This is a genomic window from Enterobacter sp. WCHEn090032, from assembly GCF_003986875.1.
Lineage (GTDB): Bacteria > Pseudomonadota > Gammaproteobacteria > Enterobacterales > Enterobacteriaceae > Enterobacter > Enterobacter sichuanensis.
Map to the genome: position 1 here is coordinate 1 of NZ_RXRN01000015.1, position 115,343 is coordinate 115,343.

A 115,343-nucleotide genomic window follows, 5' to 3' on the forward strand; every position below is an offset into this window, starting at 1 on the left:
CGTGGCCTGCAGGGATGCAGGCTCATGCCCGACCCGATAGCCTGAAGGAATAAGCTGAGGGCACCGCGAAGCGGCGATTTACCGCCGGGAGCCCGGGTCGCCAGGGTGGTGGCGATTGAGCCACCCTGGCACGTTCACAGGTCATGCAGTTACAGAGTAGCAAGAAATATAAAGTGAACGGAATGACCACTACAGCCGTATGTTCCCCCTCACCCCAGCCCTCTCCCTCAAGGGAGAGGGGGTTGCCTGTGCTGACATCATTTGTGGGGAGAGGAAATGGTCCGGCATGTGATGTATCCCCGCTCTTTTTTTAACCTGGCAAAGCTGACAAATAATCTGGCAGATGCAGGCAAACGCTTTTCTCATGGGCCTGTCAGGATAAGGCTGTCACAACACAATAAACCCTAAAAACACAACAAGATGAGGTCTACGATGGGAAGCAATTCTTCTTTTTCTGCCCGTAGAACGGCACTGGCCATGGCCGTTGCGCTGTGTTGCGCCTGGCAATCCCCTGTTTTCGCCCACGGCAGTGAGGCGCATATGGTCCCGATGGACAAAACGCTACAGGACTTCGGCGCGGACGTTCAGTGGGATGATTACGCACAGATGTTTACCATTGCGAAAGACGGTGCCTTTGTGAAGGTCAAACCGGGTGCCAAAACCGCCATCGTCAACGGCAAAACCCTCAAGCTTGAGGTGCCGGTGGTGATGAAAGGCAAGAAAGCCTTTATTTCAGACAGCTTCATCAACGATGTTTTCCAGTCCGGTCTTGACCAGACCTTCCAGGTTGAAAAAAGCCCTCACCCGCTAAACGCGCTAACGGCGGACGAAATTAAGCAGGCCGTCGAGATTGTGAAAACCTCAGCGGATTTTAAACCCAATACCCGCTTTACCCAGATTGCCCTCGCTGAGCCAGAGAAAGCCAAAGTGTGGGACTTTGTGCTTAACGGCACGCCAGTGGATGCCCCCCGCCAGGCGAAGATCGTGATGCTGGATGGAAAGCACGTTATCGAAAGCGTGGTGGATCTGAAGGATAAAAAAATCCTGCGCTGGGAACCGGTGAAAGACGCGCACGGTATGGTGCTGCTGGATGATTTCACCGCGGTGCAGCAGATCATCAACGAGAGCACCGAGTTTGCTGAGGTGCTGAAAAAACACGGCATTACCGACACCAAAAAAGTGATCACCACGCCGCTTACCGTGGGCTATTTCGACGGTAAAGATGGCCTGAAGCAGGAAGATCGCCTGCTGAAAGTGGTGAGCTATCTCGATGTCGGCGACGGCAACTACTGGGCGCACCCGATTGAGAACCTGGTGGCCGTGGTGGATCTTGAGCAGAAAAAAATCCAGAAAATTGAAGAAGGCGCCGTGATCCCGGTGCCCATGACCCCGCGCCCCTATGATGGCCGCGACCGGGTAGAGACGCCGAAAAAGCCGCTCAACATTACTGAACCGGAAGGCAAAAACTACACCATTACCGGCGACAGGGTTCACTGGCAGAACTGGGATTTCCACCTGAGCCTCGACTCCCGCGTCGGCCCGATGATTTCGACCGTGACCTATAACGACAACGGCAAAAAACGCCAGATTATGTATCAGGGCTCCTTAGGCGGGATGATCGTCCCGTATGGCGACCCGGACGTGGGCTGGTACTTTAAAGCCTATCTCGACTCCGGCGACTACGGTATGGGCACCCTGACCTCCCCGCTGGTGCGCGGGAAAGACGTCCCATCCAACGCTGTGATGCTCAATGAAACCATCCCGGATTACACCGGCGCGCCGATGGAGATCCCACGCGCGATCGCCATTTTCGAACGCTACGCCGGGCCGGAATACAAGCATCAGGAGATGGGCCAGCCTAACGTCAGCACCGAGCGCCGCGAGCTGGTGGTGCGCTGGGTGAGCACCGTTGGCAACTACGATTACATTTTCGACTGGGTGTTCCATGAAAATGGCACCATCGGCATTGACGCTGGCGCGACAGGAATCGAAGCAGTGAAAGGCGTGCAGGCGAAAACCATGCACGATGCCACCGCCAAAGACGACACCCGTTACGGCACGCTGATCGATCACAACATCGTGGGCACCACGCACCAGCACATCTATAACTTCCGCCTGGATATGGATGTGGATGGCATCAACAACAAGCTGGTGGCCATGGTTCCGGAAGTGAAACCGAATACCGCCGGCGGCCCGCGCACCAGCACCATGCAGATCAATCAGTATGATATTGATACCGAGCAGCAGGCGGCGCAGAAATTCGATCCAGGCACTATTCGCCTGCTGAGCAACACCCGCAAAGAGAACCGCATGGGCAACCCGGTCTCGTATCAGGTAATCCCTTACGCGGGCGGTACGCACCCGGTGGCGACCGGCGCGAAGTTTGCCCCGGACGAGTGGATTTACCATCGCCTGAGCTTTATGGATAAACAGCTGTGGGTGACCCGCTACCACCCGGATGAGCTCTACCCGGAAGGAAAATTCCCTAACCGCTCGATCCACGACACGGGCCTGGGACAGTACAGCAAAGATAACGAGTCGCTCAACGACCAGGATGACGTGGTCTGGATGACCACCGGCACCACCCACGTGGCGCGCGCAGAGGAGTGGCCGATCATGCCGACGGAATGGGTTCATACCCTGCTTAAACCGTGGAACTTCTTCGACGAGACGCCAACGCTCGGCAAGAAAAAAGACAATAAATAACTCCCCCGCCGGGCAATTGCCCGGCTTTTTTTTGCCGCAACATTTGAGGATCGTCCAGGCTTGCTTATAGTTACTGATATCTCAGCCGCATGATTTATCCCCCGGACGGGAAAGGATTTTATGGAAAAAAGAAAAAAACCGCCCCTCGAACGGGCGACCTGGCCGACACGCCATGCCATGGTCATGCATGGCCTGGCGAAAAACCTGCCGTGGCTGGCCTTCGTCAACGTCAGTTTCGCGGTAATGATCCTGCTGCGACACGTCCTGCTTAAGCCCGGCGATCCCCTTTATCCGACCTCTCCGCATCTGACAAAAATGGTCGATGCCTCAATGCTCGGCATTATTATCCTCTCTGCGGCACTGGTCCTGATGGCATGGCGACGTATCGCCGGTATCAGCGTGGTGCTGTTTTTCTGTAGCGCCATCTGGTCAGTCGCCTGTTTCTGGTTTGTGACCCAGCTGCTGCTGCCCCATGTCTGGCCGCTGTGCGTCATTCTGTTACTCGCCGGTTTGACGGCGCTCTACTTTTACCCCGAGGGGTTGCTCGCCTTTGAACTTCCGCTCTGGATCACCCTGCTGATTGCTAGCTGGAGGCTCAATGACGGTCTCAACCTTCACTTCGTCATCATCTGGAGCGTGTTTACGCTGATCCTGATCTGCGGGCGTTTCATCCTGTTGAGCTGGTTTGACGAAGCCTGGCGACGCAACCAGCAAAATCAGCTGCTGATTTCCCGGCTGGACGCACTGGCGCATCAGGATCCGTTAACCAAAACCGCCAACCGCCGGAAAATGGAAGTGGTGCTGGAAAACGCCGTTGAGCAGAAAAAAACCTTCTCGGTGATCATGCTGGATATCGACTATTTCAAGCGCTACAACGATACCTACGGGCACCAGGCGGGTGACGAATGTCTGACGCGCGTAGCGCGGGTGCTGAAGCAGTCGGTGCGCACACCTGAGGATGTGGTCTCTCGCTACGGCGGCGAAGAGTTTCTGGTGATTCTGTTTAATTGCCCTGAAGCCATCGCGGAAAAGGTTGCCCTGCGTATTCAGGACGGCCTGCGCGCAGAGGCCATCCCGCACGGTGCCTCAGCGGTCAGCGACCATGTCACGGTGAGCATGGGGATTACGAGTATGGCGGAGGGGCTAGCCGGCACCGAAATCATCGCCCGCGCCGACGCGGCGCTGTACCGGGCGAAAGAGGCCGGGCGGGATCGGTGGTCACGGTGATAAAGCCCGGTGCGGCCTGATGCCCTCACCCTGACCCTCTCCCACGGGAGAGGGAACAAACACTAAAAAGGCAACCTCCCGGTTGCCTTTTGCTTTTACTAGTAGCGCACGCACACCGATTTGGTTTCGCACCAACCGTCCAGCCAGTCCGGGCCAAAGTCGCGTCCAGTGCCGGACTGCTTCATCCCGCCGAACGGCAGGTTGGCGTCAATCAGCGTGTGGCTGTTTACCCAAACAGTGCCCGCCTGCAGTCTGTCGGTATACTCCAGCGCCTTGCTGATATTCTGCGTCCAGACGCTGGCCGTCAGGCCATATTCGGTGTCGTTTGCCAGCTGGAGCGCCTCTTCCCCGTCGGAGACGCGCACCAGGTTGACCACCGGGCCGAACACCTCTTCGCGGGTCAAGCGCAGCCCGGCGTCCGGGTTTACCACCAGCGTAGGCGAAACGTAATAGCCTTTGCCTTCCGGGCCTCGGTTGCCGACGATCAGCTCCGCCTGGCGAGTTTTCGCTTCATCAAGGAAGGTTTGCACCTTGTCGCAATGCGCGCGCGACACCAGCGGGTTGATAAACGCCTCCGGCGACATGCCCGGCCCAACGCTCAGGGATTTCACCGCCTGCTCAAAACCGCTGACCAGCGTGTCGAAGAGCGGCGCCTCAATGTAGATACGGGAACTTGCCGCGCAGACCTGCCCCTGGTTCAGGAAGCTGCCGGTCATCAGGCCTTCGATCACCCAGGCCGGGTCGGCATCCTTCAGCACAATGGCCGGGTTTTTGCCCCCCAGTTCCAGCGTCACCCCGGTTAGCGTGTCCGCCGCCGTGCGGGCAATCTGCTTGCCGGTCGCCGTTGAGCCAGTGAAACTGACCTTGGCAATATGCGGATGCGCGGTCAGCGCTGCGCCACACACCGCGCCGCTGCCGGTTACCACATTGAATACCCCGTCCGGGATCCCCGCTTCGCTGGCCAGTTCCGCCACGCGCAGCATGGTCAGCGGCGTGGTTTCCGACGGTTTAATGACGATAGAACACCCCGCCGCCAGGGCAGGCATCACTTTCCACATCCCGATCATCAGCGGGAAGTTCCACGGGACAATCCCGGCTACCACGCCAACCGGCTCTTTGCGCGTCCACGCCTGGTAGCGTGCGCCCTGCGGCAGCGGAATGGAGAGGTCGAGGGTTTTCCCCGCAATTTTAGTGGTCAGCCCGGCGGTATAGCGCATCCAGTTGAGGGTACAGCCGACTTCAAAGGCGCGGGAAATGTTGATGGACTTGCCCTGCTCCAGCGTTTCAAGCTGGGCCAGCTCCTCGCTGTGCTGTTCCACCAGATCGGCGAAATGGAGCAGGATCCGCTCGCGCTCCGCCGGTAATTTTCCGGCCCAGCTGCGGGCGACAAAAGCGCGCCAGCCGGACATCACGGCGCGGTCAACGTCATCGACGCTGGCATCGGCAGTCGAGGCTATCACCTCGCCCGTGGCCGGGTTATAGACATTGAGCCGTTTTTCACTGTCCGACGCGGCCTGACGCCCTTCAATCCACAGGCCATGATGTCGGTCTAAAAATTGCTGCACGGCAGGCTGAATAGCCACCTGTGATTCAGACATAGGATACTCCTTCGTTATTATTCGCAGGGTGTTTATCCAGTCTAAGAGGGGTTTCGCATTCCCGCTTTTGTCTCTGTGACATTCGCTTTGCCACCTGTGACAGGCTCCGCAAATCGTGATAATTCCGTCTTATAGCGCTGTCCCCGGTGAGTGTTCTTTCCTATAGTCAGCCTCAGAGCTCTGACAAAATGCAACACAAATGCAACAATGCGTAAACGTTGACAGTGCAGTGAGAAAAACGATGGCGTGTGCAAGCGAGCAGGAACAGTATCAGCAGTGGCTGGCGCAAATTAACCAGGTTTGCGGGCGTTTCAACGCGCGTCCTCTGGAGGGAAAATTCTTCGGTGAACTGGAGACCAGCTATGCGCGCAGCCTGAAGCTCAGTACCGTGACCGCTGGCGGCGTTACCCTGTTCCGCTCCCGCCAGGAGATTAAAGACAGTAACGATGCCTGGTTCTATACCGTGTTTCAGCTTGAAGGCAGCGCGCAAATCGAGCAGGACGATCGCCGCTCTGTGCTGAGAACCGGGGATATTACGCTGATTGACGCATCGCGCCCGTGCTCAATTCACTGGCAGGAAAAATCCCGCCAGATTTCGCTGCTGGTGCCCCGTCAGATCATTGAGCAGCAGTGCCGGTTTCAGGAGATCAGCTGCGCGCTGACGCTCTCCCGTTCGTTGCCGACGGTACAGTTAAGCCATCGTCTGTTGATGGAGAGTATGTGTAATGCCGACCTGAGCGACCGGGAAAGTGAAGCGGCGCTTGAAGCGATGGTCTGCCTGCTGCGCCCCGCATTCCAGCAGCGCGAGTTGATTCAGCCGCGTAAGGAACGTCAGTTCCGGCAGGTGGTGGCGCTGATCGACGACAACATTCAGTCTGACTCTCTGCGTCCGGAATGGATTGCCGCCGAAAGCGGAATGTCCGTGCGCAGCCTCTACCGCATGTTTGCCGAGAAAGGGCTGGTGGTGGCGCAGTACATTAAAAACCGTCGTCTGGATCTCTGCGCGCAGGTGCTACGCTCCGCCGGAGATGATGAAAAGCTGGCGGGAATTGGCTACAGCTGGGGGTTCACCGACCATAGCCATTTTTCAACGGCCTTTAAGCAGCGTTTTGGCGTCTCACCGGGTGAATACCGCAGGCGCTACCGTTAGTTACTTTCTGAGCCACTTTCCGTTAATGCCCTTCACGTACTCGCCCGGCTGCGCGCGGGCAACCAGCTTTTGACCTGCCATTTTCGCCACTTCATCCACCGGCAGATTGTTGCTGTCCGCCAGTTTCTGGTAGTTTTCCGTGCGGGCCGCGTTGATGCGGCTGACCAGTGCCAAAGTTTCCGCGTCCTGTTGAATCGGGGCCAGATAGCCGCTGAGGGTTTCCCCCACCCGGCCCTGCGCCCGGGCGTCGTTTAAGGTCAGCGCAGCCGCCTGCACGTTCATCCCTAATGCCAGTAAAATCAGAGCTAATCGTTTCATAGCATCCTCAGAACAGATCGCTGCGCGATTTCAGCAGATTTTCAACGTCTTTATCGACTTTTATATGGATCTCATGTTCGATTTTGACGTTCATATTGATGGTAATCGGCTCTTTTGGCGCGGCGACTTCAATACGCGGCGTACAGCCAGTCAGTAGTGCGGCAGCGGCAACGGTGAGCACACCAGCCCTTGTTTTCATTGTTGTTCCTCACTTTCCTTGCCAGTCGAACTGCGGGGCGCAGGTATCGCCGTATGTTGCTCAAACCAGGTTTGCAGGTTGTCGCCAAAACGCAGGCTGCGCCAGAGGGTAAAGACATTCTCGTCATGGGTATAGTTCAGATTGACGGAGCTGCTTTTGCCCTCCACGCGGCTGGTCCCCTTGATGGTCGCCTGCATGGTTAATTCACCCAGGTTATCTAAATTGATTCTCGTCCACGAACGTGAAATTTCCATATAGCGGAGCCAGTTAATCGCAGCACCCGCCACCATATTATCTTTAACGATGGCGTCTGCCGTATCTTTGTCGATGCGCAGCGTCATGGGGCCAGGGTTGGTCAGCCAGCCATCTTTAATGATCCACTTTTCATTGTCCAGCCAGAACGGCAGCGCTCCGCTGACCGGGCCAGACATGGCAAACTGTTTCGGATTGACGGCACTAATCAGCTCGCTGGAGGAGATATTGTCCACACGCAGCAGGGCCGGATCGTGCTGCGGCATCCGCAACTGCTGCATGGTGATCTTCCCACCGAGGGTTTCCACCTTTACGTTGGTGAGCAGCAGCGGATTGTCCTCGGTCCAGGGATAGTCCCCCTGCAAATCCGCGGTAATGTTGCGCGCGGTTACCAGGTTTTCCACTTCGGCAATGCGCAACGTCACCGGTCCGCGGGTTCCCAACGACCAGGTCCCTTCGCTGAAGCGGAACGGCAGCACAAAATCGACGCCGTTAATCTGGTTATCCGGCATCCAGGCGCTGCCGGACTTCAGCACGCCGTGCCCGCCGGCCTCAAAACCCTGATCGGCCGCCGCCGAGAAGGCAACCTGGGCATAGAGCTCCCCGTCGCGCAGGGTCATTTTCCAGTCTGGCGGGATCAGCGGCTGGAAAACGGTGAGCGACTGTTTTGGCCACCAGGCCTGCCCGCGAAGACGCTCCCCGTCCCAGCGGCCGTTGACCTGTACCGGACCGATGTTGTCCGCACGAAGATCGCCTTTGAACTGGAAAATCGTCGGATCGGTACCGTCGACGCTGAAGGTCAGAACCGACGGCGGCAACACGCTGCCGCCGGAGAAACGGGTCTGCCCGGCATTGAGCGACAGCGCGCCGCTGAAGGTCGGTTTTTCGGGGTCACGGAACCAGCGCACCGGTTGGTCCAGCACCATGCGTGGCTTGCTGACCTCCATCGTGCCGTACTGAAGCTTGTCAAAACCGGTGGAGAGCGCCGTCAGTTCGATAAGGTTGTCGCGCCACTCGCCTTTCCCGGCGACATCCCAGCGGGCATGCATCGGCGTAAAGCCGCCTTTCCCCCAGTAGCGCCACTGCCACAGGCCATTGTCAGGTAAAAAGTCGTTTGCCTGACCGTCGAGGTGGAGCTCAAAATCCCCCATTTCGTTTTCATGGGCGCGCAGAATAGCCTGTAAACGGCCGTCCACGCCCTTTTGCGTGAGCTTCACGCCCGCCAGCGGCCAGCGGATTTCATCGATATCGAGCGAGTCAATGATGCGCCCGCGCGAGCGGAGCAGCGCGCCAGGCTCAAAGGCGAGCTGCGGTTCATACAGGCTGCCGGTCAGTTTTGCCGGCAGCCGGGCGTAAAGAATAAGATCGTTCTGTTTCGCCTCACCGCTCAGGTGCAGCGGCATGTCGCTGTTTTCCATGCTGAGCCTGCCGGGCCCAATATTCAGTACCGCGTTGCCTTTCCCGGCGTCGCCGTGGGTCAGCACATTCAGTCGACCGGTCAGGGTGGCCTTCTCCAGCCCCTGCTGCCAGTTGTCGGCACGAAGCGAAACGCGTCCGCTCAGCGGCATGCCGGAGAGCGCCCAGTTCCAGCGTCCGTCGCTGATGTTCAGCTGCTCCGCGGTGATCTGCCACGGCAGGTCAAGGAGCGGTTCGGGGTTATCCCGCGCCATCACCACCAGTTGCCCCTGATTGTCTTTCCAGTCCAGATCGGCATCGACCAGGGACGTTAGCTGTGGAACGTTAAAGGTCGCCACCGCGTGGCCCTTCACCGGCACGCCATCCGGCACCAGCGGCAGCGTGAACTCGCCCACCAGCTTAACGGGCTGCGGCTGGTCAGGAAGCTGCACATCGAACTGGGTAACAGAGAGCGTCTGCCCGCGAAGTGTCCCCTTAATGCTGACCTGCTCGCCTTTATAGGCGATCTCCTGCCTTGCCGGGGTCAGCGATGCGTTAAGTTCCCCCTGCCACTGCTGCCAGGGTGAAAGCGTCAGACGGTGAACGGTAAGCCAGGTATTCGGTAATACCGCCTGCCACTGGGCCAGCGTTTTCGGGGCAACCGTTGACGGTGCGGACTGGGGAATCTTGCTCAGACAGACGGCGTTGAGATCGAGCGTGCCGATATCCAGCTTCCAGCGGCTGGGATGTGACAGCGTCACGTTATCGATGCGGGCTATCTCGCAATCTTCCACCAGATAGCGGAGGTCGGGGATCACCAACGCGTGACGAGTGAGCTTCGGGCTCTCTTCGAACGCGATGCGCGTCCCGACGGGTAGCCAGATCCCGGCGAGCGTCGGTACCCACTGGGCGAGCGTCATCAGCAGCGTCAGCGGCAACAATATGAACAGCAGTAAAAGCGCAAGTGCGGCTTTGTATTTACCCTTCATGGGCAGTTAATATCCTGATTTAGCGAAAAAATTAAGCCGGCAGTGCCGATCATTGTCGCATGTTTGGCCAGTCAGTTGAAGGAAATGCCATTTTTAAGGATAGATGCTCTAGAATAATTAACAGAACTTATTGAATTCAATAATATTTTATAAATTGTAAGATAATTTTAATCATGCTAACGTGAATGCAAAATCACTGGAGAAAGTCTTATGAAACTCGCGGTATATAGCACAAAGCAGTACGACAAAAAGTATCTGCAACATGTTAACGAGGCTTACGGGTTTGAGCTTGAATTTTTCGACTTTCTGCTGTCCGAAAAAACCGCCAAAACGGCGCACGGGTGTGAAGGTGTCTGCATTTTTGTCAACGATGACGGCAGTCGTCCGGTGCTGGAGGAGTTGAAAAAACAGGGGGTGAAATACATCGCCCTGCGCTGTGCGGGCTTTAATAATGTGGATCTCGATGCCGCCAAAGAGCTGGGTCTGAAGGTGGTTCGCGTGCCGGCGTACTCCCCGGAAGCGGTGGCGGAACATGCGATTGGCATGATGATGTCCCTCAACCGTCGTATTCACCGCGCTTATCAGCGTACCCGTGACGCCAACTTCTCGCTGGAAGGCCTGACCGGCTTTACTATGTACGGCAAAACCGCTGGCGTGATCGGGACCGGTAAAATTGGCGTCGCCGCCCTGCGCATTCTGAAAGGCTTTGGCATGCGTCTGCTGGCGTTTGATCCGTACCCAAGCGCGGCTGCGCTGGATCTGGGCGTGGAGTACGTTGACCTGCCAACCCTGTTCTCGCAGTCTGACGTCATCTCCCTGCACTGCCCGCTGACGCCGGAAAACTACCACCTGCTTAACCAGGCGGCATTCGACCAGATGAAAGACGGCGTAATGATCATCAACACCAGCCGCGGCGGGCTGATTGACTCTCAGGCCGCTATCGAAGCGCTGAAAACCCAGAAAATTGGCGCACTGGGGATGGACGTTTATGAGAACGAACGCGATCTGTTCTTTGAAGACAAGTCGAATGACGTGATCCAGGACGACGTCTTCCGTCGCCTCTCCGCCTGCCATAACGTGCTGTTTACCGGACACCAGGCGTTTCTGACCGCCGAAGCGCTGATCAGCATCTCGGAAACGACGCTCGGGAATTTGCAGCAGCTGGAAAAAGGTGAAACCTGCCCTAACGAACTGGCTTAAATCCCACGCCGGGTGGCGTCTACACTTCACCCGGCACGTTCGTTTCCCAGCTTCGGTGGGCAAAACGCCACCACAGCAGTACGCCCACCAGCGCAATCGCGCTTAATACACTGAATGCCGTCGCAAACGAGTAATGCCCGGCGATCGTACCGGTTAGCGCCGGACTCATGGATGCCCCCACACCCTGCATCAACATCACGACACTCTGCCCGGCATTGACGTGCCCGCTTCCGCGCAGCAGCACCACGATAAACGACGGTACCACGACCCCCAAAATGCCGGCGGCCAGACCGTCGAGAATTTGTACCGGGATCATCATGAACGGTGCGTCCGTACTTGCCGCCAGCGCCGCGCGTACCGGCATCACCAACAGCGCCAGCATAATTAACCGCCAGTAGCCGTAGTGTTCTATCCGGCGTGCGACCCAGATGGCGACGGGGATCATCACGGCCTGTGAGATGATGACGGTACCCGCCGCATACAAACCGGGGTTGATCGAGGCGGGTGCCGCTGCAACCCGCATGCTCAGCATCGGCAGCAGCGCGGCATTCGCCAGGTGGAACAGCAGAAGCGTCAGTCCGGTCACAAACAGCGCCCGGTTTTTCATCAGCACCGCAAAGCCGGGAACCGGCACGCTCGCTGAAGATGCCAGCCCCCGCGCGGCATTGTTGTCGATATCGCCGTTGCGAATGGCCAGCAGCGCACAGAGCGTAAGCAGCGTTGTACAGGTCATCAGCAGGAAAATCCCGCCGACGCCCCAGTACCAGGCAATGCCGCCTGCCATCAGTGCGGTGACAAAGTTGCCGCCGTGATTGAACGCTTCATTTCTGCCCATCTGAGCGCTGAAGCCGTTCTGGCCGGTCAGCCCCAGCGTAATGCCGGTGATCAACGGCCCGACAAATGCCGCACAAATACCGGTGATAATTTGCGAAACGGCGACCACGCTGCTCTGTTGGCTAAACCAGAGCAGAAGCGTGCTCAGGGTGATCAACAGGCAGAGCAGCGCCAGCACGGCACGTTTGTTCCTGGAAGTGTCAGTAATAAATCCTGCCGGTAGCGTGGCCAGTAATCCTGCCAGCCCACCGGCCGTCATCAGTATGCCGATATTGTCCGGGGACCAGTGACGCTCGGTCAGAAAAATACCGAGAAATGGCCCGAGGCCATCGCGAACATCCGCAATAAAAAAACTGGTCAGGCATAATGCCCGCAGCGAACGAAGAGACATACTTCCTGCCTTTGTCTGTTATCGCCTGAAAAAATGAAAATGTAGTATAGCGGGTATTTTTGACAATCAGCGTCACGCGGGTTGTTCAATACTATCAATTCATTGTATGGCCCAGGCTATATGCACTTAATACCGCTGCGTTTAAATTTAAGTCCGCAATGGCAGACGGTTTCCCGAGTAAGTACCCCTGCACTTCATCGCACTTATTTTTCATGAGGAAAGTGAGCTGTTCGAGGGTTTCCACCCCTTCTGCGGTGATGTCCATCGAATAGGCCTTGCCCAGATCGATAATTTTCTCAACGACAGCCTGGTTCTGCGGTGAATCGCCTAACGTAAAAATAAAGCTTTTGTCGAGCTTGAGCCCATCAAACTGAAACTTCCGCAGATAGCTCAGCGAGGCGTAGCCAGTACCGAAATCATCAATCAGAATGCGAACGCCCATTTTTTTGAGGGCCTTCATGGTCTGCAGAGTTTTTTCTGGATCGGAAAGCGTGACATTCTCCGTCACTTCAATTTCCAGCCGCTGGGCTTCGAGCCCGGTGTCATGAAGAATATCTTTAATCCTTTCGGCGAGATCGCTTGCCTGGAATTCAATCGCAGAAATATTGACCGATACCGATAATCCTGGCAAGAACGCTTGCGCATCCAGACACGCTTTGCGAATAACCCAGTTGCTGAGACTAATAATAAGCCCGGTTTCTTCAGCCTGCGGGATAAACTGATCGGGCATCATGTTTCCGCGTTCCGGGTGCTGCCAACGAACCAGGGCTTCCACGGCCTCGATTTTAGAATATCGGAGGTTATAACGCGGCTGATATACCAGAGAGAGCTGGTCCTCGCGAATCGCAGTTCTGAGCTCTAATTCCAGTTTTCTGCGTTCAGTCAGCTTTTCCGACATATCCGGGCGATAATAAACCCATCGGTTTCTACCCGATTGTTTCGCCTGATAAAGGGCAATATCCGCAAAGCGTAAAAGATCGTTTGCGCTGCTGCTGTCCAGTGGCGCCATTGCAATCCCCATGCTGACGCCTATTGCCACATCGTTGCCATCAATGGTGAAAGGACGGTTGAGTTCTTCCACGATACGTTGACACACCTCTTCGATCTGCTCTTTTTGACTGATGTTGCCGAGGAGCAGCATAAATTCATCGCCCCCCTGTCGGGCGACAAAATCCCCGCCACGAACACAATGTTTAAGACGCGAGGCGACCTCGCCAAGCAGTGCATCCCCCGTGGAATGGCCAAAAATATCATTGACGGGTTTAAACTTGTCTAAATCCAGGCAAATCATGGCGAAGGGGTAATTATTAACGCCTTCTTTCGCTAACTGGCCCGCCAGAAACTCCTTAATATGGTACCGGTTCGGGAGGCCTGTTAATTCGTCATGCCGTGACAGGAACTCCACGCGTTTTGTGGCCTCCACTTCCAGAGAAACGTCGGTTGCCGCGCCGCGCAATACAACAGTGCCATCCGGCTGAGTCGAAAATTTAGCCAGCAGCGTGCAATACGCGGTGGCATGTTGATAGTTCGTATAAGGGCAGTTCTTAAATTCGAAGCGCCCTGTTAACGCAGGGCCCGTTACAGGCTTATTAAAACTGCCTCTGGTCGAAGGAAAGAGTTCATCCAACCGGCGACCGATCCATTGACTCTGATCGTATCCTGTGACGGTGGAAAAACGGCCGGACAGCCATGTTATTTTTAACGATAAATCGGTTTCCCAGAACCAGTCGCTGGTGGTTTCACTGACGTCCCGGAAGCGTTTTTCGCTCGTGATAAGATTCAATCTTGCCTGTTCAAGCAGAAACGTATTTTCGTCATGCATTCTCGCCTTGTGCATAATATGGCGCATGAGGATGACCATCATCGAAATTGTCAAAAGTACTGACAGGATCATTAACGGCAGAAAATAGATGATCAACGCCTGACCGGGGTTTTCACTGTCCCAGATAATGTCCACATCACCATTTTGGGTGCGCAGAGTAAATGCCGTCTGGTTATTTGCCTGAGCATTCTCTTTATTAATGGAAGCGCGTACATTATTTATTCCGGCATCCTGCCCAATCGTCAGCAGTTTTTTAGCCGTTAATTTATCAATAAAGACCATGACTGACGGCTTACCCGGTGAGGGTTGTACACTCGGATCATCGCCCGTTGTTATCCATTCGGCTGAAACAATGGCGGGGACGGAATGGATAAGCGTGAGCATGGAGATCGGCAATCCATTTTTCAGGCCAAGCTCATGGAGTAAACGCGCTTTCGTGGGTTTATCTAACCAACTTTCCAGTTCTTCACGTTTCAGTTTCCCGTCAAGCACGCTGTAACACGTGGTCCCTTCCGCTGAGATAACAAACACCCCTTCATAACCAAAATTGTCGTACAGGGACTTACCCAGATTCTGCTTATCCCATGCCCAGTGAAGGTCAATTTTCTGATGAAGATGTTTATAAACATCGCCCCACTCGGCATTGTCTTTAAGATGACTTCGCATGCTTTCCTGGCGAGTCTCTAACGCTTTTTTTAATAAAAACTCATCGTGTTGGTCGCTGATTTGGTTAACATTGTTTTTTATTATTAGCAAGGAAACGATTGCCGCAATGAAAATACTTATCAATAACGTGAAGACATAGGTAAAGGTTTTATTTATCAGCCTTTTAGAATGTTCGGTATCCGTAAAGCCAGGAGTGTTCAGAGGTAGGGTCATCATTCGCCTTCTTAACTGCTCTTACGTCATTTTTTATGCCATCTTCGGTTATCGGCATAAAACAAGAAAATTTTAGCGTTAAAACATGACATTAAAGAATATTTGTTTTCCCTAATCCAGATCAAATGATTAATCATTAACTATTTTGAAAACTCTACACTATTTATAAAACATGCCGTGCAGAATAACTTTATCTCGCATAAATTTAATTTAAATAAAACGTTTGTAGGCGGGAAAGAGGATATTACTTTGTTGGTGCCATTCCAGACTTCAGACCCGGTATAAAAAAACCGGGCGTAAAGCCCGGCTCTGTTTTCAGGCAACCCGGGTTCTATGCACTCAACCCGCGATTTTCCAGCATCGGTTCGATCTGCGGATCGTGTCCGCGCCAGTTACGATACAGTTCCGCTAAATCCGTGCTGTTTCCGCGAGACAAAATCGCCTCGCGGAATTTTTGCCCGTTCTCACGCGTTAAGCCGCCCTGTTCGACAAACCACTGGTAGCCATCATCCGCGAGCATTTGCGTCCACAGGTAGGCGTAATATCCCGCCGCGTAGCCGCCGCCGAAAATATGGGCAAAATAGCTGCTGCGATAGCGCGGCGGTACAGCGGGCAGATCCAGCCCCTCTTTTTGCAACGCCGCCGATTCAAATGCTTCCACGTCCGAAACGGCCTCACTGATGCCGTGCCAGTTCATGTCCAGCAGCGCGGCGCTCAGCAGTTCCGTCATATCATAGCCCTTGTTGAAATGCGTCGCGTTGAGCATGCTTTCCCGCAGCGCGTCCGGCATTGGTTCGCCGGTTTCGTAGTGGCGTGCATAGTGCGTAAAGACCTGCGGATGGCTGGCCCAGTGCTCATTGATTTGCGACGGGAATTCAACAAAATCACGCGGAGTATTGGTGCCAGAGAGCGTGGCGAAACGCTGGCTGGCAAACAGGCCGTGCAGCGTATGACCAAACTCGTGGAAGAGCGTTACCACATCATCCCAGGAGAGGAGCGCGACACCGCCGTTCGCCGGTTTTTGGTAATTACAGACATTATAGATAACCGGACGGGCCGCAAACTCGAAGGATTGTTCGACGAAATTGCCCATCCAGGCGCCGCCCTGCTTGGAATCGCGCGCGAAGAAGTCGCCGTAAAACAGCGCCATGCCCTCACCGGTGTGGTCGAAAATTTCCCATACGCGAACGTCCGGGTGATAAACCGGGATATCGAAGCGCTCGACGAAGCGGATGCCAAACAGCTGGCTGGCCGCCCAGAACACGCCATCCTGCAGCACGGTATTGAGCGCAAAATAAGGCCTGATTTGCGACTCATCGAGGGCATATTTTGCCTGGCGCACGCGCTCCGCATAAAAGGCCCAGTCCCACGCCTGCACCGTAAAACCAGCCTGCTCGTCATCAATCACTTTCTGAATATCGGCCTGCTCGCGCTCCGCACGGGCGCGGGCGGCAGGCACAATACCGCGCATAAAGGCCAGCGCGGCGTCAGGGGTTTTCGCCATCTGATCCGCGGTACTCCAGCTGGCGTAATTCTCAAAGCCCAGCAGGCGAGCCTGACGGGCACGCAGCGCCGTGAGACGAAGGATCAGCTCGCGGGTGTCGTTTTCATCCCCTTTCTGGGTACGTGTCCAGCCAGCCCTGAAGAGATTTTCACGCGTCTGACGATTGCGCAGCGCTGCCAGCGCGGGCTGCTGGGTAGTGTTCAGAAGCGGGATCAGCCAGCGATCGTTAAGCCCTCTCTCTGCTCCTGCCTGTGCCGCGTCCGCGATCTCCGTTGCGCTGAGCCCGTCAAGCTGGTGCACATAATCCACCACCAGCCCACCGGTCTTATCGGCAGCCAGCAGACGTTGATTAAACTGGCTGGTCAGAGAGGCTGCCTCGGTATTCAGCGCCTTCAGCTCAGCTTTTTCTGTCTCATTCAGACGCGCCCCGGCCAGTATAAACCGCTGATACGTCTCCTCGACCAGCCGCCGGGATTCGGCGTCCAGCGCGGCACGGTCCTGCCAGACGCTCTCGACGCGGGCGAAGAGCGTATCATTCAGCCAGATATCGTTCGCCAGCACGGCAAGTTCGGTGGAGAACTGTTCTTCCAGTTCCTGCAGATACGCGTTGGTGTGCGCGGAGGTCATGGCGAAGAAAACGCTGCTGACGCGCGTGAGCATCACGCCACTTTTTTCCAGCGCCAGCACGGTGTTATTGAAATCTGGCGCAGCGCGCTCAGCGACAATAGCCTCAATGTCCGCCCGCTTCTGGCGAAGCGCTTCATCGAAAGCCGGGCGATAGTGGCTGTCGTTGATTTCATCAAAACGGGGCGCCTGGTAAGGCAACAGACTGATGTCAAAAAAAGGATTCGTGGCCGCCATCTTTCACTCCTGAGTACGGGTTTCTTCCCAGAGTAGTCCCTGCAACGCTGTCATACAAATGTTGCCTTAACGCTCCCTCTGCGACCATGCTATGTTAGTACAACACAAAAAGCGTTGAGGAACAGTGAGATGATTATTTTAGTTACCGGGGCAACGGCAGGTTTTGGTGAAAGCATCACGCGTCGCTTCGTCGCCAACGGGCACAAGGTTATTGCGACCGGGCGCCGCCAGGAACGTTTGCAGGAGCTGAAAGACGAATTAGGCGACAGCATCCTGACCGCGCAGCTCGATGTGCGTAACCGCGCTGCCATTGAAGAGATGATTGCCAACCTGCCCGCTGAATGGCGCGCCATCGACGTGCTGGTCAACAATGCTGGTCTGGCGCTGGGCATGGAGCCCGCCCACAAAGCCAGCGTAGAAGACTGGGAAAACATGATCGACACCAACAACAAAGGGCTGGTCTACATGACCCGCGCGGTGTTACCGGGGATGGTTGAGCGTAACCGCGGTCACATTATCAATATCGGCTCAACGGCCGGGAGCTGGCCTTACGCGGGCGGCAACGTTTATGGCGCGACGAAAGCGTTTGTACGCCAGTTCAGCCTTAACCTGCGCACCGATCTGCACGGCACCGCCATTCGTGTGACCGATATCGAGCCGGGTCTGGTGGGCGGCACCGAATTTTCCAATGTCCGTTTCAAAGGCGATGACGCGAAAGCGGATAAGACCTACGAAAATGCTAACGCGCTGACGCCGGAAGATGTCACCGAAACGGTCTGGTGGGTGGCGACACTGCCGAAACACGTCAATATCAATACCGTCGAAATGATGCCCGTCAGCCAGAGCTTTGCCGGACTTAACGTCCATCGCGGCTAACCGTGCCCTTCCCGGCCTGCGGGCCGGGTCTGTTTCGGGTTATAAAAGAATGGTAGTATGTTCGGGCTAACTCTCTGAGAAATGACAACTCATGGCCGCTGAATCGCAACTTAATCCCACCCAGCCCGTCAACCAGCAAATCTATCGCATTTTGCGACGCGATATTGTTCATTGTCTGATCCCGCCGGGAACACCGCTTTCTGAAAAAGAGGTCTCCGTGCGGTTTGACGTCTCCCGGCAGCCGGTGCGTGAAGCGTTTATTAAGCTTGCGGAAAACGGTCTGATTCAGATCCGTCCCCAGCGCGGCAGTTACGTGAATAAGATTTCACTTTCTCAGGTTCGCAACGGATGTTTCGTTCGTCAGGCCATTGAATGCGCGGTGGCGCGTCGTGCTGCAACGCTTATCAACGACAACCAGTGTTACCTGCTGGAGCAGAATCTGCATCAGCAGCGTATTGCGATTGACCGTAAACAGCTGAATGACTTCTTCCAGCTCGATGATGAATTCCACCAGAAACTGGCGCAGATTGCGGATTGCCAGCTCGCCTGGGACACTATCGAAAACATCAAAGCCACCATCGATCGCGTGCGGTATATGAGTCTCGATCACGTCTCGCCACCGGAAATGTTGCTCCGACAGCATCACGATATTTTCAGCGCGCTCGAAAAACGTGACCCGGACGCTGTGGAAAAAGCGATGACGCTGCATCTGCAGGAAATTAGCGAATCGGTGCAGCTTATTCGTCAGGAAAATAGCGAGTGGTTTAGCGAAGAGTAACATTCGCCGCCCCTTACGGGTGCGGCGAGTCATGCGTTCTCCTGCCCGGTTTTATTCCATCCAATGACGTTCGCGCTATATTCCCCTCTCTGCGATCGTTGCTCCTGCGAAATAAAGAAAAAAGTGTGAGTTTGATCAAAAACAAAAAACTGACCTGCGGACAGGCGTATTTATATGCCCCGTGAACGGCGTACCAGAAATAACGCCGTAACGACCAGGTTAGAGAGGAGAAAATACCATGATGACATACGACCGTAACCGCAATGCAATCACTACTGGCAGCCGCGTCATGATTAGTGGCACAAACCAGTTCGGCGTGATTAAAGCGATCCACAGTGACGGCCTCAATGCCGAGCAGGTGCGTCGTAGCAAAACCGTGGAAGTGGAAAGATGCGAAGGTAAGTTCGAACCGATTGAGCTGATTCGTCTGGGGATGCACTAACCTGTGTCCCTGCATGCCGCCGCGAGCGGCGGCATGTGCTGAACTACCGTTGCGACACGTACTGCGCCACGGTCGCTTTGGCGCCCTTCTGCAGTAACGTCTGATATGCCTTCATCACCGCTTCCACAAAGTCAGCATCCTGCGGTAACGCTTTACCGAAGATAGCCTCAATGCCGAGCAGCGCATGCACCCGGCTTTCCCCTTCTGCACTGCCCTTCACCGCCGCCTGAATGACCGCCAGCTGCGGATCGCTCACCTCAATGGCCTTGCCCTGCTCATCCACGCCGCCGACATAGCGCATCCAGCCTGCGACACCCAGCGCCAGCAGCGGGAAAGGCTTCCGGTGCGCCAGATGCCAGCGAACGGAATCAAGCATCCGCTGCGGGAGCTTCTGGCTACCGTCCATCGCGATTTGCCACGTGCGGTGACGCAGGGCAGGGTTGCTGTAGCGTGCGATCAGCAGATCGGCATAGCGACCTAAATCGACGCCTTTCACTTTCAGGGTTGGTGCCTGTTCGCCGATCATCAGCGCGTGCGCGGCAATGCGGTAGTTCTCGTCTTCCATACACTCGTTGATATGTTGATACCCGGCCAGATACCCCAGATACGCCAGGAACGAGTGGCTGCCGTTGAGCATGCGCAGCTTCATCTCTTCAAACGGAATGACGTCAGCAACCAGCTCGGCACCGGCTTTTTCCCACTCAGGACGTCCGGCGACAAAGTTATCTTCTATTACCCACTGGCGGAACGGTTCACAGGCCACCGCTGCAGGATCGCGAACGCCGGTCAGCTGCTCGATTTTATCCAGCGTATCGGGCGTGACCGCGGGCACGATGCGATCCACCATCGTTGACGGGAAGGTGACGTGGGTTTCGATCCAGTCCGCCAGTTCAGCGTCAACCGCCCGGGCGTAAGCGCAGGTGACGCTGCGCATCACATGGCCGTTCTCCGGCATGTTGTCGCACGACATCACGCTAAATGCCGGCAGACCCGCCGCTTTGCGGCGCGCCAGCGCTTCCACCACCACACCCGGCGCGGATTTTGGCTGGTGCGGGTTTTGCAGGTCGGCGACGATAAACGGGTGATCGAGCATCAGTTGTCCGGTCGCCGGGGAATGGCAGTACCCTTTCTCGGTGATGGTCAGTGAGACAATCGCCACCTGCGGTTCGCACATTGCTGCCAGCACGCTCTCCAGCCCGTCAACCTGCGCATGCAGCGCCTTTTTGACTACGCCAACCACGCGGGAGGTCCATGCATCAGCGGACATTTCCGCCACCGTATAGAGGTTATCCTGCGCGTTCAGATCGGCGATCTGCTGCTCGCCTCCAATCAGGTTAACCTCGCAGTAGCCCCAGTCGCTGCCCTGTTCTGCCGCGAGTATGTCGGCATACACCGCCTGATGCGCCCGGTGAAAGGCGCCAAACCCTAAATGAACGATGCGTGCTTTGAGGCTGTCGCGATCGTACTGGGGCAGCGTCGCGTGGGCCTGCAATAACTTGTTTTCCATGATTAAGACTCGTTAATTAGAACGCTGTGGAGCGCTGCCGCATGTTGTTAAACGGCAGCGCCTGCTGACTACACCAACTAGAATGGCAGTTGGGGTAAACCATAACTGCCACCAACCATACTGATACTGCCGTTCGAGGTTTTGATTTATATTAACTTTTGCGCACGTGGTGTGACATAAAGAGAAAGTTGTGTGATATCTCACGAAAGATATAAACCACTAACGGCGCGAGGAGAGCGCTCCGTAACCCACTGTCTCTTCTGGCACCGTCTCCGCCGCGTCTTGCGCCGCGCTCAAATCACGGTCGCGCACTTCTGGCATCAGGATTGCCGAGACCAGCCCGATCGCGGAATAGGCCACCAGCATGGCAACAATCGGCCACCAGGAGCCGGTCATATTACAGAAGATCCCCGCCAGTACCGGACCAAAACCTACTGCCACCAGACCACCCGCCTCTTTTGAGATAGCCATGCGGGTAAAGCGATTTCGCGAGCCAAACATCTCCGCCATGGTGATATTTTCCAGCGCAAACAGCCCCAGTACGGCGAAATTGTGGATAACGATGATCGAGAGCATGATCGTCCCCGGCGCGTAGCTTTTGTCGACGATGATCGACAGCATCGGATACGCGAGAAGAATGGCGGAGATATTGAGGATTATGTACGGCAGCCGACGGCCCACTTTATCGGAAAGCCAGCCCAGCAGCGGAATGGAGATAAACCCAAGAATGGAGCTGATCATCAGCGCATCGGTCGGGATGGCTTTATCGAACAGCAGCGTCTGAACCAGATAACCCGCCAGGAACGTCTGAATCAGGCCTGAATTCCCCGCCTGTCCAAAGCGCAGGCCGGTCGCCAGCCAGAAGGATTTGCTTTTCACCATCGAGCCCAGCGAGGTGTCCGGCATCGCGGTTTCGTCGTCGTTAACTTTCTCAAACACCGGGCTCTCTTTCAGGTTCATACGGAGCCAGATGGCAAAGATCATCACCACAACGCTTGCAAGGAACGGCACGCGCCAGCCCCAGGCGAGCAGCTGTTCACGGTCAAGGGCGAAGAACATAATGGCCCAGATAGCCGTTGCGCTCAACGTCCCGCAGTTGGTGCCCATCGCCACCAGCGAGGAGATAATGCCGCGTTTACCTTTCGGCGCGTACTCCGCAAGCATCGTCCCCGCTCCGGAGATCTCCGCCCCGGCACCCAGTCCCTGAATAATGCGCAGCGTCACCAGCAGAACGGGGGCGAAAATCCCTATCTGGGCATAGGTCGGCAGGACGCCAATCAGCGTGGTGCAGATCCCCATCATGGTAATGGTGATAAACAGCACCTTTTTACGGCCAATGCTGTCGCCCATTCGTCCGAAGATAAAGGCCCCGACGATGCGCGCAATATAGCCTGCGCCGTAGGTGCCCATCGCCAGGATCAGCGCCATCGCGGCGGATTGTTCCGGGAAGAAGATTTCATGGAAAACCAGGGCGGCTCCCAGCGAGTAAAGCTGGAAGTCCATAAATTCGAGCGCGGTGCCCAGCCAGCCGGAAACGGCGGCTTTCACCAGATCGGAGGTGGTTCTTTGAGGTTGTACTTGCGTCATAATGGCTATCTCTGAAAGGTAAGATGCGTACCACTTAGCGCCTGTCTGCGCAGGCGCTTAACCGCGTAAATGATTATTGCCCGAACGTGAGCAAGACTTTGCAACACTGCCGCTGGTCTTTTTCAAACAGTTCAATGGCGTCTGTAACGTGGTGATAGTCAAAGGTATGGGTGATCAGTTTTTCCGGGTCGATCAGCCCTTTTTCCAGCCAGTCGATGACGACCGGGAATTTGTTGGCATTCAGGCGCGAGGAGAAGATCGCCAGCTCTTTGCCGGTAATGCCCTGCTGCACTATCTGGCTCGGCTCGCTGGAGAAGCCCATCAGCACAATGCGCGCCGCCGGAGAGGCCAGGGTTATCGCTTCCTGCAGAATCAACGGATGACAGGCAGCATCAATGATTAACGTCGGCCTGATGCCTTTTTCGTCCAGCGCGACCTGCAACGACTGCTCGCCGTTATTGAAGACCCAGTCCGCGCCACTGCGCTGCGCCATTGCAAGGCGTTCATCTATACGGTCAACCACGATAACCTGCTTCACCTTATAAACGCCCTTCAGCGCCTGTACGGTGACCAGCCCCATCGGGCCTGCGCCATAGATCAGCGCAACGTCCTGTTCAGTGGGGCTGGCCTGCCCCGTCACGTTGGCGGCAATGGTGAAGGGCTCAACCATGACGGCATGGTTATCCGGGATTGCATCCGGAATTGGCCAGGCATTTTTAGCGGGCACGGTCGCATATTCACTAAAACCGCCGTCACGGTGTACCCCCAGTACCACCAGCGAGGTGCAGACGTTCGGTTTCCCGACGGAGCACGGATAGCAGTGCCCGCAGCTGATCACCGGGTCGACGGAGACGCGCTGGCCCAGGCGGGCGCTGTCGACACCCTCGCCTACGGCGTCAATCACGCCAAAAAATTCATGGCCAATCACGCGCGGATATTTTGCAAACGGGTTGTGCCCGCGGTAGATGTGGCTGTCTGAACCGCAGATGCCGGCCAGCCGGATGTTAACGCGGACCTCACCTGCGCCCGGCTCCGGGAGAGGACGCTCTTCAAGCACCAGTTCGTTCGGCTGTTGAATCACTACGCTTTTCATCGTTAGCTCCTCCATTACCAGTTCCACAGCGTCCCGTCTTCGAGACGGGCCACCGGCAGATAGGCGGGATCGTAGGGGTATTTCGCGGCCAGTTTTTCATCAAATTCGATGCCCAGCCCCGGCTTGTCGCCCGGATGCATATAGCCGTTATCGAAACGCCAGCTGTGCGGGAAGACTTCCAGCATCTGTTCGGAGTAGCCCATATACTCCTGTACGCCAAAGTTCGGCACCCACAGGTCGAAATGCAGCGCGGCGGCATGACACACAGGCGACAGATCCGATGGGCCATGTGAACCGGTACGGACCTGGTAGAGTGAGGCGAAGTCCGCGATGCGACGCATCCCGGTGATCCCGCCCGCATGGGTAAGGGTGGTACGGATATAGTCGATAAGCTGCTCTTCAATAAGCTGCTTGCAGTCCCAGATGCTGTTAAACACCTCGCCCACCGCAATCGGCGTGACGGTGTGCTGGCGGATAAGGCGGAAGCAGGCCTGGTTTTCCGCAGGCGTAGGGTCTTCCATCCAGAACATGCGGAATTCTTCAATGCTCTTACCAAAACGGGCCGCTTCAATCGGCGTCAGGCGGTGGTGCATATCGTGCAGAAGATGTTCATTAAAGCCGAACTGGCTGCGCACCGCATCGAACAACTTCGGCGTGAAATCGAGGTATTTCTCGGTGGACCAGAGCTGCTCTTCTGGCCAGTCGCCTTTGGTCGCAGGCTCATAGGCCAGCCCTTTCCCTTTGGCCATGCCGTAGGTGGTTTTCATGCCCGGCACGCCACACTGCACGCGGATCGCCCTGAAGCCCATCTCTTTATGCCGGGCGTAATCTTCCAGCACGTCATCAATGGTGTGCCCGGTGGTGTGGCAGTAGACCATGACCCCTTCCCGGGACGCGCCGCCCAGCAGCTGGTACAGGGGCATGTTGGCGGCTTTGGCTTTGATGTCCCACAGCGCCATATCCACCGCGGAGATAGCCGACATGGTGACCGGGCCGCGACGCCAGTAGGCGCCTTTATAGAAAAACTGCCAGATATCTTCAATGCGGTGTGCATCGCGGCCAATCAGCTGAGGGCACAGGTGATCTTTCAGATAAGAGGCCACGGAGAGCTCGCGTCCGTTCAGCGTGGCATCGCCCAGACCGACGATCCCCTCATCAGTGGTGATTTTAAGGGTGACAAAGTTACGTCCCGGACAGGTCACAAATACTTCAGCCCCGACAATCTTCATAATACCTTTCCTTACATCGCATGTTGTGATGTGGGAAATTTACGCAACTGAGCTACTACCATACAAGTATAATGATCAAAATATCCGCGTAGGATCACAAAACTGGGGCGCTCAGGCGCGCCCCCATCCTGCGACAATAATCAGCATGCCGCAGAGGGCTACCAGCGCCCCGGTCCAGTCGTATGCGCTGAGTTTGACGCCATCTACCACCCGTAACCACAGCAGCGCGGTGCAGACATAAACACCGCCGTAAGCCGCATAGACGCGACCGCTGGCCGCCGGATGCAACGTTAATAACCAGACAAACAGCGCCAGCGCGACCCCGGCCGGGATCAGCAACAGTGCGCTTCCCCCCTTCTTCAGCCAGAGCCAGGGCAGGAAGCAGCCGATGATTTCGCACAGCGCGGTGGCAAAAAAAAGCAGCGTTGTTTTGAGCATGTTTCACTTCAGGTGAGGATCCATTTAGACATGATACCTGATGATGCCCTTTACTTTTCCATACTTGCCCCGCGGGTATGCCGTCATTTCGCTTTAGTGTAGAATCTGTACGGGGTAACTTGATTATCTGCACCCATTTAAAAGGAAACGCTATGACCACATTAAGCAAACGCCTTTGTCTGACAGCCCTGCTGGCGCTGTCATCGTTCGCCTTTGCCGCCTCTGCGACAGCGGAAACCAGCAAACTCATCATTGAGTCTGGTGACAGCGCGCAAAGCCGCCAGAACGCCGCCATGGACAAAGAACAATGGAATGACACCCGCAGCCTTCGCCAGAAGGTCAACAAACGTGCCGAAAAAGAGTGGGACAAGGAAGATGTCGCCTTTGACGCGCGCGATAAGTGTCAGCAAAGCGCAAACGTCAACGCCTACTGGGAGCCTAACACCCTGCGCTGCCTGGATCGCCGCACTGGCCGTACGGTAGCCCCATAATGTCGGCGCCCTGTGACATAAAACTTCGTCCGCTGGAGCGTGAAGATCTGCGCTTTGTCCACCAGCTCGACAACAATGCCAGCGTGATGCGCTACTGGTTTGAAGAGCCCTACGAGGCGTTTGTCGAGCTGTCCGATCTTTACGACAAGCACATTCACGATCAGAGTGAGCGTCGTTTTGTGGTGGAGTGCGAAGGCGAAAAAGCCGGTCTTGTTGAGCTGGTTGAGATCAACCACGTTCACCGCCGGGCGGAGTTCCAGATCATTATTTCCCCTGAGCATCAGGGTAAAGGCCTTGCCTCACGGGCGGCGAAGCTGGCAATGGATTACGGATTCAACGTTCTGAATCTCTATAAGCTTTACCTGATTGTGGATAAAGAGAACGAGAAAGCGATCCATATCTACCGCAAGCTGGGCTTTATGGTGGAAGGCGAGCTGATTCACGAGTTCTTTATCAACGGTGAATACCGTAACACCATCCGCATGTGCATTTTCCAGCATCAGCACCTGGCCGGGCACAAACCGTCAGGCGCCAGCCTGCTGAAACCGACCGCGCAGTAACCTGCGCGGTTTTATTCTCAGTAGTATTCAATCGTATTTTTGATGGTGTATTTGCGCTCAACGGCGGGCTTGACGCTATCGTCCGTGATGATCAGGTCGCAGCTTACCGGGTTGTTGTGTCGGTCGTAGTCGCAGCTCTGCTTCACATTACCCAGCGGTTTGTCGTTCAACATGCTGACTGCCGAGTAGTCCATTCTTTTGCGCAGATCCTTAGACGGTGTCGACTGGACGGACAGATGCTGATCCCCGGAAATGGTGGTTTTGCCCAGCGGGTAGCCATCGGCATCGTAGCGATACTTCACTTCCATCTCTTTACCGTGGGCCGCCACCACAAACCCGTTGTCGTCGGTATCCCACGTCACCCCGGCTGACGGCAGTTCGGCCAGCTGGCATTTCCCCTGCAGCTTCACTTTTCGCTGCTGGGTTTCCGCATCAAGGTAGTAATTGGCATCCAGTACCAGCGCCACGCCGGTATTGGCCTCCAGGTCGTGCAGCTCCAGCGTATCAAAACACCCTTCTGCCGATACGGTGCCGGTGACCCGTTTGGACACTTCGCCCTTTTCGTTGAACAGAGTCTGGGTAAAGTCTTTAACCGGGCCGCGCAGGGGATCGAAATCAAACTCGTTGGAAAAACTCGCCATCTCCGGCGTAAACGACAGCGGCGCGGAGTTGTTATCGCATCCCACCAGTGCTGCTGCCAGTAGCGTTATCGCTGCGTATTTCTTCACATTCATTTCCGTACAGGGAGATTATTCCCAATCATATTAGCAAATACAGTTGTTTACACGAAGCCTGCTAAAATTAATCTCTACACAGAGAAAAGGAGCTACAGATGAAACGGTTACCCTGGATTACCGCCCTGCTGTTAATGAGTGCCTCAACGGCCGCACTGGCGGCACCGGATTCCTGCGAGCGTGTGAAAAGCGACATTCAGCAAAAAATCATCAACAACGGCGTGCCGGAGTCCGGTTTTACGCTGAACATTGTACCGAACGATCAGGCCGACCAGCCGGATGCACAGGTGGTGGGTCATTGCGCTAACGATACCTTTAAAATCCTTTATACCCGCACAGGTAGCGGATCGGCGGCAGGCAGTCAGGACTCCACGCCGACTGAACCGCAGTAATTTGCCTGCAATTCCCGTTGATTTGATGAGGATTAAGATCTAATCCCCCCAAATCAGTAACACTCACCCCATCATTAGCCCGGTTGTAATAACGGGAAAAATAATACGCAATTATAATGATGGGGTGAGCCATGTCCGATAGTGAACATCACGGCGGAATTAGCCGTCGAACACTCGTAAAATCTACCGCCATTGGTTCTCTGGCGCTTGCCGCCGGCGGTTTGTCGTTGCCCTTTGGCGTGAAACGTGCCGCCGCGGCCGTGCAAAACGCCATGAATGCTGCCGAAGATAAAGTGGTCTGGGGCGCCTGCTCGGTTAACTGCGGCAGCCGCTGTGCATTGCGTCTGCACGTCCGTGACGACGAAGTGTACTGGGTTGAAACGGATAATACCGGTGACGATATTTACGGTAACCATCAGGTGCGCGCCTGCCTGCGCGGACGTTCTATTCGCCGCCGCATTAATCATCCTGACCGTCTGAACTACCCGATGAAACGGGTGGGTAAGCGCGGTGAAGGCAAATTCGAGCGCATCACCTGGGACGAAGCCCTCAATACCCTCACTGCCAGCCTGAAAGACGTCGTGGCCAAATACGGCAACGAAGCGGTTTACATCAACTACTCTTCCGGCATTGTCGGCGGCAATATTACCCGTTCCTCCCCTTATGCTTCACTGGTGGCGCGCCTGATGAACTGCTACGGCGGTTTCCTGAGTCACTACGGCACCTACAGCACGGCACAAATCGCCTGTGCGATGCCCTACACCTACGGCAGCAACGACGGCAACAGCACGTCTGACATCGAAAACACCAAACTGGTGGTAATGTTTGGCAATAACCCGGCGGAAACGCGCATGAGCGGTGGCGGGATTACGTACTATCTGGAGCAGGCTCGCGAGCGATCCAGTGCGCGCATGATCGTCATCGACCCGCGCTACACCGACACCGCCGCTGGCCGCGAAGATGAATGGATCCCCATCCGTCCGGGTACCGATGCCGCGCTGGTAGCCGGTATTGCGTGGGTATTGATCGCCGAAAACCTGGTCGACCAGCCGTTCCTGGATAAATACTGCGTGGGCTATGATGAGAAAACGCTGCCGGAAGGCGCACCCGCTAACGGCCACTACAAAGCGTATATTCTCGGTCAGGGTGATGACAAGACCGCGAAAACCCCTGAGTGGGCTTCCCGCATTACGGGCATACCCGCCGATCGCATTGTTAAGCTTGCCCGTGAAATCGGCTCCGCCAAACCGGCTTACATCTGCCAGGGTTGGGGACCCCAGCGCCAGGCAAACGGTGAACTGACCGCCCGCGCGATCGCGATGCTGCCTATCCTCACCGGAAACGTGGGGATCAACGGCGGTAACAGCGGCGCGCGTGAGTCGACATACACCATCACTATCGAACGTATGCCGCTGCCGGACAACCCGGTCAAAACGCAAATTTCCTGCTTCAGCTGGACGGATGCCATCGCTCGTGGACCGGAAATGACCGCCCTGCGCGACGGCGTGCGCGGGAAAGATAAGCTGGACGTGCCGATTAAGTTCATCTGGAACTACGCGGGCAATACCCTCATCAACCAGCACTCCGATATCAATAAAACCCACGATATCCTGCAGGATGAAAGCAAGTGCGAAATGATTGTCGTCATCGACAACTTTATGACCTCATCAGCGAAATATGCCGATATCCTGCTGCCGGATCTCATGACCGTTGAGCAGGAAGACATCATTCCGAACGATTACGCCGGGAACATGGGCTATCTGATTTTCCTCCAGCCCGTGACCGCGCCGAAGTTTGAGCGCAAGCCCATCTACTGGATCATGAGTGAAGTGGCGAAACGCCTTGGACCGGATATTCATCAGAAATTCACCGAAGGACGGACGCAGGCGCAGTGGCTGCAGTATCTGTATGCCAAAATGCTCGAAAAAGATCCCACACTGCCCTCCTATAACGAGCTGAAAAAAATGGGCATTTATAAGCGCAAAGATCCGAACGGGCACTTTGTGGCCTATAAAAAATTCCGCGAGAACCCGGAGGCCAATCCGCTGAAAACGCCGTCGGGCAAGATTGAAATTTATTCCAGCAAACTCGCGGAGATTGCCGCCACCTGGGAGCTGGAAAAAGATGAAACCATCAGCCCGCTGCCCGTCTACGCCTCGACCTTTGACGGCTGGGACGCGCCCGAACGCGAGCAGTTCCCGCTGCAGCTGTTTGGCTTCCACTTCAAAGCCCGTACCCACTCAAGCTATGGCAACGTCGACGTGCTGAAAGCGGCCTGTCGGCAGGAGGTATGGCTTAACCCGGTCGATGCCGAAAAACGCGGCATTAAGAACGGCGATATGGTGCGCGTCTTTAACGAACGCGGTGAAGTGCGAATTGAAGCGAAAGTCACACCGCGCATCATGCCCGGCGTGAGCGCCATGGGCCAGGGCGCCTGGCACGACGCCAGGATGAATGGCGATCGTATTGACCACGGATCATGCATCAATACCCTGACCACGCATCGCCCGTCGCCGCTGGCAAAAGGCAACCCGCAGCACACCAATCTGGTGCAGATCGAAAAGGTTTAGCACGATCGTGGTTTATTATACGGTCAGTATTCTTGGTTAACGCAGCCGCGCGGGCGCAATCCGCGCGAGCAAGGAAGGTTTTATGAAAGACGTCTCACCGCGTGAATCGTTCGCGTTCAGCGCCCGCGTACTGGGCGCGCTGTTTTATTTTTCACCCGACAGCGAGCAGGCCGCGCCGCTGGTGCAGGCCCTTACCGCGGGTGAATGGGTTCAGGACTGGCCGCTGCCACCGGAAACGCTGCAGCCCCTTGCCGAAACCTTTGCCGCCCCTGCCGATGAGCCGCTGACGGACGCCTGGCAACGGCTGTTTATTGGCCCTTATGCCCTGCCCGCACCGCCGTGGGGCTCCGTCTGGCTGGACCGCGAATCGGTGCTGTTTGGCGACTCGACCCTCGCGCTTCGCCAGTGGATGCGAGAAAACGGCATTGCTTTTGAGATGCAGCAAAATGAACCGGAAGATCATTTCGGTACCCTGCTGCTGCTGGCGGCGTGGCTGGTCGAGAATGGCCGCGAAGCGGAGTGCGATCGGCTTCTGGCGTGGCATCTTCTGCCGTGGAGTACCCGTTTCCTCTCGGTGTTTGTCGACAACGCCGGGCATCCGTTTTATACCGCGCTGGGCAAGCTCGCACAGCTGACGCTGGCGGACTGGCGTTCCGCATTGCTTGTTCCGGTTGCGGAAAAGACGCTGTATCGCTAAGGGTACGGCTTGCTCGCGGCTGGCGGGCAAGCCTGGGTTTGGTTTATACCTCTCCACCCGATTCACTCGCACTCTCTTTGCTTTGAATGAACCGAAGTGCCAGATAGAGGTCTGGTGCCAGAATCATGTCATCATCATTCATTGTTGGCCGGCTGTCTTTAAACCAGCGCGTTAATTCCGTTTTCCTGCCCGCAAGGATTAACGTAACCTGCCGAGCTTTCAGGTCGCGCTTTAACTCATTTATGGTTGCCAGAACACTGATGTCTGAATAGGTGAAGCAAGCCACGGCATCAATAATCACCCATTTAGGCTGTAATGCTGCACCATCAACTAAGTTCAATACCCGACGTTTAAAATAAGCCACATTAAAATAGGTCAACGGTGAGTTAAACCGATACATCAGCACGCCCGGGACCATTTTAATATCGGTGGTATTGCCTAATGAGTGAATCATGCCATCTTCGTCAGTGCCCAGTAAGTGCTCGGAGGGACGAAAGACGGTACGCAGGAACTGTAACAGGCCAAGCAACACCGCGAGGCCGATCCCCTGGATAACACCGATAATTAACACACAGCCAAACGTGAAGAAGGCCAGGCGAAAGGCCTGTTTATTTCGCCGTCTCAGGTTCCAAAGCCCACGTAAATCAATCAATGACCACGATGCGTACATTAGAACAATCCCTAACGCCGAAACCGGAATAAACTGCAGTGGTTGAGTGAAAAATAACACGACGATACCGATGATTAAGGCGGCGACCACGGAAACCAGCTGGCTTTTCCCTCCAACTGAATCATTCACCGCGGTCCGGGAATCGGCGCCACTGATAGCAAACCCCTGAGATAATCCCGCCATCAGGTTCGCAATACCCAGCGCCCGGAACTCGGCATCCGCATTAATTTCATAGCCATTTTTCGCGGCGAAACTGCGCGCGGTCAGCATCAGGCTGACAAAACTGACCAACGCCAGGTTCAGCGCCGGGATCACCAAATCACGCATCGGACCAGGCTGGAACGTCTCCCAGTGAACCACGGGTAAACCAGGCTGGAAACCGTCTCCCCCAATGGTGGCAATACCGTACTGTTGTGCAGATGTCCCCCAGACCAGTAACGTTGTCAGAACAATGGCAATCAAAGGTGCGGGCCAGTGGCTGCGGTACGTTTTGATAGCCATTAAAATAGCGAGCGTTAAAAGTGATATTCCTGCGGTTAAAAAATGGCTGTCTGAAATGCGGCCTGGCAAGGCGATGATTTTCTCGATCACCTGCGCTTCATCAAGCTTGATCCCTAAAACCTTGCCGATTTGCCCGACAATAATCGTCACGGCTACGCCATTCAGCAATCCGGTAAGAATGGGATGAGAAAGCAGATCGGCAAGCGCGCCGAGGCGAAATTTACTGGCAAGCAGGCACCATCCGCCCATCATCAACGTCATGACGATCGTCAGTTGCCAGTGCAGTTCAGGATTTCCCGCCGAAAGAGGAAACACCACGGCCGCAATCACCGCACAGGTTGTGGCATCAGGGCCGACAATAAGCTGACGTGAAGAGCCAAACAGTGCATACGCTATCATCGGTAAAACGCAGGAGTACAGCCCGACTATGGCCCCAACACCCGCCAGCTCCGCATAAGCAATCGCAACCGGTAGCGCGACAGCCGCAACGGATAATCCGGCTTTAACATCATGTTTTAGCCAGCTTTTATCGTAGGCTAACAAATTTTGCAGGCCCGGCATGTAGCTTAAAAAATACTTTCCGAACACATTATTCTCCGGAGATTAATATTACCCGCGAAATGTTGGCACACTTTTAAGTGAGGTTCTGGCTTTCAAATGCTCCGGACGGAGGCCCCGCCGCTCGGGCCATATAAACACTTAACTATTTTGATATTCTGACTGGTGTTAAACATAGTTCAAAAACTACTGCTTAGCCGGGGTGGTCCCTGCCGGATGCTGCCGTGCTGCACGCGGACGACGGATGGGTGGAATCGACAGCCCGGGAACCGATGATCTAACAGGTTTGTGGTTCGGTATGAGGAGTCTTGAGAAAAAGTTAAGCCCAGAAGATTGTCTGCTTAGTGCCAGGAGTGGACGGTGAGCAGATTAACTTCCGCCCCGTATAGATATTTCTTATCAGCCATGCATCTCATATCTTCAGTTCAGATTAAACTGGACAATTAAACGCATAGTCTGAGATGCCTGAAAGAAATATAATCAATCATCTGGTCGCACACTTCTGTCAGAAGGTATGTCATGAACTCAGTAAACCTGCAAAAAATGTATCTTGCTGCAAATGAGAACACCCTCGCAATGTGGCTGAAAAATGCAGGTATTGGGAAGGCCAGAGAAGAAAACTACTACGATCCGCTTAAACTTGCTCTTGCAGCAGGCATTAAGCCTCCTGTGTCCGGTTCTGTCTCACATCTTATTGAGGAAATGAAAAGGCTCACAAAGGATGATCCGCTTGCCGATACGCTGCCAACACAGGGTTTCCATTTCACTTTCTTACCCCTGACACTACCACTGTATAACGTAAACGAACAATTGCCAGAGAAAATGGAGCAATTGACAAATATCTGGACAGAATTTCATGCGAAAAAAATTGTTATCAAAGATCTCCGGTTAGTTGCGTTGCCCAGCCAGTTGTTGCTTGCTGGGATCCCTGAACGTGCTGCGATAGATCTGCGCCAGTCGTTTTGCGAAAAGGTTCTGGATTCACACTGGAAAAAAGAGTTGCTAATGCGACATACCGGCAGCCCTTTACCAGCACCATTCTGGCACAGCACACTTCTGCGCTACAGCGCTGCTTTTTTACCCGTAACCCTACGTCAATTTTTTATTGAACGTCAGGCTCTTAATTTCGGCAATGTTTCGGGAGAATTGATATTAGTGAAGGTCAATTACAACTGGACAAAATGTTATCCATTAAAGAGTTAACTGAGACGTTGTAGTCGTATGCCAAAAAGTCTTCCGCCACATATGCTAGCGTAATAGCCGGAAGCCGAATGAGTTTAAGTCCGCTTCTCGCTCACACCAGACCTACACCCCTCGCAACTTCCCTCTTCTCTCGTCCCTCTTCTTTCCGCCAAACCTTTGATAAAATAATGTCCATCCAACACACAGACTTGCTACAAAACATCGACGATGATCAGTGATGTGCTGCAACTGAGGATAACGCGCTAGCCAACGTCGCCTAAAGGCATCATACTTTTCCCGATCAAATACGGGCGTCGGTCTTAAACGCAGCTCAAACCGGTCATTAAGACCATAGGGAGCAATGACCTCGATGAGATCGTTATCGCCCAGTCTTACGGCCACGGCCGTCGCAGTTTCAGGCCAGTACAATAGCGCATTTTCTGTTGAGTGATAGGCCGCCCCGCCATCTAAACCGGAGCGGCTTAAATTACCGTAATTACCCCCTCAAAACCGCAAGCCGCCGCAACCCACACTCAAAAACTGTACGTCACCTTCAGACTCCCCGTAGGCGATGTCTTACGATGCACAATCGGGCTATCGGCAGCATCTCCCGTCAGTTGCATCACGCCCGCGGCGGCAAGCACGCTCCAGCGCGAGGTGAGCCTGTGGGTCCAGTCAAGATTCAGCGAGTACGCATAAATCCCAGCGCCAGCGTCATGGCGGGCAAACCCGGATGCCGCCGACTGGGCGGCACTGACGCCGTAGTAGGTCTGCATATATTTGTCAGATCCCCAGCTGCCGGTCAGCGCCAGCGTGACCGCATTATTTGGTGAAGTATAGAGCGGACTGGAAATGCCGAAGTGTACCGCCTCACCGTTGTCTCTCTCAGAAACCGGGATCTCACCCTGCACCTGCAGATTAAGCCAGTCGGTTATCTTGTAACCCAGACCGGGCACGACGATAGCCGAGCCTTTTATCTCGCCCATGCCACGCAGCTCGTCGCTGCCGGAGCTGATCGAATCGCTGCTCACGTCTTTATCTTTACGGCCTGTGCGGTAGCTCAGCGCTGCGCTGTAATCCAGGTTGCCAAGGTTATTGCCGTAACCGATACCCCGCGTAGTGCCGATAAAAAAGCCGTTGGCCATGGAATAATTCACCACCTGAGCCGCGCTGACGCGGGTTTTATCCGAACCCGAGTAGCGTGGCGCGACGTCCACCCCGCCCCCCAGAGTTAAGACGTTACCCTGGCTCTGCTCTGCCGCCAGTAGCGGTGTGGCCAGTAACGCCAGCACGACGCCCGGCACGATGTTTTTCAGGCTGCGGCCCGGGAATAAATGGGGGAACGGATGACTCAGTTCGATGTTTCTCATTAAGGACGTCCTTATGGATGCAAATGATGACGATGAAGCGGTTAAACGCCAGAACGCCCATTTTGAAGCGTGACCCTAAGGTTCTTATGAGCCGAAAATGAAGAAACGCTGAAGCGCGCGGGTGCTATAAACCGGACAAATTTACTGATACCGTTTTTTTCTTAAGATGTTCTTCATTCACTGCCGATACAGTTACCACTGTGAAAATTCTACTTATTGAAGACGACCTGGATCTCGGCAATGGCGTACGTATCGCCCTCTCCGATCAAGGCTTTGACGTTATATGGGTTCGCCGGAAAGAGGATGCGCTGCATCAGCTTGACGTCTGCGTGCCTGAGCTTGTTTTACTCGACTTAGGGCTGCCCGATGGCGATGGCATGAGCCTGATGACGCGTTTGCGCCAGCAGCTTAAGGGCATCCCCGTTATCATCCTGACGGCACGAGGAACGCTGCAGGATCGCCTGTACGGGCTGGATGCGGGTGCAGACGACTATCTCGTCAAGCCCTTTGTTCTCGCCGAGCTGCTGGCAAGAGTGAGAGCCCTTGCGCGACGCAGTTACGGTTTTGAAAATGAGGCAATAGAAATTCGCGGGCTGTCGCTTCATGTGCCGACGCGTCGCGTGACGGTGAGCGCGCGCCACGTTGACCTGACGGCCAGTGAATACGCCCTGCTTGAAACGCTGATGCTGCGCGCTGACCGCGTGCTAACGCGCCGGTTCCTGGAAGAAAGGATCTTCGGCAACAAAGAAAACCTCAGCAATGCGCTCGACGTGCATATGGGTAATTTGCGGCGAAAAATTGGCGACGGTTACGTGCGAACGGTACGGGGCGTCGGGTATGTCATTGATACCGTCTCTGTCCAGAAGGTGACCGGTTAATGCGAAACTTTTGGTCCCACCTGCGCCACCCCACGCTGGTGCGGCGAATTATCATCGCCCAGATGCTGTTGCTTACGCTGCTGTGGTGTCTTTTTTTAACCTTCATTCTGTGGGAGGACCTGCGCAGTCCTCCCATCCTCACGGGCAGTAAAACCTACGAAACCCTTTTTACCCTGGTTGAGCGGATGGACGAACGGCCGCAGGATCGTACCGCGGTGCTCGAAGACTTTAGCCAGGCGCTGCGCGAAGGCTATGGCGGCGGTGAAGATCCCGTGCTGTCGATTAACCTTATCGTGCGCAAGAACAATGCTGTTATTTTTACCTCCGACGGCGCGCCCGCGGGGATAACAAACACCCGGTTCGGGGAACTGGAGCGCGTTCAGAGTGACGATCGTACCTGGACCAGCCGCACCCTTAAGTCCCCTCACTCCGACGTGGAGGTCACCCTCTTCACGCCAGCCAGCGGCTGGAACTTCTTTATCTACCTGAACTCGCGGGGTTACTACATCCTGCCGCTGCTGGTCTGCTTCCCTTTTTTGCTGTTTCCCGCGTGGCTGTCGATCCGCATTGCGATGCGCCCCTGGAACCGGGTGGTCAGTGAAATTACGTTACGCACGCCTGACGATCTCTCCCCTTTAAAGGCCGTCCCCAAACACAGGGAGCTTCGCCAGATGGTGGATGCGATCAATGATTTCCTTGCCCGGGTGCGTGAAAGCGCTGAGCGGGAACGGGTTTTCATTGCCGATGCGGCGCACGAGCTGCGTACTCCCCTCGCAGCGATGCGCATCAACGTGGAGGCGCTGCAGTCCTGGGTCATCAGCGAGAGCCAACAGGAGCTGCTTGCGGGGGTTATTCGCAGCAACAGCCGTGCTGCGCGTCTCGTCAATCAGTTGCTGCTGATGATGCACAGCGAAGCGCGCATTGACACCGAGATGGAGCCGGTACCGCTGACGACACTCATTCAGGAGCGCATGGCCGAGCTGGAGCCGTTAGCGTCTGCGCGCAGGATTGAACTGGAGTTCTTCTCGCAGGATGACATCTGGATCGCGGGCGTCAGGGAACGCCTGGTGTCGCTGATTGATAACCTGATTGAGAATGCGGTGAAGTACAGTCCTGAAGGGGGGCGGATTCAGGTCGACGTACGCGCACTCGATGGCTGCACGCAGCTGCGTGTCTCGGATGCGGGGCCCGGTATTCCGCCTGAACTGCGGGAACGCGTGTTCGACCGTTTTTTCCGCGACCCGAATCAGATGCAAAGCGGAAGCGGTCTGGGGCTTGCCATCGTCAAAGCGGTGGCGCAGCAGCACAACAGCCGCGTTAACCTGAGTACATCCGCTGAAGGCGGCCTGATGGTGACGGTTGACTTCCCCAACCGCACGTTTAGCTAAACCAGAACAGGGTGTTTGATCGCAAATGCCGCAGATTGCTTCAAAAAAAAAACCGTATTTGTTATATTGTTGTTTATTGCTTATTCACCTCTGCGGTGCCAAAAAGAACAAGATTCACCGCAACCCAGGATACAAAAATGTTAGATTACCGCTTCCCGACAGCTTTGCAGATGGTTCTCAGCGTAGCGATGGCGGAGCAATTGGGCGAACGTTCAACGAGTGCGATTCTGGCCTACGGCCTGGAAGCGAACCCGAGCTTCATCCGCAAATTAATGGTTCCGCTCACGCGTGACGGCATTATCGTCTCAACGCTTGGCCGCAATGGCTCCATTCATCTTGGTCGCCCGCCGGAAGAGATCACCCTGCGCGATATCTACCTTTCGGTCATCGAAGATAAAAAACTGTGGGCGTCGCGCCCTGACGTGCCGGCCCGCTGCGTGGTCAGCGCTAACGCGTGCTGGTACTTTAAATCAATTTCCGAAGAGGCCGAGCAGGCGTCGTTAGCCGTACTGGCCCGCCACACCGTAGCAAGCGCGCTGGAAGCGGTGAAAAACGCCGACAGCAGCGGATGGGATCCGCTCCCCGATCTTATCGCCCAGTATCAAAAAACGTCGTAATAATTTACCTGGTACAAAAAAAACCGCCTTCACTGTGAAGGCGGTTTTTTATTAACTGCAACGTCCTTACGCTGGCAGAATGTCCCTTTCCTCTTTTTTCCCGCGCGTCACGAACTTACGCAGCGTCACGTAGAACACCGGCGTCAGGAACAGGCCAAACAGCGTCACGCCCAGCATCCCGGAGAAGACGGTGATCCCGGTGACGCCGCGTACTTCTGCCCCCGCGCCGTGGCCGAGGATCAGCGGAATGGTCCCGGCAATAAAGGCGATGGAGGTCATCACAATCGGGCGTAAACGCAGGCGGCACGCCTCCAGCGCGGCCTCCATGATCCCTTTCCCCTGGATTTCCAGCTCGCGGGCAAACTCCACGATAAGGATGGCGTTTTTACAGGCCAGCCCCATCAGGACCACCAGCCCCACCTGCACGAACACGTTGTTATCGCCACCGGTCAGCCAGACGCCAAACAGTGCGGAGAGCATCGTCATCGGCACGATGAGGATCACCGCCAGCGGCAGCGTCCAGCTTTCGTACAGCGCCGCCAGCACCAGGAACGCCAGCAGTACCGCGACCGGGAAGACGATCAGCGCCGTATTGCCCTGCGTGGCCTGCTGGAAGCTCAGGTCCGTCCATTCAATATTCATCCCGTTTGGCAGGATCTGCTTAGACATACCCGCCAGCTGCGTCATCGCCTGAGTGGACGAAAGCACACGCGGGTCGGCATCGCCAATCAGATCCGCTGCCGGGTAGCCATTGTAGCGAATCACCGGGTCCGGCCCGTAGGTGGTCGTGATATTCACCATACTGCCAATCGGCACCATTTCGCCCTGGCTATTGCGGGTGCGTAAGTTCGCGATATCTTCCACGCTGTCGCGGAACTGCCCGTCCGCCTGCGCCATCACGCGCCAGGTACGGCCGAACTGGTTAAAGTCATTCACGTACGACGAGCCGAGATAGGTTTGCAGCGTCCCGAAAAGATCGGTCAGCGACACGCCCTGTGCTTTCGCCTTATCACGGTCAACCTGCACGTCCAGCTGCGGAACGTTTGCCTGGTAGGTCGAGATCGGGAAATGCATCCCCGGCGTCTGCATAATCGCCCCGGACATGGTGTTCACCGCGTTTTGCAGCGCACCATAGCCCAGACCGGCGCGATCCTGAATGTACAGGGAATAACCCGACCCCTGACCCAGCCCTAAAATCGGCGGCGGCAGGATGGAGAAGCCAAAGCCCTCCTGGATTTGCGCGATTTTCGCGTTGATCTCCGCGTTAATTTCCGCCGCGGAATGCTTACGCTGGTCGAACGGCTTCAGGCCAAAGAACACCGTCCCGGTATTCGGCGTGTTGGTGAACTGCAGGGCATTCAGCCCCGGGAATGCCACCGCATAGTCCACGCCTTCGGTATTCATCCCGATTTCGCTCATTTTGCGGATCACCGCGTCGGTGCGCGCCAGCGAAGAACCTTCCGGCATTTTCACGCCGCCAATCAGGTACAGTTTGTCCTGAGTCGGAATAAACCCGCCGGGTACCGCTTTAAACATCACGCCCGCCGCGCAGAGCAGCAGCAGATAGACTGCAAACACCGCGCCGCGACGTCCGAGGGTTTTACCCACCAGCCCCTGATAGCCGTTCGAGCTGCGGTGGAAGAAGCGGTTAAACGGACGGAAAAGCCAGCCGAACAGTCGGTCGATAAGCCGGGTCGGCAAATCTTTCGGTGCGCCGTGCGGTTTTAGCAGCAGGGCCGCCAGCGCCGGAGAGAGCGTCAGCGAGTTGATGGCGGAGATCACCGTGGAGATGGCGATCGTCACCGCAAACTGCTTGTAGAACTGGCCGGTCACGCCCGAGAGGAACGCCATCGGCACAAACACCGCGCACAGCACCAGCGCAATCGCGATAATCGGCCCGGAGACCTCACGCATCGCCTGATGCGCCGCCGCAAGCGGTGCAAGCCCCTCTTCAATATTTCGCTCGACGTTTTCCACCACCACGATGGCGTCATCCACCACGATACCGATGGCCAATACCAGCCCGAATAAACTCAGGGTGTTGAGCGAGAAGCCCAGCAGGTAGAGGATGCTGAAGGTACCCACCACCGACACCGGCACCGCGATCAGCGGAATGATCGACGCGCGCCAGGTTTGCAGGAACAGGATCACCACCAGCACCACCAGCACGACCGCTTCCAGCAGCGTTTGTACGACCGCCCGGATGGAATCACGCACAAAGACCGTCGGATCGTAAGGTGCCGCCCACTTCATATCGTCCGGGAAACGCGTGGACAGTTCGTCCATTTTGGCGCGCACCGCGTTAGACAAGTCGATGGCGTTCGCCCCCGGCGACTGGAAGATACCAATCCCGACCGCGTCTTTATTGTTCAGCTGAGAACGCAGCGCATAGCTGCCGGAGCCCATCTCAATGCGCGCCACGTCGCGCAGGCGGACAACCGTACCATCCTGCGTGGTTTTCAGAACGATATTGCCAAACTCTTCTTCAGTATGCAGACGGCCCTGGGCGTTAATGGAGATCAGGAAATCGCTCTCTTTCGGCAGCGGCTCGGCGCCAAGCTGACCGGCGGACACCTGAACGTTCTGCTCCTGCATCGCCGTCACCACATCCGAGGCGGTCAGCCCGCGCGCCGCCACTTTATTCGGATCCAGCCAGATGCGCATCGCGTATTCGCCCGAGCCGAAGATCTGGATCTGACCCACGCCAGGCAGGCGCGCCAGCTCATCCTTCACCTTCAGGGTGGCGTAGTTACGCATGTACAGGGAGTCGTACTTGCCGTTAGGCGAAAACAGATGCACCACCAGCGTCAGCGTCGGCGACTGTTTCTGGGTGGTAATGCCCAGACGGCGTACGTCTTCCGGCAGACGCGCCTCGGCCTGCGCGACACGGTTTTGCACCTGAACCTGCGCCTGATCCGGGTCAGTCCCCGGACGGAAGGTCACGGTGGTGACCAGCACGCCGTCCGAGCCCGCGACGGATTTCATGTACATCATATTCTCAACGCCGTTGATCGCCTCTTCCAGCGGCGTCGCCACGGTCTCGGCAATCACTTTCGGGTTGGCGCCCGGGTACTCCGCGCGCACCTGAACGCTTGGCGGCACGACGTCAGGATATTCGCTCACCGGCAGCAGCGGGATGGCGATCAATCCTGTGATAAAAATCAGAATCGACAGGACGGCGGCAAAAATCGGCCTGTCGATGAAAAAGCGGGAAAAGTCCATAGATTGGATTCTCAGGTCAAGGGATCAGTTGAGGGCGGCGCTGGCGGTCATGGCAACGGTTTTGGCGTTAACCGGCATTCCCGGCATAAACACTTTTTGCAAACCCTCGACGATGACTTTGTCGCCAGGGTTCAGCCCCTGCCGCACGATGCGTAAACCGTCTGCCAGACGCCCCGGCGTAATGTCGCGGCGCTGGGCTTTCCCCTCTTTATCCACGATGTAGACGTATTTGCGATCCTGATCGGTCAGCACCGCTTTGTCGTCGATAAGCGTGGCTTTGAATGCTGCGCTGCCCGGCAGGCGTACGCGGGCAAACAGCCCCGGTGTGAACTGACGTTGGGAGTTATCCAGCAGCGCACGCATGCGGATGGTACCGGTACTCGGCGTGAGCTGGTTGTCCAGGAAATCCACTTTGCCCTGATGGGGATAGCCTTCTTCGCCCGTCAGGCCAATCTCAACCGGCAGCGCCATATGATTGCTGGACGCCCCCTGCCCGCTGCGGGCGAGGTTTTGATAGTGAAGATAGGTCGACTCATCCACATCGAAATAGACGTAAACCGTCTTCTGCGAGACCAGCGTGGTGAGCACGCTGGCGGTATCGCCCGCGGTAACCAGATTACCGCTGGTGATCAACGCCCGGCTGGCGCGGCCATCGATAGGCGCGGTCACTTTGGTGAAGTCCAGGTTGAGCTGTGCTGCGTCTACCGCCGCCTGCGCGGCGCGAATGTCGGCCTGCGCCTGAACGGCGGCCGAGCGACGCTGCTCCCACTCTTCACGGGAGACCAGGTGAGAAGCGATAAGCTTATCGGTACGGTTAGCCTCACTTTGCGCCAGGCTGGCCTGCGTTTTGGCCCTCGCCAGGTTCGCCTGCGCCTGTTCCAGCGCGGCGCGGTAGGTTCGGTCATCAATGGTGAACAGCACCTCGCCCTTTTTCACTTCCTGGCCGTCGGTGTAATTCACTTTATCAATGTAGCCGGAGACGCGCGGGCGCAGCTGAACGCTTTCCACCGCTTCAATCCGGCCGTTAAAACTATCCCACTGGCTGATGGATTTCACGACCACGTCAGCCGCACTGACGGAGGGCGCGGGTGGCGCAGCGTTTTGCGCGACGCTGTTATCACATCCCACGAGCAGCGCGGAGATCAACATCCCCCCCAGCGCGCTCAGATAAACGTTTCCCCAGGTTTTTTGCAGGCTCATTATTTTTATTCCGGTAATTGTAGCTGCCGGGCAAGACGCAGCGGGAGGCGCCGCGCCACTTCCTTTGTCCGGTAGCTGGCTGAAGGCCATTTGTGTCGTTCATCGCCACAAAACTGTAACAGTTGCGAGTACACTATCGCGGCGATTGTAGGAAGGCGCTTAACTAAGTGCAAGAATAATTGTTGCACTTTATGTGCTATTTGTGTCGATGTGAAAAGACCCGTTTCGGACAGGGATTAAAATGCAACAATAAAACTTGCAATTAACGGAAAAACACGCCACCTTTAAATGCAACAGATAAAGTTACTTTTTTCTACGCTGCGTGGGGGTAATCAGATGAACACTGGCGCATTTATGCACGATTTACTCGACTGGATCGACAACAACCTGGACAGTCGTCTGGACATTGAGACCGTCGCCAGGCGATCCGGCTATTCAAAATGGCACCTGCAGCGCCTGTTTAAAGAACATACGGGCTATCCCCTCGCCGGGTATATTCGTGCGCGAAAGCTGCAAAAATCGGTTGAACGGTTAACCCACAGCAACGAACCGATCCTGAACGTGGCGATCGCCCTGGGCTTTGACTCCCAGCAGTCCTTCAACCGCAGCTTCAAGCGTCAGTATGGCCAGGCTCCTGGGGCATGGCGGCGCAGCATGGGTGGCCCGGAAACACAGCAACTTCGCCAGTAATGCATATTTTGCTGCAACGTCGATCTGTTGCTGCTATACTGTATATAAATACAGTATAGCGAGGTGCACGATGGCTGTTGAAACAAAATTTGTTGTCGTAAGAAAAGGTGAAGAGAAAATGACATTTGCCAGTAAGAAAGAGGCTGACGCTCACGACAAGCTGCTCGATATGGCCGACGCGTTCACCGACTGGCTGTTGCAAAGCGGAATGCAGATGGATGAAACGCAGGCTGAAAATCTTGGCCTGTATCTCGCCGAGCAGAAAGAGACCGTGCAGCATATTCTGCGTACCAGCAAGCTTCCCGCTCTCGATGCGCCTGTCGCTACTGACGAAACAGCGTCAGATGAGGCTGGCAGTAAAAAAATCAGGGCTGTGAAAGCGGCCTGATTGTAAGAAAATCATCACCTATCCGAAAGCCGTAAGCAGATAACTGCTTACGGCTTTTTTAATCAGCAAATGAAAAGAGTTAAGGAGATGGCGTGCGGCAAGGAATGAAGGAAAAGATCATCAGGATCTGTGATTCAAAAATCGCCTCTAAGGGAAGCGACGTTGGGCTTTCGTTTTATGCTTTTTTTGCTAATAAAAATGACGATCCTGAACTGCTTATGGAAGTTGCACACTGGTGGATTATGGAAATGAAGCTGGACCATTTTGAAAGGGCTGAAAAGATAAGAAAGCTTGTTTTAGCTTTATAACGCTGGAAAGCGGGATCGGCGGTATTGCATTGATCTGACCGTCGCATAATTGTTATGAAATCAGTTTGCCAATCATCGATGCCCAAGTTACGGCTGGGTGCAGAGAGGCGAAATAAACGGTCCAGCTCTCATAAGCAAAGCCAATTCATCCTGAACAACAGGATGCTCTCCAGTTGAGTACTGAATGGGAGTGGCCGCTCCCGATTCTGCGCCCGTGAGTGTGCCAATCTTCTCTGTGTCTTTTACGCTGCCGCTAGCTGGATATTTTGTTTCTGGTGTAGTCTGCCCGGTGCCAGAAGCAGACGTTGTTAACATCAGTTTTTGTTAAATAATTGGGAACAGGTCAACTCATTTCTCATGATTGTTTTTTATGGATTGTACTGTATAACCAAAAGGATGCCATGTAGAGCTATCGCTTGCGAATACTGTAGGTGTTTCATATATTTTACTGCCATCAGAAAACTCAGATAGATATGTAAACTGGAGAACATATCCACGGGGGCTGTATATTTTAGATGAATTAGTACCAAATTGAGTTGTTTTACTGGCTTTTCCGAAAGGGGCTCTCACATTATTTGATAAAAGAGTAAATTGATTTTTATCATACATAGCCTTAAATTCTGGATGCATGCTTTCATAAAGCTCTACATATTGTCCATTGTTAACTTCGCTGAGCATTTTTTCTGCAACCTTCTGTGCGTCAGCACTAGGTGGTGGCGGGGGGAATTTAAAAGGATCCTCGGATACAAGAACAGCCGGATTGAAAAAATAGACGATTACGAAAAAACCGGCTGCACCTGCCGCTTTAATGGTTTTGTTCACATTGACTTCCAACGCACCTGGCAGCATAGCGCCAAATCCGCCTGCAATCATAGCAAGAACTAACCCGAATACTCGCCACTGCATTTCTGTTGGTTTAGGTATTGCAACAACGAGTATCAACATGATGATTACAAAAAAAACTGCAAAAGAAAATAGTAATGCTTTTTCTATTGAGAGCTTTGAAATTTTTTCAGCCATAATTAACCTCACTCACAGAGTTACGAGGACAGTGAAAAAATATATTGCCTGGAAGGTTTATAGCATAACCTTACTAAAGGTACCATCTACATAAGAATGATTATGAATTAATTGATGTTAGCTATAATGTAGTAATCAATGGCTTGCATATCACCCATGCTTACTACATAAATCAGTTCTATTCGCGTGATAATGTTAAAAGAATGTGCATGTCAACACGTTAGCAATACCTAATTAATGTATGTGATTTTTAGCAATGCTTTGTTATCTCATTTTTTATTGGCGAGGCTATCATGAATAGGCGCAGTTTTTTAAGCATGTTATTGTGTTTTACTGCCATGCAGTCTGCTAAATCAGCAGTGATGCCACTTGGTCCTATGACTCCTCAGGGGCAACCAATGAGGGCTTATGTAGCACATCCCAAACGTGTTACTCAAAGTTGCCCATTTTGGTGTTGGGCTGCATCGATTGCTATGATTTTTGAGGCTCATGGACATCACATTGAACAAGCCGAAATTGTTAAGAGAAGTTTTAATTCAAATATCGCTATTTGCACTACAGGTAACACATCAACAATGGGTAATAATTTAAGCCAACCATGGTTGGACTCTCAGGGGGTTAGCTTTCAGTCTCAGGTAGTAGCAGCATATGATATATTTAATCAAATTCTTGCAATGAATAATATAATTATAATTAACGAATTAGCCCACGACAGGCCTCTTTTATACGCCAATCGTAGCCATGCTATGGTTGTTGTTTCTGTCGATTATTTTATGACGCCGTTTGGACCAGATGTTAGGGCTGTTGGCGTTCTTGATCCTTGGCCTACTAGCCCGGGATATCACTTGCTAAACCCTCAAGAAATGGTTCCTGCGCATATGGGAGGGGACATGACTTTTTTGGCTGCGGTACAGACGACGTAAAGTGATCGAAGGTGGGGATAACGCCCTCGTTATCATGGAAACCGTTCTGCGCTTTCCTGATGATCAGGGCGGGATAACAGAAATATCCCGCCGCGCGATCTATGTTTTTCGACAGGAGAGCGACGGCCGCTGGCGTTGTACTATCGACAACTCCTATGGTACGTCGCTTCTGGATACAGCGAATTCATCACAATAAGCACAGTTTCAAAGGGGCCCGACGCCCCTCCCTGCCCTTAATGCGCAGTGATGCGCGGCTCCTTCACAAACTCAGCCAGCAGCCACACCATATCGTGCAGCAGGCCCGTCAGTTCTTTTGTTACGTGAGCGGGCAGCGTTTCCCCCTTCACCGCTTGCGTCAGTGCCAGAACATAGTCCACCTGCGTTAAGGTGTCCTGCCAGCAATCGGGTACGCAGGAATTTAGTTTCTCACCGATGATCAGCTGTTCAATCAGGTATGGTGGAAGATCTACATCGCAGAGTTCACGCAGCCTGCGCAGAGCCTGAAGGAGACGCTCGCAAAGTGCAGTACGGCTCCCGACATCATCGGTTTCGACCAGTACGCTCACCAGCGCGGCGCAGTTGTCGGCGACGTCAAACAGATCGGCATCAGCCGGAAGCGGCCGGGAGATAAGTTGCAGAATGACGTTTTCGTCAGATGGAAGATAAGTCAGGGTTGGGATAGTAGCCATCGTAAGGCATCCTCAGTGTATAAATTGGGTGAACCACCCGATGAGTTCCTACGCTCGAGGGGGTAGCGCTGACAGAGGTAGGAATACCGCCCACAGAGAAAACGGCCAGCCTTGCGGCTGCTCCGTCAGCGCCACCGCAATTTTAACGAGATCGGCGCTGTCGCGACATATAAATATCGCTCTGTAGATGCGGGTTCCTACGCCCGATTGCGGATGTGCCGCAACGCAGGCACTTTACGACCGCGCCCCGTAGAGGAAAAGACATAACGCTGAATTTCATAAGGTTACTTTGCGGTTTGCGAGGCGCCTTCCAGAATCGGTCACCGGAGTCAGAAAGCGCACGCCCCACCAAATTTTGCCCCAACCTCTCTGGCACATCTGGTGTATTGTTTTTAAACAATAACATCCATTAAAGGACACCTGCGCAATGATCAACATCCTCGGCAAAACCACCTCCATCAACGTGCGTAAAGTGCTCTGGACCTGTGAAGAAGCAGGACTCGAGTATCAACAGGAAGATTACGGCAGCGGTTTTGCCTCGACGGAAACGGATACCTTTCGCGCCCTGAACCCCAACGCCATGGTGCCGGTGCTGATTGATGGTGATTTCGTGCTATGGGAGTCCAATTCCATCTGCCGTTATCTGGTGCGCAAGGCCGGACGTCACGATCTGCTGCCCGCAGAACCGCAGGCCTGTGCCAACGTTGAGCGCTGGATGGACTGGCAGGCAACCGAATTCAACAACGCCTGGCGCTATGTCTTCCCGGCGCTGGGGCGTAAAAACCCGGACTTTAACGACCCGGAGCGCATTGCGGCGGGGATCCAGGAGTGGAACCACTGCGTCACCATTCTGGAGAATCAATTGCAGCGCACCGGTGCCTTTGCGGCGGGCGAGACGTTTACCCTTGCGGATGTGGTGCTTGGGCTGTCGGTGAATCGCTGGAAAATGACGCCCTTTGATAAGCCAGACGTGCCCGCGATTGAGGCCTGGTTTGAACGTCTCAACCAGCGCCCGGCGTTTTTGCGCCACGGCAATAACGGCATGATATAAATCTTACTGTCAGAATGAATATCCGCAGCGAGGCTGTTTTATTTAATTACGAAACCCTGATTGTCGTCAGAGGGAATAATAATTAAGCCATATCCTGGACAGCCCGTTGCACCGCTTTGCTAGCCTGAATAGTCAGGCAAAGCTCAACCCGGAGGTATTCTTGCTGATTAAACTCAAGAAAGAACGAACGCACCAGGAGGATCGCCGGCTTGCTCTCTGGCTGGCGACCTCTGCAGGTTTGCTGAACGCCATCGCCCTTGGGGCATTTGGCTTTTTCCCCTCACACATGACTGGCAACACCTCGCAATTATCCAGCGAAGTCTCTTCCACCGACCTGAGCGACATTATTTTCTTCGGCTCGATTATTCTCTCTTTTGTGGCCGGCGCCATTATTGCGCGAACGATCGTGATATGGGGTATTATCCATAATGTCAGGCTGGTTTTTTGCCAGATCCTGTTTGTCGAGGGGATATTACTGACCGGCGTCTCCTTCTACGAGATGTATTTTCATGCCCTCACCAGCAACCGCGAGATTATTCTTTTTCTCTGCTTTCTGATGGGCATTCATAATTCCACCTCCACGCAGCTTTCCGGCGGTCGGGTGAGATCAACGCATATTACCGGCACGCTGACGGACGCGGGGATCGCGCTGGCCTCTGTCATGGTGGCGATGCTCCGCAGGGATTACTCCAAAGATACGGCGGCGCAAAAAAGTCAGTTGAAAACCCACTTAACCACCCTTTTCTCGTTTATTTCCGGCGGTATCGTGGGGCTTATGTTGTTCAGGTGGATTGGCTTCAACGCCATGTTGATACTCGGAGTAATGCTCACCGTGGTCGCCACCGTCTCAATTATCACTGTCTCAACGCGCGTTCGACGGGTTCGTGCTTCCGTTTGAGTGCTGCAGCTGCCCCAGCAGACGCTGCATGTTGTCGTCACAGGTGATGCCCTCCGGCCGGTTGCTGAGACTGGCAACCAGCGTCAGCAGCTCTTTACGGTTTTCCTCAAGCTGCTTCTGCATCGCCTCTATCTCAGCAATACGCGTCTTAAGGGACTGGATCAGTCCCTCATGATCCCAGCGCTGTTGCGGCTGCGGCAGGAAGCGTCGTATTTGCTCGAGGGTAAACCCGGTACGCTGCGCATTGTCGATGATGTTCAGCAGCGTTGCCGCATCGGTGGAATAGGCGCGGTATCCGTTCTCCTGCCTGATCGGGCGCGGCAGTAAACCTTGCGCCTCATAGAACCGAATGCGCGACGGGGAAATGCCCGTCATTTTCGACAGTTCGCCAATTTTCATTTCGTTCACTCTCGCATATTGACCTTAAAGTTTACTTTAAGCTTAAACTTTTTATACGGTCAACCGGATCGTCATCTCATCAGGGAGCTAAAATGCAAACTATTCTGGGCGCCAGCGGGCAAATCGCCCGTGAACTGACCCGCGAGCTCAAACGCGGCTACACCGACGATATCAGGCTGGTCAGCCGCCATCCGCAAAAAATCAACGACAGCGATGTCACCGTTTCGGCCAATCTCCTCGATGCCGGGCAGACGCAGAACGCGGTTAATGGTAGCGACACGGTCTACTTTACTGCCGGTCTGCCGCCTGATTCCGCGCTGTGGGAACGTCAGTTTCCAGCCATGCTGGAAAATGCCCTGGAGGCCACGCGGCAGGCAGGTGCAAAATTCGTCTATTTCGACAACACCTATATGTACCCCCAGAACGCGGTGCCGCAGACAGAAGAGACGCGCTTTGCCCCCCGGGGACGGAAAGGACAAGTCCGGGCAGAAATGGTCAACCGTGTGCTTGATGAAATGCAACGGGGTGACATTCCCGTGCTCATCGGTCGCGCGCCCGAGTTCTATGGGCCCGATAAAACGCAGAGCTTCACCAATACGCTTATTATCGACAGGCTGAAGCAGCATAAGCGTCCGCGCGTACCGGTCCGTGACGACACGCTTCGCACCCTCATCTGGACGCCGGATGCCAGCCGAGCGCTTGCCCTGCTGGGCAATACCCCTGACGCCTTCGGCCAGACGTGGCATTTACCCTGCTGCGACGAAAGGCTGACGTACCAGCAATTCGTCGCTCTCGCCTGTGAGATCTTCGGACAGCCAGCGGACTACGCCATACTCGGCAAGCTGGCCTTCGCCGCGACAGCGCTGTTTTCGCAGGGCGCCCGTGAAATACGGGAGCTGTTGCCCAGGTACGACGAGGACAACCTGTTTGATTCGACGAAATTCAAACGCCGATTCCCTGAATTTGCCGTCACCACCTACCGGCAAGGGCTTGAGGACATCTGGCAGGAGTGGCAACGCAAAGCGGCGAAAACGGCGTAATTTTTGCCTCTCCGCCCTGCGAGCGGCTTTAAATTCGTGACAACGTCACATTTAAATCTCTTCTTTAGGACTATTCTGCCCGCCTCACAATCAGGCCTTATGCCATAAGGCCTGACCTGATGTTGCCACTAGTTTCATAGGGTTACTGATTTTCCCCCTTCGCTGGAACCCTTCCCAAACGCTTGCTATAGGACATCTACCCCTGCCGAAACATGGCATAACAACAGGCAACCGGTGGTTGCTATAACGCATGCGCACAGGGAGACACACCGCAATGCACCCATTACTCAAACGTTCGCTGCTGTTTATCGGCGCCATTCTGGTGGTCCTCGCCCTCCTCGTCTGGGGGATTGGGCTGGAGACAATCCGGGCGCGCCAGGTAGACCTGCTTTATCTCGGGCAACAGCATATGATTCTGGTTTTCTCGTCGATGTTTTTTGCCCTGCTAGTGGGTATTCCGGCCGGGATCCTGCTGAGCCGCCCGGCGGCGCGGGGGATCGCCGAATACGTGATGCAAATCTTCAACGTCGGCAATACGCTGCCGCCGCTGGCCGTGCTGGCGCTGGCGATGGTAGTGATTGGCATCGGCGATACGCCCGCCATTATCGCCCTGTTCCTCGCCTCGCTGCTGCCGATTGTGCGCAATACCTACGCCGGGCTGTGCGCGGTCCCGGCGTCGTTACTGGAAGCCGCAAACGGGATTGGGATGACCCGATGGCAGCGTCTGCGTCAGGTTGAACTGCCAAACGCCTGGCCGGTCATGCTCTCGGGGATCCGCATCGCCACCGCCATTAACGTCGGTACCGCGCCGCTGGCGTTCCTGATTGGCGCCAGCAGCTACGGCGAGCTGATTTTCCCCGGCATCTATCTGAACGATTTCCCGACCCTGATCCTCGGCGCGGCGGCCACCGCTCTGTTCGCCCTGATCCTCGATAGCCTGCTGGCGGCGCTGGGTCGCGTGATGAGTCCCCATCTCCCCCGATAACAATAACAAGGAGTTTGTATGAGACTGATTTCCTGCCTGGCGGCGCTGTGTGCCGCGGCGCTGTTTACCGGTCAGGTGATGGCGGCCCCGCTGATTCTGGCGACCAAGAGCTTTACCGAGCAGCATATTCTCTCGGCGATGACCGTGCAGTACCTGCAAAAGAAAGGCTTTCAGGTGCAGCCGCAAACCAATATCGCCACGGTAATTTCCCGTAACGCGATGATTAACAAGCAGATTGATATGACGTGGGAGTACACCGGCACGTCATTGATCATCTTTAACCACATCAACAAGCGCATGTCGCCGCAGGCGTCTTACGAGACGGTGAAACGCCTGGACGCGAAACACGGTCTGGTATGGCTCAAGCCCGCCGACATGAACAACACCTATGCCTTCGCCATGCAGCGCAAGCGCGCCGAGGCGGAACATATCAACACCATGTCAGAGATGGTGGCGAAAATTGAACAGGTCCGTAAAACCAACCCGGATAAAAACTGGCTGCTGGGCTTAGACCTGGAATTTGCCGGTCGCAGCGACGGCATGAAGCCGCTGCAGGCGGCCTATCACATGACCCTGGACCGCCCGCAGATCCGCCAGATGGACCCCGGTCTGGTCTATAACGCGGTGCGCGACGGTTTTGTTGATGCGGGACTGGTCTACACCACTGACGGGCGCGTGAAGGGCTTTGACCTGAAAGTGCTGGAGGATGATAAAGGCTTCTTCCCGAGCTATGCGGTCACCCCGGTGGTGCGTAAGGAGACGCTGGAGGCCAACCCGGGCCTGGAAGAGGCGCTCAACACCCTCTCCGCCCAGCTCAATAACGACGTTATCACCGAACTGAACAAGAAGGTGGATATCGACCATCAGTCACCGCAGCAGGTCGCCCGAGATTTTCTGCGTAGCAAACAGTTGCTGTAGGAGGCGCTATGGAGACGATTCACTACATTCTCGATAACCGGGACTACCTGCTGACCCTGACGCTGCAGCATCTGTGGCTGGTGGCGCTGGCCGTGGGCTTAGCCATTCTCATCGGCGTCCCGCTGGGCATTTTGATTGTGCGTCACAAGTGGCTGGCGACGCCGGTGCTGGGACTCGCCACTATTGTGCTGACCATCCCGTCTATTGCCCTGTTTGGCCTGATGATCCCGCTGTTTTCGCTGATCGGTCAGGGAATTGGCGCCCTGCCCGCCATCACGGCGGTGTTTTTCTACTCGCTGCTGCCGATTGTGCGTAACACCCACACCGCGCTCGACAGCCTGCCGCCGGGGCTGCGCGAAGCCGGGCGCGGTATCGGCATGACCTTCTGGCAGCGCCTGCGCTGGGTTGAAATCCCGATGGCGCTGCCGGTGATTTTTGGCGGGATCCGCACCGCCGTGGTGATGAACATCGGCGTGATGGCGATTGCCGCAGTGATCGGCGCGGGCGGCCTGGGGCTATTGCTGCTCAACGGCATCGGCGGAAGCGATATTCGCATGTTGATTGCGGGCGCGCTGATGATTTGTCTTTTAGCGATTGTGCTCGACTGGCTGCTGCACCGTCTGCAGGTGGTTCTGACTCCAAAGGGGATTCGATAATGATAAAACTGGAAAACCTCACCAAACACTTTTCACAGAAGCACGGCCAGACCTTCAGGGCCGTCGACAACGTCAACCTGAACGTGCCCGAAGGGGAAATGTGCGTCCTGCTCGGCCCGTCCGGCTGCGGGAAAACCACCACCCTGAAAATGATTAACCGTCTCATTACCCCCAGCAGCGGGACGATCCTGATTAACGGTGAAGACACCAGCGGCATGGACACCGTGACCCTGCGCCGCAACATTGGCTACGTCATCCAGCAGATTGGCCTGTTTCCGAACATGACCATTGAAGAAAACATCACCGTCGTACCGCGCATGCTGGGCTGGGATAAAGCGCGCTGTAAAGCCCGCGCCGAAGCGCTGATGGATATGGTGGCGATGGATCCGCATAAGTTTCTCCACCGCTATCCGCGCGAGATGTCCGGCGGGCAACAGCAGCGCATTGGCGTCATTCGCGCCCTGGCGGCCGATCCTCCGGTACTGCTGATGGATGAGCCCTTCGGCGCGGTGGACCCGATCAACCGCGAGGTGATCCAGAACCAGTTCCTGGAGATGCAACGCAAGCTGAAAAAAACCGTCATGCTGGTCAGCCACGATATCGATGAGGCCCTGAAGCTTGGCGACCGTATCGCGGTATTCCGGCAGGGGAAAATCGTCCAGTGCGCCAGCCCGGATGAACTGCTGGCGAAACCGGCGAATGAGTTTGTCGGCTCGTTTGTTGGGCAGGACCGCACCCTGAAACGCCTGCTGCTGGTCTCCGCAGGCGACGTGACCGACCAGCAGCCGACCATTACGGTACGCGGCTCTACGCCGCTTCCGGAAGCCTTTGCCACCATGGATGATAATGACATTCGTGCCGTGACGGTGGTCGATGAGCACGGCAAACCGCTGGGCTTCGTGAAGCGTCGCGAAGCGCGTAACGCCAGCGGTACCTGCGCCGATATTCTGCATCCGTTCCGCATGACCGGCAAAGCGGAAGATAACCTGCGCGTGGTGCTGTCACGTCTGTATGAGAGTAATACCAGCTGGATGCCGATTGTGGATGAGGACGGGCGCTACAACGGCGAGATTTCCCAGGACTATATTGCCGAGTACCTCAGTTCCGGCCGTACGCGTCGGGCGCTGAATATTCACAGCGAGAGCTAACCTTTCCGGCCGGGCTTTGCCCGGTTTTTTCGCACGCAGACCTTTTGCTAACCCCGCGATTTCCCGCCACAATATCGTATCGTCCCCGTTTAATTACGACTCATGCAACGTCTTCATACGTATCCCGACATCCGCGCGATGTTTCGTCGCCTGCTGATTGCCTCCGTCACCGGCGTGCTGGCCGCGCTGGCCGTTGCGGTGTTCCGTCACAGCATGTATCTGCTGGAGTGGCTGCTTCTCAGCAACGACAGCGGCAGCCTGGTGAATGCTGCCGCGTCGCTCTCTCCCTGGCGGCGTGCGCTGACGCCCGCGCTGGGCGGGCTGGCTGCCGGGCTGCTGCTCTGGGGATGGCAACGGCTGACCGCCCAGCGGCCTCATGCGCCCACCGATTATATGGAAGCGCTGGAGACGGGCGACGGCCAGTTTGATTACGGCGCCAGCCTTGTGAAATCCCTGGCGTCGCTGCTGGTCGTGGCCAGCGGCAGCGCCATCGGGCGTGAAGGGGCGATGATCCTGCTTGCCGCTCTCGCCGCCTCCTTCTTTGCCCGGCGCTTTACGCCCAAATCCGAATGGAAGTTATGGATCGCCTGCGGTGCCGCCGCCGGGATGGCCAGTGCTTATCATGCGCCCTTAGCCGGCAGCCTGTTCATTGCAGAGATTCTGTTTGGCACCCTGATGCTGGCCTCGCTCGGCCCTGTAGCGATCGCCGCGGTCGTGGCGCTTCTCACCACGCAGCTCCTCGCACCGGGCGCGGGTACGCTCTACGCCGTGCATCTGAGCGGTATGCTCACCGCGGCGGATTATGGCCTGCTGGTCGCCATGGGTCTGCTGGCAGGGCTCTGCGGACCGCTGCTGATGTGGCTGATGGACTTCAGCCACGGGCTGTTCCTGCGTCTTAAACTTTCTCCGCCGTGGCAGCTGGCGCTCGGCGGTTTGATCGTCGGGCTGCTGTCCCTCCTCACGCCTAAGGTGTGGGGGAATGGCTACAGCGTGGTTCAGGCTTTTCTGCTCGCCCCGCCGGTCCTGACGGTGATTGCCGGGGTGTTTATCTGTAAATTGCTGGCGGTGCTGGCCAGCAGCGGCTCAGGAGCGCCGGGCGGGGTATTTACGCCCACGCTGTTTGTCGGCATGGCGACAGGCATGCTATTCGCCCAACTCTTCGCGCTGTGGTTACCGGGGTCTGAAACGGCGATTTTGCTGGGGCTGGCGGGGATGGCAACGCTGCTCGCCGCCACCACCCATGCGCCTATTATGTCGGCGCTGATGGTCTGTGAAATGACCGGACAATATTTTTTACTGCCCGGCTTGCTGGTCGCCTGCGTGCTGGCGTCCGTGCTGTCGCGAACGTTACGCCACGACTCGGTCTACGGTCAACACGCCACCGAGGGCCGAGAGATCGATGTATTGCGCTAACTCGCGCTGTTCGGCGCGGGGCAGATAAGGCAGTTCCCCCACCAGCGGCCCCGGCAGCTTGGTGCTCAGCACGTCGATGATTTCAGCGTAGTGCGCCAGGCCCGGGTTGATTCGGTTTGCCACCCAGCCAATCAGCGGCAGGCCGTCATTGGCAATCGCCTGCGCGGTCAGCAGCGCATGGTTGATGCACCCTTCCTGGATACCCACGACCATAACCACCGGAAGCTGTTCCTGCACCACCCATTCAGAAAGCGGACGCAGGTCATTCATCAGGCTGCGCCAGCCGCCCGTGCCTTCAACCACCACGTGATCGACCTTCTCGCTGAGGTTCGCCAGCCCGTCGGACAGCAGCGGATAATTGATCATACCGCTATGCGCCACGCTGCTCTCCTCTTCGCTTAACGCAACAGGATTAACCACGTGATAAGGCAGTTCCAGTGACGAGACGCTTTGCAGTACCAGGGCGTCTTTATTACGCAATCCCTCTGGCGTCTCTTTACTCCCTTTTGCGACCGGCTTGTACCCTGCCACGCGTTTACCGCTTGCTGCCAGCGCCTGCAGCAATGCGCGGGATACGACGGTCTTGCCGACAGAGGTATCTGTACCAGTAACAAAGAAACGCTTAAGCATGACTCACTCCACCTCTTGGGTATGCTTCGAAAATATAAACCAGGTAAATAATTCAGTGGAGGAAGTCTACGGGATGCGTGCGCTACCCGGCTTGAGATAGCGCAATTTTTCTTACATCTGCGGAAAAGAGTTAGCCCTGCAGCAGGCGGATCAGCAGCGAGCCGTTATACATGGCATCCTTGACCAGCGCTGCGCCGGCCATCGTCCCCTGGTTGGAAAACTGGGTGCTTTCTACCGCAATATTTTTGCTGTACGCAGGGAGCGACTGCTGGTGAATGCAGGCCGAGATCGCCGGGAACAGGATCTCCGCCGCCTGGCTGAGCGGCGAGCCAATAAGGATTTTTTGCGGGTTAAAGAGGTTCACCATGATGGCCAGAATGCGGCCCACATTATTCCCCACGCCGGTTATGATGTCCTTCGCCAGCAGATCGCCCTGGCGCGCCGCGGCGCAGAGTGAATCTACCGTCAGGGGTTGTCCGTGCAGCGAAGAGCTCATGGACTGGCCGAGCCTTACCTGCGCCAGCTCCAGCACGCTTTCCACGCTGGCAATGGTCTCCAGACAGCCGTGGTTGCCGCAATAGCAACGCTTACCGTACGGGTCGACCTGAGTATGGCCAATCTCCACGAGGCTGCTGCTGCCAGCGTGGAGAAGACGCCCGTCGGTGATCACGCCCGCCCCGACGTTATGGTCGATGACCACCTGAATCACATCCCGCGCCCCGCGCGAGGCACCAAACAGCGCCTCCGCCATTGTCCAGGCGCTGATGTCATGCTGAATATAGACCGGCACGCCGGTATGGTTTTTCAGCACTTCACCCAGCGGCATCTCTTTGACGTCGTCGTAAAACGGCATGCGGTGAACAATGCCATTTTCGGTATCAATGATGCCCGGCATGGTGATGGCAATCGCCGTTAAGCGTTCCAGCCGCTGCTGATGACGAATAAAGAAGCGATCGATATGCGACACAATCGACTCGAGGAGCGGTTGCTCAGCGTTGAGCGGCAGCTCAAGCCGGTCTTCCACCACCAGCTTGCTGCTCAGATCCCGCAGGGCAAGGAAGATCTCCCCGCGGCTGATACGCAGTGACAAGTAGTGCCAGGCTTCCGTCTCGACCACCAGCCCGACTGCCGGACGGCCACGGCTGCCCGGCTCCTGAATTTCCGTTTCCTGAACCAGGTGCGCTTCCAGCATTTCGCGGACAATCTTGGTGATACTGGCAGGTGCCAGTTGTGCCAGGCGCGAAAGATCGATACGCGAAACCGGACCAAGCTGATCAATCAGGCGATACACCGCGCCAGCGTTGGTCTGCTTAATCTGATCAATGTGCCCTGGCTGACTATCAGCAACCACCTCGTACTCCCTTATTTTCGAGCATCGAAATAAACTTTTGGCTATGGTGAAGCACTTCCATGGCCGGCGTCAAATATTTACTTAGCCATGTGATTTACCGCACGTTTTTACCCCCTTTTGCCACAAAATCTCGCCCCGATGAGGCGTTAATGAGCTGCTGTTTGAAACGCTGTGCGGCATGACTCTGTTCACGATGTTTTGACCAGACCAGCCACATCTCTGACACGGCATCCTCTTGCGCGAGGGGAACCCAGCGCATTTCGCGCAACTGTACCCGCTTAAAGGAGGCCGGGAGAATAGAAACCCCCAGCCCGGCGGCGACCAGGCCAATAATGGTCATTGCCTCCCCCACTTCCTGAGTTATAACCGGGGCAAGATCGTAGCGGCGCATCAGCCCCAGGATATCGTCATACAGCCCCGTCCCGACCTGCGGGTCAAAAAAGACAAACGGCTCTTTTGCCAGTTCGGCCAGTGAAACCGTCGGACGCGAGGCCAGGGGGTGATCGTGAGGGATCATAGCCATCAGCGGCTCGCGCAGAATCACCTGCCATGCCAGCGTGTCCGGCAGTTGGGTATTGCGCATCAACCCCAGATCCAGCGTACCTTCATTGAGCGGCGCGATCTGCTCGCGGGTATTGATTTCACGCGTCTGAATATGAACATCGGGGAAATGGCGGCGAAATGACGACAGGGTCTCCGAGACGGCGCTGATAAACGGTGCGGAGGAGGTAAACCCGATGCGCAGTTCCCCGGTTTCACCGAGATACAGCCGTTCAGCCCGGGCGGCGGCATCCTCAACCATATTCAGGATCTGTCGGCTGTCGACGAGAAACTGTTTCCCCGCCGCCGTCAGGCTCACGCTGCGGTTGGTGCGGGCCAGAAGACGCGCTCCGACCTGCTGCTCCAGGATCTGAATCTGCTGGCTTAAGGGCGGCTGAGAGATATTCAGCCGTGCCGCCGCACGGCCAAAATGCAGCTCCTCAGCGACAGCGACAAAATAGCGAAGGTGACGCAGCTCGATATTCATATTTTTAAAGTATCATTTGAGATTATTAATATATTAGACAGAATATTCACATTTTCCTACCCTGAAGGTGTGGTCATACCCGTCACCAGAAATCACGGGGATGTTTAAGCAAGGAAACTGTGTGAGTCGTACAACTACGATTGGTATCGATCCGGCAAGCGATATCAATGATTTACCTGCAGCATCGCAGCCGGTTCAGTTCATTAAACGTGGTACCCCCCAATTTATGCGCGTCACGCTGGCGCTCTTTTCAGCCGGTCTGGCAACCTTCGCCCTGCTCTATTGTGTTCAGCCGATCCTGCCCGTGCTTTCGCACGAATTTGGCGTATCACCTGCCAGCAGCAGCGTATCGCTCTCCATTTCAACCGCTATGCTGGCGATTGGCCTGCTCTTTACCGGCCCGCTGTCCGACGCCATCGGCCGTAAACAGGTAATGGTGACCGCCCTGATGCTGGCCTCGGTCTGTACGTTGCTCTCAACCATGATGACCAGCTGGCACGGCATTCTGGTGATGCGCGCGCTGATTGGGCTATCGCTCAGCGGCGTGGCGGCGGTCGGGATGACCTACCTCAGCGAGGAGATCCACCCGAGTTTTGTGGCGTTCTCGATGGGGCTTTACATCAGCGGGAACTCGATTGGCGGCATGAGCGGACGCCTGCTGAGCGGGGTTTTCACGGACTTCTTTAGCTGGCGAATTGCGCTGGCGGTGATCGGCTGTTTTGCGCTGGCATCCGCACTGATGTTCTGGAAAATTCTGCCGGAGTCGCGCCATTTTCGTCCAACCTCGTTGCGCCCAAAAACGCTTTTTATCAACTTCCGCCTGCACTGGCGCGATAAGGGACTGCCGCGCCTGTTCCTGACCGGCTTCCTGCTGATGGGTGCCTTCGTTACGCTGTTTAACTATATTGGCTATCGCCTGATGCTTTCTCCGTGGCATCTGAGCCAGGCGGTGGTGGGTCTGCTTTCCGTAGCGTACCTGACCGGCACCTGGAGTTCGCCAAAAGCCGGGGCGATGACCGCACGCTATGGGCGCGGTCCGGTGATGCTGTTCTTCACGGCAGTGATGCTCGTCGGCCTGCTGCTGACCCTCTTCTCCTCCCTGTGGCTGATTTTTGCCGGCATGCTGCTCTTCTCCGCAGGGTTCTTTGCCGCCCACTCGGTCGCCAGCAGCTGGATTGGCCCGCGCGCACGGCGCGCCAAAGGCCAGGCATCGTCGCTGTATCTGTTTAGCTATTATCTGGGTTCCAGCATCGCCGGGACGCTCGGCGGCGTGTTCTGGCATCACTACGGCTGGAACGGCGTGGGCGGCTTTATCTCGCTGATGCTCTGCGCGGCGCTGCTGGTGGGGGGAAGTCTGCATAAACGTCTGAGGTAACACGCTTGCGGGAAGATGTCCGGTAAGACGAGCGCTACGGATAAACGGCACCAGCGTACTGGTGCCGTTTTACGTTCAGGAATCCCAGGCCTGCTCTATCTTACCGGCTTCAAACTGCGGAGGCGGTTTCCGAAAACGGCGCGTTAGCCACGTCAGGTAAAGGATCCCCAGCGCCGCCCAGATGAGGCCAAGCGTCAGGGACGTCGCTTCGAGGTTTATCCACAGCACGCCGACCGTTACGGCACCAATGAGTGGCAACAGGAGATAGTGGAACCGATCTTTCCACGTTTTGTTCAGCCCCTTACGCCGCCAGAAATGGTTGTACACCGAGAGATTAACAAACGTAAACGCCACCAGCGCGCCAAAGTTGATCAGCGCCGTCGCGGTCACGAGATCAAAGTACAGGGCCGACAGCGCCACGATCCCCACCATAATGACGTTCAAAGCCGGCGTACGCCATTTCGGATGCACGTAACCAAACACCCGCTCCGGAAAGACGTTGTCACGCCCCATCACATACAGCAAGCGTGAGACGCTGGCGTGCGAGGCCAGGCCTGAAGCGAGCGTATTCACAAACGTGGTACACAGAAACACCGACTGGAAGAGCTTGCCGCCCACGTACAGCGCAATCTCCGGCAGCGCGGCGTCCGGGTTCTTGAAGCGCGCGATCGTCGGGAAAAAGAGCTGCATGAAAAACGAGGCAACAATAAATATCAGCCCGCCATACAGTGCAGTCAGGAAAATCGCTTTAGGGATCACCCGCGCCGCGTTTGGCGTCTCCTCCGAGAGCGTGGTGACCGCGTCAAAGCCGAGGAAAGAGAAGCAGACGATAGTCGCGCCGGTAATAATGGGGATCAGGTGTGCGTTCTCGCTGATAAACGGCTGGAGCGACCAGACGGTGCCGACGCCCTCCCCCTTGTGCAGGCCATGCACCACGAGTATGACAAATACCACCATGATGGCGATCTGTACCAGCACAAACAGGGTATTAAAGTTGGCGACCAAATTAACGCTCTTCAGGTTCGCCAGCGTCAGGATCGTCACAAACCCCACCACCCAGACCCACGGCGGGACTTCAGGGAACAACGCGGAAAGGTAGATCTTCGCCAGCAGCACGTTGATCATCGGCAGGAAGAGATAGTCCAGCAGCGATGACCAGCCGACCATAAAACCCAGGTGGGGTCCGATCGATTTCTGCGTGTAGGTGTACGCAGAGCCCGCTTCCGGGAACTGTCGTACCAGCTTGCCGTAGCTGATGGCGGTAAACATGACGCCAGCCAGCGCCAGGAGATACGAGGCGGGCACGTGGCCATTGCTGATACCGGACACAATGCCGAAGGTATCAAACACGGTCATGGGGGTGAGGTAAGCCAGCCCCATCATGACCACCTGCCAGAGCTTGAGGGAGCTGCGCAGCCGGGTTCTTCCGGCCATGCCCGGCGAGTCAAGAGACGTGTTAGTCGCCATAAACCGTCCCCCCCATGCTTACCGTGGTTTGCAATCGCGTTGTCCTTAACGCAAACCTGCTTAGCAAAGGGGGAAGTTGTAAAGAACATACGCGATCGGACCAGCACACCGTCTCTGGCTCGCACTCACAGCAGGAGCCTGACCGACCCCCTTCGCCCTGCGGATAGTTGAACATCTGCATCATTTCCTACCTCGTCACACAGTGTCGTTAAGAAAATCCCTGTGCCGCCTGCGCTCCATAACGCGACGCCCGGGAGATAGCTGGCGTGCCAGCGAACAGTTCGGCCAGGCTCCGCGCAGGCCGTTTGGTGATACGTACGCGATGAAACAAAGCGGCCCCTTACCGGGGCACGTCATCAGGCGTTTTTCAGCATCCACTCGATTTCCGTTTCGGTAATCAGGCGTTCAAACTGCAGTAATTCATCATTTTTGCAGGCGTGATAGACGTGGCAGAAACGTTCGCCCAGGCGCTCGCGAAGGTGATCGTTTTGCATAAATTCCCACAGCGCATCGCTCTGACGAATCGGGAACGGCAGTCCGTCCTGCTCCAGACCATTACCTTCAACTTCTTCCTGCAGGGGTAAATCGTTATCCAGACCATGTAAAATCCCGGCAAAAATCGCCGCCATCACCAGATACGGATTCGCGTCTGCTCCCGCCACCCGGTATTCGACCCGATGGTTATGTCGATCGCCGCAGGGGATACGCAGGGCAACGGTGCGATTATTGTGTCCCCATGACGCCTGCGTCGGCACGTACATTCCCGGCTGGAAACGGCGGTAGGAGTTGACGTTCGGTGCCAGCAGCGCCATGGACGCTGGCATCAGATCGATCATCCCGGCCAGGGCGCGTTTCAGCAGCGCGGAATCCTCGCCGCTGGCGTCTGCGAACACGTTCTCGCCTCTGTTGTTTTGCATGCTGATGTGGATATGCATTCCGCTGCCCGCATGCTCTTCATACGGCTTTGCCATAAACGTGGCGTGCATCTTATGTTTTTCCGCCATCTGCCTGACGAGACGTTTTAGCGCCAGCGCATCATCGCAGGCATCGAGCACGTTTTCCGTATGGTGCAGGTTAATCTCAAACTGGCCCGGGGAGGCCTCAGCCACTGCCCCGTCGGCGGGGATCAACTGCAGCTGCGCCAGTTCGTCAATGTCATTCAGCACGTCAGCAAAGTGGTTCAGATTATCAACCGAGTAGACCTGACTCTGGGTGTTACGCACGTCGGTGCCCGGCGCGCAGGGGGGCTGCAGATAGCCGTCGGCATCGCGTTTACGGTCAAGTAAATAGAACTCCAGCTCTACCGCTACCACGGGGAACAGACCGCGCTGGCGCAGCTGCTGCCAGAGTCGGTTGAGTACGTTCCGCGGCTCAACGTCAAAGGGAGCGCCATCTTCATCGACCATGGTGAGCTGCACCTGACCAATGTATTCCGGGTCGGCGGCGGACGGTGTCAGGGTGCCCGGCACCGGCACACAGATACAGTCTGGCTCGCCGAGCTCCTGCCCCAGGCCCGCCTCTTCCACTACGTTACCCAAAATGTCCATGGCGAAAACCGATGCCGGGAAATAGCAGCCTTTTTCAAGTTTGCTCAGCCCGGCAACCGGGATGCGTTTGCCGCGAAAACAGCCGTTCAGGTCGGTCAGGAGGACATCAATAAACTGGGTGTCAGGATACTTTTCTAAATAGCGCTTCACTTCCTGCGTAAAGGCGCTGCCCCGCCTCTCATCCGTGTGCTGCACAAAGTTCTCAACTTCTACGATATTGGTTTCCATGATTTACCACCGTTTTTGGGATTTGCGTTCGCTGCTCTGGACTGTAAAATATAATGTCCACCCTATCGAATCTGTATGCAAATAATTTGTTTGTCAAATGTTAAATTAAGTTTGCAAAAGGCAGATCCCATTGCTAGATTGAGAAAATATTGAACGAAAAGGCCGTTTAACAGGCGATAATGGCCTAAATTTAGTCCACTTTGTGAGGGCGATCATGGAAAATATAATGAACAAGCCAGTCATTGGCGTGGTGATGTGTAGAAACAGGCTTAAGGGTCATGAGACCCAGACCCTGCAAGAAAAGTACCTGAATGCCATTATTAACGCGGGAGGCTTACCTATTGCCTTACCGCATGCGCTGGCGGAGCCAGAGCTCATTACCGCTCTGCTGCCCACCCTGGACGGGATTTACCTTCCGGGCAGCCCCAGTAACGTGCAGCCGCACCTGTATGGTGAAAACGGCGATGAGCCTAACGCCGATCCCGGGCGAGATCTTCTGAGTATGGCGTTGATTGCCGCCGCGCTCGAAAGGCGCATCCCCATTTTCGCCATCTGCCGGGGGCTGCAGGAACTGGTTGTTGCTACGGGAGGGACGCTGTATCGCCGCCTGTTCGAGCAGAACGACCTGCTTGAGCACCGGGAAGATCCTGAACTGCCGGTTGAGCTACAATACGCCCCGTCTCATGAAGTTCAGGTTCAGGAGGGAGGACTGCTGTCTCAATTAATACCAGGCTGTAACACATTTTGGGTAAACTCGTTACACGGGCAAGGTGCTCGAACGTTAGGACCACGGCTCCGCGTGGAGGCCCGCTCGACGGACGGGCTGGTCGAAGCGGTTAGCGTTCATGACCACCCTTTTGCCCTCGGTGTGCAATGGCACCCCGAATGGAACAGCAGCGAGTACGCCCTGTCCCGTATGTTGTTTGAAGGTTTTATCACCGCCTGTCAAAGCCACATTGCCGAGAAGCAACGGCTTTGACCACTACCGTAAAGGAAATGCAACTATGAGCGATGACGGACTGGCGCCAGGGAAACGTCTGTCTGAGATCCGCCAGCAGCTGGGTCTCTCGCAGCGGCGTGCCGCCGAACTGTCTGGGTTAACACACAGTGCCATCAGCACCATTGAGCAGGACAAAGTCAGTCCTGCCATCAGTACGCTACAAAAGCTGCTGAAAGTCTATGGGCTGTCGCTCTCGGAATTCTTTTCGGAACCGGAAAAACCTGATGAACCGCAGGTGGTTATTAATCAGGAAGACCTTATCGAAATAGGCAGTCAGGGGGTTTCGATGAAGCTGGTTCATAACGGAAATCCGAACCGTACGCTGGCGATGATTTTTGAAACTTACCAGCCTGGAACCACGACCGGAGAGAGGATCAAACACCAGGGTGAGGAGATCGGTACGATACTGGAAGGTGAAATATTGCTGACCATTAATGGCCAGCAATATCACCTGGTTGCGGGGCAGAGCTATGCCATCAATACCGGCATACCGCACAGCTTCAGCAACACCTCGGCAGGCATCTGCCGCATTATCAGTGCCCACACCCCCACCACGTTCTAATTACCACTCAGTCCCGGCGTAAGCACGCTTACGCCGGGACAAATAAAAACGATCAATGTCGGCATTCAACGGGTTAATTCCCGGGATGCCTCACGGCTTCGTATTGCCTGAAACGGCCATGCCTTTATTTATCTGATTGCGAAAGAAAGGAGTGAATATGCATTTTCAGCACCTGACTTACTGGCAGGATAAAGTAAAAAACAGCGCCATTGAGACCCGGTTATTTATTAACGGTGTTTATTGTGACGCTGCCGATAATGCCACGTTTGCAACCGTCAATCCTGCTACCCAACAGACGCTGGCGAACGTGGCCCGGGGCAAGCAGGCGGACGTGGACCGCGCGGTTCAGGCCGCGCGTGAGGTATTTGAGCGCGGTGACTGGTCGCAGGCGTCGCCGGCGCAGCGCAAGGCCGTGCTAAATAAGCTCGCCGATCTGATGGAACACCACGGCGAAGAGCTGGCCTTGCTGGAAACACTGGACACCGGTAAACCCATCCGCCATAGCCTGCGCGACGATATTCCCGGTGCGGCTCGCGCCATTCGCTGGTACGCCGAAGCGGCGGATAAAGTCTACGGCGAAGTGGCGCCTACGGGTCCGGACGAGCTGGCGATGATCGTGCGCGAGCCGATCGGGGTTGTCGCGGCCATCGTCCCCTGGAACTTCCCGCTGCTGCTGGCCTGCTGGAAGCTGGGCCCGGCGCTGATCGCGGGCAATAGCGTGGTATTGAAACCGTCGGAGAAATCACCGCTCACCGCCCTGCGGCTGGCCGGGCTGGCGAAAGAGGCGGGCCTGCCGGACGGCGTGCTGAATGTGATAAGCGGTTACGGCCACGAAGCGGGCCAGGCGCTGGCACTGCATCCGGAGGTTGAGGTGCTGACGTTTACCGGCTCAACCCGTACCGGCAAGCAGCTGTTAAAGGACGCGGGAGAAAGCAACATGAAGCGCGTCTGGCTGGAGGCCGGCGGCAAGAGCGCCAACATTATCTTTGCCGACTGCCCGGACCTGGACAAGGCCGTGAGCGCGACCGCCGCCGGGATATTTTACAACCAGGGGCAAGTCTGTATCGCCGGTACCCGCCTGCTGCTTGAAGACAGCATCGCCGATGACTTTCTGGCAAGGCTGAAAGCGCAGGCCAGTCACTGGCAGCCGGGCGATCCGCTCGATCCTGACAACACGATGGGGATGCTCATCGACGCCGGGCACGCCGATACCGTCCACACGTTTATTCGCGAGGGAACCCGGAAAGGTACGCTGCTGCTGGACGGGCGGGAACAATCGTGGCCTTGCGCAGTCGGTCCAACCATTTTTGTCGACATCGACCCTGACTCCCCGCTGTGCCGGGACGAGATTTTCGGGCCAGTGCTGGTCGTCACCCGTTTTAAAACCGAAGAGGAAGCCTTAACGCTGGCCAACGACAGTGAATATGGGCTTGGCGCGGCGCTATGGACCCGCGATCTCTCCCGCGCGCATCGCATGAGCCGCCGCCTGAAAGCAGGCTCAGTCTTCGTCAATAACTATAACGACGGTGATATGACCGTCCCCTTTGGCGGCTATAAGCAGAGCGGCAACGGTCGCGATAAGTCCCTGCACGCGCTCGAAAAATTTACTGAACTGAAAACCATCTGGATTGCCCTGGAGTCTCAATCATGACCGAACATACCACCAGCTACTACGCGGCCAGCGCGAACGCTTACGAACCTTTCCCGACGCTTAACGAGTCGATCAGCTGTGACGTGTGCGTGGTGGGCGGCGGCTATACCGGCCTCTCCTCCGCGCTGCATCTCGCCGAAATGGGCTACGACGTGGTGCTCCTTGAAGGGGCGCGCATTGGTTTCGGCGCCAGCGGACGCAACGGCGGCCAGTTGGTTAACTCCTACAGCCGCGATATCGACGTGATTGAGAAAAACTACGGACCCGATGCCGCCAGAGTCCTCGGGAGCATGATGTTTGAAGGCGGGGAGATCATCCGGGAGCGTATCCAGCGCTATCAGATCCAGTGCGACTATCGTCCCGGCGGGTTGTTTGTGGCGTTAAACCATAAGCAGCTGGAAACGCTGGAGGAGCAAAAAGCCAACTGGGAACGCTACGGCAACACGCAGCTGGAGTTGCTGGACGCCAACGCCATCCGTCGGGAAGTCGACAGCGAACGCTATACCGGCGCGCTGCTGGACCGCAGCGGGGGACACATTCATCCGCTGAACCTGGCGATCGGCGAAGCGGACGCCATTCGCCTGAACGGCGGGCGGGTGTTTGAACAGTCCCCGGTCACCGCCATTCAGCACACCAGCCCCGCCGTGGTGAGCACACAGCATGGCCAGGTGACGGCCCGCTACGTGATCGTCGCCGGGAATGCCTATCTGGGCGATAAGATAGAACCGGAACTGGCAAAACGCAGCATGCCCTGCGGCACCCAGGTGGTGACCACCGCCCCGCTGCCGGAAGAGGTAGCCCGCACGCTGATCCCCAATAACTACTGCGTGGAAGATTGTAACTACCTGCTGGATTACTACCGTCTCACCGCCGACAACCGCCTGCTGTACGGCGGTGGCGTAGTCTATGGCGCACGCGATCCGGACGATGTCGAGCGCCTGGTGATGCCAAAGCTGCTGAAAACCTTCCCTCAGCTGGCCGGCGTCAAAATCGACTACCGCTGGACAGGCAACTTCCTGCTGACCCTGTCGCGTATGCCGCAGTTTGGTCGTCTGGATAAAAACATCTATTACATGCAGGGCTACAGCGGCCACGGCGTGACCTGCACCCACCTGGCCGGACGGCTGATCTCGGAACTGTTGCGCGGTGACGCTGAGCGCTTTGATGCGTTTGCCAACCTCCCGCATTACCCCTTCCCGGGCGGCCGCAGCCTGCGGATTCCATTTACGGCGATGGGCGCGGCGTATTACAGCCTGCGCGATCGTCTTGGCGTATGATCGTTTTGACAAAAGGGTATCTGACATGAGTAACCAGGAATTTCATCAGCGCAGACTTTCTGCCACCCCGCGCGGCGTAGGCGTAATGTGTAATTTCTTTGCCCGCACGGCGGAGAATGCCACCCTTACCGACGTGGAAGGCAACGACTATATTGATTTCGCCGCCGGGATCGCGGTGCTGAATACCGGCCATCGTCATCCTGAACTGGTGGCCGCAGTGGAAAAACAGCTTCACCAGTTCACCCACACGGCCTACCAGATTGTGCCGTATGAAAGCTATGTTTCATTAGCCGAGAAACTTAACGAGCTGGCCCCGGTCCAGAGCCCGGCTAAAACGGCGTTCTTCACCACGGGCGCAGAAGCGGTGGAAAACGCCATTAAAATCGCCCGGGCCCACACCGGCAGACCGGGTGTGATTGCCTTCGGGGGAGGCTTTCACGGCCGAACCTATATGACCATGGCCTTAACCGGCAAGGTCGCGCCTTATAAGCTGGGATTTGGCCCCTTCCCGGGGTCGGTTTATCACGTGCCGTATCCCTCTGAGCTGCACGGCATCACGACGCAGGATGCCATTACGGCGATAGAACGCCTGTTCAAAGCAGACATTGAGGCGAAACAGGTGGCGGCGATTATTTTTGAACCCATCCAGGGTGAAGGCGGATTCAACGTCGCCCCGCCAGAGCTGGTGGCCGCCATCCGCCGAATCTGTGATGAGCACGGGATCGTGATGATTGCCGACGAAGTGCAGAGCGGCTTCGCCCGTACGGGTAAACTGTTTGCCATGGAACACTACGCCGACAAGCCCGACCTGATGACGATGGCTAAAAGCCTGGCAGGCGGAATGCCGCTGTCTGGCGTGGTGGGTCGCGCCGAAATCATGGACGCGCCAGCTCCCGGCGGTCTGGGGGGGACTTATGCAGGCAACCCGCTTGCGGTGGCCGCCGCGCACGCGGTGCTGAATATTATCGACAACGAGTCGCTGTGCGAGCGCGCCCGTCATCTGGGCGATCGACTGAAAGCCACGCTGGAGGAGATCCAGGGTACCTTTCCTGCGCTCGTGGCGATAAGGGGAAGAGGATCGATGATTGCGGCGGAGTTTTTTGATCCCGAAAGCCGTGAACCTTCGGCCGTCATCGCGCAGGCGATCCAGCAAAAAGCTCTCGCTCAGGGCCTTCTGTTATTGATCTGCGGCCAGTATGGCAACGTGATCCGTTTCCTTTATCCGCTGACCATTCCGGATGCCCAGTTCACCCAGGCGCTGGCGATCCTGCAACAGGTTATGCGTGATAAGGCCTAAGTGCCCAGCGAAAACCGTCTGCCGGGATGCCGGCGACGGTTTCAGCGAAGGAGATCTGCAGAGATCTCCTCCGTGTGGGAAATGTTGGGGAATTTGGTCTGTTTCATTGTATGCTCCCTGAAACACATCCCTGGCAAGAGGAAAAACAATTGCAAAAAACATCCGCCTATCAGTCACTTGTGAAAACCTTCCAGCGCCTCTCCCGTTTCTCGCACCTCTCCTCCATCGCCAGCTGGGACATGTTCACCATGATGCCGCCTGGCGGCAGCGCCGCGCGCGGCGAAGCGCTGGCAGAAATGAGCGTCCTGCAACACCAGATCCTGACCGATAAGAAAGTGGGCGATCTGCTGGCTACAGCAGCAGGTGAAGATCTGAATGACGTCGAACGCGCCAACCTGCGGGAAATGACGCGTCAATATCAGCAGGCCTCGCTGCTGCCGGAATCGCTGGTGGAGGCCAAATCCCTGGCGGGCAGCAAGTGTGAACACGCCTGGCGCACCCAACGCCCCGCTAACGACTGGCAGGGCTTTTCCGCCAACCTGAAAGAGGTGGTCAAACTCAGCCGCGAAGAGGCTCGCCTGCGGGCCGAAGACAAAGGGTGCACACCGTACGACGCACTGCTGGATATTTTTGAGCCCGACATGACCAGCGCCCGTCTGGACGTTCTGTTCGGTGATATGAAATCCTGGCTGCCGGACCTGCTGGCAAGCGTGGTGGAAAAACAGGCTCAACGGTCGTTTGTTCCCCCGCAGGGCCCCTTCCCGACGGCAACACAGCGCGAGCTGGGGCTGGAAGCGATGAAGATGCTCGGCTTCGATTTTAACGGCGGTCGCCTGGACGTGAGTGCGCACCCGTTCTGCGGCGGCGTACCGGAGGACGTGCGCATCACCACGCGCTATGACGAAGATGAACTGCTCAGCGCGCTGTTTGGCGTGATCCACGAAACCGGACACGCGCGCTACGAACAAAACCTGCCGCGCGCCTGGGCAGGACAGCCGATTGCCCTCGCCCGCTCAACCGCGATCCACGAATCCCAAAGCCTGTTCTTTGAAATGCAGCTTGGCCGTAGCGAGGCCTTCCTTAAACATCTTCTCCCTGCGGTGCACGCCCGCTTTGGCAGCCAGGCGGCGTTCAGCGAAGAGAACTTTATCGCCTGGAACCAGCGCGTGAAGCCGGGCTATATCCGCGTGGATGCCGATGAGGTGAGCTACCCGGCGCACGTGGTGCTGCGCTATGAGATTGAGCGCGCGCTGATCAACGGCGAGATCGAGGTGGACGACATTCCCGCCCTGTGGGACGAAAAAATGCAGGCCTGGCTTGGGTTATCCACCAAAGACAACTACCGCAACGGCTGTATGCAGGATATTCACTGGACCGACGGTGGATTTGGTTACTTCCCGTCGTATACGCTGGGGGCCATGTATGCCGCACAGCTGTTCCATGCGGCGAAAACGGCGCTTCCGGATCTGCAGTCCTCAATCGCTGAAGGTGATTTTTCGGCGCTGTTTGACTGGTTGCGCCAGAACATCTGGCAGCACGGCAGCCGCTTTACCACCTCGCAGTTGATTACCCAGGCGACGGGGGAAGATCTCAATATCCGTTACTTCCGCGAACATCTCACTTCACGTTATTTGTAATTCCCTTCTGCCGGAGTGCGCTCCGGCACTTTCCTTGCCCTTCTGCATAATAAGATGATTTTGCACATTTCTTTCCGAGCGCACTTAAGGTATGTAGTTAAATCCTGGCCATATAAATACACCGCAATCAGGCCAGGGTTAACAATAAATAAAGGGATGAATAATGAAAGGCATAATGAAAACGATGGCGTTAGCCGTACTGTGTGCGACGAGTTTAAGCACCTTCGCGGCCGCGGATAACACTCCGCAAGAAGCATATAACGATATCACCCACTCTCTCGCTGACCTCCAGCCCATCACATTTCAGGCTCCCGCAGAAAAATACAAGCTACTGGTGTTTATTGATAACCAGTGCATCTACTGCAGCAACGTGGTGAAAAACGTCAGGCAGTATACGGATGCCGGTTTGACCATGTCGTTTTTGACCGTTGCCCCCGACGCTATTCGCGACTCGGTCATTGAGGATATGGGGCGCGTCTGGTGTTCAACCGACAGGGTCAAAAGCCTGCAAAAAGCGATGACGGGTTTTTTACCGGATAACGACACAACGCAGGCCTGTTCCGACCGGATCGCTCGCCAGTCTGCGCTGGCTGAAAGGCTGGGCATCAACATCACACCGTTCATGGTGGTCATTGAGCCTGAATCACGCTCGATTGTTGGCAGCCAGCCACCGGCTGCAATTCTGGCTGCGTTAAAGAAATAGCCCTCACGTGTACGAACGGGTCTGTTCGTACACGCTTCTCCCCCTTTGTACATTCCGTTACACGCCGATACCAATCACTCACGGAAACCCCGAATTTACAGGGATATAGTTATTTCAACGGCCCCGCAGTGGGGTTAAATGAAAAACCAAATTCGAGGGTATGAACATGAATAAAGTATTAGCTCTGGTTGTTGCCGCTGCTATGGGTCTGTCTTCTGCTGCGTTCGCTGCTGAGACTACTGCAACTGCTCCAGCTGCCGCTGCGCCAGCTGCAACCACCACCGCTGCGCCTGCAAAAGCGGTACACCACAAGAAACATCATAAAGCCGCTAAACCAGCTGCTGAGCAAAAAGCGCAAGCGGCTAAAAAGCACCACAAAAAAGCCGTAAAACAAGACGCGACTAAGCCAGCTGTAGAGCAGAAAGCGCAGGCCGCTAAAAAGCACCACAAAAAAGCGACCAAACCGGCTGTAGAACAGAAAGCGCAGGCTGCTAAAAAGCATCACAAAAAAGCAGTAAAACACGAAGCTGCTAAACCAGCTGCACAGCCAGCTGCGTAAGAGTACAAGCTTAACCGTGCCCTTCGGGGCACGTTGGTAAACCGGCGCTGAACCGGAAAAGGTTCCGCGCCGTTTTTTTATCCGGAGGGCGTATGCTGCGACGCTATCGGTTTGAGCTGATTCTGATCCTGCTTATTTTATGCGCGCTCATCGCCAGCCATTTTTATCTTTCCTGAATGTAGCACGCTGATTTTACTCCCACTTTAGCGCTGTCCCGTCTATAGTATTTTCATAGGGTTCACTTTTAATAATCATAATTACCCCCACCAGAGTGTGATATGCGTAAATCTGTTGTGTTGTTACTGGGAACGTTTGGTCTTTTTTCTGGATTCTCACATGCGGATGATGGCGGTGATGACACCATTAGCGCGAAAGAGCTAAAGACGCTTTTTTTCGGTCATGACGACCGCACGCGCGTCGCCGATCCCACCCAGGCCCCCTGGGATGCTATAGGTCAGCTGGAAACTGCCAGCGGTAACTTATGTACCGCCACGTTGATCACCCCGCAGCTTGCCCTGACGGCAGGCCACTGTCTGTTAACGCCGCCAAACGGCAAGCCGGATAAAGCAGTTGCCTTGCGCTTTGTGTCGCAAAAAGGGACCTGGCGCTATGAAATCCACGGCATTGAAGGCCGGGTGGATCCCTCTCTCGGCAAACGCCTGAAACCGGATGGTGACGGCTGGATTGTGCCACCCGGCGCCGCCTCATGGGACTTTGGCCTGATCGTTTTACGCTACCCGCCTTCAGGTATTACGCCACTGCCGTTATTTGACGGTGATAAAGCCGCCCTTACCGCCGCGCTGAAAGCCGCCGACCGCAAGGTGACGCAATCAGGCTATCCTGTCGATCATCTGGATACGCTTTACACGCACACCGACTGCATTGTGACCGGCTGGGCGCAAACCAGCGTACTCTCTCACCAGTGCGATACGTTACCAGGCGATAGCGGCTCACCGCTGATGTTGAAAACGGAAAACGGCTGGCAGTTGATCGGTGTTCAGAGCTCAGCCCCAGCGGCGAAAGACCGCTGGCGTGCCGATAACCGGGCCCTGTCCGTCACCGGTTTTCGCGACCAGCTGGAAGCGCTGGCGCAGCAGTAAATCAGCACCGTCTGACCTGATGTAACGCCTTGATTGACTCTATCGGCATGGGCTGGCTGAACCAAAAACCCTGCAGCTGATCGCAGCCAGCCAGCCGCAGGAGTTTCATTTGCTTTTCGGTTTCGACCCCTTCTGCAACCACCGCCATGCCCAGCGCATTGGCGATCCGCACCGTGCCGCTCACCAGCGCGGCCGCCTGTTCATCATTGTCTACCAGCCCGGCCAGCGACTTATCGATCTTGATGGTGTCAAAGTTGAAACGCCGTAAATAGCCAATGCTTGAATAACCGGTGCCAAAGTCATCCAGCGCTACCGCGATGCCCAACGCTTTCAGGTTGGCTATTGCCATGCGGGCACGCTCCGGGTTTTCCAGCACATAGGACTCGGTGACCTCAAGCTGCAGTCGGTTGGCCGGAAAATCGGTGATCTCCAGCACGCTGGCCACTTTTTCTTCGAAGGCAGGATCGCGAAATTGTGCGGGGGAGATATTAACCGAGAGCGTTAAGTCACTGTACGGCTGCAGATCCTGACAGGCCCGCTGCAACACAAACTGCCCCAGTTTGTAAATCAGGCCACTGGTCTCCGCGATGGTGATAAAGGTATCCGGGCCCAGGGGCCCTTCCGGACGTCGTGGCCAACGGACCAGCGCCTCGACGCTGCTCATTTTCTGGCTGTGGGCGTCAATAATCGGCTGATACCAGACCTCGAACTCATCACGCTCCAGACCGTTACGGATCTGATTCTCAATCGCCAGCTTGCGTTCACGGGCGCTGTTCAGTTCGGCGTCGTAGTGGGTAATCCGCCCTTTCCCGCTCATTTTGGAATGATACATGGCAATATCGGCGCGACGAAACAGCTCGGAGCTGGTGCATTCAATCAGGGTTCCGCTGGCGATACCGATACTGGCCCCCATATGGATTGTGCGTTCCCCCAGCTGAATCGGGGTGGCGAACGCGTCCAGCACCGAAACGGCAAACGCGGCGGCCCGGGCTTCCGCGTTATCTCCGCCAATGGTCATGGCAAATTCATCCCCGCCCATTCGCGCCAGCATTCCGCCCGGCGGCACGCGTTCATTCAGTGTTTTCGCAATCGCCACAATGAGATCGTCACCCACGCTGTGACCGTAGATATCATTGACGTCTTTAAAGCCATCCAGATCGATGAACACCACGCTTTTGACGTCGATATCCCCCCGTAAACTCACCCGGTCCAGCGCTTCAATGAGCGCACGCCGGTTCGGCAGACGGCTTAGCCAGTCCGTTCTGGCGACCAGACGCGCCAGACTCTCTCCGCGAGCAAGCTTGTACAGCCCCACGCTGCTCACCAGAATAAACAGCAGGATCAGAGCCGAGGCCAGCACCACAATCTGTCTGATGTCAGAAGAGGCCGCCCGGGCGGCCTGCGCACCCGGAAGCCGCGCCTGCCAGTTCAGATAACCGACCAACTCCCCTGCCGCGCTGCGCAGCGGCATGCTCAGCGCGTTGATTTTTTCCGGCGTAAAGTTGAGGTTCTCAATCTGAAAGGTCGCCCCCAGGTCAGACAATATTCGGGCATTCAGGTGACGGGTAATCACCAGATAGCGGCGCGTTCCATCGGTCACCCGCAATCGTCCGACCATTGGGCGTATCAGCCCAATCCCCACAAAGGCGACGCCGCTTCGCGTTTTGCTGATCCCGGCATAGATATTTTTCTCGCTCGCTAAGGCGCGCGCATGCTGGTCAATGAGGGCTTTCAGGCCTTTGCCGAAAAAATCGAGCGTTGTCTCCTGAAAAGGCTGACTTTTAAACGATCCCCAGATGACATTGAAATGTTCATCCAGCACAAAGGTGCCGTCATAGAGGTTGTTGATTTTAAAGCCGGCGCCCCAGGTGTTGTACAACCAGTCGGTATCCAGCGTGGAGCGGTAAGCCTCCCGAACCGCATCGTCCCAGACGGCGTTATCAAGGACCAGCGAGGAGACGCGATTCACCGATGTCTGAATGGCGCCCTGCACGGAAAGCGCCGTGCGGTGTTCATCAATTTCATTGGTTTTGGTACTGATAAGATGCAGGGAAAGATAGAGAAGTGCGACGATGGAGATAATTAAGCCGATCCCCGCCATGAAGACCATGGCAAACAACGTTCTCGCATTGGGAATATTGCGCCAGCTTAATGTGCGATACATCAGCCATCCTCTTCACGGTTTTGCTTTTCTAAGCGTAATACAGGCAGCGAATTTCGCTGCCTGTAAATCATGGCATGAAGTCTGTCAGGCGAGTTTTATCATGATCATGCCGGCAAGCAGCAGTATAAGCCCGATCCAGCCTTTGTTATTTAAACGCTGCCCGAAGAGTACCCAGCCTGCGGCCAGCGTGGCGGCGATACCAAAACCGCCCCACAGCGCATAGGCCACCGACAGGTCGATCCCTTTGACCGCCTGGGACAGGGCGCTGAATGCCCCCAGCACCGCGGCAATCGACAGCAGGCCATAAACTTTACGACGGAAACCGTCGGAGAATTTCAGCAGAACGTTCGCCAGAATTTCCAGCACGATGGCAAGCCCCAGCCAGGCCGCATGAACCCACTCAAACTGTTGCATGGTTCTGCTCCTTCAGCTGTTTAGTCGGTTTACGGGTACCTGATTTAATCAGCACAATACCCGCGACCAGCGTTGTTAAGCCAGCGATCTTCATGGTTGTTAATGTTTCGTCAAATATCAGCACGCTGAACAGCGTAATTAATAAAATGCCGATCCCTTCCCACAGGGCATATGCGACACCCAGCGCAATTTTCTTCACCGCAAACGAGAGGAAAATATAAGAAAGGGAAATCATCACCAGCATTAAAATAAATCCGGTATTACCCTCGCTGACGCTTGCCCATTTCATCGACAGCGTGCCGGTAATTTCCGCGATAATTGCCAGAGCTAAAAGGATCCAGTAAAACATGTTTTTCTCCTGCTTGAGAATATAATCCATCGTGGCTCGCTGTACGCAGCAAACCAAAAAATACGAATTGAAATCAGATAGCTAAGCGCTTAGCGCCAGCTCAGGCAGAAGATATGACTATAGTGCGGTGCGCCAGTGTTGCTCACCAGAAAGCAGGTAAAAAGAGGTGGAAAATACAGCAGTGTGGTTTGAAGAGTACGTCCTGAACATATTGTCCATAAAATTACAATTATCCGCGGTGTTGCTTCTCGTCTTTGCGGATCAAAATTGTCCTCGGTAGTTGAACACGCCAAATTTGTACCATAAGCCAGGATTTAACTCAAAGTCTTTGCAATTCTTTACTCATCCCGTTTGATTTTGGTTAGTTTATTGCATCGCCCTTCACCTTTATTATAAATAAAAAGAACATTGCGGAGCCACCATGGCCAAACCCATCATTACCCTGAACGGGTTAAAAACTGTCATCATGCTGGGCATGCTGGTGATTATACTGACAGGCGTTCGCGTTGCCGCCGACATCATTGTGCCGTTTATTCTGGCGCTGTTTATTGCGGTGATCCTTAACCCGCTGGTGCAGCGCATGACGCGGCTACGCATCCCGCGCGTGCTGGCGATCACGCTGCTTATCAGCATTATTATTATCGCCATGGTCTTGCTGGTGGCCTATCTCGGTACCTCGCTGAATGAGCTGGCCCGAACGCTACCGAAATACCGCTCTTCGCTGGCAATACCGCTGCTGCAGATTGAACCCTGGCTACAGCGCGCGGGGATCGAAGTCTCGGTCGAAGAGCTCCTTAAATTTATCGACCCCAATGCGGCCATGACAGTTGTCACCAGCCTGCTGACGCAGCTTTCCAATGCCATGACCTCCATTTTCCTGCTGTTCTTAACGGTGGTGTTTATGCTGCTGGAGGTGCCCCAGCTGCCGGCGAAGCTGCAGCAGATCATGGTCCGGCCGGTTGAGGGAATGGGGGCCATTCAACGCGCGCTGGACAGCGTTTCCCGCTATCTGGTGCTGAAAACGGCTATTAGCCTGGTGACGGGCATTGTCGTCTGGTTGATGCTGCTGGCGCTGGACGTCCGCTTTGCGTTTGTCTGGGGATTACTGGCGTTTGCGCTCAACTATATTCCCAACATCGGGTCGGTGCTGGCTGCGATCCCCCCTATCCTTCAGGTGCTGGTGTTCAGTGGGTTCTATGACGCACTGGTCCTGCTGGCCGGATATCTGGCGATCAATCTGGTGTTCGGCAATATTCTTGAGCCTCGCATGATGGGGCGAGGGCTGGGGCTCTCCACGCTGGTGGTCTTTTTGTCCCTGATATTCTGGGGCTGGCTGCTCGGGCCCGTAGGGATGCTGCTCTCCGTCCCGCTGACCATCATCGTCAAAATTGCCCTGGAACAGACGGCAGGCGGGCAAAGTATCGCCGTGCTGCTGAGCGATATGAGCCATCAGTAGCGGTCAGTCCATCATTGACAGGAGAGGCTTGCAGGTCCTTCCACCTTCGCGATAAGCACTGAGCGCCCTCTGCCATTCCGCCAGGGGGTATACCGCGACATCGCTGTACCGGCTGGCGGGCAGACGAAGCCAGATGCGATCGAACGCCGCGTGCCACGCCTCCGTGCTGAGCGCATCCAGCCCGTTACGGATATGGAACCACACCACGCGTGGTTCAGGACGCAGCTGTCGGAAAGTCTGGCCGGAGAGCAGTCCGTAGCAGACAAACATCCCCTGCCCGGGCATCACGCTGAGGATCGCTTCCGCAAGCGGCCCGCCGGTGGCATCGTAGACAATATCGCTGCGTGCGGCGACGGAGGCGATTCTGTGCGCGTCATGCTGCGCGACAGGCGTGATGCCCATCGCTTCCAGCCGTTGCGCATGAACCGCAGAACGGTGAATTCCGTACACCGCTTCCGCGCCCGCCTGACGGGCCCACTGCCCCAGCAGAATGCCGCAATCCGATCCTGCAGCCGTAAGCAACACCCGTTTTCCCTGAGCGGGGTAGCGGGTGAGCATCATCTGCGCCGCCAGCGGATTGATATAGGCCCGCGCGGCCAGATGCACGTCAATGGTGTCCGGTACGGGGATCGCATACTCGGCCGGGCAATCAACATAGCGCTGCCAGGTGCCTTGCCCACGCAGCGGCAGAACGCGTTTACCCAGCAGATGACTAAACGACGCGGGAGCCTGAGTAACGACACCGACGCCCTCATACCCCGCTACCGCCGGTAACGGAGTTCTGTGCCGATAGGCGCCCGTGATGGGAATAAGATCGGAAGCGTTGACCGGAGAAAACAGCATCCGGACACGGAGATGACCCGGTGCTAGCGCCCCCAATGACGCGGTTTCAGGTTGCAGAACAGATTCTGGCTCGCCAAAACGGCGATACCAGAGGGCAAGGTTTTCCATAACGATCTCACGGCTGCTAGCGTAACAACTACTCGCGCCAGCCCATTGCCGGTGCGACATGTTTGAGAATGGACTCAATCACGTGCGCATTATAATCCACACCGAGCTGGTTCGGCACGGTCAGTAAGAGCGTATCGGCCTCGGCAATCGCCTCGTCCTTTTTCAGCTGTTCAATGAGCTTATCCGGCTCCGCGGCATAGCTGCGCCCGAAGATGGCGCGCGTTTTCTCATCCAGGTAACCCACGCTGTCGCTGTCGTTGCGGCTGGTGCCGAAGTACATCCGGTCGCGGTCGTCCATTAATGCAAAAATGCTGCGGCTCACCGACACCCGCGGCTCGCGCGTATGTCCGGCCTCTTTCCAGGCCTGACGGTAGGCGCGGATCTGTTTTGCCTGCTGAATATGGAACGGCTCACCGGTTTCATCGTCTTTCAGGGTTGAACTTTGCAGATTCATGCCCAGCTTTGCCGCCCACACTGCCGTCGCATTTGAACCGGCGCCCCACCAGATACGCTCGCGCAGCCCTTCGGAATAGGGCTCCAGGCGCAGCAGCCCCGGCGGATTCGGAAACATCGGCTGCGGATTTGGTTTGGCAAACCCTTCACCGCGCAGCACATCAAGCAGCACTTCGGTATGGCGGCGCGCCATATCCGATTCGTTTTCCCCTTCCTGCGGGACATAGCCGAAATGACGCCAGCCATCAATAACCTGTTCCGGAGAGCCGCGGCTAATGCCAAGCTGCAAACGTCCACCGGAAATGAGGTCCGCCGCGCCCGCATCCTCGGCCATATACAGCGGATTTTCGTAACGCATATCGATCACGCCCGTGCCGATTTCGATGGTTTTCGTTTTTGCGCCAATGGCGGCCAGAAGAGGAAACGGCGAGCTAAGCTGTCGGGCGAAGTGGTGTACGCGGAAATAGGCACCGTCTGCCCCCAGCTCTTCAGCCGCCACGGCTAAATCGATGGACTGCAGCAGCGTATCTGCCGCTGAGCGCGTGCCGGACTGCGGAGAAGGTGTCCAGTGACCAAACGATAAAAACCCGATCTTTTTCATTACTATGTGTCCTGAGAATGCGTTGCGTGCTGTCCACTTTACGCATTACCCGCTAAGAATAAATGCCGTTTATTTAACGGAAAGCATCAAATAAATTGACTGAATAGCGTGGTTCGTCATTTCGCCACATAATAGGATATAATATCCCCTACTTTTTTCATGGCAGGTAAAACCGGCAATGGCTTTGATCCCCAAAAACTACGCGCGGCTGGAAAGCGGCTATCGCGAAAAAGCATTAAAAATCTATCCCTGGGTGTGTGGACGCTGCTCGCGCGAGTTTGTCTATTCCAATCTGCGTGAACTCACGGTTCACCATATCGATCACGACCATACCAACAACCCGGAAGATGGCAGCAACTGGGAGCTGCTGTGCCTGTTTTGCCACGATCACGAACATTCGAAATACACCGAAGCGGATCAGTACGGTACTACCGTGGTTGCCGGGGAAGACGCGCAAAAAGACGTGGGCGTCGCCACGTTTAACCCCTTTGCTGATTTAAAGGCGATGATGGATAAGAAGAAGTAATCATTCACCGCCCATACCTGCCGTATGGGCGGCTCAGGAAAAGGATATAAGCCTTGGATACCCTCCACTGCTACTGGGATACGTTTTATAACGCCTACGGTTTACTTTTCACGAGAATAATTAGCCTCATACTTCTGGTCTGGCTGTGTCATGATTTTCTGCGCCGCATAAGGAAAAACGCCTCTGACGCCGCTGGCCCGATCGCAGAAGCCGATGCCCGGGAGCGGTATCAATGGCGTTTTCAACTGTGGTCATTGCGGACGGTACAAATCCTCTGCCTGCTCTCTCTTTTCTGGATGCTTATTAAGGGACTCTTTGCCTGACCCTTTCCCTGGTTAAAATGTCCAGGTGATTGCGGCGGTTGCTCCTACAGATTACGCGGCGGTCAGTGCAAAACGGTCTTTCAGGACATGGCGTATGTCCTCCTCCGCCAGCTGCCGCGTTTCAGTGCCGTTCGCCGTGATGGTTTTCAGCATATCGCCCAGCAAAATCTGGCGCCCTTCCGGGCGATGCTGCACCACCACCAGTTTCTGCACAAAAATAGCGTCAGGATGCGTGGAGTTAAGGTAGTTGGCCGGGACGAAATCAATCCACTCCTGAGGGGTAAGGTCGAAGCCGTACTGACGGGCCCACTCACCCTCAACCTTCGCCTGAAGAAGATATTCGCCCTCCGCACTACGGCTGAGTCGAAACGTGTCGAAATCCTGCGTGATATCCACGTCAAGCGTGTCCAGCGCCATCGGCGCACGAATGCCATAGCTGCCAAAGCCAAGATCGCAAAGCCACTGTCGGTTCTCCACTTCGGCGATTAACGCCATATGGGTTTTCGGCCTCCGCACGGGGTAGAACATCGGGCGCGCCGCCACGAAACGGTAAGGGATACCTAACACCGCCAGCGCCATGGCAAAAAGCCCGTTCACCTCATAGCAGTAGCCACCGCGCCCTTTCTTTAACACTTTATCGGCAATGTCGTCTGGCGCCAGCGAGACAATTTTGCCCGTCTGCACGTCCAGATTTTCAAACGGGACTGAAAAGAGCTGATGACGCATAAGGGCATGCAGGGTAGCCGTATCGGCAGCCGCCGGTCCGCTGTAGTTTATGCGTTTGAAATAGGAAGAAATGTCGAAATTTTCGCTGTGCATAATGCCTCCTTGTCATGAACATGTCGGACACTATAGATGGCGCACATCATTGGCTGTATAGTCAGTTTTATCGAAAATTAGCCTGAACAGATACCCATGTCTGCCCCGTCCCCACACTATCGCCGTATTGCTGAGATGTTGCGCCTCACGCTCTCTTCTGGCGCATTGCAAGTCGGTGACCGCATGATCTCCGCACGTAAACTGGCAGAACGCGAGTGCGTTAGCCTCCCGACGGCGCTTGAAGCCCTTCGCTGTCTCGAAGCGGAAGGGCTGATTGTTGCGCGGCCGCGTTCAGGTTATTACGTCCATCAGACCCGTCTCCTTCCGCGCGTGGAACCCTCCCGTTCCCCGTCAGGCCCGGTCCCTGTCACTATGTCCGCCGTGGCCCGATCGCTGTTCAGCAGTGCAGAGGCTCGTCTGATCCCGCTGGGCGCCGCCCTGCCCGATCCTGCGTGGCTGCCGGGTGATGCGCTGCAACGGGCGTTGCACTCCGCGGGGCGTCGTCTGGACGCGCACGGGCAGAACTATAGCCTGCCTCCGGGAAGGGGAGATTTGCGAAGTAAGATTGCCGCGCGGGCTGCGCAGTGGGGAGCCCGGTTCGGCGCGGACGATCTCATTATCACCGCGGGCGCGACGCAGGCGCTACGCCTGGCCCTGCGGGCAGTGTGTCAGCCTGGGGATGTTGTGGCGATTGAACAGCCAGCCTACTTTGGCACGCTCCTGCTGCTGGAAGATTTAGGCCTGAAGGCCTTAGAAATCCCTACCGATCCTGTTGAAGGTCTGTTACTGGAACCGCTGGCAGACGCCATACGCTGCCACCGTCCCGCAGCCGTTCTGGCCTCACCCACCGTGCAAAATCCGCTGGGCGCCAGTATGCCCGTCGCGCGCAAGCAGGAACTGGTTACCCTGCTTGAAGGCGCAGGTATTCCTTTGATAGAGGACGATGTCTACGGAGACCTGGTCGGCGAAGGGCAACGTCCGCCTGCCTGTAAGGCGTTCGACCAGAGCGGAAATGTGATTTACTGCAGTTCCCTGTCTAAAACGCTTGCCCCGGGCTGGCGAATCGGCTGGATTGCCGCCGGACGCTACCACACTCAGGTCTTACAGACCCGCATGGCCGGAGACTGGGCAGGCACGCCGCTGCTGGAAGCCGCGACGAGTGAGGTGCTGGCAAGTGGCGACTACGATCGTCACCTGCGCCGGCTAAAGCGCCGGATCGCAGCGGGAATACGCGCCGTCGTGGCGCGGGTCGAAGCCAGCTTTCCACCCGGTACGCGCCTTAACGTACCCGCAGCCGGTTTTCTGCTGTGGGTAGAACTCCCTCAGCAGGTCAACGCGCTGGAGGTGCATCGCCGCGCGCTGGCGCTGGGCATCGGCGTCAGCCCTGGCCCCCTGTTTTCCCCGGGGGCAGAATTAACGCATTTTCTGCGGCTGAACTGCGCAAACGAACCGACACCCCGCCTGCTGAACGCCGTCGAACAGATTGGCGCACTGTGTCACACGCTGGCTGTTTTCACACCAGACTCTCCAGCCACTCGGTAAAGACCCGCACCTTGCGGGAGAGATGGCGGTGTGGGTAGAGCAGTGACAGCTTGCGATCCGGGGAGCGATAGTCTGGCAGGACTTCAACCAGAAGACCGCGGTCAAGGTAAGGCTGGAGAAAGAGGTTCATCCCCTGCATTAACCCCAGCCCGGCCAGGCCTGCCGCGATGTAGGCCTCGGAGTTATCCACCACGAGCTTACCGGGTAGCGCGATCTCCGCGACGCCTTCTGGCGTGGTAAACGTCCACGGCTGAATGTGTCTGCTGCTGTTATTAATCCAGTTGATGGCCTGATGCTTTCGCAAATCATCCAGCGTTTCTGGCGTACCGTGTTGTGCCAGCCAGGCCGGACTGGCACAGGTCGTAATTTTAATGTTCCCGATTTTACGCGCGATATAATCGCCGTCGTCCAGCTCGCCCACCCGCAGCACACAGTCCAGCCCATCCCGCAGCATATCCCGACGGCGGTCCGAGCTGCTCAGAATGATGTCAATCTCGGGATGCTGGCGATAAAAATCAGGCAGGTTGGGTATCACCCGCAACGCCGCAAACGAGATGGGCATATCGATTCGCAGCTGGCCGTGTATCGGCCGATCGGCGCCAAACGATTCCAGTAATTCGTCCGCCTGCGCCAGCAGGGGTTTACTCCGGCGATAAAATGCTTCTCCATCCGGGGTCAGGCTAATCCGACGCGTGGTGCGTTGCAGTAGCCGCGTGCCGCTGTGCTGCTCCAGTAGCTGCAACGCTTTGGTGACGGCCGGGCGATGGACCCGCAGATTCTCCGCCGCCTGGGTAAGGCTCCCTGATTCGACAATCTCAATAAAAATTCTCATGGATTCAAAGAGGTTTATTTGCATAAGGGATGCTTTTGCCGTAAGCAGGATAAGATTATTGTTATTAATTTTATAACAGTGATGAATATTTTTGGCTATTTTTCCTAACAATCTTGCGCCCTACACTCTCCTCCATTCAAACGTAAGGGAGAGTCTGCTGTGAAAAATAACCGTATCTGTCAGATCCTGGGCATCGAAAAACCTGTTATTCAGGGACCGCTATCCTGGCTCACTGACGCCCGCTTAGTCGCTGCAGTCAGCAATGCCGGCGGGCTTGGCGTGCTGGGCCCCAACGCCGGCTTAACCGCCGACACCGCGGTCTCCACGCCGGAAGAGACCGCCGAAAAAATGCGGGAAGAAATTCGTAAAACGAAGCGGCTGACCGAAAAGCCCTTTGGCGTGAACCTGATCCCCACGGCCGTTAACGACGTCTGGACAGGCCCTATCCTTCAGGTGGTGAAAGAGGAAGGCGTCAGGGCCGTTGTGTATACGGGCTATGGGGAAGGCAGCATTATTCCGGCGCTGTTCAGCGAGCTAAAAGAGGCGGGTATCGCCATTATCTACCGCGACATCAACCCCACCCCGGAAAACACCCGCCTCGCAGAAGACGCGGGGGCAGACATTATCGTTGCCACCGGTTTTGATGAGGGCGGAACGTTACCCGCCACGGCGCTTGGCACCTTTTCCATCGTGCCGCTGATTGCCGATGCCGTGAAGCATATTCCGGTGATGGCGGCGGGCGGCATTACCGATAATCGCACCGCCAGAGCGGCGCACACCTTAGGCGCTGAAGGCGTATTTGCCGGCTCGGTGTTTATCAGTACGGAAGAAAGCCGCGTGCCGCAGGGGGTCAAAGATAAAATTGTTGCCGCCAACGGTCTCGATTTACTGCTTTTCCGCACTGTCCCCCATTACTACCGCTCTCTTCCCGGCAGGCTGGCGGAAAAACTGGCAGCGATGGATAAAGCTGGCGCAAGCAACGAAGCGCTGGGCAAGGCGATGGGCGGATTACGGGGCCTGCGCCTGGGCATGCTGGAAAATAATACCGATGAAGGGTATATCGCGCTCGGCACGGGGATCGGGAATATTCACAGCGTGAAAAGCGTGGCCGAGGTGGTTAATGCGTTAACGGTTGAGTAAGCCCTTAACCCTGATGCTCCGGACGCTCCCCACGGGCGGCGTCCGCAAACCGTCTGCGGTTGTTTTTCATAAATTGAGCAATGAGCGTTTTTTCACGACAGCGTCAGGATTGGCTCTTTTTACCGCTGCCAGAAAAGCCGTGAAGTTATGATTCCAGAGGGTAAGATTGTTATAAAACTGCACCTGCTTTTCATTAGCACCGTCACGATAAATAACAATCCAGACCCGTCTGCTATTTATCTCGGTATTCCCCGGCCCGATCTTAATGATATTCGCCAGCGCAATTTTACGGGTGGCGTTATTTTTAACCTCATATAAAAACTGGTCATCATAAAACCAGGTTTTACCTGCATTCCCGCCAAATATTGACGGGTTAGCGGATATTTTTTTCATCCCGTTGCGGTCTGTAATGATGCGTTTTGCCTGACGAATACGTCTGATAAAAAATCCGGACAATATGAAAAGCGCAATGAGGGGCAGCGCGACTGATATTATTTTTAGGCTCTCGTGCATATCCCTGCCCCACCCTACATGATTCTCAAGACGTGAGTATAACGCGCCGATCGTTGATGACAACAACCCTTAGCGTCAGGGAATAATCCGCGCGGCTCTCAGCTGCGCGAACAGGCTGAAAAACATCTCATCAGTCGCCTGCATTTTCGTGAAGCCCGACCGCCGGAGTTTGCTCCCGTCACCGAACATGTCGTAATGCCAGCTAAAGACGAAATCGGCAAACTGCCCGTCGCTCAGTTTCAGAATATCCGCTTCCACCAGCCGTTCCCCGGCAAGCTCGCGCCAGACGTCGCGATAATCCGTAAACAGCTGGCGAAATGACAACCTCACCGGCGGCGCAGTGTCCAGCTCAAACCAGCGAGCGATGCGCGGCCACAGCTCGCTCCAGCGCCAGATATCGCCATTATTCACGTTGAATGCCTGATTCTGTGCCGCAGGTGACGTGGCGGCCCATAGGGTGGCTTCGGCCAGCAGCCCGGCGTCGGTATGGTCAACAATACTGTGCCAGGTCTGTTCCGAACCGGGAAAACGCAGCGGTAACCCCTGAGCCTTGCACAGCGAAGCGTACAGGGCGATGCTCAGCGCAAGGTTCATGGTATTGCCCGGCACTGAACTTCCCACCACGCCCGGCCTGATGGCGTTCCAGTGCCAGCGTTTCCCGCGCTGAAACTGGCTGAGCCAGGTGAGCTGCGCGGCGTTAAATTCCGCCCCCGGCACGCCGGGATCGCTTTCACGCGCCGGGGTTTTAAACGGCCCCAGATGTGCACCGTAGACTTTGTACCCCTGCATCAGGCTTACCGTCTGCAAAGGCGCCGTTTTTTCAAGCGTGCTGACCAGATTACGCAGCATTGTAACGTTCGGCTCGACCATGTCCGTCCAGTTCGCCGCGTTCGCCCAGGCGCTGTAAAAGAGATGAGTGATGCCATCCAGGACGCGCAGCGCCCGGGCGCTGTCCTGCGCATCCAGTAAATCGACGTTCACCATCGGAATGCCATCCGGATGGGTGACGCCGTGGCGACTGAGGCCGATCACCTCCCACTTGTGATGCAGGAGCGTCCTGACAAGCTGTCTGCCGACAATGCCGCTGGCCCCCGCGACCAACGCGACGTTGTGTTGCTCTCTTTTATTCATGGTGTTTCTCCAGAATGGGTGACAGATGCAGTGTCATATATTATTTTTTTAGCGGATATCCCCTCACTTCGATGGCACCTATCAGAAAAACCATTAAATGAATAACAAGCTCAACGCCATTTCTACTTTTCTCTGTGTCGCGCAGGCAGGATCCTTTTCTGCAGCCGCCCGCCAGAGCGGAATGAAACAATCTGCCGTTAGCCAGCAGATCGCCGCCCTTGAGCAGGAGCTCGGCGTGGTGTTACTGCACCGAACAACGCGCACCATGAAGCTGACCGAGCAGGGGGAGCGTTATCGTCGGGACATGCAGCTGCTGCTGGACGCCATGCGGGAAGCGGAGAGGCGGCTCAATCCCGTCGACCACCAGTTTCAGGGCAGCGTGCACGTCCAGCTGCCAAGCGGCCTGGGGCAGATTGTGTTGCCCCATTTACTGACGCTGCAACGCCTGCATCCCGAACTGCATCTGATGATTTCTCTTGATGACCGGATTGCCGATCTGGTGACGGAGGGTGTGGATGTGGCGATACGGCTGAGCAGCGAGCCCCCGCAGGCGCATGCGGCTCGCGTGCTGGCGCGTATTGAAACGGCTCTGTTTGCCGCCCCCGGTTTTCCGGCGGTGGACGACGTCAGCGAACTCGCGACGCTGCCGCACGTACGGTTTAGCGGCATCCCGCCGGATGTTCCGCTGAGGCTGATTGCTGCTGAGGAAACCCTTGAGGTGAAGGTGAATACCGTTTTCCGGGCCAATACCAGCGACGCGCTGTTACAGGCGCTGGAGGCAGGCATCGGGCTCGGCGGCATGCAGCGCCCGCTTGCGGCCCGCGCGCTGCAGGCCGGCACGCTGGTACCGGTATTGCCCGGCTGGCGGTTACCCGACCGCGTTCTCTATGCCGTCTACCCTGACGCGCGCTTTATTCCACAACGCGTCCGCAGCGTCGTGGGCGTGATTGAGCAATTACTGCCTGAAATCGTAAAGAAAAGCTAAACGTTGCTTGCGCAAATCGCGTGCTTTTTTTAACCGCAAGGCATAGTGTATTTTCACCCTATCCTCCTCTTACTGGAGCACGTATGCAGGATTACCGTTTTTTCCAAAAAGGCACGAACCTGATTGCGATCGAGAGCGAAAATATCGACGCGGCCGCGCAACTCATCGCTCAGGGGTTTGAAAAACAGTTTGAGGAGATCGGCGCCACGGATGAGAAAACGGCGCTTATCCGCCTTGCTGATATTCGTAAAAATAATGACATCGATCGCCATAATTTCCTGGCAGGTGCGGGTGAAATGCCGTGGATCGGCATGCTGACGGCCGCGGCAACCTGGCTGACGCAAAAGAAATAGCGCCACTATTACTTCGCCACCGGCAAATCCGCGTATCGCGTTGTATAAGCCGGTGACAGCATCTCGCGCTTCATTGCCCAGGCTTTCTCAATACCCTGCCCCGCAAACCAGATCTTCCCTTTGCCGGAGTGATTTACGCTGTCGATCATCTCCATCAGCGCCGCACTGTTGGCGCGCAGACGGTTATCGTCAAACAAATTAAGCTGCGCGACGCCGCTGCTGAAAAAGTCCGCCAGCATCACCCCGGCTTTCATATAGCGATACCCGTCGAGCCAGATTCGCCCCAGCGCCTCCGTGGCGGCACGGATAATATCCCGCGAGTCATTGGTGGGCGTCATCAGGGTGACAGAGGCCTGATTGCCATAATAAATTTCGTTGTCCGCATGCGGACTGGTCCGCACAAACACGCTGATAAAACGACAATACTGATGCTCGCCGCGCAGTTTCTCTGCGGCACGTTCCGCATAGGCGCAAATCGCCTGGTGCATCTCTTCGTATTGGGTTATACGGTGACCAAACGAACGGCTACAGATAATTTGCTGCTTCGTGGGGGTGTACTCCTCCAGATCAAGACAAGGCTCACCGCGAAGCTCGCGCGCCGTACGTTCCAGCACCACGTTAAAATGTTTGCGAATGACCCAGGAGGATGCTTCCGCCAGCTCCAGCGCCGTGGTAATTCCCATCGCGTTAAGCTTTTTCGTGATGCGCCGCCCTACGCCCCACACCTCCTCAACCGGAACCTTTGCCAGCAGTTTCCGCTGCCGCTCGCGATCCGACAGATCGACCACGCCGCCAGTGCCGGACCACCGCTTCGCTGCATAGTTGGCCAGCTTTGCCAGCGTTTTCGTCGGGGCAATACCGACGCCAACGGTTAAGCCCGTATTTTTAAAGACCTGCGTGCGCATCTGGTGACCGAATGCTTCCAGCGCCAGGCAGTTACTGACCCCTGAAACGTTCACGAACGCCTCATCAATGGAGTAAATCTCTATTGCCGGGGCGAGATCGGTCAGCGTCTGCATCACCCGACTGCTGAGATCGGCATACAGCGCATAGTTTGAACTAAACACGTAAACCCGTGACGGAAAACGCTTCTCTTTGAATTTAAAATACGGCTCACCCATTTTTATGCCGAACTGCTTTGCCTCCCGCGACAGTGAAATAATGCAGCCGTCGTTATTGGAAACCACCACGATGGGCTTCCCCTCCAGATCGGGGCGGAACACCCTTTCGCAGGAGGCATAAAAGCTATTTACATCAACCAGCGCGAACATGTTTATGCGTTTTGAGGGTGTGGGTGACGACGCCGAAGATCTGCAGCTCCTCTTCGGACTGAAAGGTAATCGGCTGATAGCGAACGTTATGTGGCAGCAGCCGCAGAACCGGACGGGTCTGTAACTCCTTCACCGTAAACTCTCCGGCGACCGAGGCCACAACGATATCCCCATGCCCGGCAGTTAGCGAACGGTCGACAACCAGCAGATCGCCGTCGCCAATCCCTGCGCCAATCATGGAGTCTCCACTCACCTTGATAAAATAGGTCGCACTGGGGTGTCTCACTGCCAGCCGGTTAAGATCGAGACGATCCTCTACATAATCCTGCGCCGGACTGGGGAAACCACAGGCTACACGCTCTAAAAATAAAGGTAATTCAATGTATTGGTTTGGATGATAAGAAAAGAGAGTGTCCATAATGCCTTTCTCGCCAGATACTGTATATAAATACAGTATTACGGATTATGGCCAGGGATCAAGGTCATTTCCGGAAGCGCACCCAAACGCGTTGAAGTGTCAGAAGATTTAAAACGCGCAAAGCCCAAAAGCACATGTCGGGCTTCGCGCCTGTGACGATCAGTCCATCAGCGTATTCAATGTTTCCAGTGCGTCAGGCGGCAGCTCCAGTTCGCCCGCCGCGAGGTTTTGCCGCAGATGCGCCACGGACGAAGTGCCCGGGATCAGCAGGATATTCGGGGAACGTTGCAGCAGCCATGCCAGCGCAACCTGCATTGGCGTTGCGCCCAGCGAGTCGGCAACCGCCTGCAGCCCGGAAGATTGCAGTGGCGTAAAGCCGCCTAACGGGAAGAATGGCACATACGCAATCCCCTGCTGCGCCAGCAGATCCACCAGCGCATCGTCCCCCCGGTTCACAATGTTGTACATGTTCTGCACGCACACCACCGGCACCATTTTCTGCGCTTCCGCAACCTGAGTGGCCGTGACGTTGCTCAGGCCAATGTGACGCACCAGCCCCTGCTGCTGGAGCTCTGCCAGGGTGGAAAGCGGTTCAGCAATCGATCCTTCCGCCGGCCCGTGCGCGCTAAACATGATCCGCAGATTCACCACGTCCAGCACATCCAGCTGCAGATTACGCAGGTTGTCATGCACCGCCTGCGTCAGCTCCTGTGCGGAAAAGGCCGGTAGCCAGGCGCCTTTGCTGTCGCGACGGGCGCCAATTTTGGTCACAATCGTCAGATCGTCCCGGTACGGATGAAGCGCCTCGCGGATCAGCTGGTTAGTCACATGAGGGCCATAAAAATCACTGGTATCAATGTGATTTACCCCCGCCGCCACGGCTTCACGTAACACCTCCAGCGCGGCATTTTTATCCTTCGGCGGCCCAAATACGCCCGGCCCGGCCAGCTGCATCGCACCATAGCCCAGTCGTTTAACCGTTCGCGTTCCGAGCGCGTATGTCCCGCTTTTATCAATGCTGCTCATGTTGACCTTCCTCATAAAAAATGATCCGGGTTTACAACAGGTTCCCTCACGGGCCCCTGAGTTAAGCGCGAGTTAAATTAAAGTTTAAATTCTCTACGACGATAGTATTGAAGAAACCCTGCATCTTCTCTAACGGACGACCGCTATGCTGAAAAATCTGCACGTGATTACCGGTATTATCTTTGCCCTCACCATATTCTGTCTGTTGCAAGTTGTCACGGGAGGGTTGTTCTACTCTGCCGTCAGTAACGATCGCCATAACTTCCAGAATTCCGGTGTGCTCAACGCTCAGCAGGAAAGCCTGAGCGACAGCGTGAACACGCTGGTGAAAACACGCGTCACCGTGACCCGCGTGGCGATCCGCTACCTGAAAAATCAGCGCGATCCGGCATCCCTTGCGGCGATCAATAAACTGCTCGGCACCGCAGGTGACTCGCTGGCAAAAGCCGAAGCCTATAACAAAGCGTGGCAAAAACTGCCGCAGGTTAACGGCCAGAACGCGGCATTGACCGACGAGATGCAGAAGTCCTGGAACCAGATGCACGAAGTGATGCGTTTGTCGATTGAGTATCTGCGTGCCGACAACTACCAGGCCTATGGCGATCTGGACGCGCAACAGGCGCAGGACGATATGGAAGCGGTCTATAACCGCTGGCGCGCCGAAAACAACACTCTGCTGAAAGCCGCCGCCGAAGAGAATCAGAGCAGCTTCACGCAGATGCAATGGACACTGGCGGCTATCTTGCTGGCCGTTATCGCGGTACTGGTGGTCATCTGGCAGGGTTTACAACACCTGTTGTTAAAACCACTCAACACCATTATGAACCATATTCGCGCGATTGCCGGGGGCGATCTGACGCAGGAAATCACCCTTTCTGGCCGCAATGAGATGGGCCAGCTGGCCGCCGGTCTGCATGAAATGCAGCAATCGCTGGTGACCACCGTCAGCGCCGTACGCGGCAGCACCGATTCCATCTACACCGGTGCAGGCGAAATTGCCGCAGGAAGTAACGATCTTTCCGCCCGTACCGAGCAGCAGGCAGCCTCGCTCGAAGAGACCGCCGCCAGCATGGAAGAGCTGACGGCGACGGTTAAACAGAACTCCGATAACGCCCGTCAGGCGACCCTGCTGGCGAAGAATGCTTCAGAAACGGCGGCGCGCGGCGGTCACGTGGTGGATAACGTGGTTCGCACCATGACCGAAATTGCCGACAGTTCGCAGCAAATTGCGCATATTACCGGCGTGATTGACAGTATCGCATTCCAGACCAACATTCTGGCACTTAACGCAGCGGTGGAAGCCGCCCGCGCCGGGGAACAGGGTCGCGGTTTTGCGGTGGTCGCAGGTGAAGTCCGTACGCTGGCAAGCCGCAGCGCACAGGCGGCGAAAGAGATCAAAGGGCTTATCGAAAACTCAGTCAGCCGGGTAAATACCGGTTCTGAGCAGGTCAGCGAGGCTGGCTCCACCATGAAAGAGATTGTCGCCGCCGTCACCCGCGTGACCGATATTATGGGTGAGATTTCCTCTGCGTCTGACGAGCAGAGCCGGGGAATTGAGCAGGTAAGTCTGGCCGTTTCGCAGATGGACAGCGTGACGCAGCAAAACGCCGCGCTGGTGCAGCAGTCCGCCACGGCGGCGGCGGCGCTGGAAGATCAGTCCGAACAGCTGCGTCAGGCCGTCGCCGCGTTTCGTCTGAACGGAAAAGAGAAAGCGGTCGCCCCGCGCCCGACGAATGTGAAAACGCCACAGCTGTTGCGACCGGCAACGACAAGCGCGTCTGCCGACAGCAACTGGGAAACCTTCTGAGTCACCGGCGGGCGAGTGTCTCGCCCGCTCTCATTAGCGGCTGCGCTTGGCGTGCCGCTCCCAGTTCTCCTGTTTCGCTTCATCGGATTTGCGCAGCGAGACATAGCATGCCCCGCTGCCGCCGTGATGCGGCAGCGCCTCGCAGAAAGCCTGCACTTCCCCGAACTCGGTCAACCAGCGCGCCAGATAGCTGCGCACGACATTCGTATGTGAGCTCTGCTCGCGCCCTTTCCCATGAATGATAATCAGGTTACGTAACCCGTCGCGCCCGGCCTGGCGAATAAACGAAAACAGCATCTGACGGCAGCGTTCGGCGGGCTGGCGCAGGAGATTTAAGCTGGCCTGGCGGGGGTATTTACCCGATCGCAGCTTATCGATAACGCCCTGCTGTACCCCATCGCGCCGGAACGCCAGAGGCTCGTCAAGGGGCACCAGTTCAAGAAAACCCAGCGTCAGGAAGTTATCCAGCTGTTCACTATCTACCTTCTCGCGCACCCGCGTATTGCGGCTCGGCTGCCAGTGAATATCCGGGCCGCGCTTCAGGGGCTGGACATCCTCCATGGCGTCAAGAAAATAAGATTTGTCGTCAGGGTTCATGGACATCCTCCGGCTACAACTAAGGAGGGTACTATACCTGCGCCGGGAAGAGGCCTCAATCACCGTTAACCGCCGTCGCGCGACATAAATATTAACCCGATGAATATATATAGTATTTATAAAACACGCTTTAATCTGACTTAACTTAAATTTCAGCAAACGTAAAATAAGTGATTTGTGTTAAAAATTCGTAAAATCAAATACTCAACCCTCTTCCCTTTTTCGGGAAAGGTGTTATACCTAAATATACCTGCTTCATGGATATAATACTCAGGACTGGCGAAAGGACGCACTGCTGTGTGTACTGGAGGGTCTGTCAGATGTCGGACAGACCCTGTTTTTTTACGTTCTTTTTCTCACGCCGCGACTATTTTTCGCGCTTCTCTTCGGAATTGCGTAATTAAAGATTCGGCAAGGGGTGTCTGACGGGAATCACGGCGCTGAATTAAATAATATGCCGCTTTTGGAAGCGATTCGACAACCGGCAACATCACCAGTCGATGCGCCAGCAGCGGGTCACAGCCCAGTTCCTGCGGCAGAATGCTTAAAAAATCACTTTGCGCGACCAGGCTAATACAGGAGGAGAATGTTTCGCAGACAACCCCTATTCGCGGTATTTGTGCGCGATGGCTAAATACCTCTTCCAGTTGCTTATAATAACTCCCCCGCGGCGTCGGCATTGTCCAGTTATAATGCAGAAGTTCATTAATTGAGGTTGCTTTGGTCGCCGGATGTCCTTCCCGGCAAAATACCGCAAACGACTTTTCGAAGAGTTTTTCAAACGTAAACTCGTGGTCATAAGGCCCCTGATAATAGGTGTTGATGGTGAAATCGAGTTCCCCCTGGCGTAATTCATTGATCATCGACACCAGCTGCCCTTCCATAATCCGCACCTTGACCTGCGGGTGCTGCGCGTGAAAGCGGGAGATCACCGCGGGCATCAGGCTGCGTGAAACGCTGGCCCCCATCCCGATATTGATCTGCCCGGCCAGCTCCCCCTGCCGCTGACGGATGTCATCCTGCGCCGCGCGCAGCTCTTCCAGAATCAACTTCGCGCGCTGGTAGAAGCCCTCCCCACATTCGGTCAACGCAACGCCCTTACTTCTGCGCACGAAAAGCTGCGCCGCCATGCCCTCCTCCAGCTCTTTGATGGATTTGGTCAGCGCCGGCTGCGAAAGATTCAGCGTCCTGCTGGCACCGCGAATGCTGCCCTGACGAGCGACTTCGACAAACGCCCGGATTTGATGAAATTTAATCTGAAATGACATAGCCCGACCGATAACCGTTGTTTATCAGAGTAAAGAAACTGTCATCTACTTTAATGGAAAGGGATGTGCGAGGGTAATTCCTGAACGGTTAAAACTGTGAAAAAACGGTTAGTGATAAGTAAAAACTATCACAGCGTGAAGCAGTTCACATATTTTAATGATGACAGGAACAGATATGGACACACTGACGCAGTACATCCAGACCCTAACCCCGCAGCTGAGCGCATGGCGTCGCGATTTTCACCAGTTTGCTGAATCCGGCTGGGTGGAGTTTCGTACCGCGGCGAAGGTCGCAGAAACCCTGGACTCGCTGGGTTATGAGCTGGCGATGGGGCGCGACGTGGTGGATGCCGAAAGCCGAATGGGCCTGCCCGATGAGGCCACCCTGGCGCGAGAATTTGCCCGCGCCCGTGCGCAGGGCGCGCCGGAGAAATGGCTGGCGCCGTTTGAGGGCGGGTTTACCGGGATTGTCGCGACCCTGAATACCGGCCGCCCGGGCCCAACCCTGGCATTTCGCGTGGACATGGATGCCCTGGATTTAAGCGAAGCACACGATCAAAGCCACCGCCCGTTCCGCGACGGGTTTGCCTCCTGCAATCCCGGGATGATGCACGCCTGCGCACACGACGGCCACACTACGATTGGTCTGGGGCTGGCGCAGGTACTTAAGCAGAATGACGCGCAGCTCAGCGGCACCCTCAAGCTGATCTTCCAGCCTGCAGAAGAAGGGACGCGCGGCGCGCGTGCCATGGTGGCCGCCGGAGCGCTGGATGACGTGGACTATTTCACCGCCATCCATATTGGCACCGGCGTGCCTGCCGGGACGGTGATCTGCGGCAGCGATAATTTTATGGCGACCACCAAATTCGACGTGAACTTTACCGGCGTGGCCGCACACGCTGGCGGCAAACCGGAGGACGGACGTAATGCCCTGCTCGCCGCCGCGCAGGCCGCCATCGCGTTACACAGCATCGCCCCGCACAGCGAAGGCGCATCCCGGGTGAACGTCGGGGTGATGCAGGCAGGCAGCGGGCGCAACGTGGTGCCCGCCAATGCCCTGATAAAGGTTGAAACGCGCGGCGAAAACGAAGCGATTAACCAGTATGTCTTTGAACGGGCGCAGGCGGTCATTACCGGCGCGGCGGCGCTCTACGGCGTTAAGGCAGAGATGCGCCTGATGGGGGCTGCCACCGCCAGCTCGCCGACACCCGCCTGGGTTGATTATCTGCGCGAACAGGCCAGCCAGGTTCCGGGGGTGGTTCACGCTATCGACAAGGTCAAAGCGCCAGCAGGCTCCGAAGATGCCACGCTGATGATGGCCCGCGTGCAGCAAAACGGCGGCATGGCGTCCTATATGGTGTTTGGCACGGCGTTGAGCGCCGGACATCACAATGAAAAATTCGACTTCGATGAGCAGGTCATGACGGTCGCCATCGAAACGCTGGCGCGGACGGCGCTCAATTTCCCGTGGACGCGAGGTGTGTAATGCAGGACAACTACGCTTTTATTGCCGATGCGATCGACACGCGATGTCGCACGTTAACCGACATCGCCGATGCGATCTGGGATCATCCTGAAACCCGCTTTGAAGAGTTCTGGTCCGCCGAACGGCTTGCCAGCGCGCTGGAAGCCGAAGGTTTCACCCTCACGCGCGAGGCGGGCGGCATTCCTAACGCCTTTATTGCCAGCTTCGGCAGCGGAAAACCGGTTATCGCCCTGCTGGGTGAATACGATGCGCTGGCCGGGTTAAGCCAGCAGGCACACTGTGCGACCCCACAATCCGCCACGCCGGGGGCTAACGGCCACGGCTGCGGGCATAATTTGCTGGGCACCGCAGCCCTTGCCGGGGCGGTCGCGGTAAAAAGCTGGCTGGAGCAGCACGGCAGCGGCGGGACAGTGCGTTTTTACGGCTGTCCAGGTGAGGAAGGCGGCTCCGGGAAAACCTTTATGGTGCGCGAAGGGCTGTTTGACGACGTCGATGCCGCCGTGACCTGGCACCCGGAGGCCTTTGCCGGGATGTTTAACGTCAGCACGCTGGCCAATATTCAGGCCGCCTGGCGTTTTAAGGGGGTGGCGGCACATGCGGCCAACTCTCCGCATCTGGGGCGCAGCGCGCTGGATGCGGTGACGCTGATGACTACCGGCACCAACTTCCTCAACGAACACATTATTGAGAAAGCGCGCGTCCATTACGCCATTACCGATACCGGCGGGATTTCGCCTAACGTGGTGCAGGCGCAGGCCGAAGTGCTGTACCTGATCCGCGCCCCGGAGATGGCCGATGCACAGCAAATCTACGAACGTATCGAAAAAATCGCCCAGGGCGCGGCGCTGATGACCGAAACCACCGTCGAGTGCCGCTTTGATAAAGCCTGCTCCAGTTACCTGCCAAACCGCACGCTTGAGGCGGCGATGTATCGCGCCCTGCAGCACTACGGCACGCCGGAGTGGACCGACGAAGAGCGAGAGTTTGCCCGCGAGATCCGCGCCACGCTGACGCCCAACGATCTGCAAAACAGCCTGAAAAATATTGCCGCCACGGGTGGCGAAGCGGGTAAAGCCTTTGCCCGTCGTCATCAGGCGACGCTGCTGGTGGATGAAGTCGCGCCTTATGCCGTCACCGATAACGTGCTGGCGGGTTCAACCGACGTGGGTGACGTCAGCTGGAAAATGCCGGTTGCCCAGTGCTTCAGCCCCTGCTTTACCGTCGGCACGCCGCTGCACACCTGGCAGCTGGTGGCGCAGGGACGAACCTCGATTGCTCACAAAGGGATGCTGCTGGCCGGGAAAGTGATGGGCGCAACCGCGCTGAATCTGCTGCAGGATGCGGCGCTGCTGAAAAAATGCCGTGAAGAGTTTGAACAACACATACAAGAAAAACCGTACGTGTGTCCGATCCCACCGGGCGTGACACCGTCACCTTTAAAATAAAAAAACACAACAACACAACACTCCCGAGGAACGCCCATGAGTATGTCATCCATACCTTCGCATTCCCCATCCGGTAAGCTCTATGGCTGGGTTGAAAGGATCGGCAATAAAGTGTCGCACCCTTTCCTGCTTTTTATCTATCTGATTGTGATATTGATGGTTGTCACCGCCGTGCTCTCCGCCTTTGACGTTAGCGTGCGCAGCCCGGCCGACGGCAGCCTGGTGGCGGTGAAAAATCTGCTGAGCATTGAGGGATTGCACTGGTTTTTACCCAATGTGATTAAAAACTTCAGCGGCTTCGCTCCGCTGGGTGCCATTCTGGCACTGGTGCTGGGGGCCGGGCTCGCGGAGCGCGTGGGCCTGTTACCGGCTCTGATGGTGAAAATGGCCTCTCACGTCAGCGCACGTTACGCCAGCTACATGGTGCTGTTTATCGCCTTCTTCAGCCATATCTCTTCCGACGCCGCGCTGGTGATCATGCCGCCGATGGGGGCGCTGATCTTCCTCGCCGTCGGGCGTCACCCGGTGGCAGGACTGCTGTCGGCGATTGCCGGCGTCGGATGCGGTTTTACCGCCAATTTGCTGATTGTGACTACCGATGTTCTGCTGTCCGGCATCAGTACCGAGGCGGCGAAAACCCTCGATGCGGCCATGCACGTCAGCGTGATCGACAACTGGTACTTTATGGCAAGCTCGGTCATTGTCCTGACGATTGTCGGCGGGCTGATTACCGATAAAATCATTGAGCCGCGCCTGGGGAAATGGGAAGGCCGTAGCGATGAAAAACTGGAGACACTGAGTAAAGAACAGCGCTTCGGCCTGCGCGTGGCGGGCGTTGTCTCGCTGGCCTTTATCGCGCTGGTGGCGTTGATGGTGGTGCCGGAAAACGGGATATTGCGCGATCCCGTTAAACATACCGTCCTGCCCTCGCCGTTTATTCAGGGCATTGTGCCGTTGATTATCCTGTTTTTCTTTGTCGTATCGCTCGCCTACGGTATCGCCACTGGCAAAATCCGCCGCCAGGGCGATCTGCCGCAGCTGATGATCGAGCCGATGAAAGAGATGGCTGGCTTTATCGTGATGGTGTTCCCGCTGGCGCAGTTTGTGGCCATGTTTAACTGGAGCAACATGGGCAAGTTTATGGCCGTTGGCCTGACCGACGCGCTGGAAGCTGCCGGGCTAAGCGGCGTACCGGCGTTTGTCGGTCTGGCGCTGCTCTCGTCGCTGCTGTGCATGTTTATCGCCAGCGGCTCCGCCATCTGGTCGATTCTGGCGCCGATCTTCGTACCGATGTTTATGATGCTTGGGTTCCACCCGGCCTTCGCGCAGATCCTGTTCCGCATCGCAGATTCCTCAGTCATTCCCCTTGCGCCGGTTTCGCCATTTGTTCCGCTGTTTTTAGGCTTCCTGCAGCGCTATAAACCCGAGGCGAAACTGGGTACCTACTATTCGCTGGTTTTACCCTATCCGCTTATCTTTTTAGGGGTATGGCTGGTGATGTTAGTGGCGTGGTATCTTGTCGGCCTGCCGATTGGACCGGGGATCTACCCGAGGCTGAACTAAAGGAATGAAGATGCTGAGATTACTCGAAGATAAGATTGCGACGCCGCTTGGGCCGCTGTGGGTGATCGCCGACGAGCAGGGTTGTCTGCGCGCGGTTGAGTGGGAAGAGCACAGCGACCGCATGGAAGAACTGCTCGATATCCACTACCGCGTACAGGGGTATGAACGTATCCGCGCCACCAACCCGGGCGGACTGAGCGACAAGCTTACAGCGTACTTTGAAGGCGATCTCAGCATCATTGACAGCCTGCCAACTGCCACGGCCGGCACGCCTTTCCAGCGCGAAGTGTGGCAGGCGCTGCGGGCTATTCCCTGCGGACAGGTCATGCATTATGGGCAACTCGCGGAGCAACTCGGTCGCGCCGGGGCCGCACGCGCAGTGGGGGCCGCGAATGGCGCTAACCCGGTCAGCATTGTGGTGCCCTGCCATCGCGTAATTGGCCGCAACGGTACCCTCACCGGCTATGCCGGCGGGGTGCAGCGAAAAGAGTGGTTACTGCGTCACGAAGGGTATCTCTTGCTGTAATTCCCAGGCTTTTTGTGCTTAATTTTCTTCCGGTTAGGCTAAAAATCCATAATCAAGCTGTGGAATTTCAAGAAGATGGCGACATGATGCCGTCTCTTGTCCTTATTGAGGGTTTGTCAGGCTTACGTACTTACCAAAAAGATGTTAAAATTGACCAATATCAATTAAGGCTTGAGCAAACCTATGATCCCGGAAAAGCGAATTATACGACGCATTCAGTCTGGCGGTTGTGCTATCCATTGCCAGGATTGCAGCATCAGCCAGCTCTGTATCCCGTTTACCCTGAATGAACACGAACTTGATCAGCTTGATAATATCATCGAGCGTAAAAAGCCGATTCAGAAAGGGCAAACGCTGTTTAAAGCCGGAGACGAACTGAAATCGCTCTATGCTATCCGTTCTGGCACCATCAAGAGCTACACCATCACCGAACAGGGTGACGAGCAGATCACCGGCTTCCATCTGGCAGGCGACCTGGTGGGCTTTGATGCCATTGGCACGGGTCACCATCCGAGCTTTGCTCAGGCCCTTGAAACCTCAATGGTTTGCGAGATCCCGTTTGAAACCCTGGACGATCTGTCCGGCAAGATGCCTAACCTGCGTCAGCAGATGATGCGTCTGATGAGCGGTGAGATCAAAGGCGATCAGGACATGATCCTGCTGCTTTCCAAAAAGAATGCAGAAGAGCGCCTGGCGGCGTTTATCTATAACCTCTCCCGCCGCTTTGCCGAGCGTGGTTTCTCTCCGCGTGAATTCCGTCTGACCATGACCCGTGGCGATATCGGTAACTACCTGGGCCTGACCGTGGAAACGATTAGCCGTCTGCTGGGCCGTTTCCAGAAAAGCGGAATGCTGGCTGTTAAAGGTAAATACATCACCATCGAAAACGGTGAAGCGCTGGCCGTTCTTGCCGGGCATGCCCGCAACGTGGCATAACGCCCCGCAGATAACCTGCCAGACCCATAAATTTCCATGATTTATGGGTCTGGCCTGTAACACGTCCGTTCACTGACAGTTTCACCGCAGTACGTCACCACACAGTAACCTGGAAGGTTCTCGTTGAGGTTATGAATTGAGAGAAAGTTTGTTTTTCGTTTCAGTCGTGATCGCCTCAGTGACCTTTATCTTCATCTGGATCATGCTTGTCGGCCCAATGAAGGGGGAAGAAAAAACCTATGTTCAGGATTCCACGACGTTTGCGATAGTGGTGATGGTACTGCTGTTTATTGCGTTTATCGCAGTCACCGCGACGGTGCTTTTCCTCTGATAAATTTTCATGAATTATTGATCTGGCAAAATTTCCCCTCTGTTTCATTCAGGATATATAGGTTACTCTTTTAATTACAGACTGTGGTGACAGTAGTAAGGAGACCTGTATGGCAAAGTATCAAAACATGCTGGTAGCTATCGATCCGAATCAGGACGATCAGCCGGCATTACGACGTGCTGTGTATTTACATCAACGGATTGGTGGCAAAATCAAAGCGTTTTTGCCGATCTATGACTTCTCGTATGAGATGACCACCCTTCTGTCGCCTGACGAGCGCACCGCGATGCGTCAGGGCGTGATCAGCCAGCGTACCGCGTGGATCCGCGAACAGGCTAAATATTATCTGGAAGCGGGTGTGCCCATTGATATTAAAGTGGTGTGGCATAACCGGCCTTTCGAAGCCATCATCCAGGAAGTCGTTGCCGGTGGACACGACCTGCTGCTGAAGATGACGCATCAGCATGACAAGCTGGAATCCGTGATCTTCACACCAACCGACTGGCATCTGCTGCGTAAATGCCCTTGCCCGGTCTGGATGGTGAAAGACCAGCCGTGGCCTGAAGGCGGGAAAGCCGTTGTGGCAGTGAATCTCGCCAGCGAAGAGGATTATCACAATTCGCTGAACGAAAAGCTGGTCAAGGAGACCATCCAGCTGGCTGACCAGGTTAACCACACCGAAGTGCATCTGGTGGGAGCCTACCCGGTTACCCCGATCAATATCGCCATTGAGCTGCCTGAATTTGACCCGAGCGTGTACAACGACGCGATCCGTGGCCAGCACCTGCTCGCAATGAAAGCGCTGCGCCAGAAATTCAGCATTGATGAAAAAATGACCCACGTGGAAAAAGGCTTGCCTGAAGAGGTGATCCCGGATTTAGCCGAACATCTGCAGGCCGGGATTGTGGTACTGGGCACCATTGGACGAACCGGGATCTCTGCCGCGTTCCTCGGCAATACCGCTGAACAGGTAATCGATCATCTGCGCTGTGACCTGCTGGTGATCAAGCCGGATGAGTACCAGACGCCGGTTGAGCTGGACGATCCGGAAGACGATTAACCCCTAACGCCCGGGTAAGCGTCAGCGCCACCCGGCAAAAAAAAACCGCCGAATTCGGCGGTTTTTTCGTTTCAATGCAACTTACAACGCTTTCAAAATCGCATCCACACTGGCTTTGGCATCGCCAAACAGCATGTGGGTGTTCTCTTTGAAGAACAGCGGGTTCTGCACCCCGGCATAACCGGTATTCATGGAGCGTTTAAACACAATAACGTTCTGCGCCTTCCACACTTCAAGAACCGGCATCCCGGCGATTGGGCTACGCGGATCGTCCTGCGCTGCCGGGTTAACGGTGTCGTTAGCGCCAATGACCAGCACGGTGTCGGTGTCCGAGAAATCGTCGTTGATCTCGTCCATCTCCAGCACGATATCGTAAGGCACTTTCGCTTCCGCCAGCAGCACGTTCATGTGGCCTGGCAGACGCCCTGCCACCGGGTGAATACCAAAGCGAACCTTGATGCCGCGCGCGCGCAGCTTCTCAGTGATCTCGGCAACCGGATACTGCGCCTGCGCCACTGCCATGCCGTAGCCCGGGGTAATGATGACCGAGTGCGAGTTTTTCAGCATCTCGGCGGTATCTTCCGCGCTGATCTCACGGTGCTCACCCACTTCTTCGTCAGCGCCGGTTGAAGAGCCGTCGGAACCAAAACCCCCGGCGATAACGCTGATGAACGAACGGTTCATCGCCTTACACATGATGTAAGACAGAATCGCACCCGAAGAACCTACCAGCGCACCGGTAACAATCAGCAGGTCGTTGCTCAGCATGAAACCCGCTGCCGCCGCTGCCCAACCGGAGTAGGAGTTCAGCATGGAGACCACCACTGGCATATCCGCACCACCAATGGAGGCCACCAGGTGCCAGCCAAACGCCAGTGCAATGATCGTCATCACCAGTAACGCCAGTACCTGCAGGCCCACGCTTTCGGTACGCACGAAGACCACCAGCAGCACAAACGAGACCACCAGCGCCGCCAGATTCAGCTTATGACGGTTTGGCAGCATCAGCGGTTTTGAGGAGATCTTCCCGCGCAGTTTGCCGAAGGCGACAATGGAGCCGGTGAAGGTGACCGCACCGATGAAGATACCGAGGAACACTTCCGTCAGGTGGATGTTCACCAGAATCGGTTCCAGACCCGGCGTGTGGTACAGGTAGCTGTTGAAGCCCACCAGCACCGCAGCCAGGCCCACGAAGCTGTGAAGAATCGCAACCAGCTCCGGCATCTCGGTCATTTCAACGCGTTTCGCCAGACGAATACCAATCGCCCCACCGATGATCATCGCCACCAGGATCCACGCCACGTTGCCGGTATCCGGCCCGAAGATGGTGGCAATCAGCGCAATCGCCATCCCGGCGATACCAAAGTTATTTCCCTGCTGAGACGTTTCGTGTTTGGAAAGCCCCGCCAGACTGAAAATAAACAGGATTGCAGCAACAATGTATGCGGCTGTCACTAATCCTCCAGACATATGCTACCCCTTAGCCTTTACGAAACATTTTCAGCATGCGCTGAGTCACGGTGAAACCACCGAAAATATTGATACTGGCGATCAGCACTGCGATAAAGCTCAGGAAGCTGATCCAGCCGCCGTGACCAATCTGCAGTAATGCCCCCACCACGATGATCCCGGAAATGGCGTTGGTCACCGACATCAGCGGCGTATGCAGCGCATGGGAGACGTTCCACACCACGTAGTACCCTACGACACAGGAGAGCGCGAAGACGGTAAAGTGGCCGAGGAACTCTTTCGGGGCAACGTCAGCCAACCAGCCGAACAGAATAATCGCCAGCGCCATGAGCGCGTATTTGCGCCACGGTGACGCCGGTTTGGCAGGCTCTTTCGGCTCAGGCGCCGCTTTTGGCGCTGCCTGAGGCTGGGCCGAGACCTGAATCGGTGGCGCAGGCCAGGTGATTTCACCTTCACGGACTACGGTGACGCCGCGCACCACCACATCGTCAAAATCAATGGCGATGTTGCCGTCTTTCTCTTTACAGAGCAGCTTCAGCAGGTTGACGAGGTTAGTACCGTAGAGCTGAGAAGACTGGGTTGGCAGGCGGCCTGGCAGGTCGGTATAACCGATCACCTTCACGCCGTTAGCGGTCGTGGTCACCTGATTCGGTACGGTATATTCACAGTTACCGCCGTTTTGCGCGGCCAGGTCGACAATGACGCTGCCCGGCTTCATGGAATCCACCATTTCACGGGTGATCAGCTTCGGTGCCGGTTTACCCGGAATCAGCGCGGTGGTGACAATAATATCGACATCTTTCGCCTGCGCGGCGAAGAGTGCCATTTCGGCTTTGATAAAGGCTTCGGACATCACCTTCGCGTAACCATCACCGCTCCCCGCTTCTTCCTTAAAGTCCAGCTCAAGGAATTCGGCGCCCATACTCTGGACCTGTTCCTTCACTTCAGGACGGGTGTCAAATGCGCGTACGATAGCGCCCAGGCTGTTTGCCGCACCGATGGCGGCAAGACCCGCCACGCCCGCGCCAATCACCATGACTTTTGCCGGCGGGACTTTACCCGCAGCGGTGATTTGACCGGTAAAGAAGCGACCAAATTCGTGGGCGGCTTCCACAATAGCGCGGTAACCGGCAATGTTTGCCATGGAACTTAAGGCATCCAGCGACTGCGCACGCGAAATACGCGGCACGGAGTCCATGGCCATCACCGTCACGCCACGGGCCGCCAGCTTTTCCATCAGTTCAGGATTTTGCGCAGGCCAGATAAAGCTCACCAGCGTCGTCCCTGGATTCAACAGTGCAATCTCACTCTCTTCCGGTGCGTTGACCTTCAGAATAACCGGCGACTGCCAGACGTCAGCACCGTCGACCACCTCCGCACCAGCCTGGATAAAAGCGTCGTCATCGAAACTCGCCAGTTTGCCTGCGCCGCTTTCAACCGCGACGGTAAAACCCAGTTTCAGCAGTTGCTCCACCGTTTTCGGTGTTGCCGCTACGCGGGTTTCATTGGCTAACCGTTCTTTTGGTACCCCAATACGCATAGTTTTCCCTTCCATCGGTTTTTGATGATGGTTTATCGATAAATGACCGCGGTTTGTATCAATTTTCGCCAACGCACGCGCGACGCGAGATGATTAACCCCGGAAAATAAAACAGTAACAAACTGTCTATAACCTACTGAAAATAGCGCCCGTGATCTACCGCCAGAAAACACTATTTCTTACTTTATCTGTGAAAAATAAGCGATCGGCGTCACTGACAGTGATATTTACCTTAAATTCTTCGCCGGAACCGATAAATCGCGCAAGCGAAGCGGTAAAAACATGATATAGCGCCATAAGAGAACAACTTATTAACATTAAATTAACTTGTAAAAGTCATAAGCTTTATCAGTTTTACTTGTCAAACGCCTGTTTTTTCAACATATCACTAAATGTTATCGAATTCGGTGATTCAGTGAGCACAGGCTGTGAAAAATGGCGCAGACAGCGACAGGTTTTAAATGCAATAATCGGGACCGTCTCAAATTAACAACAATACCAGTACATGGTTTGCGCAAGGCGAAGGATTATTTTTATGAAGCTTAAGAACACACTCCTGGCGTCCGCACTTCTTTGTGGGACCGCCCTGTCTGCGAATGCCGCAACAGAGTTAACGCCGGAGCAAGCGGCAGCGTTAAAACCTTTTGACCATACGGTCATTGTGGGTCGTTATAATTCTATTGGCGATGCCGTCGCCGCTGCATCAAAAGCCGCTGATAAAAACGGGGCGGCCTCGTTTTACGTTGTTGACCAGTCTGACTATGGCAACAGCGGTAACCAGCGTGTGACCATTGCGCTGTACAAAGACAATGCGCCAAAAGCTGACGCACCAAAAAACCGCGTGATCAACGGTGTCGTTGAGTTGCCGAAAGATCAGGCGATTGAGCTGGAACCTTACGACACGGTTACCGTTCAGGGCTTCTACCGCAGCCAGCCTGAAGTGAACGATGCCATCACCAAAGCCGCGAAAGCGAAAGGTGCATACTCTTTCTACATCGTGCGTCAGGTCGATGCCAACCAGGGCGGCAACCAGCGTATTACCGCATTCATCTATAAAGAAGATGCGAAAAAACGTGTTCTGCAAAGCCCGGATGCGATCCCGGCTGATTCAGAAGCGGGTCGCGCAGCGCTGGCGAAAGGCGGCGAAGAAGCGAAGAAAGTTGAAATCCCTGGCGTAGCAACCTCTGCTGCACCCAGTGCTGAAGTGGGCCGTTTCTTTGAAACGCAATCCACAAAAGGTGGCCGTTATTCCGTGACGCTGCCAGACGGCACCAAAATTGAAGAGCTGAACAAAGCCACTGCTGCGCAGATGGTGCCGTTCGACAGCATCAAGTTTACCGGCAACTACGGCAACATGACGGAAGTCTCTTATCAGGTCGCGAAGCGTGCGGCGAAGAAAGGGGCGAAGTACTACCATATCACCCGCCAGTGGCAGGAACGTGGTAACAACGTGACCATCAGCGCCGATCTGTACAAGTAACAAAACCGTTTACGAAAGGCGGCGCAATGCCGCCTTTTTTGTTACTTTTTTTGAATTTCTGCCACACGTCATTGCATGCTTTCGTTACACTCCGTAAAATCCCGCGCCTTAGTGTGATCCACCATTTTTATGCGCCTGTGCGAAATAATTATTCTGGATTTGGACCTTTCATAACAGGAAGCTAATGGAAAAGAAACTTGGCCTGAGTGCTCTGACTGCACTCGTTTTAAGCTCAATGCTGGGTGCGGGCGTATTCAGTTTGCCGCAAAACATGGCGGCCGTCGCAAGCCCTGCCGCACTGCTCATTGGCTGGGGCATTACGGGCGTTGGAATAATGCTGCTGGCCTTCGCCATGCTGCTGCTCACCCGCATTCGCCCCGATCTGGACGGCGGGATTTTCACCTATGCCCGTGAAGGTTTCGGCGAGCTGATTGGCTTCTGTTCCGCGTGGGGATACTGGCTGTGTGCGGTTATCGCCAATGTCTCTTATCTGGTTATTGTCTTTTCGGCGCTCAGTTTCTTTACCGATACCCCAGCGCTACGCCTCTTTGGCGACGGCAATACCTGGCAGTCTATTGTCGGCGCCTCGGTGTTGCTGTGGTTCGTTCACTGGCTGGTGCTACGTGGCGTACAAACCGCCGCCAGCATTAACCTGGTCGCGACCCTCGCGAAGCTGGTTCCGCTTGGCCTGTTTATCGTTCTGGCCTTTATCGCGTTTCGTCTCGACGTGTTTACACTCGATTTCAGCGGCATGGCGCTTGGCGTCCCGGTCTGGGAGCAGGTGAAAAATACGATGCTGATCACCCTGTGGGTGTTTATCGGGGTTGAAGGCGCGGTCGTGGTGTCAGCCCGTGCCCGCAATAAACGTGACGTTGGCCGTGCCACGCTGCTGGCTGTACTGGCGGCGCTGGGGGTGTATCTGCTGGTCACGCTGCTGTCGCTGGGCGTGGTGGCGCGTCCTGAGCTGGCCGAAATGCGTAACCCGTCAATGGCCGGACTGATGGTGAAAATGCTCGGTCCCTGGGGCGATGTGGTGATTGCTGCGGGCCTGATTATCTCCGTCTGCGGGGCTTACTTGAGCTGGACCATCATGGCGGCGGAAGTGCCGTTCCTGGCCTCTACGCACAAAGCATTTCCTCGCCTGTTTGCGCGTCAGAACAAAAACAATGCGCCTGCCGCGTCACTGTGGCTGACCAACATCAGCGTTCAGGTCTGCCTTGTTCTGATCTGGCTCACAGGTTCAGACTATAACACCCTGTTGACCATCGCCTCGGAAATGATTCTGGTACCCTATTTCTTAGTGGGTGCCTATTTGTTAAAAATTGCCACACGCCCGGTACATTATGTCGTGGGTGTCGGAGCCTGTATTTACGGCCTGTGGTTGTTGTATGCTTCCGGGCCTATGCATCTGCTGCTGTCGGTGGTGTTGTACGCGCCGGGGCTGCTGGTGTTTATCTACGCCCGCCACACGCATCAGCTGGAGAATGCGCTGAAACGCCGTGAAATGGCATTAATTGGACTGTTACTGGTTGCTGCCGTACCGGCAACCTGGATGTTGATGGGATAGCATCGCCTTTCCCATTGTTGAACTGCAAAGGAGAATACGATGGGAAATGCACAGCTTCGTCCAATACTGATCACCGGTGGAGGCCGTCGAATCGGCCTCGCCCTCGCCCATCATTTTCTTAACCTTCGCCAGCCGGTCATTATCAGCTACCGTACCGAATATCCGTCAATTGAAGGACTGCGCAAAGCCGGAGCGGTCTGCATTCAGGCTGATTTTTCAACCGATGACGGCATTCTGGCCTTTGCGGAAAAGGTGAAATCCACCACCACGGCTCTGCGTGCGATTATCCATAACGCCAGCGCATGGCAGGCCGAAAAGTCCGGCACATCACTCAGCGCAACGCTCTCCGCCATGTTGCAGATCCACGTCAACGCGCCTTATCTGCTTAACCATGCGCTACAGGATCTGCTGCGCGGGCATGGACATGCTGCGGGCGATATCATTCACTTCACCGATTATGTGGTAGAGCGTGGAAGCGACAAGCACATCGCCTATGCGGCCAGTAAAGCCGCACTGGATAACATGACGCGCTCGTTTGCCCGTAAACTCGCCCCGGAGGTGAAGGTCAACGCCATCGCCCCGGCGATGATTTTGTTCAACGAAAACGATGATGCGGAGTACCGTCAGCAGGCGCTGAATAAGTCGCTCATGAAAATTGCGCCGGGCGAAAAAGAGGTGATCGACCTGGTGGATTACCTGCTCACCAGTTGCTATGTCACCGGCAGAACCTTTGCCGTGGACGGCGGCCGGCCGCTGCGCTAGTGAAAATAGCGGAACCGGCGTTAATGTTGAAAGATTAATGGAAGGTTAAGGTTCCGCGGTGTATGTTGGCTTTTTTCACGAAAACAGACGTTGTATGAATAAGATTGTTTATGTTGAAGACGAACCCGAAGTCGGGCAACTGATTGCCGCCTATCTGGGTAAACATGATATGGACGTCATTGTTGAGCCTCGCGGCGATTGTGCCGAAGAGGTGGTGGTCCGTGAAAACCCCGATCTGGTGTTGCTGGATATCATGTTGCCAGGGAAGGACGGTATGACGCTCTGCCGTGACCTGCGCGCCCGCTGGGACGGCCCTATCGTACTTCTCACCTCTCTGGACAGCGATATGAACCATATTCTGTCGCTGGAGATGGGGGCCAATGACTACATTCTGAAAACCACACCGCCTGCCGTCCTGCTTGCCCGCCTGCGCCTCCATTTACGCCAGCACGCCAGCATCGAACGCGAAGCACCGGCGCCGTCTCTGACACCGCATAAAGCCATGCGGTTTGGTACGCTGTCGATTGATCCGATTAACCGTCAGGTGTTGCTGTCCGGGGAACTTATAGCCCTCTCTACCGCAGACTTTGACCTGCTGTGGGAGCTGGCAACCCATGCCGGGCAGATCATGGACCGTGACGCGCTGCTGAAAAACCTGCGGGGAGTAAGCTATGACGGAATGGACCGCAGCGTGGACGTTGCGATTTCGCGGCTGCGCAAGAAACTGCAGGATAATGCCACCGAGCCCTACCGCATCAAAACCGTGCGTAACAAGGGCTACCTGTTTGCCCCCCACGCCTGGGAAACCTGATCGTCTTATCCGTACAAGATATTCTGCGCGAAATGAAGGCATTACACGACGTTCGCCTTTCTTTCGCGCGTTTATTCCCCCGTTTGCGCAACAATTAACTTGCTAAGCCCGCGAACTATTCCATAATTACCTTCTCATCTCTCTTCTCTTCAGCTCGCCCCGCACCGGCGACCGTTTTACTCATTTTCGCCGTGAAGCTTTCACGACATCTCTCCCATAAAATCTTGAAATGAGGATTTAAGACCATGAATTATGTATAGCTACAATCAGGTAGAAGCCATCAAAACCAATCTTGAGTGGATTGTGAATCAGGCTACCCTTAACCACGCCTCCCCCTCACGCACCGATCAAAAAGCGCTCTTTGACCTGCTGGAACTGATCCAGTCATATGAAATACTCCTGGATCTTATTCACGAATTCGGGACGGATGTGATTGATATGCACATTGCGGAAGGCCTGGCCATGACAGAAAAACTCATCGCCAAGGTAAAAAACAGCGCGAAAGCCATTTAACACGCTAGACAGACATGAAAAACCTGAAGGGTTTTCATGTATATTCTGCACATAGCGTTTTTGCGGTGAGATCCAATGAAAAAGCTGTTTGTGCAGTTTTAGTGTGTAGAAAATTCGCAACTCATTGAAATGGTTTTATTTTACATGATATCAGTGAGTTAGCCCGAAACGTTTAACGGACATCTACGGACGTGCACGGTCTTTTTTATGCCCCTGTAGGTGTCCCTGCTTTCAAAATGCCCCCAAATCTGCCCCCAAAATTCTGTTTCATTTAACTGATTTGCGACTACGTTTCCGGTTTTTAAACCTCCTGCTTTACTGCCCCCACCTCCCAACAGCATAATCATCGTGAATGAGTTGTATGACTTAATCGGCGTGCGCTATTTTTTTATTACTGCTTGTTTGCATGGCATTACTTCACTCCCCTTATGACATTTGAGAAGGACTTCTATGAAACATTTATTCTCTCGCCTTCCGGAGGAGTTCCTCCACACTCACCTCGGTAAATTCAGATTTGGATCCTTTGACGACATCCCAAAAGACGATGAACCGTTTGTCTACCCTAAGTTCAGCGACATTCGTTTCATTCTACCTCCTGTGTTTGCTCAAGAGGGTGGAAGCATCATTTTTGCCGATGGGTTAAAAATTCTGGAAAGCATGGGGGATGAAGCATTTAACATCGACCCAATTCGCTGGCACAAAGTTAAAAGCTACATTGCCAACGGTATTGTCGAGTATCCGGAGATGACCTCGCCATTCCGAATTATGGATGGTCGGCACAGAACCCTCGCTCTTACTCAACTTTATCCTGGTATAAAAATTCCTGTTATCGTCCCTCACAGCCTTCACAGTGAAGTTATTGAAACAGGAATTTTCAATAAAGCTATCGTTGAACCAATGCTTTAACTGCAGATAGATAGGGAGGCATTGAATTGGTCCCCATTTAGCGTGCTTATCTGCGTCTATACTTTCAGTCTGACAACTGGAGGTGCCCGATGTGTGGACGGTTTGCACAAGCTCAAACCCGTGAAGAATATCTGGCTTACCTGGCCGATGAAGCCGATCGCGACATCGCATACGACCCTGAGCCTATTGGACGGTACAACGTGGCGCCAGGTACCAAAGTTCTGTTGCTGAGCGAACGTGACGATCAACTGCATATTGATCCGGTCCTGTGGTCATACGCGCCCGGGTGGTGGGATAAACCACCACTGATTAATGCTCGTGTCGAGACGGCGGCAACCAGCAGAATGTTTAAGCCGCTGTGGCAACATGGCCGGGCAATTTGCTTTGCTGATGGTTGGTTCGAATGGAAGAAAGAAGGCGACAAGAAACAGCCATACTTCATTCATCGGGCCGATGGTCAGCCAATATTCATGGCTGCGATCGGCAGCACGCCATTTGAGCGTGGAGACGAAGCAGAGGGATTTTTGATAGTGACGTCTGCAGCTGATAAAGGCCTGGTCGATATTCACGACCGCCGGCCGCTTGTTCTGTCGCCTGAAGCTGCACGCGAATGGATGCGTCAGGATGTAGGAGGGAAAGAAGCTGAAGAGATAGCGGCCGATGGCGCTGTGCCCGCCGACAAGTTTATCTGGCACGCCGTGACGCGCGCCGTGGGTAATGTGAAGAATCAGGGGCCGGAGCTAATCGAGGCAGCACGATAAAAGGTAAAAGAGACCTAGCACGTCCGAAATGAGCGAAGAGCGGAAGTTGGTCATTGTTCTGCTAGTCTAATAGACGGTGAACAAAAAATGGGATGTCAGTACCATATTATTCGCATCCATTCAAATGAGATCGAGGATTCTACTATGGGACCTTATCGTACTTTTCTTATTACAGGCGCAACCAGAGGTATAGGGAGAGCACTCAGTGACAAATTATCAGAACAGGGTCACCTGGTTGTGGGTATTGCCCGTAATAGTGATGCCAGCTTTCCAGGGGTTTTATATACGACCGATCTGAGTAGCTCTGATGAAACAAATTTAATTCTAATGAAAATTGCCAAAAATCACGAAGTTCACGGTATCGTAAATAACGTAGGGGTGGCCTTACCTCAACAACTGGGAAGTATTGATATTCCGACCTTCCTGAATGTCATGGATATCAATGTACGGGTAGCAGTTCAGATAACACAGGCGCTGGTTGCCAAAATGAAGCGCAGAGGCTGGGGAAGAATTGTGAATGTATGTAGCCGTGCTATTTACGGTGCGACTGACCGAACAGCTTACGCAGCAGCAAAAAGTGCGCTGGTAGGTTGTACACGAACCTGGGCATTAGAGCTTGCTCAATTCGGGATCACCGCAAACGCGATTGCTCCTGGGCCAATAGAGACAGAGCTTTTTCATAAAACACGACCTGTTGGAAGTGAAGCAGAACAACGTGTTTTATCGACAATCCCTATGGGCAGACTGGGCTCTCCTGCTGAAGTGGCTTCAGCAATAGCCTTTCTTTTATCATCAGAAGCGAGTTTTATTACTGGCGTAGTACTGCCTGTTGATGGTGGAGGAAGCCTGGGAGGACGTTAGAAATGTTAAGAAACTCTGTGGAAATTGAAACGCTTATCCAGGGCTGGTATTTGATATTGTCGCAGTTAGTAAGATATTTTAACCTGTCTAACCTAATAAATACACATGATGCATTTAAGCGAGTTCTATGAGTTTAAAGCCGCGTAAAATCGTTTTAATTCCCGGGTTTATGCTGAATGAAATGCTTTGGCATGAATTTGAAACATACCTGCCGTCAAACTGTATTGTTCATCATGCATCTGTAACTGAAGGACGAACCATTCATGATGTCGTTCAGCATCTGATTACTCTTCTGCCTGAGAAGTTTTCTTTGATAGGCTTTTCGATGGGAGGGTATATTGCCCGACAACTGGCAGCAGAATTCCCTGAACGTGTAGAGTCCTTAGTGCTTATTGCCAGTTCCTTACGGGAAGATACGCCGTTAGAGGCTGAAGCAAAGCGAAAAAGCGTGCAGTCATTGTCCCCCACAACGTTTAAGGGGCTGAGCAGCCATGCTATTGCCCGGACACTCCATCCTATAAACACATCAAATCAGGATATGATTTCAGCTATTCAGAAAATGGGATGCTCTCTGGGATTTGAAGCCTTCATCACGCAATCATCCTTATCCCGGCAAGGTATACCTTATGCAACGATATGTTGTCCAACATTGGTTATCGCCAGTGAAGATGATGCCATCCGTTCGATGAAGGAGGCAGAAGAGTTGGTCGAAGCCATACCTTCTGCGTCGTTTAGAATCATTCGGAATTGCGGCCATATGATTCCGCTCGAACAACCCAGGGAGTTGGCAAAAACTATTGTTGAATGGCTCCCGCCTACGTAAATTATTGGGTATTTATCCGCAAATATCCTGGCTTACTTCATCAGGGTAAGGTCCCCTCTTGGCACAAAGCGGACCAAGACATCCGGAAAATTTATCGGACTCTAAGCAGATCTGAATATCTCGTCGTATATCGAGGCGACAGCATTTCTCGCTTCATCTGCCACTGCTGCTGTATGCCCTGCCCGGCAAAGTAGAGTGTTCCTTTTCCATCTTTAGCGTTCAGGTGATCGAGCACCTCCATTAACTTCTCGCTACCAGCTCGGGGGGCACTGTCGTCGAACAGGTTGAGCTGGGCCACACCCTGGCTGAAGAAGTCGCCCAGCATAATGCCGGCTTTTTGGTATCGGTGACCATCCTTCCAGATTTTGTCCAGGCACTTGATCGCGGCGTTGATGATATCGCGGGAATCCTGTGTAGGTGTGAGAAGCTTCATTGACGCACTGTTGCCGTAATATGGCTCATTCAGGGCAAAGGGAGAAGTCTTCACGAACGCGGAGATAAAACGGCAATACTGGTGCTCGCCGCGTAACTTTTCTGCACCTCGGGCCGCATAACTGCAGATAGCCTGGCGCATCTGCTCGTATTCTGTAACGCGTTCGCCAAAAGACCGGGAACAGACAATCTCCTGTTTTGCAGGTGCAAACTCCTCCAGTTCCAGACATGGTTCGCCGCGCAGCTCCCGGACCGTTCGCTCCAAGACGACATTGAAGTGCTTTCGAATAATCCAGGTGCTTTGTTCTGATAAGTCCAGAGCCGTTTTAATACCCATGGCGTTAAGCTTCTTACTGATGCGGCGGCCAACGCCCCATACGTCCTCAACCGGCACAATAGACAACAACCGACGCTGGCGATCGATATTGGACAAATCAACCACTCCGCCCGTCTGCCTCTGCCATTTCTTGGCGGCGTGATTTGCCAGCTTAGCGAGGGTTTTCGTTTGGGCAATGCCAACGCCAACGGTAAGGTGCGTACGCTTCAGAACCGTAGCGCGAATCTCCTTGCCGAACTCGGTCAGGTCCCGGCAGTTGCGAACACCTGTTAGGTCGCAAAAAGCTTCATCGATACTGTAAATTTCGACGCGGGGGCTCATTTCCTCAAGCGTCGTCATTACCCGGTTCGACATGTCTGCGTACAGCTCGTAGTTACTGCTGAAGCAAACAACACCCGCGCGTCGGAATAGATCCTTTTGCTTAAAGAACGGCTCTCCCATGGTAATTCCAGCCGCCTTGGCCTCGGCGCTGCGTGCGATTACGCAGCCGTCATTGTTCGACAGAACAACCACTGGCCGCCCTTTCAAATCTGGCCGAAACACCGTCTCGCATGATGCGTAGAACGAATTCACATCACAGAGCGCAAACATACTTAGCTCGCTGATTTGACGATGAAAGTCACGACACCGAACACGTCGAGCGTGTCTTCGCTGCCGACGATGATCGGACTATAGGCGCTGTTCATAGGATTGAGTTGCACTGTCGGGCGCAGCTGCAGGCGTTTAACAGTAAATTCCCCTTCCACAGCGGCGATAACAATGTCACCGTGCTCAGCAGTCCTGGAGCTGTCCACCACCAGCAGATCTCCGTCGCTTATCCCGGCTTCGATCATAGAATCGCCCGCGGCTTTGACGAAATACGTTGAGCTCGGGTGAGCGACAAGTAACTCATTGAGATCAATGCGCTGTTCAACGTAATCAGCCGCGGGGCTTGGGAAACCACACTGCACTAAGTCACTAAAAAGCGGAAGAGCAATAATTTCTCGCAGTTCTGCAGGCCTGATAAAATCCATGTTGCATACCTCGAATACTGTTTTTATATACAGTAGTTTCATTTGATTATGCACGCAAGACAGAGGGTCTGTCATGAATGATTAAAGCTTCGCCGTTTCGTTTCTAAGTTTCTATGTCGCTTCGAATTATGAGTTTTGTAAATTTTGTTACAGTAACTCTGTGTGAGCAAATTTAAGCCGGTTTTGAAACGGGGAATTTTTTATAGAGCGTGCATACTGCCACGTCATAAATTATCGCTACCTGCTTTCTGTCCACGCCGTTCGCAATCAGTCGGCCCGCCTGGTCCCATTGTTCCTGGGTAAGCTTTGGACGCCTGCCGCCGATTCGACCTTTCTCACGAGCTGCAGCCAAACCTGCCCGGGTGCGCTCCACAATCAACTCCCTCTCCATTTCCGCCAGGGCTGACATAATATGAAAGATGAAGCGGCCCATCGGGCTTGATGTGTCGATACTGTCAGTGAGGCTCTTGAAGTGGATGCCGCGTTGCCGGAGTTCATCCACCAGCAGCACAAGATTCCGCATGCTGCGCCCAAGGCGATCCAGCTTCCAGACTACCAGCGTATCCCCCTCATTCAGCGCCTTAAGAAGCTTCTTCAACGCTGGTCGGTTCGCCACTGTTCCGCTCATTTTTTCTTCGAAAATCTGCTCACATCCTGCGCGTTCGAGTGCCTGTCGCTGAAGATCCGTATTTTGGTCATTTGTTGACACCCTGACATAGCCAATTTGCATATTTTTCACCCAATAAATTCTGCAAAAAAATCAGATGAAGTTATCGGCCATGAAGCGTCAGGGCAATCTATAAAACGTCGGTTTGGGAAGTAGCGATAATGTTGCTTTCAGCAACTTGAATCTCGAGCGCGGTAATGAATCTTCTGCATCAGGGATTTTAACAACCACATCGAGGGACGGCAGTGGTTCGGTGAAGAACTATGCTCGCTTCTACGCAGAAAGACGTGCAGACGGTAATGACTACCTGACGCTACACATCAACGGGGCCAATAACACCCTTAACCGTTATCTCTCATTGCGTGCTTCCGACGGTGCCGTAATAGCTGCCTCAGCAGCACTTGGTATAGGATTTGAATCTCAACTTGGTGATGTCGCCCAATGCATGAATGAAAGGAGACTTAATGGAGGGACAGCTGCATTTCGTTCTCTCAACCCAGGTCTTGTCGTAGGCGGTACTAACTTTCAATATGCCGCCTCATTTTTCTTCACTGCTGGTGATGTTCAGTCCGCGCTGTGGGTTGATTATCGTACCGGGAACGCAATGGTTTCATCTGGGAACAATACCGCTATCGCAGGAGGTACGGCACAAATTAATAACCTTTGGGGAACTAAAAACACGACGGTCGATACCAACGGTTTCATTAAGCGAGCCTCTCCTGTGGTGAAGATATTTTCGGATGGCGTATACCGAACAAATGATGAATCTGAGGGCTGCACTGTTACCAGGATCCGAAAGGGGGAATATCTGTTAGAAGGATGTCAGGGGCTTAACTCTGACGCAGCTTGGGGTGGTATCGATGGCGGTTTTG

At 55.4% G+C, this 115,343-nt stretch carries 106 protein-coding genes and 2 pseudogenes (1 of these 108 running past the window's edge); 63 read left to right on the plus strand and 45 right to left on the minus strand.

Annotated elements, in window-relative coordinates:
- Positions 1-432 precede the first annotated feature (432 nt).
- Both tynA and EKN83_RS14120 read left to right on the plus strand, forming a co-directional pair.
- Positions 433-2,706, plus strand: a complete 2,274-nt coding sequence (gene tynA / locus EKN83_RS14115) for a primary-amine oxidase (protein ID WP_126801159.1) — start codon at positions 433-435, stop codon at positions 2,704-2,706.
- Positions 2,707-2,826: 120 nt separating this feature from the next.
- Positions 2,827-3,933 carry a GGDEF domain-containing protein gene (locus tag EKN83_RS14120; RefSeq protein WP_126801160.1) on the plus strand — a complete coding sequence of 369 codons (1,107 nt, stop codon included), beginning with the start codon at positions 2,827-2,829 and terminating at the stop codon, positions 3,931-3,933.
- Positions 3,934-4,031: 98 nt separating this feature from the next.
- Here the strand turns inward: EKN83_RS14120 and EKN83_RS14125 are convergent, their stop codons facing one another.
- Positions 4,032-5,531, minus strand: a complete 1,500-nt coding sequence (locus EKN83_RS14125) for an aldehyde dehydrogenase family protein (RefSeq protein ID WP_059385319.1) — start codon at positions 5,529-5,531, stop codon at positions 4,032-4,034.
- Positions 5,532-5,772: 241 nt separating this feature from the next.
- On the opposite strand from EKN83_RS14125, the gene feaR reads away from it, so the two are divergent.
- Entirely contained in the window at positions 5,773-6,681 is a 909-nt protein-coding gene (gene feaR / locus EKN83_RS14130) for a transcriptional regulator FeaR (RefSeq protein ID WP_045286523.1), read from the plus strand.
- Here the strand turns inward: feaR and EKN83_RS14135 are convergent, their stop codons facing one another.
- From EKN83_RS14135 to EKN83_RS14145, 3 genes are read right to left on the minus strand one after another with little or no spacing between them, the layout of a single operon-like run.
- Entirely contained in the window at positions 6,682-6,999 is a 318-nt protein-coding gene (locus EKN83_RS14135; RefSeq protein ID WP_059385317.1) for a YdbL family protein, read from the minus strand.
- 7 nt (positions 7,000-7,006) lie between these two features.
- Positions 7,007-7,198, minus strand: coding sequence for a YnbE family lipoprotein (locus tag EKN83_RS14140; RefSeq protein WP_025757982.1), 192 nt, complete (start codon positions 7,196-7,198; stop codon positions 7,007-7,009).
- Positions 7,195-9,834, minus strand: a complete 2,640-nt coding sequence (locus EKN83_RS14145; protein ID WP_126801161.1) for a YdbH family protein — start codon at positions 9,832-9,834, stop codon at positions 7,195-7,197. The genes EKN83_RS14140 and EKN83_RS14145 overlap by 4 nt, the downstream gene beginning before the upstream one ends.
- Positions 9,835-10,044: 210 nt before the next feature.
- Here EKN83_RS14145 and EKN83_RS14150 point away from each other — a divergent pair, with 210 nt between their 5' ends.
- Positions 10,045-11,034, plus strand: coding sequence for a 2-hydroxyacid dehydrogenase (locus EKN83_RS14150; RefSeq protein ID WP_126801162.1), 990 nt, complete (start codon positions 10,045-10,047; stop codon positions 11,032-11,034).
- 19 nt (positions 11,035-11,053) lie between these two features.
- Here EKN83_RS14150 and EKN83_RS14155 read toward each other — a convergent pair whose 3' ends face one another.
- The 3 genes from EKN83_RS14155 to dcp all read right to left on the minus strand — a co-directional run bounded on the left by EKN83_RS14155 (position 11,054) and on the right by dcp (position 17,325).
- A complete protein-coding gene (locus tag EKN83_RS14155; protein WP_045286520.1) occupies positions 11,054-12,259 on the minus strand; it encodes an MFS transporter in 1,206 nt (401 codons plus the stop codon).
- Positions 12,260-12,353: 94 nt separating this feature from the next.
- Positions 12,354-14,960: an EAL domain-containing protein gene (locus EKN83_RS14160; protein WP_126801207.1), complete on the minus strand. Its 2,607-nt coding sequence runs from the start codon at positions 14,958-14,960 to the stop codon at positions 12,354-12,356.
- A 331-nt stretch (positions 14,961-15,291) separates the two neighbouring features.
- Positions 15,292-17,325 carry a peptidyl-dipeptidase Dcp gene (dcp, locus tag EKN83_RS14165; protein ID WP_126801163.1) on the minus strand — a complete coding sequence of 678 codons (2,034 nt, stop codon included), beginning with the start codon at positions 17,323-17,325 and terminating at the stop codon, positions 15,292-15,294.
- A gap of 129 nt (positions 17,326-17,454) precedes the next feature.
- On the opposite strand from dcp, the gene ydfG reads away from it, so the two are divergent.
- From ydfG to ydfZ, 3 genes are all read left to right on the plus strand, one after another.
- Positions 17,455-18,201: a bifunctional NADP-dependent 3-hydroxy acid dehydrogenase/3-hydroxypropionate dehydrogenase YdfG gene (ydfG, locus tag EKN83_RS14170; protein ID WP_025757989.1), complete on the plus strand. Its 747-nt coding sequence runs from the start codon at positions 17,455-17,457 to the stop codon at positions 18,199-18,201.
- Positions 18,202-18,292: 91 nt separating this feature from the next.
- Positions 18,293-18,979, plus strand: a complete 687-nt coding sequence (locus tag EKN83_RS14175) for a GntR family transcriptional regulator (protein ID WP_025757990.1) — start codon at positions 18,293-18,295, stop codon at positions 18,977-18,979.
- A gap of 238 nt (positions 18,980-19,217) precedes the next feature.
- Complete coding sequence (gene ydfZ, locus EKN83_RS14180) at positions 19,218-19,421, plus strand: putative selenium delivery protein YdfZ (protein ID WP_126801164.1); 204 nt, start codon at positions 19,218-19,220, stop codon at positions 19,419-19,421.
- Positions 19,422-19,464: 43 nt separating this feature from the next.
- Here the strand turns inward: ydfZ and EKN83_RS14185 are convergent, their stop codons facing one another.
- From EKN83_RS14185 to EKN83_RS14205, 5 genes are all read right to left on the minus strand, one after another.
- On the minus strand, positions 19,465-20,928 hold the full coding sequence (locus tag EKN83_RS14185; RefSeq protein ID WP_126801165.1) for a mannitol dehydrogenase family protein: 1,464 nt from the start codon (positions 20,926-20,928) through the stop codon (positions 19,465-19,467).
- 219 nt (positions 20,929-21,147) lie between these two features.
- Positions 21,148-22,515 (minus strand): MFS transporter, encoded by a 1,368-nt coding sequence (locus EKN83_RS14190; protein ID WP_126801166.1) that lies wholly within the window; start codon positions 22,513-22,515, stop codon positions 21,148-21,150.
- 73 nt (positions 22,516-22,588) lie between these two features.
- The gene (locus EKN83_RS14195) at positions 22,589-23,608 is read right to left on the minus strand and encodes a Zn-dependent oxidoreductase (RefSeq protein ID WP_126801167.1); all 1,020 of its coding nucleotides are present in this window, start codon (positions 23,606-23,608) and stop codon (positions 22,589-22,591) included.
- Positions 23,609-23,622: 14 nt separating this feature from the next.
- Complete coding sequence (manD, locus tag EKN83_RS14200; protein ID WP_047958474.1) at positions 23,623-24,837, minus strand: D-mannonate dehydratase ManD; 1,215 nt, start codon at positions 24,835-24,837, stop codon at positions 23,623-23,625.
- Positions 24,838-24,948: 111 nt separating this feature from the next.
- Positions 24,949-25,275: a YnfA family protein gene (locus EKN83_RS14205; RefSeq protein WP_095449722.1), complete on the minus strand. Its 327-nt coding sequence runs from the start codon at positions 25,273-25,275 to the stop codon at positions 24,949-24,951.
- Positions 25,276-25,427: 152 nt separating this feature from the next.
- Between EKN83_RS14205 and EKN83_RS14210 the strand changes: the two genes are divergently transcribed.
- Both EKN83_RS14210 and speG read left to right on the plus strand, forming a co-directional pair.
- Complete coding sequence (locus EKN83_RS14210) at positions 25,428-25,766, plus strand: DUF1283 family protein (RefSeq protein ID WP_008502414.1); 339 nt, start codon at positions 25,428-25,430, stop codon at positions 25,764-25,766.
- Positions 25,766-26,326, plus strand: coding sequence for a spermidine N1-acetyltransferase (gene speG / locus EKN83_RS14215; protein ID WP_047348678.1), 561 nt, complete (start codon positions 25,766-25,768; stop codon positions 26,324-26,326). Before EKN83_RS14210 ends, speG begins: the two co-directional genes overlap by 1 nt.
- A gap of 17 nt (positions 26,327-26,343) precedes the next feature.
- Here speG and EKN83_RS14220 read toward each other — a convergent pair whose 3' ends face one another.
- The gene (locus EKN83_RS14220) at positions 26,344-27,054 is read right to left on the minus strand and encodes a YnfC family lipoprotein (protein ID WP_094917699.1); all 711 of its coding nucleotides are present in this window, start codon (positions 27,052-27,054) and stop codon (positions 26,344-26,346) included.
- Positions 27,055-27,158: 104 nt separating this feature from the next.
- On the opposite strand from EKN83_RS14220, the gene EKN83_RS14225 reads away from it, so the two are divergent.
- The 3 genes from EKN83_RS14225 (at position 27,159) to dmsD (ending at position 30,719) form a co-directional block, all read left to right on the plus strand.
- On the plus strand, positions 27,159-27,452 hold the full coding sequence (locus EKN83_RS14225) for a DUF1161 domain-containing protein (RefSeq protein ID WP_025757998.1): 294 nt from the start codon (positions 27,159-27,161) through the stop codon (positions 27,450-27,452).
- A gap of 131 nt (positions 27,453-27,583) precedes the next feature.
- Positions 27,584-30,022, plus strand: a complete 2,439-nt coding sequence (gene ynfE, locus EKN83_RS14230; protein WP_126801168.1) for a selenate/tellurate reductase subunit YnfE — start codon at positions 27,584-27,586, stop codon at positions 30,020-30,022.
- Between the two features lie 82 nt (positions 30,023-30,104).
- Positions 30,105-30,719, plus strand: a complete 615-nt coding sequence (dmsD, locus tag EKN83_RS14235) for a Tat proofreading chaperone DmsD (RefSeq protein ID WP_126801169.1) — start codon at positions 30,105-30,107, stop codon at positions 30,717-30,719.
- 43 nt (positions 30,720-30,762) lie between these two features.
- On the opposite strand, the gene EKN83_RS14240 is transcribed toward dmsD, so the two are convergent.
- Positions 30,763-32,478: a SulP family inorganic anion transporter gene (locus tag EKN83_RS14240; protein ID WP_045284863.1), complete on the minus strand. Its 1,716-nt coding sequence runs from the start codon at positions 32,476-32,478 to the stop codon at positions 30,763-30,765.
- A 489-nt stretch (positions 32,479-32,967) separates the two neighbouring features.
- Between EKN83_RS14240 and EKN83_RS14245 the strand changes: the two genes are divergently transcribed.
- Positions 32,968-33,651 (plus strand): hypothetical protein, encoded by a 684-nt coding sequence (locus EKN83_RS14245; protein ID WP_045284864.1) that lies wholly within the window; start codon positions 32,968-32,970, stop codon positions 33,649-33,651.
- A 222-nt stretch (positions 33,652-33,873) separates the two neighbouring features.
- Here EKN83_RS14245 and EKN83_RS23555 read toward each other — a convergent pair.
- Together EKN83_RS23555 and EKN83_RS14255 are read right to left on the minus strand one after the other, a co-directional pair.
- A pseudogene (locus EKN83_RS23555) lies at positions 33,874-34,098 on the minus strand (nucleotidyltransferase family protein); the annotation flags it as partial.
- Between the two features lie 65 nt (positions 34,099-34,163).
- The gene (locus EKN83_RS14255; RefSeq protein ID WP_126801170.1) at positions 34,164-35,000 is read right to left on the minus strand and encodes a MipA/OmpV family protein; all 837 of its coding nucleotides are present in this window, start codon (positions 34,998-35,000) and stop codon (positions 34,164-34,166) included.
- A gap of 200 nt (positions 35,001-35,200) precedes the next feature.
- Between EKN83_RS14255 and EKN83_RS14260 the strand changes: the two genes are divergently transcribed.
- From EKN83_RS14260 to EKN83_RS14270, 3 genes are all read left to right on the plus strand, one after another.
- Positions 35,201-35,878, plus strand: coding sequence for a response regulator transcription factor (locus tag EKN83_RS14260; RefSeq protein ID WP_025760259.1), 678 nt, complete (start codon positions 35,201-35,203; stop codon positions 35,876-35,878).
- Complete coding sequence (locus tag EKN83_RS14265) at positions 35,878-37,266, plus strand: sensor histidine kinase (RefSeq protein WP_126801171.1); 1,389 nt, start codon at positions 35,878-35,880, stop codon at positions 37,264-37,266. Before EKN83_RS14260 ends, EKN83_RS14265 begins: the two co-directional genes overlap by 1 nt.
- Positions 37,267-37,403: 137 nt before the next feature.
- Complete coding sequence (locus EKN83_RS14270; RefSeq protein WP_025760257.1) at positions 37,404-37,883, plus strand: RrF2 family transcriptional regulator; 480 nt, start codon at positions 37,404-37,406, stop codon at positions 37,881-37,883.
- A gap of 66 nt (positions 37,884-37,949) precedes the next feature.
- On the opposite strand, the gene oqxB is transcribed toward EKN83_RS14270, so the two are convergent.
- Both oqxB and EKN83_RS14280 read right to left on the minus strand, forming a co-directional pair.
- Positions 37,950-41,105 (minus strand): multidrug efflux RND transporter permease subunit OqxB, encoded by a 3,156-nt coding sequence (oqxB, locus tag EKN83_RS14275; protein WP_126801172.1) that lies wholly within the window; start codon positions 41,103-41,105, stop codon positions 37,950-37,952.
- A gap of 24 nt (positions 41,106-41,129) precedes the next feature.
- Positions 41,130-42,305, minus strand: a complete 1,176-nt coding sequence (locus EKN83_RS14280; RefSeq protein WP_025760255.1) for an efflux RND transporter periplasmic adaptor subunit — start codon at positions 42,303-42,305, stop codon at positions 41,130-41,132.
- A gap of 336 nt (positions 42,306-42,641) precedes the next feature.
- Here EKN83_RS14280 and EKN83_RS14285 point away from each other — a divergent pair, with 336 nt between their 5' ends.
- The 3 genes from EKN83_RS14285 to EKN83_RS14295 all read left to right on the plus strand — a co-directional run bounded on the left by EKN83_RS14285 (position 42,642) and on the right by EKN83_RS14295 (position 43,691).
- Positions 42,642-42,995 carry a helix-turn-helix domain-containing protein gene (locus EKN83_RS14285; RefSeq protein WP_126801173.1) on the plus strand — a complete coding sequence of 118 codons (354 nt, stop codon included), beginning with the start codon at positions 42,642-42,644 and terminating at the stop codon, positions 42,993-42,995.
- Positions 42,996-43,065: 70 nt separating this feature from the next.
- A complete protein-coding gene (locus EKN83_RS14290) occupies positions 43,066-43,383 on the plus strand; it encodes a YebG family protein (RefSeq protein ID WP_025760254.1) in 318 nt (105 codons plus the stop codon).
- Between the two features lie 92 nt (positions 43,384-43,475).
- Positions 43,476-43,691, plus strand: a complete 216-nt coding sequence (locus EKN83_RS14295) for a DUF6500 family protein (RefSeq protein WP_126801174.1) — start codon at positions 43,476-43,478, stop codon at positions 43,689-43,691.
- 348 nt (positions 43,692-44,039) lie between these two features.
- Here EKN83_RS14295 and EKN83_RS14300 read toward each other — a convergent pair whose 3' ends face one another.
- The gene (locus tag EKN83_RS14300; protein WP_126801175.1) at positions 44,040-44,711 is read right to left on the minus strand and encodes a DUF4019 domain-containing protein; all 672 of its coding nucleotides are present in this window, start codon (positions 44,709-44,711) and stop codon (positions 44,040-44,042) included.
- A 293-nt stretch (positions 44,712-45,004) separates the two neighbouring features.
- On the opposite strand from EKN83_RS14300, the gene EKN83_RS14305 reads away from it, so the two are divergent.
- Positions 45,005-45,634, plus strand: a complete 630-nt coding sequence (locus EKN83_RS14305; RefSeq protein WP_126801176.1) for a hypothetical protein — start codon at positions 45,005-45,007, stop codon at positions 45,632-45,634.
- Positions 45,633-45,830 (plus strand): annotated as a pseudogene (locus EKN83_RS23560) (YybH family protein); the annotation flags it as partial. The gene EKN83_RS14305 and the pseudogene EKN83_RS23560, both read left to right, overlap by 2 nt.
- Before the next feature lie 37 nt (positions 45,831-45,867).
- Here EKN83_RS23560 and EKN83_RS14315 read toward each other — a convergent pair.
- Complete coding sequence (locus tag EKN83_RS14315; RefSeq protein WP_126801177.1) at positions 45,868-46,323, minus strand: hypothetical protein; 456 nt, start codon at positions 46,321-46,323, stop codon at positions 45,868-45,870.
- Positions 46,324-46,750: 427 nt separating this feature from the next.
- Here EKN83_RS14315 and EKN83_RS14320 point away from each other — a divergent pair, with 427 nt between their 5' ends.
- Together EKN83_RS14320 and EKN83_RS14325 are read left to right on the plus strand one after the other, a co-directional pair.
- Entirely contained in the window at positions 46,751-47,374 is a 624-nt protein-coding gene (locus tag EKN83_RS14320) for a glutathione S-transferase family protein (RefSeq protein ID WP_126801178.1), read from the plus strand.
- Between the two features lie 160 nt (positions 47,375-47,534).
- A complete protein-coding gene (locus EKN83_RS14325) occupies positions 47,535-48,272 on the plus strand; it encodes a YoaK family protein (protein WP_095449812.1) in 738 nt (245 codons plus the stop codon).
- Here EKN83_RS14325 and EKN83_RS14330 read toward each other — a convergent pair.
- Positions 48,237-48,671 carry a MerR family DNA-binding transcriptional regulator gene (locus EKN83_RS14330; protein ID WP_126801208.1) on the minus strand — a complete coding sequence of 145 codons (435 nt, stop codon included), beginning with the start codon at positions 48,669-48,671 and terminating at the stop codon, positions 48,237-48,239. The two genes, EKN83_RS14325 and EKN83_RS14330, sit on opposite strands and share 36 nt — an antisense overlap.
- A gap of 92 nt (positions 48,672-48,763) precedes the next feature.
- Between EKN83_RS14330 and EKN83_RS14335 the strand changes: the two genes are divergently transcribed.
- From EKN83_RS14335 to clcB, 6 genes are all read left to right on the plus strand, one after another.
- Positions 48,764-49,711: an NAD-dependent epimerase/dehydratase family protein gene (locus EKN83_RS14335; protein WP_126801179.1), complete on the plus strand. Its 948-nt coding sequence runs from the start codon at positions 48,764-48,766 to the stop codon at positions 49,709-49,711.
- Between the two features lie 274 nt (positions 49,712-49,985).
- Positions 49,986-50,696, plus strand: a complete 711-nt coding sequence (gene osmY, locus EKN83_RS14340; RefSeq protein ID WP_126801180.1) for an osmoprotectant ABC transporter permease OsmY — start codon at positions 49,986-49,988, stop codon at positions 50,694-50,696.
- Positions 50,697-50,714: 18 nt separating this feature from the next.
- Complete coding sequence (gene osmX, locus EKN83_RS14345; protein ID WP_025758625.1) at positions 50,715-51,614, plus strand: osmoprotectant ABC transporter substrate-binding protein OsmX; 900 nt, start codon at positions 50,715-50,717, stop codon at positions 51,612-51,614.
- A gap of 8 nt (positions 51,615-51,622) precedes the next feature.
- Positions 51,623-52,270, plus strand: a complete 648-nt coding sequence (osmW, locus tag EKN83_RS14350) for an osmoprotectant ABC transporter permease OsmW (RefSeq protein WP_126801181.1) — start codon at positions 51,623-51,625, stop codon at positions 52,268-52,270.
- Entirely contained in the window at positions 52,270-53,418 is a 1,149-nt protein-coding gene (gene osmV / locus EKN83_RS14355) for an osmoprotectant ABC transporter ATP-binding protein OsmV (RefSeq protein ID WP_025758624.1), read from the plus strand. The genes osmW and osmV overlap by 1 nt, the downstream gene beginning before the upstream one ends.
- Before the next feature lie 102 nt (positions 53,419-53,520).
- Positions 53,521-54,831 carry a voltage-gated ClC-type chloride channel ClcB gene (clcB, locus tag EKN83_RS14360; protein ID WP_126801182.1) on the plus strand — a complete coding sequence of 437 codons (1,311 nt, stop codon included), beginning with the start codon at positions 53,521-53,523 and terminating at the stop codon, positions 54,829-54,831.
- Here the strand turns inward: clcB and bioD are convergent.
- The 3 genes from bioD to EKN83_RS14375 all read right to left on the minus strand — a co-directional run bounded on the left by bioD (position 54,766) and on the right by EKN83_RS14375 (position 57,839).
- Positions 54,766-55,461 carry a dethiobiotin synthase gene (gene bioD / locus EKN83_RS14365; protein ID WP_126801183.1) on the minus strand — a complete coding sequence of 232 codons (696 nt, stop codon included), beginning with the start codon at positions 55,459-55,461 and terminating at the stop codon, positions 54,766-54,768. The two genes, clcB and bioD, sit on opposite strands and share 66 nt — an antisense overlap.
- A 130-nt stretch (positions 55,462-55,591) precedes the next feature.
- Positions 55,592-56,812: a sugar metabolism global transcriptional regulator Mlc gene (gene mlc / locus EKN83_RS14370; protein ID WP_025758620.1), complete on the minus strand. Its 1,221-nt coding sequence runs from the start codon at positions 56,810-56,812 to the stop codon at positions 55,592-55,594.
- A gap of 94 nt (positions 56,813-56,906) precedes the next feature.
- The gene (locus tag EKN83_RS14375; protein ID WP_025758619.1) at positions 56,907-57,839 is read right to left on the minus strand and encodes a LysR family transcriptional regulator; all 933 of its coding nucleotides are present in this window, start codon (positions 57,837-57,839) and stop codon (positions 56,907-56,909) included.
- 121 nt (positions 57,840-57,960) lie between these two features.
- Here EKN83_RS14375 and EKN83_RS14380 point away from each other — a divergent pair, with 121 nt between their 5' ends.
- Positions 57,961-59,214, plus strand: coding sequence for an MFS transporter (locus tag EKN83_RS14380; RefSeq protein ID WP_126801184.1), 1,254 nt, complete (start codon positions 57,961-57,963; stop codon positions 59,212-59,214).
- 75 nt (positions 59,215-59,289) lie between these two features.
- Here EKN83_RS14380 and EKN83_RS14385 read toward each other — a convergent pair whose 3' ends face one another.
- Both EKN83_RS14385 and EKN83_RS14395 read right to left on the minus strand, forming a co-directional pair.
- Positions 59,290-60,681, minus strand: coding sequence for an APC family permease (locus tag EKN83_RS14385; RefSeq protein ID WP_045284883.1), 1,392 nt, complete (start codon positions 60,679-60,681; stop codon positions 59,290-59,292).
- 356 nt (positions 60,682-61,037) lie between these two features.
- A complete protein-coding gene (locus tag EKN83_RS14395) occupies positions 61,038-62,456 on the minus strand; it encodes a glutamine synthetase family protein (RefSeq protein ID WP_013096832.1) in 1,419 nt (472 codons plus the stop codon).
- A gap of 214 nt (positions 62,457-62,670) precedes the next feature.
- On the opposite strand from EKN83_RS14395, the gene puuD reads away from it, so the two are divergent.
- The 9 genes from puuD (at position 62,671) to EKN83_RS14440 (ending at position 72,242) form a co-directional block, all read left to right on the plus strand.
- Positions 62,671-63,435: a gamma-glutamyl-gamma-aminobutyrate hydrolase gene (puuD, locus tag EKN83_RS14400; RefSeq protein WP_025758617.1), complete on the plus strand. Its 765-nt coding sequence runs from the start codon at positions 62,671-62,673 to the stop codon at positions 63,433-63,435.
- Between the two features lie 25 nt (positions 63,436-63,460).
- On the plus strand, positions 63,461-64,018 hold the full coding sequence (gene puuR, locus EKN83_RS14405) for an HTH-type transcriptional regulator PuuR (protein WP_008502454.1): 558 nt from the start codon (positions 63,461-63,463) through the stop codon (positions 64,016-64,018).
- A 157-nt stretch (positions 64,019-64,175) separates the two neighbouring features.
- On the plus strand, positions 64,176-65,669 hold the full coding sequence (gene puuC, locus EKN83_RS14410) for an aldehyde dehydrogenase PuuC (protein WP_126801185.1): 1,494 nt from the start codon (positions 64,176-64,178) through the stop codon (positions 65,667-65,669).
- Positions 65,666-66,946, plus strand: coding sequence for an NAD(P)/FAD-dependent oxidoreductase (locus EKN83_RS14415; RefSeq protein ID WP_025758615.1), 1,281 nt, complete (start codon positions 65,666-65,668; stop codon positions 66,944-66,946). The genes puuC and EKN83_RS14415 overlap by 4 nt, the downstream gene beginning before the upstream one ends.
- A 25-nt stretch (positions 66,947-66,971) precedes the next feature.
- Positions 66,972-68,243, plus strand: coding sequence for a 4-aminobutyrate transaminase (gene puuE / locus EKN83_RS14420; RefSeq protein ID WP_126801186.1), 1,272 nt, complete (start codon positions 66,972-66,974; stop codon positions 68,241-68,243).
- A gap of 149 nt (positions 68,244-68,392) precedes the next feature.
- A complete protein-coding gene (locus EKN83_RS14425) occupies positions 68,393-69,880 on the plus strand; it encodes a carboxypeptidase M32 (RefSeq protein WP_185857681.1) in 1,488 nt (495 codons plus the stop codon).
- Between the two features lie 163 nt (positions 69,881-70,043).
- Positions 70,044-70,583: a thioredoxin fold domain-containing protein gene (locus EKN83_RS14430; RefSeq protein ID WP_025758611.1), complete on the plus strand. Its 540-nt coding sequence runs from the start codon at positions 70,044-70,046 to the stop codon at positions 70,581-70,583.
- A 166-nt stretch (positions 70,584-70,749) separates the two neighbouring features.
- Entirely contained in the window at positions 70,750-71,142 is a 393-nt protein-coding gene (gene asr, locus EKN83_RS14435) for an acid resistance repetitive basic protein Asr (RefSeq protein ID WP_045284890.1), read from the plus strand.
- A gap of 278 nt (positions 71,143-71,420) precedes the next feature.
- Positions 71,421-72,242: a trypsin-like serine peptidase gene (locus EKN83_RS14440; protein WP_045284891.1), complete on the plus strand. Its 822-nt coding sequence runs from the start codon at positions 71,421-71,423 to the stop codon at positions 72,240-72,242.
- Position 72,243: 1 nt separating this feature from the next.
- Here EKN83_RS14440 and EKN83_RS14445 read toward each other — a convergent pair whose 3' ends face one another.
- The 3 genes from EKN83_RS14445 to mdtJ all read right to left on the minus strand — a co-directional run bounded on the left by EKN83_RS14445 (position 72,244) and on the right by mdtJ (position 75,169).
- Positions 72,244-74,406, minus strand: a complete 2,163-nt coding sequence (locus EKN83_RS14445; RefSeq protein WP_047958430.1) for a bifunctional diguanylate cyclase/phosphodiesterase — start codon at positions 74,404-74,406, stop codon at positions 72,244-72,246.
- Positions 74,407-74,490: 84 nt separating this feature from the next.
- Positions 74,491-74,820: a multidrug/spermidine efflux SMR transporter subunit MdtI gene (gene mdtI, locus EKN83_RS14450; protein WP_025758607.1), complete on the minus strand. Its 330-nt coding sequence runs from the start codon at positions 74,818-74,820 to the stop codon at positions 74,491-74,493.
- On the minus strand, positions 74,807-75,169 hold the full coding sequence (gene mdtJ / locus EKN83_RS14455) for a multidrug/spermidine efflux SMR transporter subunit MdtJ (protein WP_025758605.1): 363 nt from the start codon (positions 75,167-75,169) through the stop codon (positions 74,807-74,809). Before mdtJ ends, mdtI begins: the two co-directional genes overlap by 14 nt.
- A gap of 421 nt (positions 75,170-75,590) precedes the next feature.
- Between mdtJ and EKN83_RS14460 the strand changes: the two genes are divergently transcribed.
- Positions 75,591-76,625, plus strand: a complete 1,035-nt coding sequence (locus EKN83_RS14460; RefSeq protein ID WP_045284892.1) for an AI-2E family transporter — start codon at positions 75,591-75,593, stop codon at positions 76,623-76,625.
- A gap of 3 nt (positions 76,626-76,628) precedes the next feature.
- On the opposite strand, the gene EKN83_RS14465 is transcribed toward EKN83_RS14460, so the two are convergent.
- A complete protein-coding gene (locus EKN83_RS14465; protein WP_126801188.1) occupies positions 76,629-77,576 on the minus strand; it encodes a zinc-dependent alcohol dehydrogenase family protein in 948 nt (315 codons plus the stop codon).
- Positions 77,577-77,604: 28 nt separating this feature from the next.
- Positions 77,605-78,630, minus strand: coding sequence for an LLM class flavin-dependent oxidoreductase (locus EKN83_RS14470; protein WP_025758602.1), 1,026 nt, complete (start codon positions 78,628-78,630; stop codon positions 77,605-77,607).
- A gap of 178 nt (positions 78,631-78,808) precedes the next feature.
- On the opposite strand from EKN83_RS14470, the gene yajD reads away from it, so the two are divergent.
- Positions 78,809-79,156: an HNH nuclease YajD gene (gene yajD, locus EKN83_RS14475; RefSeq protein ID WP_003857471.1), complete on the plus strand. Its 348-nt coding sequence runs from the start codon at positions 78,809-78,811 to the stop codon at positions 79,154-79,156.
- A gap of 374 nt (positions 79,157-79,530) precedes the next feature.
- Here yajD and EKN83_RS14485 read toward each other — a convergent pair whose 3' ends face one another.
- Positions 79,531-80,298 carry an arylamine N-acetyltransferase family protein gene (locus tag EKN83_RS14485; protein ID WP_126801189.1) on the minus strand — a complete coding sequence of 256 codons (768 nt, stop codon included), beginning with the start codon at positions 80,296-80,298 and terminating at the stop codon, positions 79,531-79,533.
- Positions 80,299-80,394: 96 nt separating this feature from the next.
- Between EKN83_RS14485 and EKN83_RS14490 the strand changes: the two genes are divergently transcribed.
- Entirely contained in the window at positions 80,395-81,840 is a 1,446-nt protein-coding gene (locus EKN83_RS14490) for a PLP-dependent aminotransferase family protein (RefSeq protein WP_126801190.1), read from the plus strand.
- Here EKN83_RS14490 and EKN83_RS14495 read toward each other — a convergent pair.
- Positions 81,812-82,696 (minus strand): LysR family transcriptional regulator, encoded by an 885-nt coding sequence (locus EKN83_RS14495; protein WP_126801191.1) that lies wholly within the window; start codon positions 82,694-82,696, stop codon positions 81,812-81,814. The genes EKN83_RS14490 and EKN83_RS14495 overlap by 29 nt on opposite strands.
- 135 nt (positions 82,697-82,831) lie before the next feature.
- Here EKN83_RS14495 and EKN83_RS14500 point away from each other — a divergent pair, with 135 nt between their 5' ends.
- Entirely contained in the window at positions 82,832-83,812 is a 981-nt protein-coding gene (locus tag EKN83_RS14500; RefSeq protein WP_025758593.1) for an NAD(P)H-dependent flavin oxidoreductase, read from the plus strand.
- Between the two features lie 66 nt (positions 83,813-83,878).
- Here EKN83_RS14500 and EKN83_RS14505 read toward each other — a convergent pair whose 3' ends face one another.
- Together EKN83_RS14505 and EKN83_RS14510 are read right to left on the minus strand one after the other, a co-directional pair.
- The gene (locus tag EKN83_RS14505) at positions 83,879-84,325 is read right to left on the minus strand and encodes a hypothetical protein (protein WP_126801192.1); all 447 of its coding nucleotides are present in this window, start codon (positions 84,323-84,325) and stop codon (positions 83,879-83,881) included.
- Between the two features lie 75 nt (positions 84,326-84,400).
- The gene (locus tag EKN83_RS14510) at positions 84,401-85,456 is read right to left on the minus strand and encodes an SDR family oxidoreductase (protein ID WP_126801193.1); all 1,056 of its coding nucleotides are present in this window, start codon (positions 85,454-85,456) and stop codon (positions 84,401-84,403) included.
- Between the two features lie 97 nt (positions 85,457-85,553).
- Here EKN83_RS14510 and EKN83_RS14515 point away from each other — a divergent pair, with 97 nt between their 5' ends.
- A complete protein-coding gene (locus EKN83_RS14515; protein WP_126801194.1) occupies positions 85,554-86,441 on the plus strand; it encodes a LysR family transcriptional regulator in 888 nt (295 codons plus the stop codon).
- Between the two features lie 83 nt (positions 86,442-86,524).
- Positions 86,525-86,794, plus strand: coding sequence for a hypothetical protein (locus EKN83_RS14520; protein ID WP_126801195.1), 270 nt, complete (start codon positions 86,525-86,527; stop codon positions 86,792-86,794).
- Between the two features lie 8 nt (positions 86,795-86,802).
- On the opposite strand, the gene umuC is transcribed toward EKN83_RS14520, so the two are convergent.
- The 3 genes from umuC to EKN83_RS14535 form a co-directional block, all read right to left on the minus strand.
- Positions 86,803-88,065, minus strand: coding sequence for a translesion error-prone DNA polymerase V subunit UmuC (gene umuC / locus EKN83_RS14525; RefSeq protein ID WP_025758586.1), 1,263 nt, complete (start codon positions 88,063-88,065; stop codon positions 86,803-86,805).
- Complete coding sequence (gene umuD, locus EKN83_RS14530; protein WP_025758584.1) at positions 88,049-88,483, minus strand: translesion error-prone DNA polymerase V autoproteolytic subunit; 435 nt, start codon at positions 88,481-88,483, stop codon at positions 88,049-88,051. Before umuD ends, umuC begins: the two co-directional genes overlap by 17 nt.
- 159 nt (positions 88,484-88,642) lie before the next feature.
- On the minus strand, positions 88,643-89,509 hold the full coding sequence (locus tag EKN83_RS14535) for an aldo/keto reductase family oxidoreductase (RefSeq protein ID WP_045284901.1): 867 nt from the start codon (positions 89,507-89,509) through the stop codon (positions 88,643-88,645).
- A 145-nt stretch (positions 89,510-89,654) separates the two neighbouring features.
- Between EKN83_RS14535 and tcp the strand changes: the two genes are divergently transcribed.
- On the plus strand, positions 89,655-91,316 hold the full coding sequence (gene tcp, locus EKN83_RS14540; RefSeq protein ID WP_025758580.1) for a methyl-accepting chemotaxis citrate transducer: 1,662 nt from the start codon (positions 89,655-89,657) through the stop codon (positions 91,314-91,316).
- Between the two features lie 33 nt (positions 91,317-91,349).
- Here tcp and smrA read toward each other — a convergent pair whose 3' ends face one another.
- The gene (gene smrA, locus EKN83_RS14545) at positions 91,350-91,913 is read right to left on the minus strand and encodes a DNA endonuclease SmrA (RefSeq protein ID WP_126801196.1); all 564 of its coding nucleotides are present in this window, start codon (positions 91,911-91,913) and stop codon (positions 91,350-91,352) included.
- 356 nt (positions 91,914-92,269) lie between these two features.
- A complete protein-coding gene (locus EKN83_RS14550) occupies positions 92,270-93,181 on the minus strand; it encodes a LysR family transcriptional regulator (protein ID WP_025758577.1) in 912 nt (303 codons plus the stop codon).
- Between the two features lie 175 nt (positions 93,182-93,356).
- Here EKN83_RS14550 and EKN83_RS14555 point away from each other — a divergent pair, with 175 nt between their 5' ends.
- The 7 genes from EKN83_RS14555 (at position 93,357) to uspE (ending at position 100,528) form a co-directional block, all read left to right on the plus strand.
- Positions 93,357-94,667 carry a M20 family metallo-hydrolase gene (locus EKN83_RS14555; RefSeq protein WP_126801197.1) on the plus strand — a complete coding sequence of 437 codons (1,311 nt, stop codon included), beginning with the start codon at positions 93,357-93,359 and terminating at the stop codon, positions 94,665-94,667.
- The gene (locus EKN83_RS14560) at positions 94,667-96,112 is read left to right on the plus strand and encodes a M20 family metallopeptidase (protein ID WP_126801198.1); all 1,446 of its coding nucleotides are present in this window, start codon (positions 94,667-94,669) and stop codon (positions 96,110-96,112) included. The genes EKN83_RS14555 and EKN83_RS14560 overlap by 1 nt, the downstream gene beginning before the upstream one ends.
- A gap of 36 nt (positions 96,113-96,148) precedes the next feature.
- Positions 96,149-97,675: a p-aminobenzoyl-glutamate transporter gene (gene abgT / locus EKN83_RS14565; RefSeq protein ID WP_126801199.1), complete on the plus strand. Its 1,527-nt coding sequence runs from the start codon at positions 96,149-96,151 to the stop codon at positions 97,673-97,675.
- Positions 97,676-97,685: 10 nt separating this feature from the next.
- Positions 97,686-98,201 (plus strand): methylated-DNA--[protein]-cysteine S-methyltransferase, encoded by a 516-nt coding sequence (ogt, locus tag EKN83_RS14570; protein WP_025758573.1) that lies wholly within the window; start codon positions 97,686-97,688, stop codon positions 98,199-98,201.
- A 183-nt stretch (positions 98,202-98,384) separates the two neighbouring features.
- Positions 98,385-99,137, plus strand: a complete 753-nt coding sequence (gene fnr, locus EKN83_RS14575; protein WP_006174991.1) for a fumarate/nitrate reduction transcriptional regulator Fnr — start codon at positions 98,385-98,387, stop codon at positions 99,135-99,137.
- Between the two features lie 148 nt (positions 99,138-99,285).
- Positions 99,286-99,468, plus strand: coding sequence for a hypothetical protein (locus EKN83_RS14580; protein WP_224752873.1), 183 nt, complete (start codon positions 99,286-99,288; stop codon positions 99,466-99,468).
- A 109-nt stretch (positions 99,469-99,577) separates the two neighbouring features.
- Positions 99,578-100,528 (plus strand): universal stress protein UspE, encoded by a 951-nt coding sequence (uspE, locus tag EKN83_RS14585; protein WP_025758570.1) that lies wholly within the window; start codon positions 99,578-99,580, stop codon positions 100,526-100,528.
- 81 nt (positions 100,529-100,609) lie between these two features.
- Here uspE and pntB read toward each other — a convergent pair whose 3' ends face one another.
- The gene (gene pntB, locus EKN83_RS14590; RefSeq protein ID WP_025758569.1) at positions 100,610-101,998 is read right to left on the minus strand and encodes a Re/Si-specific NAD(P)(+) transhydrogenase subunit beta; all 1,389 of its coding nucleotides are present in this window, start codon (positions 101,996-101,998) and stop codon (positions 100,610-100,612) included.
- A gap of 10 nt (positions 101,999-102,008) precedes the next feature.
- The gene (gene pntA, locus EKN83_RS14595; RefSeq protein ID WP_045284906.1) at positions 102,009-103,538 is read right to left on the minus strand and encodes a Re/Si-specific NAD(P)(+) transhydrogenase subunit alpha; all 1,530 of its coding nucleotides are present in this window, start codon (positions 103,536-103,538) and stop codon (positions 102,009-102,011) included.
- Between the two features lie 535 nt (positions 103,539-104,073).
- Between pntA and ydgH the strand changes: the two genes are divergently transcribed.
- The 9 genes from ydgH to EKN83_RS14640 all read left to right on the plus strand — a co-directional run bounded on the left by ydgH (position 104,074) and on the right by EKN83_RS14640 (position 112,022).
- A complete protein-coding gene (gene ydgH / locus EKN83_RS14600; RefSeq protein WP_025758566.1) occupies positions 104,074-105,018 on the plus strand; it encodes a DUF1471 family protein YdgH in 945 nt (314 codons plus the stop codon).
- A gap of 184 nt (positions 105,019-105,202) precedes the next feature.
- Entirely contained in the window at positions 105,203-106,585 is a 1,383-nt protein-coding gene (locus tag EKN83_RS14605; RefSeq protein ID WP_025758565.1) for an amino acid permease, read from the plus strand.
- Between the two features lie 39 nt (positions 106,586-106,624).
- Positions 106,625-107,347 carry a dihydromonapterin reductase gene (folM, locus tag EKN83_RS14610; RefSeq protein ID WP_126801200.1) on the plus strand — a complete coding sequence of 241 codons (723 nt, stop codon included), beginning with the start codon at positions 106,625-106,627 and terminating at the stop codon, positions 107,345-107,347.
- Between the two features lie 94 nt (positions 107,348-107,441).
- The gene (gene rstA, locus EKN83_RS14615; RefSeq protein WP_025758561.1) at positions 107,442-108,158 is read left to right on the plus strand and encodes a two-component system response regulator RstA; all 717 of its coding nucleotides are present in this window, start codon (positions 107,442-107,444) and stop codon (positions 108,156-108,158) included.
- A gap of 252 nt (positions 108,159-108,410) precedes the next feature.
- Positions 108,411-108,671: a hypothetical protein gene (locus tag EKN83_RS14620; RefSeq protein WP_045284909.1), complete on the plus strand. Its 261-nt coding sequence runs from the start codon at positions 108,411-108,413 to the stop codon at positions 108,669-108,671.
- A 450-nt stretch (positions 108,672-109,121) separates the two neighbouring features.
- A complete protein-coding gene (locus EKN83_RS14625) occupies positions 109,122-109,577 on the plus strand; it encodes a hypothetical protein (RefSeq protein WP_126801201.1) in 456 nt (151 codons plus the stop codon).
- 89 nt (positions 109,578-109,666) lie between these two features.
- A complete protein-coding gene (locus tag EKN83_RS14630) occupies positions 109,667-110,338 on the plus strand; it encodes an SOS response-associated peptidase (protein WP_126801202.1) in 672 nt (223 codons plus the stop codon).
- A gap of 144 nt (positions 110,339-110,482) precedes the next feature.
- The gene (locus EKN83_RS14635) at positions 110,483-111,199 is read left to right on the plus strand and encodes an SDR family oxidoreductase (protein WP_047038757.1); all 717 of its coding nucleotides are present in this window, start codon (positions 110,483-110,485) and stop codon (positions 111,197-111,199) included.
- Positions 111,200-111,326: 127 nt separating this feature from the next.
- Positions 111,327-112,022 carry an alpha/beta fold hydrolase gene (locus tag EKN83_RS14640; protein WP_126801203.1) on the plus strand — a complete coding sequence of 232 codons (696 nt, stop codon included), beginning with the start codon at positions 111,327-111,329 and terminating at the stop codon, positions 112,020-112,022.
- A gap of 91 nt (positions 112,023-112,113) precedes the next feature.
- Here EKN83_RS14640 and EKN83_RS14645 read toward each other — a convergent pair whose 3' ends face one another.
- The 3 genes from EKN83_RS14645 to EKN83_RS14655 form a co-directional block, all read right to left on the minus strand.
- Positions 112,114-113,382 (minus strand): Y-family DNA polymerase, encoded by a 1,269-nt coding sequence (locus EKN83_RS14645; protein WP_126801204.1) that lies wholly within the window; start codon positions 113,380-113,382, stop codon positions 112,114-112,116.
- Positions 113,383-113,384: 2 nt separating this feature from the next.
- On the minus strand, positions 113,385-113,804 hold the full coding sequence (locus tag EKN83_RS14650) for a translesion error-prone DNA polymerase V autoproteolytic subunit (protein ID WP_126801205.1): 420 nt from the start codon (positions 113,802-113,804) through the stop codon (positions 113,385-113,387).
- A 172-nt stretch (positions 113,805-113,976) separates the two neighbouring features.
- Positions 113,977-114,534, minus strand: coding sequence for a recombinase family protein (locus EKN83_RS14655; RefSeq protein ID WP_126801206.1), 558 nt, complete (start codon positions 114,532-114,534; stop codon positions 113,977-113,979).
- Between the two features lie 190 nt (positions 114,535-114,724).
- Between EKN83_RS14655 and EKN83_RS23695 the strand changes: the two genes are divergently transcribed.
- Positions 114,725-115,343: the 5' portion of a hypothetical protein gene (locus tag EKN83_RS23695; protein ID WP_409513609.1), read on the plus strand. 272 nt of this gene lie beyond the right edge of the window; the window shows 619 of its 891 coding nt (coding positions 1-619); its start codon is at positions 114,725-114,727; the stop codon falls past the right edge of the window.

Coding starts and splice junctions, on each gene's coding strand:
- EKN83_RS14160 (WP_126801207.1), bottom strand. CDS start 14,960: ATGACCCTACCTCTGAACACTCCTGGCTTTACGGATACCGAACATTCT.
- EKN83_RS14375 (WP_025758619.1), bottom strand. CDS start 57,839: ATGAATATCGAGCTGCGTCACCTTCGCTATTTTGTCGCTGTCGCTGAG.
- EKN83_RS14195 (WP_126801167.1), bottom strand. CDS start 23,608: ATGAAAAGCGTAGTGATTCAACAGCCGAACGAACTGGTGCTTGAAGAG.
- uspE (WP_025758570.1), top strand. CDS start 99,578: ATGGCAAAGTATCAAAACATGCTGGTAGCTATCGATCCGAATCAGGAC.
- EKN83_RS14460 (WP_045284892.1), top strand. CDS start 75,591: ATGGCCAAACCCATCATTACCCTGAACGGGTTAAAAACTGTCATCATG.
- EKN83_RS14635 (WP_047038757.1), top strand. CDS start 110,483: ATGGGACCTTATCGTACTTTTCTTATTACAGGCGCAACCAGAGGTATA.
- ydfZ (WP_126801164.1), top strand. CDS start 19,218: ATGATGACATACGACCGTAACCGCAATGCAATCACTACTGGCAGCCGC.
- abgT (WP_126801199.1), top strand. CDS start 96,149: ATGAGTATGTCATCCATACCTTCGCATTCCCCATCCGGTAAGCTCTAT.
- osmY (WP_126801180.1), top strand. CDS start 49,986: ATGCACCCATTACTCAAACGTTCGCTGCTGTTTATCGGCGCCATTCTG.
- EKN83_RS14640 (WP_126801203.1), top strand. CDS start 111,327: ATGAGTTTAAAGCCGCGTAAAATCGTTTTAATTCCCGGGTTTATGCTG.
- clcB (WP_126801182.1), top strand. CDS start 53,521: ATGCAACGTCTTCATACGTATCCCGACATCCGCGCGATGTTTCGTCGC.
- EKN83_RS14300 (WP_126801175.1), bottom strand. CDS start 44,711: ATGGCTGAAAAAATTTCAAAGCTCTCAATAGAAAAAGCATTACTATTT.
- EKN83_RS14415 (WP_025758615.1), top strand. CDS start 65,666: ATGACCGAACATACCACCAGCTACTACGCGGCCAGCGCGAACGCTTAC.
- EKN83_RS14465 (WP_126801188.1), bottom strand. CDS start 77,576: ATGGAAAACCTTGCCCTCTGGTATCGCCGTTTTGGCGAGCCAGAATCT.
- EKN83_RS14270 (WP_025760257.1), top strand. CDS start 37,404: ATGTTAGATTACCGCTTCCCGACAGCTTTGCAGATGGTTCTCAGCGTA.
- EKN83_RS14330 (WP_126801208.1), bottom strand. CDS start 48,671: ATGAAAATTGGCGAACTGTCGAAAATGACGGGCATTTCCCCGTCGCGC.
- ogt (WP_025758573.1), top strand. CDS start 97,686: ATGCTGAGATTACTCGAAGATAAGATTGCGACGCCGCTTGGGCCGCTG.
- EKN83_RS14515 (WP_126801194.1), top strand. CDS start 85,554: ATGAATAACAAGCTCAACGCCATTTCTACTTTTCTCTGTGTCGCGCAG.
- EKN83_RS14305 (WP_126801176.1), top strand. CDS start 45,005: ATGAATAGGCGCAGTTTTTTAAGCATGTTATTGTGTTTTACTGCCATG.
- EKN83_RS14120 (WP_126801160.1), top strand. CDS start 2,827: ATGGAAAAAAGAAAAAAACCGCCCCTCGAACGGGCGACCTGGCCGACA.
- pntB (WP_025758569.1), bottom strand. CDS start 101,998: ATGTCTGGAGGATTAGTGACAGCCGCATACATTGTTGCTGCAATCCTG.
- EKN83_RS14150 (WP_126801162.1), top strand. CDS start 10,045: ATGAAACTCGCGGTATATAGCACAAAGCAGTACGACAAAAAGTATCTG.
- EKN83_RS14335 (WP_126801179.1), top strand. CDS start 48,764: ATGCAAACTATTCTGGGCGCCAGCGGGCAAATCGCCCGTGAACTGACC.
- EKN83_RS14630 (WP_126801202.1), top strand. CDS start 109,667: ATGTGTGGACGGTTTGCACAAGCTCAAACCCGTGAAGAATATCTGGCT.
- dcp (WP_126801163.1), bottom strand. CDS start 17,325: ATGGCGGCCACGAATCCTTTTTTTGACATCAGTCTGTTGCCTTACCAG.
- EKN83_RS14535 (WP_045284901.1), bottom strand. CDS start 89,509: ATGAGCAGCATTGATAAAAGCGGGACATACGCGCTCGGAACGCGAACG.
- EKN83_RS14385 (WP_045284883.1), bottom strand. CDS start 60,681: ATGGCGACTAACACGTCTCTTGACTCGCCGGGCATGGCCGGAAGAACC.
- puuR (WP_008502454.1), top strand. CDS start 63,461: ATGAGCGATGACGGACTGGCGCCAGGGAAACGTCTGTCTGAGATCCGC.
- EKN83_RS14485 (WP_126801189.1), bottom strand. CDS start 80,298: ATGCACAGCGAAAATTTCGACATTTCTTCCTATTTCAAACGCATAAAC.
- EKN83_RS14490 (WP_126801190.1), top strand. CDS start 80,395: ATGTCTGCCCCGTCCCCACACTATCGCCGTATTGCTGAGATGTTGCGC.
- mdtJ (WP_025758605.1), bottom strand. CDS start 75,169: ATGTTTTACTGGATCCTTTTAGCTCTGGCAATTATCGCGGAAATTACC.
- EKN83_RS14140 (WP_025757982.1), bottom strand. CDS start 7,198: ATGAAAACAAGGGCTGGTGTGCTCACCGTTGCCGCTGCCGCACTACTG.
- EKN83_RS14320 (WP_126801178.1), top strand. CDS start 46,751: ATGATCAACATCCTCGGCAAAACCACCTCCATCAACGTGCGTAAAGTG.
- smrA (WP_126801196.1), bottom strand. CDS start 91,913: ATGAACCCTGACGACAAATCTTATTTTCTTGACGCCATGGAGGATGTC.
- yajD (WP_003857471.1), top strand. CDS start 78,809: ATGGCTTTGATCCCCAAAAACTACGCGCGGCTGGAAAGCGGCTATCGC.
- EKN83_RS14560 (WP_126801198.1), top strand. CDS start 94,667: ATGCAGGACAACTACGCTTTTATTGCCGATGCGATCGACACGCGATGT.
- EKN83_RS14190 (WP_126801166.1), bottom strand. CDS start 22,515: ATGACGCAAGTACAACCTCAAAGAACCACCTCCGATCTGGTGAAAGCC.
- puuE (WP_126801186.1), top strand. CDS start 66,972: ATGAGTAACCAGGAATTTCATCAGCGCAGACTTTCTGCCACCCCGCGC.
- EKN83_RS14175 (WP_025757990.1), top strand. CDS start 18,293: ATGGCCGCTGAATCGCAACTTAATCCCACCCAGCCCGTCAACCAGCAA.
- EKN83_RS14315 (WP_126801177.1), bottom strand. CDS start 46,323: ATGGCTACTATCCCAACCCTGACTTATCTTCCATCTGACGAAAACGTC.
- EKN83_RS14395 (WP_013096832.1), bottom strand. CDS start 62,456: ATGGAAACCAATATCGTAGAAGTTGAGAACTTTGTGCAGCACACGGAT.
- EKN83_RS14185 (WP_126801165.1), bottom strand. CDS start 20,928: ATGGAAAACAAGTTATTGCAGGCCCACGCGACGCTGCCCCAGTACGAT.
- EKN83_RS14555 (WP_126801197.1), top strand. CDS start 93,357: ATGGACACACTGACGCAGTACATCCAGACCCTAACCCCGCAGCTGAGC.
- tynA (WP_126801159.1), top strand. CDS start 433: ATGGGAAGCAATTCTTCTTTTTCTGCCCGTAGAACGGCACTGGCCATG.
- EKN83_RS14290 (WP_025760254.1), top strand. CDS start 43,066: ATGGCTGTTGAAACAAAATTTGTTGTCGTAAGAAAAGGTGAAGAGAAA.
- EKN83_RS14470 (WP_025758602.1), bottom strand. CDS start 78,630: ATGAAAAAGATCGGGTTTTTATCGTTTGGTCACTGGACACCTTCTCCG.
- EKN83_RS14505 (WP_126801192.1), bottom strand. CDS start 84,325: ATGCACGAGAGCCTAAAAATAATATCAGTCGCGCTGCCCCTCATTGCG.
- EKN83_RS14645 (WP_126801204.1), bottom strand. CDS start 113,382: ATGTTTGCGCTCTGTGATGTGAATTCGTTCTACGCATCATGCGAGACG.
- rstA (WP_025758561.1), top strand. CDS start 107,442: ATGAATAAGATTGTTTATGTTGAAGACGAACCCGAAGTCGGGCAACTG.
- EKN83_RS14145 (WP_126801161.1), bottom strand. CDS start 9,834: ATGAAGGGTAAATACAAAGCCGCACTTGCGCTTTTACTGCTGTTCATA.
- puuD (WP_025758617.1), top strand. CDS start 62,671: ATGGAAAATATAATGAACAAGCCAGTCATTGGCGTGGTGATGTGTAGA.
- tcp (WP_025758580.1), top strand. CDS start 89,655: ATGCTGAAAAATCTGCACGTGATTACCGGTATTATCTTTGCCCTCACC.
- EKN83_RS14650 (WP_126801205.1), bottom strand. CDS start 113,804: ATGGATTTTATCAGGCCTGCAGAACTGCGAGAAATTATTGCTCTTCCG.
- EKN83_RS14255 (WP_126801170.1), bottom strand. CDS start 35,000: ATGAGAAACATCGAACTGAGTCATCCGTTCCCCCATTTATTCCCGGGC.
- EKN83_RS14205 (WP_095449722.1), bottom strand. CDS start 25,275: ATGCTCAAAACAACGCTGCTTTTTTTTGCCACCGCGCTGTGCGAAATC.
- ydfG (WP_025757989.1), top strand. CDS start 17,455: ATGATTATTTTAGTTACCGGGGCAACGGCAGGTTTTGGTGAAAGCATC.
- EKN83_RS14550 (WP_025758577.1), bottom strand. CDS start 93,181: ATGTCATTTCAGATTAAATTTCATCAAATCCGGGCGTTTGTCGAAGTC.
- EKN83_RS14510 (WP_126801193.1), bottom strand. CDS start 85,456: ATGAATAAAAGAGAGCAACACAACGTCGCGTTGGTCGCGGGGGCCAGC.
- EKN83_RS14245 (WP_045284864.1), top strand. CDS start 32,968: ATGAACTCAGTAAACCTGCAAAAAATGTATCTTGCTGCAAATGAGAAC.
- speG (WP_047348678.1), top strand. CDS start 25,766: ATGTCGGCGCCCTGTGACATAAAACTTCGTCCGCTGGAGCGTGAAGAT.
- EKN83_RS14225 (WP_025757998.1), top strand. CDS start 27,159: ATGAAACGGTTACCCTGGATTACCGCCCTGCTGTTAATGAGTGCCTCA.
- puuC (WP_126801185.1), top strand. CDS start 64,176: ATGCATTTTCAGCACCTGACTTACTGGCAGGATAAAGTAAAAAACAGC.
- folM (WP_126801200.1), top strand. CDS start 106,625: ATGGGAAATGCACAGCTTCGTCCAATACTGATCACCGGTGGAGGCCGT.
- EKN83_RS14625 (WP_126801201.1), top strand. CDS start 109,122: ATGAAACATTTATTCTCTCGCCTTCCGGAGGAGTTCCTCCACACTCAC.
- EKN83_RS14440 (WP_045284891.1), top strand. CDS start 71,421: ATGCGTAAATCTGTTGTGTTGTTACTGGGAACGTTTGGTCTTTTTTCT.
- fnr (WP_006174991.1), top strand. CDS start 98,385: ATGATCCCGGAAAAGCGAATTATACGACGCATTCAGTCTGGCGGTTGT.
- umuC (WP_025758586.1), bottom strand. CDS start 88,065: ATGTTCGCGCTGGTTGATGTAAATAGCTTTTATGCCTCCTGCGAAAGG.
- EKN83_RS14265 (WP_126801171.1), top strand. CDS start 35,878: ATGCGAAACTTTTGGTCCCACCTGCGCCACCCCACGCTGGTGCGGCGA.
- manD (WP_047958474.1), bottom strand. CDS start 24,837: ATGAAGATTGTCGGGGCTGAAGTATTTGTGACCTGTCCGGGACGTAAC.
- osmX (WP_025758625.1), top strand. CDS start 50,715: ATGAGACTGATTTCCTGCCTGGCGGCGCTGTGTGCCGCGGCGCTGTTT.
- EKN83_RS14135 (WP_059385317.1), bottom strand. CDS start 6,999: ATGAAACGATTAGCTCTGATTTTACTGGCATTAGGGATGAACGTGCAG.
- asr (WP_045284890.1), top strand. CDS start 70,750: ATGAATAAAGTATTAGCTCTGGTTGTTGCCGCTGCTATGGGTCTGTCT.
- mdtI (WP_025758607.1), bottom strand. CDS start 74,820: ATGCAACAGTTTGAGTGGGTTCATGCGGCCTGGCTGGGGCTTGCCATC.
- pntA (WP_045284906.1), bottom strand. CDS start 103,538: ATGCGTATTGGGGTACCAAAAGAACGGTTAGCCAATGAAACCCGCGTA.
- EKN83_RS14155 (WP_045286520.1), bottom strand. CDS start 12,259: ATGTCTCTTCGTTCGCTGCGGGCATTATGCCTGACCAGTTTTTTTATT.
- EKN83_RS14210 (WP_008502414.1), top strand. CDS start 25,428: ATGACCACATTAAGCAAACGCCTTTGTCTGACAGCCCTGCTGGCGCTG.
- EKN83_RS14285 (WP_126801173.1), top strand. CDS start 42,642: ATGAACACTGGCGCATTTATGCACGATTTACTCGACTGGATCGACAAC.
- EKN83_RS14125 (WP_059385319.1), bottom strand. CDS start 5,531: ATGTCTGAATCACAGGTGGCTATTCAGCCTGCCGTGCAGCAATTTTTA.
- EKN83_RS14280 (WP_025760255.1), bottom strand. CDS start 42,305: ATGAGCCTGCAAAAAACCTGGGGAAACGTTTATCTGAGCGCGCTGGGG.
- osmW (WP_126801181.1), top strand. CDS start 51,623: ATGGAGACGATTCACTACATTCTCGATAACCGGGACTACCTGCTGACC.
- umuD (WP_025758584.1), bottom strand. CDS start 88,483: ATGGACACTCTCTTTTCTTATCATCCAAACCAATACATTGAATTACCT.
- ynfE (WP_126801168.1), top strand. CDS start 27,584: ATGTCCGATAGTGAACATCACGGCGGAATTAGCCGTCGAACACTCGTA.
- EKN83_RS14655 (WP_126801206.1), bottom strand. CDS start 114,534: ATGCAAATTGGCTATGTCAGGGTGTCAACAAATGACCAAAATACGGAT.
- EKN83_RS14605 (WP_025758565.1), top strand. CDS start 105,203: ATGGAAAAGAAACTTGGCCTGAGTGCTCTGACTGCACTCGTTTTAAGC.
- bioD (WP_126801183.1), bottom strand. CDS start 55,461: ATGCTTAAGCGTTTCTTTGTTACTGGTACAGATACCTCTGTCGGCAAG.
- EKN83_RS14445 (WP_047958430.1), bottom strand. CDS start 74,406: ATGTATCGCACATTAAGCTGGCGCAATATTCCCAATGCGAGAACGTTG.
- dmsD (WP_126801169.1), top strand. CDS start 30,105: ATGAAAGACGTCTCACCGCGTGAATCGTTCGCGTTCAGCGCCCGCGTA.
- EKN83_RS14430 (WP_025758611.1), top strand. CDS start 70,044: ATGAAAGGCATAATGAAAACGATGGCGTTAGCCGTACTGTGTGCGACG.
- feaR (WP_045286523.1), top strand. CDS start 5,773: ATGGCGTGTGCAAGCGAGCAGGAACAGTATCAGCAGTGGCTGGCGCAA.
- oqxB (WP_126801172.1), bottom strand. CDS start 41,105: ATGGACTTTTCCCGCTTTTTCATCGACAGGCCGATTTTTGCCGCCGTC.
- EKN83_RS14495 (WP_126801191.1), bottom strand. CDS start 82,696: ATGCAAATAAACCTCTTTGAATCCATGAGAATTTTTATTGAGATTGTC.
- ydgH (WP_025758566.1), top strand. CDS start 104,074: ATGAAGCTTAAGAACACACTCCTGGCGTCCGCACTTCTTTGTGGGACC.
- EKN83_RS14520 (WP_126801195.1), top strand. CDS start 86,525: ATGCAGGATTACCGTTTTTTCCAAAAAGGCACGAACCTGATTGCGATC.
- EKN83_RS14620 (WP_045284909.1), top strand. CDS start 108,411: ATGTATAGCTACAATCAGGTAGAAGCCATCAAAACCAATCTTGAGTGG.
- osmV (WP_025758624.1), top strand. CDS start 52,270: ATGATAAAACTGGAAAACCTCACCAAACACTTTTCACAGAAGCACGGC.